Source organism: Thermodesulfovibrionia bacterium, from assembly GCA_030646035.1.
Classification (GTDB): domain Bacteria; phylum Nitrospirota; class Thermodesulfovibrionia; order UBA6902; family UBA6902; genus JACQZG01.
This window is the reverse complement of the sequence record JAUSMY010000019.1, coordinates 1-97,719: the sequence shown is the minus strand read 5'-3', so window position 1 is coordinate 97,719 and position 97,719 is coordinate 1. Positions and strand designations below refer to the sequence as shown.

General features: G+C 45.5%; 93 protein-coding genes, 2 tRNA genes and 2 pseudogenes. 36 read left to right on the top strand and 61 right to left on the bottom strand.

Features of this window, described 5'->3' with window-relative positions:
* Positions 1-110: 110 nt before the first annotated feature.
* Positions 111-410, bottom strand: a complete 300-nt coding sequence (locus Q7U10_02805) for a DUF3568 family protein (protein MDO8281547.1) — start codon at positions 408-410, stop codon at positions 111-113.
* A 126-nt stretch (positions 411-536) separates the two neighbouring features.
* Here Q7U10_02805 and Q7U10_02800 point away from each other — a divergent pair, with 126 nt between their 5' ends.
* Positions 537-1,139 (top strand): L-threonylcarbamoyladenylate synthase, encoded by a 603-nt coding sequence (locus Q7U10_02800; protein MDO8281546.1) that lies wholly within the window; start codon positions 537-539, stop codon positions 1,137-1,139.
* On the opposite strand, the gene Q7U10_02795 is transcribed toward Q7U10_02800, so the two are convergent.
* From Q7U10_02795 to Q7U10_02725, 15 genes are all read right to left on the bottom strand, one after another.
* The gene (locus Q7U10_02795) at positions 1,134-2,126 is read right to left on the bottom strand and encodes an inorganic phosphate transporter (GenBank protein ID MDO8281545.1); all 993 of its coding nucleotides are present in this window, start codon (positions 2,124-2,126) and stop codon (positions 1,134-1,136) included. The genes Q7U10_02800 and Q7U10_02795 overlap by 6 nt on opposite strands.
* A complete protein-coding gene (locus Q7U10_02790) occupies positions 2,119-2,745 on the bottom strand; it encodes a DUF47 family protein (GenBank protein MDO8281544.1) in 627 nt (208 codons plus the stop codon). The genes Q7U10_02795 and Q7U10_02790 overlap by 8 nt, the downstream gene beginning before the upstream one ends.
* 108 nt (positions 2,746-2,853) lie before the next feature.
* Positions 2,854-3,075 (bottom strand): DUF2769 domain-containing protein, encoded by a 222-nt coding sequence (locus tag Q7U10_02785; protein MDO8281543.1) that lies wholly within the window; start codon positions 3,073-3,075, stop codon positions 2,854-2,856.
* A gap of 30 nt (positions 3,076-3,105) precedes the next feature.
* Positions 3,106-3,837, bottom strand: a complete 732-nt coding sequence (gene pgl / locus Q7U10_02780) for a 6-phosphogluconolactonase (GenBank protein ID MDO8281542.1) — start codon at positions 3,835-3,837, stop codon at positions 3,106-3,108.
* Between the two features lie 11 nt (positions 3,838-3,848).
* Positions 3,849-5,876, bottom strand: a complete 2,028-nt coding sequence (gene tkt, locus Q7U10_02775) for a transketolase (GenBank protein ID MDO8281541.1) — start codon at positions 5,874-5,876, stop codon at positions 3,849-3,851.
* 10 nt (positions 5,877-5,886) lie between these two features.
* A complete protein-coding gene (gene tal / locus Q7U10_02770; GenBank protein MDO8281540.1) occupies positions 5,887-6,978 on the bottom strand; it encodes a transaldolase in 1,092 nt (363 codons plus the stop codon).
* 27 nt (positions 6,979-7,005) lie between these two features.
* A complete protein-coding gene (gene gnd, locus Q7U10_02765) occupies positions 7,006-7,908 on the bottom strand; it encodes a decarboxylating 6-phosphogluconate dehydrogenase (GenBank protein ID MDO8281539.1) in 903 nt (300 codons plus the stop codon).
* A 157-nt stretch (positions 7,909-8,065) separates the two neighbouring features.
* Positions 8,066-8,353, bottom strand: coding sequence for a chaperone NapD (locus tag Q7U10_02760; protein ID MDO8281538.1), 288 nt, complete (start codon positions 8,351-8,353; stop codon positions 8,066-8,068).
* 17 nt (positions 8,354-8,370) lie between these two features.
* Positions 8,371-8,916 carry a nitrate reductase cytochrome c-type subunit gene (locus tag Q7U10_02755; GenBank protein MDO8281537.1) on the bottom strand — a complete coding sequence of 182 codons (546 nt, stop codon included), beginning with the start codon at positions 8,914-8,916 and terminating at the stop codon, positions 8,371-8,373.
* Positions 8,917-8,930: 14 nt separating this feature from the next.
* Entirely contained in the window at positions 8,931-9,737 is an 807-nt protein-coding gene (gene napH / locus Q7U10_02750) for a quinol dehydrogenase ferredoxin subunit NapH (protein ID MDO8281536.1), read from the bottom strand.
* Positions 9,738-9,767: 30 nt separating this feature from the next.
* Positions 9,768-10,556: a ferredoxin-type protein NapG gene (gene napG, locus Q7U10_02745; GenBank protein MDO8281535.1), complete on the bottom strand. Its 789-nt coding sequence runs from the start codon at positions 10,554-10,556 to the stop codon at positions 9,768-9,770.
* Between the two features lie 2 nt (positions 10,557-10,558).
* Entirely contained in the window at positions 10,559-13,330 is a 2,772-nt protein-coding gene (gene napA, locus Q7U10_02740) for a nitrate reductase catalytic subunit NapA (GenBank protein ID MDO8281534.1), read from the bottom strand.
* Positions 13,331-13,631: 301 nt separating this feature from the next.
* The gene (locus Q7U10_02735) at positions 13,632-14,894 is read right to left on the bottom strand and encodes a hemolysin family protein (GenBank protein MDO8281533.1); all 1,263 of its coding nucleotides are present in this window, start codon (positions 14,892-14,894) and stop codon (positions 13,632-13,634) included.
* A 6-nt stretch (positions 14,895-14,900) separates the two neighbouring features.
* A complete protein-coding gene (locus Q7U10_02730; protein MDO8281532.1) occupies positions 14,901-15,980 on the bottom strand; it encodes an isocitrate/isopropylmalate dehydrogenase family protein in 1,080 nt (359 codons plus the stop codon).
* 72 nt (positions 15,981-16,052) lie between these two features.
* Positions 16,053-16,646 carry a flavin prenyltransferase UbiX gene (locus Q7U10_02725; protein ID MDO8281531.1) on the bottom strand — a complete coding sequence of 198 codons (594 nt, stop codon included), beginning with the start codon at positions 16,644-16,646 and terminating at the stop codon, positions 16,053-16,055.
* A 159-nt stretch (positions 16,647-16,805) separates the two neighbouring features.
* On the opposite strand from Q7U10_02725, the gene Q7U10_02720 reads away from it, so the two are divergent.
* The 4 genes from Q7U10_02720 (at position 16,806) to Q7U10_02705 (ending at position 19,854) form a co-directional block, all read left to right on the top strand.
* Complete coding sequence (locus Q7U10_02720; protein ID MDO8281530.1) at positions 16,806-17,264, top strand: hypothetical protein; 459 nt, start codon at positions 16,806-16,808, stop codon at positions 17,262-17,264.
* 102 nt (positions 17,265-17,366) lie between these two features.
* Positions 17,367-17,576 (top strand): addiction module protein, encoded by a 210-nt coding sequence (locus tag Q7U10_02715; GenBank protein ID MDO8281529.1) that lies wholly within the window; start codon positions 17,367-17,369, stop codon positions 17,574-17,576.
* Positions 17,573-17,866, top strand: coding sequence for a type II toxin-antitoxin system RelE/ParE family toxin (locus tag Q7U10_02710; GenBank protein ID MDO8281528.1), 294 nt, complete (start codon positions 17,573-17,575; stop codon positions 17,864-17,866). Before Q7U10_02715 ends, Q7U10_02710 begins: the two co-directional genes overlap by 4 nt.
* A 92-nt stretch (positions 17,867-17,958) precedes the next feature.
* On the top strand, positions 17,959-19,854 hold the full coding sequence (locus Q7U10_02705) for a YgiQ family radical SAM protein (protein ID MDO8281527.1): 1,896 nt from the start codon (positions 17,959-17,961) through the stop codon (positions 19,852-19,854).
* On the opposite strand, the gene cysK is transcribed toward Q7U10_02705, so the two are convergent.
* Positions 19,851-20,777 (bottom strand): cysteine synthase A, encoded by a 927-nt coding sequence (cysK, locus tag Q7U10_02700; protein MDO8281526.1) that lies wholly within the window; start codon positions 20,775-20,777, stop codon positions 19,851-19,853. The genes Q7U10_02705 and cysK overlap by 4 nt on opposite strands.
* Before the next feature lie 63 nt (positions 20,778-20,840).
* Positions 20,841-21,338 (bottom strand): YajQ family cyclic di-GMP-binding protein, encoded by a 498-nt coding sequence (locus Q7U10_02695; protein ID MDO8281525.1) that lies wholly within the window; start codon positions 21,336-21,338, stop codon positions 20,841-20,843.
* 111 nt (positions 21,339-21,449) lie between these two features.
* Between Q7U10_02695 and Q7U10_02690 the strand changes: the two genes are divergently transcribed.
* From Q7U10_02690 to Q7U10_02670, 5 genes are all read left to right on the top strand, one after another.
* Positions 21,450-21,851 (top strand): hypothetical protein, encoded by a 402-nt coding sequence (locus Q7U10_02690; GenBank protein ID MDO8281524.1) that lies wholly within the window; start codon positions 21,450-21,452, stop codon positions 21,849-21,851.
* 2 nt (positions 21,852-21,853) lie between these two features.
* Entirely contained in the window at positions 21,854-22,099 is a 246-nt protein-coding gene (locus Q7U10_02685) for a glutaredoxin family protein (protein ID MDO8281523.1), read from the top strand.
* Positions 22,100-22,139: 40 nt separating this feature from the next.
* A complete protein-coding gene (locus tag Q7U10_02680; protein MDO8281522.1) occupies positions 22,140-22,625 on the top strand; it encodes a hypothetical protein in 486 nt (161 codons plus the stop codon).
* A 98-nt stretch (positions 22,626-22,723) separates the two neighbouring features.
* On the top strand, positions 22,724-23,608 hold the full coding sequence (locus tag Q7U10_02675; GenBank protein MDO8281521.1) for a hypothetical protein: 885 nt from the start codon (positions 22,724-22,726) through the stop codon (positions 23,606-23,608).
* A 170-nt stretch (positions 23,609-23,778) separates the two neighbouring features.
* On the top strand, positions 23,779-24,495 hold the full coding sequence (locus tag Q7U10_02670; GenBank protein MDO8281520.1) for a protein kinase: 717 nt from the start codon (positions 23,779-23,781) through the stop codon (positions 24,493-24,495).
* A 23-nt stretch (positions 24,496-24,518) separates the two neighbouring features.
* On the opposite strand, the gene Q7U10_02665 is transcribed toward Q7U10_02670, so the two are convergent.
* The 6 genes from Q7U10_02665 to hyfB form a co-directional block, all read right to left on the bottom strand.
* Entirely contained in the window at positions 24,519-25,031 is a 513-nt protein-coding gene (locus Q7U10_02665; GenBank protein ID MDO8281519.1) for an NADH-quinone oxidoreductase subunit B family protein, read from the bottom strand.
* Entirely contained in the window at positions 25,028-26,599 is a 1,572-nt protein-coding gene (locus tag Q7U10_02660) for an NADH-quinone oxidoreductase subunit C (GenBank protein ID MDO8281518.1), read from the bottom strand. The genes Q7U10_02665 and Q7U10_02660 overlap by 4 nt, the downstream gene beginning before the upstream one ends.
* Positions 26,596-28,044: a hydrogenase 4 subunit F gene (locus tag Q7U10_02655; protein ID MDO8281517.1), complete on the bottom strand. Its 1,449-nt coding sequence runs from the start codon at positions 28,042-28,044 to the stop codon at positions 26,596-26,598. Before Q7U10_02655 ends, Q7U10_02660 begins: the two co-directional genes overlap by 4 nt.
* 15 nt (positions 28,045-28,059) lie before the next feature.
* The gene (locus Q7U10_02650) at positions 28,060-28,725 is read right to left on the bottom strand and encodes a formate hydrogenlyase (protein MDO8281516.1); all 666 of its coding nucleotides are present in this window, start codon (positions 28,723-28,725) and stop codon (positions 28,060-28,062) included.
* Between the two features lie 99 nt (positions 28,726-28,824).
* Entirely contained in the window at positions 28,825-29,766 is a 942-nt protein-coding gene (locus tag Q7U10_02645) for an NADH-quinone oxidoreductase subunit H (protein MDO8281515.1), read from the bottom strand.
* Positions 29,763-31,808, bottom strand: a complete 2,046-nt coding sequence (gene hyfB, locus Q7U10_02640) for a hydrogenase 4 subunit B (GenBank protein MDO8281514.1) — start codon at positions 31,806-31,808, stop codon at positions 29,763-29,765. The genes Q7U10_02645 and hyfB overlap by 4 nt, the downstream gene beginning before the upstream one ends.
* A 253-nt stretch (positions 31,809-32,061) precedes the next feature.
* On the opposite strand from hyfB, the gene Q7U10_02635 reads away from it, so the two are divergent.
* The 10 genes from Q7U10_02635 to purB are packed head-to-tail and all read left to right on the top strand — an operon-like array spanning position 32,062 to position 40,913.
* Positions 32,062-33,042 (top strand): ROK family protein, encoded by a 981-nt coding sequence (locus Q7U10_02635; GenBank protein MDO8281513.1) that lies wholly within the window; start codon positions 32,062-32,064, stop codon positions 33,040-33,042.
* A 5-nt stretch (positions 33,043-33,047) separates the two neighbouring features.
* Positions 33,048-34,838, top strand: coding sequence for a translation elongation factor 4 (gene lepA / locus Q7U10_02630; GenBank protein ID MDO8281512.1), 1,791 nt, complete (start codon positions 33,048-33,050; stop codon positions 34,836-34,838).
* A gap of 35 nt (positions 34,839-34,873) precedes the next feature.
* Entirely contained in the window at positions 34,874-35,602 is a 729-nt protein-coding gene (gene lepB, locus Q7U10_02625) for a signal peptidase I (GenBank protein ID MDO8281511.1), read from the top strand.
* A 43-nt stretch (positions 35,603-35,645) separates the two neighbouring features.
* The gene (locus Q7U10_02620; protein MDO8281510.1) at positions 35,646-35,981 is read left to right on the top strand and encodes a hypothetical protein; all 336 of its coding nucleotides are present in this window, start codon (positions 35,646-35,648) and stop codon (positions 35,979-35,981) included.
* Positions 35,981-36,616: a riboflavin synthase gene (locus Q7U10_02615; protein ID MDO8281509.1), complete on the top strand. Its 636-nt coding sequence runs from the start codon at positions 35,981-35,983 to the stop codon at positions 36,614-36,616. The genes Q7U10_02620 and Q7U10_02615 overlap by 1 nt, the downstream gene beginning before the upstream one ends.
* A 25-nt stretch (positions 36,617-36,641) precedes the next feature.
* Positions 36,642-37,859: a bifunctional 3,4-dihydroxy-2-butanone-4-phosphate synthase/GTP cyclohydrolase II gene (locus Q7U10_02610; protein MDO8281508.1), complete on the top strand. Its 1,218-nt coding sequence runs from the start codon at positions 36,642-36,644 to the stop codon at positions 37,857-37,859.
* A 29-nt stretch (positions 37,860-37,888) separates the two neighbouring features.
* Positions 37,889-38,350: a 6,7-dimethyl-8-ribityllumazine synthase gene (ribE, locus tag Q7U10_02605; GenBank protein MDO8281507.1), complete on the top strand. Its 462-nt coding sequence runs from the start codon at positions 37,889-37,891 to the stop codon at positions 38,348-38,350.
* Between the two features lie 51 nt (positions 38,351-38,401).
* Positions 38,402-38,812: a transcription antitermination factor NusB gene (nusB, locus tag Q7U10_02600; GenBank protein ID MDO8281506.1), complete on the top strand. Its 411-nt coding sequence runs from the start codon at positions 38,402-38,404 to the stop codon at positions 38,810-38,812.
* A 59-nt stretch (positions 38,813-38,871) separates the two neighbouring features.
* The gene (locus Q7U10_02595) at positions 38,872-39,597 is read left to right on the top strand and encodes a metallophosphoesterase family protein (GenBank protein ID MDO8281505.1); all 726 of its coding nucleotides are present in this window, start codon (positions 38,872-38,874) and stop codon (positions 39,595-39,597) included.
* A gap of 23 nt (positions 39,598-39,620) precedes the next feature.
* The gene (gene purB, locus Q7U10_02590) at positions 39,621-40,913 is read left to right on the top strand and encodes an adenylosuccinate lyase (protein MDO8281504.1); all 1,293 of its coding nucleotides are present in this window, start codon (positions 39,621-39,623) and stop codon (positions 40,911-40,913) included.
* Between the two features lie 22 nt (positions 40,914-40,935).
* Here the strand turns inward: purB and Q7U10_02585 are convergent, their stop codons facing one another.
* The 9 genes and pseudogenes from Q7U10_02585 to serC all read right to left on the bottom strand — a co-directional run bounded on the left by Q7U10_02585 (position 40,936) and on the right by serC (position 46,624).
* On the bottom strand, positions 40,936-41,244 hold the full coding sequence (locus tag Q7U10_02585) for a hypothetical protein (protein ID MDO8281503.1): 309 nt from the start codon (positions 41,242-41,244) through the stop codon (positions 40,936-40,938).
* A pseudogene (locus tag Q7U10_02580) lies at positions 41,225-41,508 on the bottom strand (BrnT family toxin). The gene Q7U10_02585 and the pseudogene Q7U10_02580 overlap by 20 nt, the downstream one beginning before the upstream one ends.
* Positions 41,509-41,602: 94 nt before the next feature.
* Positions 41,603-41,908: a MotA/TolQ/ExbB proton channel family protein gene (locus Q7U10_02575; protein ID MDO8281502.1), complete on the bottom strand. Its 306-nt coding sequence runs from the start codon at positions 41,906-41,908 to the stop codon at positions 41,603-41,605.
* Positions 41,909-42,011: 103 nt separating this feature from the next.
* Positions 42,012-42,233 (bottom strand): annotated as a pseudogene (locus tag Q7U10_02570) (glycogen/starch/alpha-glucan phosphorylase).
* A 57-nt stretch (positions 42,234-42,290) separates the two neighbouring features.
* Positions 42,291-42,368, bottom strand: a tRNA-Glu gene (locus tag Q7U10_02565).
* Between the two features lie 15 nt (positions 42,369-42,383).
* Positions 42,384-42,459, bottom strand: a tRNA-Lys gene (locus Q7U10_02560).
* Positions 42,460-42,540: 81 nt separating this feature from the next.
* Complete coding sequence (locus Q7U10_02555) at positions 42,541-43,860, bottom strand: adenylosuccinate synthase (protein MDO8281501.1); 1,320 nt, start codon at positions 43,858-43,860, stop codon at positions 42,541-42,543.
* Positions 43,861-43,945: 85 nt separating this feature from the next.
* On the bottom strand, positions 43,946-45,529 hold the full coding sequence (serA, locus tag Q7U10_02550) for a phosphoglycerate dehydrogenase (GenBank protein ID MDO8281500.1): 1,584 nt from the start codon (positions 45,527-45,529) through the stop codon (positions 43,946-43,948).
* Between the two features lie 12 nt (positions 45,530-45,541).
* Positions 45,542-46,624 carry a 3-phosphoserine/phosphohydroxythreonine transaminase gene (gene serC, locus Q7U10_02545; GenBank protein ID MDO8281499.1) on the bottom strand — a complete coding sequence of 361 codons (1,083 nt, stop codon included), beginning with the start codon at positions 46,622-46,624 and terminating at the stop codon, positions 45,542-45,544.
* A gap of 414 nt (positions 46,625-47,038) precedes the next feature.
* On the opposite strand from serC, the gene Q7U10_02540 reads away from it, so the two are divergent.
* Positions 47,039-48,148, top strand: coding sequence for an aminopeptidase (locus Q7U10_02540; GenBank protein ID MDO8281498.1), 1,110 nt, complete (start codon positions 47,039-47,041; stop codon positions 48,146-48,148).
* A 34-nt stretch (positions 48,149-48,182) separates the two neighbouring features.
* Here Q7U10_02540 and Q7U10_02535 read toward each other — a convergent pair whose 3' ends face one another.
* The 6 genes from Q7U10_02535 to Q7U10_02510 all read right to left on the bottom strand — a co-directional run bounded on the left by Q7U10_02535 (position 48,183) and on the right by Q7U10_02510 (position 53,241).
* A complete protein-coding gene (locus Q7U10_02535) occupies positions 48,183-48,518 on the bottom strand; it encodes a PilZ domain-containing protein (protein ID MDO8281497.1) in 336 nt (111 codons plus the stop codon).
* Positions 48,519-48,630: 112 nt separating this feature from the next.
* Positions 48,631-48,975 carry a PilZ domain-containing protein gene (locus Q7U10_02530; protein ID MDO8281496.1) on the bottom strand — a complete coding sequence of 115 codons (345 nt, stop codon included), beginning with the start codon at positions 48,973-48,975 and terminating at the stop codon, positions 48,631-48,633.
* A 161-nt stretch (positions 48,976-49,136) separates the two neighbouring features.
* A complete protein-coding gene (locus Q7U10_02525; protein ID MDO8281495.1) occupies positions 49,137-49,772 on the bottom strand; it encodes a response regulator transcription factor in 636 nt (211 codons plus the stop codon).
* Entirely contained in the window at positions 49,769-50,851 is a 1,083-nt protein-coding gene (locus Q7U10_02520) for a histidine kinase (protein MDO8281494.1), read from the bottom strand. Before Q7U10_02520 ends, Q7U10_02525 begins: the two co-directional genes overlap by 4 nt.
* A 10-nt stretch (positions 50,852-50,861) precedes the next feature.
* The gene (locus tag Q7U10_02515) at positions 50,862-51,806 is read right to left on the bottom strand and encodes a GGDEF domain-containing protein (GenBank protein ID MDO8281493.1); all 945 of its coding nucleotides are present in this window, start codon (positions 51,804-51,806) and stop codon (positions 50,862-50,864) included.
* A gap of 160 nt (positions 51,807-51,966) precedes the next feature.
* A complete protein-coding gene (locus tag Q7U10_02510; GenBank protein MDO8281492.1) occupies positions 51,967-53,241 on the bottom strand; it encodes a TonB-dependent receptor in 1,275 nt (424 codons plus the stop codon).
* Positions 53,242-53,324: 83 nt separating this feature from the next.
* Between Q7U10_02510 and Q7U10_02505 the strand changes: the two genes are divergently transcribed.
* Together Q7U10_02505 and Q7U10_02500 are read left to right on the top strand one after the other, a co-directional pair.
* Positions 53,325-54,665 carry a radical SAM protein gene (locus Q7U10_02505; GenBank protein ID MDO8281491.1) on the top strand — a complete coding sequence of 447 codons (1,341 nt, stop codon included), beginning with the start codon at positions 53,325-53,327 and terminating at the stop codon, positions 54,663-54,665.
* A 55-nt stretch (positions 54,666-54,720) separates the two neighbouring features.
* The gene (locus Q7U10_02500) at positions 54,721-55,527 is read left to right on the top strand and encodes a class I SAM-dependent methyltransferase (protein MDO8281490.1); all 807 of its coding nucleotides are present in this window, start codon (positions 54,721-54,723) and stop codon (positions 55,525-55,527) included.
* A gap of 6 nt (positions 55,528-55,533) precedes the next feature.
* Here the strand turns inward: Q7U10_02500 and Q7U10_02495 are convergent, their stop codons facing one another.
* From Q7U10_02495 to Q7U10_02485, 3 genes are all read right to left on the bottom strand, one after another.
* Positions 55,534-57,471: an HD domain-containing phosphohydrolase gene (locus Q7U10_02495; protein ID MDO8281489.1), complete on the bottom strand. Its 1,938-nt coding sequence runs from the start codon at positions 57,469-57,471 to the stop codon at positions 55,534-55,536.
* A gap of 73 nt (positions 57,472-57,544) precedes the next feature.
* Positions 57,545-59,029 carry a GAF domain-containing protein gene (locus Q7U10_02490; protein MDO8281488.1) on the bottom strand — a complete coding sequence of 495 codons (1,485 nt, stop codon included), beginning with the start codon at positions 59,027-59,029 and terminating at the stop codon, positions 57,545-57,547.
* Between the two features lie 42 nt (positions 59,030-59,071).
* Positions 59,072-61,177 carry a PilZ domain-containing protein gene (locus Q7U10_02485; GenBank protein MDO8281487.1) on the bottom strand — a complete coding sequence of 702 codons (2,106 nt, stop codon included), beginning with the start codon at positions 61,175-61,177 and terminating at the stop codon, positions 59,072-59,074.
* A gap of 301 nt (positions 61,178-61,478) precedes the next feature.
* On the opposite strand from Q7U10_02485, the gene Q7U10_02480 reads away from it, so the two are divergent.
* The 4 genes from Q7U10_02480 to Q7U10_02465 all read left to right on the top strand — a co-directional run bounded on the left by Q7U10_02480 (position 61,479) and on the right by Q7U10_02465 (position 64,149).
* Positions 61,479-62,114, top strand: coding sequence for a 3'-5' exonuclease (locus Q7U10_02480; protein MDO8281486.1), 636 nt, complete (start codon positions 61,479-61,481; stop codon positions 62,112-62,114).
* A 43-nt stretch (positions 62,115-62,157) separates the two neighbouring features.
* Positions 62,158-62,697: a 16S rRNA (guanine(966)-N(2))-methyltransferase RsmD gene (rsmD, locus tag Q7U10_02475; protein MDO8281485.1), complete on the top strand. Its 540-nt coding sequence runs from the start codon at positions 62,158-62,160 to the stop codon at positions 62,695-62,697.
* A 24-nt stretch (positions 62,698-62,721) separates the two neighbouring features.
* On the top strand, positions 62,722-63,213 hold the full coding sequence (coaD, locus tag Q7U10_02470; protein ID MDO8281484.1) for a pantetheine-phosphate adenylyltransferase: 492 nt from the start codon (positions 62,722-62,724) through the stop codon (positions 63,211-63,213).
* 63 nt (positions 63,214-63,276) lie between these two features.
* Positions 63,277-64,149, top strand: coding sequence for an EamA family transporter (locus Q7U10_02465; GenBank protein ID MDO8281483.1), 873 nt, complete (start codon positions 63,277-63,279; stop codon positions 64,147-64,149).
* Here the strand turns inward: Q7U10_02465 and miaA are convergent.
* From miaA to Q7U10_02445, 4 genes are read right to left on the bottom strand one after another with little or no spacing between them, the layout of a single operon-like run.
* The gene (gene miaA, locus Q7U10_02460) at positions 64,136-65,089 is read right to left on the bottom strand and encodes a tRNA (adenosine(37)-N6)-dimethylallyltransferase MiaA (protein ID MDO8281482.1); all 954 of its coding nucleotides are present in this window, start codon (positions 65,087-65,089) and stop codon (positions 64,136-64,138) included. The genes Q7U10_02465 and miaA overlap by 14 nt on opposite strands.
* Positions 65,090-65,101: 12 nt before the next feature.
* The gene (gene mutL, locus Q7U10_02455; protein ID MDO8281481.1) at positions 65,102-66,826 is read right to left on the bottom strand and encodes a DNA mismatch repair endonuclease MutL; all 1,725 of its coding nucleotides are present in this window, start codon (positions 66,824-66,826) and stop codon (positions 65,102-65,104) included.
* Between the two features lie 24 nt (positions 66,827-66,850).
* Positions 66,851-68,317, bottom strand: coding sequence for a radical SAM protein (locus Q7U10_02450; GenBank protein ID MDO8281480.1), 1,467 nt, complete (start codon positions 68,315-68,317; stop codon positions 66,851-66,853).
* A gap of 4 nt (positions 68,318-68,321) precedes the next feature.
* Positions 68,322-69,305 (bottom strand): glycosyltransferase family 2 protein, encoded by a 984-nt coding sequence (locus tag Q7U10_02445; protein MDO8281479.1) that lies wholly within the window; start codon positions 69,303-69,305, stop codon positions 68,322-68,324.
* Positions 69,306-69,447: 142 nt separating this feature from the next.
* On the opposite strand from Q7U10_02445, the gene Q7U10_02440 reads away from it, so the two are divergent.
* Entirely contained in the window at positions 69,448-69,861 is a 414-nt protein-coding gene (locus Q7U10_02440; GenBank protein MDO8281478.1) for a DUF2914 domain-containing protein, read from the top strand.
* A 197-nt stretch (positions 69,862-70,058) separates the two neighbouring features.
* Positions 70,059-70,424: an SWIB/MDM2 domain-containing protein gene (locus tag Q7U10_02435; protein ID MDO8281477.1), complete on the top strand. Its 366-nt coding sequence runs from the start codon at positions 70,059-70,061 to the stop codon at positions 70,422-70,424.
* A 74-nt stretch (positions 70,425-70,498) separates the two neighbouring features.
* Here Q7U10_02435 and Q7U10_02430 read toward each other — a convergent pair whose 3' ends face one another.
* Together Q7U10_02430 and ftsH are read right to left on the bottom strand one after the other, a co-directional pair.
* Positions 70,499-71,875, bottom strand: a complete 1,377-nt coding sequence (locus tag Q7U10_02430; GenBank protein MDO8281476.1) for a TrpB-like pyridoxal phosphate-dependent enzyme — start codon at positions 71,873-71,875, stop codon at positions 70,499-70,501.
* Positions 71,876-71,979: 104 nt separating this feature from the next.
* Positions 71,980-73,887 (bottom strand): ATP-dependent zinc metalloprotease FtsH, encoded by a 1,908-nt coding sequence (ftsH, locus tag Q7U10_02425; protein MDO8281475.1) that lies wholly within the window; start codon positions 73,885-73,887, stop codon positions 71,980-71,982.
* A gap of 204 nt (positions 73,888-74,091) precedes the next feature.
* Between ftsH and ileS the strand changes: the two genes are divergently transcribed.
* The gene (gene ileS / locus Q7U10_02420) at positions 74,092-76,890 is read left to right on the top strand and encodes an isoleucine--tRNA ligase (GenBank protein MDO8281474.1); all 2,799 of its coding nucleotides are present in this window, start codon (positions 74,092-74,094) and stop codon (positions 76,888-76,890) included.
* Positions 76,890-77,372, top strand: coding sequence for a signal peptidase II (gene lspA, locus Q7U10_02415; protein MDO8281473.1), 483 nt, complete (start codon positions 76,890-76,892; stop codon positions 77,370-77,372). Before ileS ends, lspA begins: the two co-directional genes overlap by 1 nt.
* Before the next feature lie 202 nt (positions 77,373-77,574).
* On the opposite strand, the gene tsaD is transcribed toward lspA, so the two are convergent.
* Positions 77,575-78,561 (bottom strand): tRNA (adenosine(37)-N6)-threonylcarbamoyltransferase complex transferase subunit TsaD, encoded by a 987-nt coding sequence (gene tsaD / locus Q7U10_02410; protein MDO8281472.1) that lies wholly within the window; start codon positions 78,559-78,561, stop codon positions 77,575-77,577.
* A gap of 812 nt (positions 78,562-79,373) precedes the next feature.
* Here tsaD and tpiA point away from each other — a divergent pair.
* Positions 79,374-80,117 carry a triose-phosphate isomerase gene (tpiA, locus tag Q7U10_02405; protein ID MDO8281471.1) on the top strand — a complete coding sequence of 248 codons (744 nt, stop codon included), beginning with the start codon at positions 79,374-79,376 and terminating at the stop codon, positions 80,115-80,117.
* Position 80,118: 1 nt separating this feature from the next.
* The gene (gene secG, locus Q7U10_02400) at positions 80,119-80,472 is read left to right on the top strand and encodes a preprotein translocase subunit SecG (GenBank protein ID MDO8281470.1); all 354 of its coding nucleotides are present in this window, start codon (positions 80,119-80,121) and stop codon (positions 80,470-80,472) included.
* Positions 80,473-80,485: 13 nt separating this feature from the next.
* Here the strand turns inward: secG and folP are convergent, their stop codons facing one another.
* The 8 genes from folP to Q7U10_02360 all read right to left on the bottom strand — a co-directional run bounded on the left by folP (position 80,486) and on the right by Q7U10_02360 (position 92,589).
* The gene (folP, locus tag Q7U10_02395) at positions 80,486-81,340 is read right to left on the bottom strand and encodes a dihydropteroate synthase (GenBank protein ID MDO8281469.1); all 855 of its coding nucleotides are present in this window, start codon (positions 81,338-81,340) and stop codon (positions 80,486-80,488) included.
* A gap of 26 nt (positions 81,341-81,366) precedes the next feature.
* Complete coding sequence (locus tag Q7U10_02390; protein MDO8281468.1) at positions 81,367-81,921, bottom strand: hydrolase; 555 nt, start codon at positions 81,919-81,921, stop codon at positions 81,367-81,369.
* Between the two features lie 6 nt (positions 81,922-81,927).
* On the bottom strand, positions 81,928-83,901 hold the full coding sequence (gene acs, locus Q7U10_02385; GenBank protein ID MDO8281467.1) for an acetate--CoA ligase: 1,974 nt from the start codon (positions 83,899-83,901) through the stop codon (positions 81,928-81,930).
* A gap of 97 nt (positions 83,902-83,998) precedes the next feature.
* Positions 83,999-85,444 (bottom strand): bifunctional serine/threonine-protein kinase/universal stress protein, encoded by a 1,446-nt coding sequence (locus Q7U10_02380; protein ID MDO8281466.1) that lies wholly within the window; start codon positions 85,442-85,444, stop codon positions 83,999-84,001.
* 6 nt (positions 85,445-85,450) lie between these two features.
* Positions 85,451-86,194: a metallophosphoesterase family protein gene (locus Q7U10_02375; protein MDO8281465.1), complete on the bottom strand. Its 744-nt coding sequence runs from the start codon at positions 86,192-86,194 to the stop codon at positions 85,451-85,453.
* Between the two features lie 89 nt (positions 86,195-86,283).
* Positions 86,284-87,906, bottom strand: a complete 1,623-nt coding sequence (locus Q7U10_02370) for an MFS transporter (GenBank protein MDO8281464.1) — start codon at positions 87,904-87,906, stop codon at positions 86,284-86,286.
* A 303-nt stretch (positions 87,907-88,209) separates the two neighbouring features.
* A complete protein-coding gene (locus Q7U10_02365) occupies positions 88,210-89,556 on the bottom strand; it encodes a sigma-54 dependent transcriptional regulator (GenBank protein MDO8281463.1) in 1,347 nt (448 codons plus the stop codon).
* A 57-nt stretch (positions 89,557-89,613) separates the two neighbouring features.
* Positions 89,614-92,589 (bottom strand): ATP-binding protein, encoded by a 2,976-nt coding sequence (locus Q7U10_02360; GenBank protein ID MDO8281462.1) that lies wholly within the window; start codon positions 92,587-92,589, stop codon positions 89,614-89,616.
* A 46-nt stretch (positions 92,590-92,635) separates the two neighbouring features.
* Here Q7U10_02360 and Q7U10_02355 point away from each other — a divergent pair, with 46 nt between their 5' ends.
* Positions 92,636-92,800 (top strand): hypothetical protein, encoded by a 165-nt coding sequence (locus Q7U10_02355; protein MDO8281461.1) that lies wholly within the window; start codon positions 92,636-92,638, stop codon positions 92,798-92,800.
* A 37-nt stretch (positions 92,801-92,837) separates the two neighbouring features.
* On the opposite strand, the gene Q7U10_02350 is transcribed toward Q7U10_02355, so the two are convergent.
* Positions 92,838-93,944, bottom strand: a complete 1,107-nt coding sequence (locus Q7U10_02350) for a DUF362 domain-containing protein (GenBank protein ID MDO8281460.1) — start codon at positions 93,942-93,944, stop codon at positions 92,838-92,840.
* Between the two features lie 68 nt (positions 93,945-94,012).
* On the opposite strand from Q7U10_02350, the gene Q7U10_02345 reads away from it, so the two are divergent.
* Entirely contained in the window at positions 94,013-94,816 is an 804-nt protein-coding gene (locus tag Q7U10_02345; protein MDO8281459.1) for a nitrilase-related carbon-nitrogen hydrolase, read from the top strand.
* A gap of 19 nt (positions 94,817-94,835) precedes the next feature.
* The gene (locus tag Q7U10_02340; protein MDO8281458.1) at positions 94,836-95,303 is read left to right on the top strand and encodes a YHS domain-containing (seleno)protein; all 468 of its coding nucleotides are present in this window, start codon (positions 94,836-94,838) and stop codon (positions 95,301-95,303) included.
* A 28-nt stretch (positions 95,304-95,331) separates the two neighbouring features.
* Here the strand turns inward: Q7U10_02340 and Q7U10_02335 are convergent, their stop codons facing one another.
* The 3 genes from Q7U10_02335 to Q7U10_02325 form a co-directional block, all read right to left on the bottom strand.
* Positions 95,332-96,027, bottom strand: a complete 696-nt coding sequence (locus tag Q7U10_02335) for a cytochrome b/b6 domain-containing protein (GenBank protein ID MDO8281457.1) — start codon at positions 96,025-96,027, stop codon at positions 95,332-95,334.
* Between the two features lie 37 nt (positions 96,028-96,064).
* Positions 96,065-97,327 (bottom strand): hypothetical protein, encoded by a 1,263-nt coding sequence (locus Q7U10_02330; GenBank protein ID MDO8281456.1) that lies wholly within the window; start codon positions 97,325-97,327, stop codon positions 96,065-96,067.
* Positions 97,328-97,343: 16 nt separating this feature from the next.
* A partial coding sequence (locus tag Q7U10_02325; protein MDO8281455.1) for a hypothetical protein occupies positions 97,344-97,719 on the bottom strand: 376 nt, incomplete at its 5' end.

Here is a 97,719-nt window from a genome sequence, read left to right as displayed (position 1 = left end):
ACAAGACCCCTTATGAGGCATACTGGAATCTGCCTATTGGCGGATATAGGAAATCAGAACAGCTTTTGGAGGCGGCATGATGGCCGGTGCATTCCACCTTAAATCAGCCCCTAACCTGTCCAATGGATGGGGTCCACCTCTTTCTGGCCGTCCTGCTTAATGCCCTCTATCGTACCCTTAGTGCCCTCATTTAAACTTGCAGTAAGGCTTATGTGGAGATTCTCAAGCGCAGTATTTGCCTGATCCCATGATTTTGAATATTCAACAGGATATGCCCGGCTGAGACTTCCATCGATATATTTATAAGCCCCGACGCCGACGCCAGCGCCGACAACTAAAAGTGCTGCTGCACATCCGTATGAAACCATTAATGCGAAAAGTAAGACGATCAATCTTACAGGCTTTTTCATTTAGCTCCTCCTGAGGTTTACAAAATATGAGTATATGAAATTAACAAAATCCCTGATAAATTACAAGTGGAGAATTATAAAAAGTGCGGGCGCTATTCACAGCGGTTGTCTGTGTTACAATGGGAAATGCGCATTTTATCTATCAATGAGAGCGGCCTTGAGGTTGCCGTCAACGAGGCTGTTGCCGCCCTTAGGAAAGGGGGTATCGTAGCATATCCAACAGAGAGCTATTATGCCTTGGGAGTCATGGCTTCAGATGAAGCCGCCCTGAAGAAGCTTTATGAGATAAAGATGAGGCCTATCCAAAAAGCGCTCCCGGTTATAGTGGGAAGTGAAGATACTCTTAAGACAATTGTAATATCTATACCTGAAGCAGCGCGGATGCTGATGGAGAAGTTCTGGCCCGGCCCGCTGACATTGATATTTGAAGCTAAGGCAGGACTGCCGGAGCTGCTGACCGCAGGACTTGGCAAGGTTGCAGTAAGACTGCCGGGAGAGGGATTTGCTTTATCTATGGCAAAGGCAGCTGGCTTTCCCATCACAGCGACCAGCGCCAATCTTTCGTCAATGCCTCCTGCAAGATATCCTGATGAAGTAATAAAATACTTTGGACACAGTATAGAACTGATGATAGATGCAGGGGAGACGCCGGGCGGTAAGCCTTCAACCATAGTGAATGTTACTGTAGAACCGTATAAACTCTTAAGGGAAGGCCGGGTAGCTTTATAACACCATTGCAAGCAGTTTGTAGATCCCCCAGGCGAATATAGCGCACATCGGCAGGGTCAAAACCCATGCGACCACTATATTTAATGCAATTCCCCATCTTACCGCTGACAATCTTTTGGTAGCTCCAACGCCCATTATCGTTGAAGAGATTATATGGGTAGTTGAAAGAGGCAGACCGAATCTGGAAGCTATCTCTATGATCGTTCCGGCAGACGCCTCTGCTGCAAATCCATGGATAGGCTGCAGGTGTACAAGGCGAATGCCGAGTGTCTTTATGATCCTCCAGCCGCCAAGGGCAGTGCCGAGAGCCATTGCGGTTGCGCAGAGCAGCATGACCCAGAAAGGAACGTCAAAGCCGGGAAGTTTGTAATAACTCACCAGCGCCATTGTAATAATGCCCATAGTTTTTTGAGCGTCGTTGTTGCCGTGGCTGAACGCCATATAGCCCGCTGATACTATCTGCATCTTGTTGAAAAATTTATTCACGAACGAGATCGGCGAGTGCCCGAAGAGCTTCATCAAAAGCAGCATAAGAAGATAACCGAAGAGCAGACCGACGATCGGCGACAGTATCAGAGCTATCAAAACCTTAAAAACACCATGTTGAATGATAACTCCTGTGCCGGCTGTGGCGACTGACGCACCGAGTATGCTTGCAAGCAGGGCATGGCTTGAAGATGTAGGCAGCCCGAAATACCATGTGATCAGATCCCACACTATAGCTGATAAGAGGGCTGCGATCACCGTTACCTGAGTGATAGCCCCGATATCTACAAGCCCTACTCCTACTGTTTTCGCAACAGCTGTGCCTGTTAAAGCCCCCAAAAGATTCAAACTTGCAGCCATTATGACCGCCTTTTTAGGAGACAATACGCGCGTTGATACAGATGTTGCTATGGCATTGGCCGTATCATGAAAGCCGTTTATGAAATCAAAAACAGTGGCTAGTACAATTACGGCTACAAGGAGAAGATAAGTATCATGCATGTTTGAGAACTATGCCCTCAAGGATGTTTGCGACATCTTCACATGCGTCTGTTGCATCTTCGAGATGCTCGTATATATCCTTCCACTTAAGTATCTGAATAGAGTCTTTCTCATCTTCAAAGAGTTTTGCAAGCGCCTCCCTGAAGGTTTTATCCGCCCTGTTCTCAAGACGGTTTATCTCTATGCAGAACTCCTGTATATAGGAATACTTTTTATTCTTCAGGGAATTTATGGCCTTCTCTATCACCTCTGTCGTTGTGCTGAGCGTCTTTGACAGCTCCACGGCGGCGGGATTTATTCCATTAAGTTTAAAAAGAACCGCCCTGTCAGCGCAGGTCCATATAAGGTCAAGCACATCGTCAATACGGCAGACAAGCGCGTGTATGTCTTCCCTGTCCAGAGGCGTAAGAAAGGTCTTGTTCAGCTTTCGCATGATCTCATGCGTAAGCATATCCCCCTGCTGTTCTATCTCGTAGATCTGTTTTGCAAGATACTCTGCTTTGGGGAGGTTCTCCATAAGTTCAACAAGAAGGGTTCCGCCGGATTTCAGATTTTCCCCTGCCTGGGCAAACATAGAAAAGAAGTCGGTCTCTTTTGGAAACATCTTACTTAATACCATATTGTTTGACCTCCTGGTTTACGGCTAAAAGAATACAAAATGAGATTACATAGTTAATAATAAATAACTGGTCAATATTTTATCAGAAAAGCCTTAAATATTCCTTACTCATTCACATCTGCCGTTTATGCAGTAGTAAGTGCCCCTGCATCCTGACTTGCCCTGTATATTGCACATACTGCAGTTGCATCCATGTTTCTGCCTCGGTACGCTGCTTTTACCTCTGGCGCAAAATAATGCCTCCCCATCAACTTCGGAAAATGTCGGGCACGGCCCGCAAAATTCAAGGCATACTGAAGCGTTTTCCGGTGTATCTTCAACTTTTGCCATTTCAACCTCCTTAAGTCAGTTTTAAAATTTCTACAAAAGAGAGCCTGCGCCCTCATCCATTAAAAAGAATAGCTTGCCCCTTATCGGTTTGACCATGGCAGTCGGCAACCGGCAGTCTTTGTTTTCAATTATCTCCCTAATAGTACTTGCCTTATCTGCTCCTGCTGCCATGAAGAATATGTTATCGGAATTATTGATCACAGGCAAGGTGATAGTGACCCGCATATTTTTTGATATGTCAGGCAACGTAACAGCCGCTGCAAGATGTTCCTTTTCATTTAACGCCTGAGTTTCCGGAAATAGCGAAGCAGTATGCCCGTCATGGCCGATACCGAGAAGGATCAGGTCGAACCGTGGAAGAGCCCCGCCTGTAAGATTGAAGGATGAGATCAAATCCTTTTCGTATCGTGCGGCTGATGATCCAGCATCTTTTTCTATAAAAACAGGATGGATGTTGCTGTCCGAAATATTGATATGCCTGAGAAGGCTCTCGCTGATCATGCCAAAATTGCTCTTCGGGTCGCTGTGAGGTACAAATCGCTCATCTACAAGATAGATATGTGTTTTATCCCATTGAAATGAATCTTTAAGTTTTACTATTTTTCTAAAGAGCGCGGCAGGGGTCTTTCCTCCTGATAGCGCAACATTAAAACGCGCATTATCCTTTATAGCCTGCCCGGAAATATCAAGCCATTTCTCTATGACAAAATCCGATATCTCTTCAATGTCTTTAAAGATCAAAACATCTTTCTCTTTATTCATCTTCTGTTTTTTTAAACAGCCTTTGCAGCAGAGATAACATTGGAAGCGGTAAATCCAAACCATTTTCTGAGATCCTTGTCAGGCGCGGACGCACCGAAAGAGTGCATGGCGATAATATGCCCATCGTTACCAACATACCGTTCCCATCCAAAGCCTGATGCCTGCTCAACAGCAACACGCGCCAAGACTGAAGGCGGCAGTACGCTGTCACGATATCCTTTCTCCTGCCTTTCAAAAAGCTCCCATGAAGGCATGCTCACCACACGCGCATTGATCCCCTCTGCCTTAAGTTCTTCATATACTTCAATACAGAGCGATACTTCGCTGCCTGTTCCGATAAGGATGACATCCGGGCTTGCGTTATCCGCGTCAGCCAGAATATAAGCCCCTTTTGCCAGTCCTGAAGCGGGTGCGTATTTCGTCCTGTCGAGCGTCGGCAAAGACTGTCTTGAAAGGGCAAGAGCAGCAGGCGCATGCAGCTGCATAATTACCCTCCATGCCTCAACAACTTCATTTGCATCAGCCGGGCGTATCGTTATAAGCCCGGGCATGGCGCGCAATGAGGCGAGGTGTTCAATTGGCTGATGAGTCGGGCCGTCTTCGCCCAGGCTTATTGAATCGTGTGTAAAAATGTATATGACAGGAAGTTCCATGATAGCGCTGAGCCTTATAGCAGGTCGCGCGTAGTCGCTGAATATGAGAAAGGTCGCGCCGTATGGGCGTATATTGGAGAGCGCCATGCCATTAAGTATCGCAGCCATTGAATGTTCGCGGATGCCGAAGTGCATGTTCCTGCCGCCTGGATTCTTGGGAGTAAGATCACCCGCATCTTCAAACTCCAGCAATGTCTTTGTGGATGGCGCAAGATCAGCTGAACCGCCCATTAGCCAAGGAACATTTTTGGCTATCGCATTTAAAACCTTGCCGGAAGATACCCTTGTAGCCATTCCTTTGGGATCGGGCGCGAAGACAGGCAGTCCGGCATCCCAGCCTTCGGGCAATTTGCGATGCTGCATCATATCTATCTGCCCGGCAAGTTCGGGATATTGCCTGCTGTAATCTTCAAACTTCTCAGCCCATGCATTATACAGTTCTTTTCCGCGCTTACCGATGCCGGACTGAAAATGCTCATACACACCATCCGGAACAAGGAAGTTAGCGTCTTCAGGCCAGCCGTAATTCTTTTTGGTCAGCCTTATCTCTTCTTCGCCAAGAGGCTCGCCGTGAGCAGCGCTGGTATCGTGTTTATTAGGTGATCCGTACGCAATATGGCTGTTAACAATGATCATGGTGGGCCGGTCATTCGTATTTCTGAATATCATTAACGCGCCTTCAAACGCGCCGAGGTCATTTGCATCCTCTATGCGTATAACATTCCAGCCGTAGCTCACAAAACGGGCAGCGGCATCTTCACTGAACGCAAGATAGGTTATTCCCTCTATCGTTATCTTGTTGTCGTCATATATCCAGCAGAGATTTGAAAGCTTAAGATGCCCGGCGATCGAGGCTGCCTCAGATGATATGCCTTCCATCATGTCGCCGTCGCTGCAGAGGGCGTAGACGTTATGGTCGAAGAGTTCAAAGCCTGCGCGGTTGAACTGGTTCGCCATCCATCTTCCTGCTACAGCCATGCCGACGCTTGCAGCTGCGCCCTGGCCGAGCGGGCCTGTTGTGGTCTCAATGCCCGGAGCCATGCCGTATTCAGGATGTCCGGCGCACCTGCTTCCAAACTGCCGAAAGTTTTTAATGTCATCAAGCTCTATGGAGAGCCTGCCTATTGCCTTATTCTCTTTATCAACATCTTTTACACTGCACAGATGCAGGATAGAGTACAGCAGCATTGAAGCATGTCCCATTGAAAGCACAAAACGGTCGCGGTTCAGCCATAGGGGATTTTCAGGATCGAAGTTCATAAAACGCTGCCATAGGCAGTATGCAACCGGAGCCATCGCCATCGGCGTTCCGGGATGCCCGGAGTTCGCCTTCTGCACCGCATCCATGGATAAGGTGCGGATCGTATTTATGCAGAGATCGTCCATCGGTTAATTCCTAACCTTTCTTCTTCATCTCGATCGCATCCAACAGTGATTTAAAGGCTTGTTGAAAGGCAACCAGGCCGTCATCAAGAAGTTTAAGGCAGATATCATTTATATCAATGCCATGCCCTTTGAGCGCATTGATCGTGTTTTGTGCGTCATCAACATCCTTGCTCAGGGATTCCTCTATTATGCCATGGTCAAGAAACGCGTTGAATGTATTATCAGGCAGAGTGTTGACAGTCGGGTTTCCGATGAGTTCTGTCACATATTTTATATCGCTGTATGAAGCGTCCTTTGAGCCTGTTGAACCCCATAAGACCCGCTGCACATTTGCGCCTTTTAGCTTGAGCGCGCTGAAGCCGGCTCCGGAGAATATCTCTCCGTATTTATTAAATATCAACTTTGAATTTGAGACCGCTGCCCTGCCTCTTAATGCCTTGAGCTTTTCATCAGCACTTTCATCTATCATCTTGTCTATTGCAGTATCTATCCTGCTTACAAATACGCTTGCAACAGAATGGACATTCTTCATATTGCCGCCTTTTTTTGATAAACGTTTCAGGCCTTCTATGTACGCATCCGCTGTCTTTATATACTGGCCCATTGAGAATATGAGAGTGACATTGACATTCATTCCGTCGCCCAATAGTTCTGAAACAGCTTCATAACCTGCGTCAGTCGCCGGTACTTTTAGCATCAGGTTCGGCCTGTTAACTTTTTGAAAGAGCCTTCTGCCCTCTTCAATGGTCTCATGCGTATTCATCGCAAGGTCAGGATTTATTTCAAGACTCACATAACCGTCAAGCCCGTTCGTCTTTTCATAGACAGGTTTAAACAGGTCTGCCGCATCCTGAACATCCCTTACGGTAAGTGCGTCATATATTTCAAAAGTTGAAAGCCCTTTTGTATTCAGTTCCCTCATCGTTGCGTCATAATCATTGCTTGTGCTGATTGACTTGTCAAAGATGCTGGGGTTGGAGGTCATTCCCCTGAGGCCCTTATTTATCTCCTGCTGAAGCCTGCCGCTTTCGATCATCGAACGGCTGATATTATCAAGCCATATACTCTGTCCAATTTGTGCCAGTTCATCAAGTTTATTCACAGATCTTATTTTCCCCTTTTCTTTATTTTAGTCATTCTTCTTAACAGCATGCCCGCCGAACTCATTACGCAGCGCGGCGATGACCTTTGCGCTGAAAGAGTCATCCTGTCTTGAGCGGAAGCGTTCCAGCAATGACAAAGTTATAAGCGGAGCAGGCACGCCCTGTTCGATCGCCTCTGCCACAGTCCACCGTCCCTCTCCTGAATCTTCAACATAGCCTTTTATCAAATCGAGTTTCGGGTCTTTATCAAAAGCATGTCCGGCAAGTTCCAGAAGCCATGACTCGATAACGCTCCCGTGATTCCATAATTCAGATATCTGTTTAAGGTCGAGATCAAAGTCCTTGCGCGCCTTCAATATCTCAAACCCCTCGGCATAACTCTGAAGCATCGCATACTCAATGCCGTTATGGATCATCTTTACAAAATGTCCGGCGCCGCTCGGCCCGACATGCGCGTAACCATCTGTAGGCGCAAGCGTCTTAAGGATCGGCTCGACCCTCTCAAATATCTCCTTCTTTCCGCCGATCATCATGCAGTAGCCGCGCTTGAGCCCCCATATGCCGCCGCTTGTGCCTATATCCAGAAAGTAGATGCCCTGCTCTTTGAGCATCTCAGCCCGCTTGATGGAGTCCTTGTAAAAAGAGTTGCCGCCGTCAATGAGGATATCGCCTTCTTTAAGGAATGAAGAAACCTCTTTTATGATATCGTCTGTAGCATTGCCCGCAGGGACCATGAGCCAGACGATACGCGGGGAATTGAGTTTGCTGACAAGGCCTTCAATTGAATCGGATGCAAGAGCGCCCATATCTTCTGCCTGCTTCACTTTTTCAGGAGTGCGGTTATAAACAACAGCCTCGTGCCCGCCCTCAAGCAGGCGCTGAACCATATTGATCCCCATCCTGCCGAGGCCTATAAAACCTATCTGCATCTCTTCTCCTTAACAGAATATATGATAGATTTATCCAGGAAAATATTCACCCTATTATAAACAGAAAGGTAATTAAAAGGCGCTTTCTCAAGGTGAGCATGAATCCCCCCCTCCTTTTATGGGAGGGGGTTGGGGGGGAGGAAATTGGTTTGTTGTATCAGTCCTGTGAGAGAGCAGGCTTATGCCCCTCTATCTCTCCAAGGGCCTTTGCCACTTCATCCTCGCAATAGGAATAGGACAGTCCCGCGCTGTAGACAAACGGGATGTTCTGTATCTGCTTTAATCTTTCCGTCTGGTCATGTATGTTGTCGCCTTCTATGGTCGCGATTATCTTTCCGTCAGGATCGTGGAAATGAACCTCGCAGAAGCCGACAGTATTGATCTTCTTTATTACCTCGGGCAAATGCTCCTTGTCGGTCTTGACAACAATGCTTGATACGTTCACTTTGCGCCTCCTGTTATCTATTCGGTTTCAACGCCTTCGTTTAAGTTATCTATCAGATTTGACCTGTAATGCCCTTTATCATCCCTGAAACCGCCTTTAAAAATATTCTTTACTGCCGGCGTGAGCTCTGTCTGTATGACATGACAGCTCATGCAGTTGTAACGGCTTCCGGCCAGTTTGCCTTCCAGGTCTTTACCTGTGTCAAGGTCCGTAAGATGGGATTTGGGGATCGGCGTTGCGCCGGCGCCCACAGCCTCTTTCGGCATATGGCAGCCCATACAGATGTTTTCAGTCTGCGCGATCGGGAGCATTCCTGTGATGTCATGGGGTATTAATGGAGGGCTGTTCTCAAAAGACCTCTCGAATCTGGTGCTCGTTCCCGGTTCTTTGGTGATAGGCGCTCCATACACAGGGGCCGCGTCGTCCTCATCATACAGTGTTTCATGCCTCAGGCCAAGATCCTCTTCAGTATATATTTTTGTCTGAGCGCAGGAAAGCAATAAAAGTGAAACAATTGAGACGGCCAATACCGGCATGATCCATATTTTTTTCTCTCGCAGCATAACATCCTCCTTTTTTATTTATAATTTTTTTTTGAATATATATTGCTGAAATTTACAGCGTCGTCATCGCATACTTCAACACACCTGCCGCAATTGATGCATTCCCCTGAGAGCACGGCCCCGCTCTGTCTGCCGACCATGTACAGGACCTGTTTTTCAGGGCAGATCTCAACGCACTTCATGCATGATGTGCATTTGTCCTTGTCATATCCGATCCGCAGAAATCCGAAGCGTCCGGCAAGTGAATAAAAACCGCCGAGGGGGCATAAATGTCCGCAGAATCCGTTCTTTACTGCAAAAAGGTCAAAGAGAAATACCGTCAGCACAAAAGCCCAGCCAAAACCGATCCCGTAAATGATGCCCCTGTGCAGCATCCCTATCGGGCTTATCCATTCAAAGGCCGCGACCCCGAGGATTATTGATAAACCTATTGATAATCCTGTTGCCCAATACCGTATGTTTCTTCCGATGTCCCATGATTTACATGCTGCATCGAGCCTTAAATAGCTTCTGAGTTTATTAGCTGCATCGGTTATCATGTTCACAGGGCATACCCAGCCGCAAAAAAGCCTGCCGCCGAGAAGCGCGTAAAATACAAGAACGACCAGCGCCCCGGTCAATGCATCCTTTGCAACAGAAACGCCTGCTGAAAAGCTTTGCAGCATCGCAAAGGGATCTGACAACGGAAGGATGTCAAATACCTTTGCTGAGCTGAGATTGCCCCTCAGGATGTTCCATCCGAAGGCGTTACCGGCAAAGAATAGGAACATGACCGCCGCCTGTATGATCCGTCTGGGTATGAGATATTTATATTTTTTCATCTCGTTAAACTCCCCAGTGCCTATGGTTTATCAAAACTCCTCTTCATTTAAATAATCCACGGGGGATTTCCCGCTTCTCGGTGTTTCTGTTGTAACTTTATCTGAAATATCTTTCAGCCGATCCTCATCACGTTCGTCCCAGCCTTTTACATATCTCTCGCTCGATTCTCCCATGGCTATTTCTATCGGCAGTACGAATATGGACGCCTTTTTGGTTACGCACACCTTTTCGCACATGCCGCATCCGGTGCAGGCTTTGCTGTGAACAACAGGGGCAAGCATGGCATGTTTCCCTGTTCGTACATTTCTCGTATACTCGACAGTTATCGCCTTGTCTATCAATGGGCAGGCGCGGTAGCAGGCGTCACACTGGATGCCTGAATATGCGATACAGGTTTCCCTGTCTATGACCGCAAGCCCCATCTTTGCGAGATCAATATTGAACTTCATCTCTCCGTTTTCATCTTTATCACTGACCAATGCCTGATCAAGAGATCCTGTTGGACACGCGGGCACGCATGGTATGTCTTTACACATGCGGCAGGGAGTGCTTCTCGGAATAAAATACGGGGTTCCGACCGGCTTATTGTCACCTGGTTCTGCAAGCGCCAGCGCGTCATAAGGGCATGCCTCAACGCACATGCCGCATTTGATGCATGAGGCAAGAAATGCCTTTTCAGGCGCGGCGCCCGGCGGCCTTAAGATCAAAGGCGCGGCCTTGCCTTCCTCGATAAATCCGCTCCACACAAGCCCGCCTGCTGTCGCGAGTCCAAGGCTTTTAATTGTTTTTAAAAGAAAATCTCTTCGTTCCGGCATCATATTTACGCCTTATAGATCTTCACCGCGCATTTTTTGAAATCCGTCTCCTTGGAGATCGGGCATGTGGCATCGAGCGTCACCTTGTTTATCAAGACCTTTTCATCAAACCACGGGACAAAGATCAATCCCCTCGGCGGGTTATTCCGCCCGCTTGTCTCAACATGCACCTTTACCTTTCCCCTTCTTGATTCCACCCAGATAAGGTCCCCGTCTTTTATCTTGTATGACTTTGCGTCCTTCGGGTTCATGGAGCAAATGGCCTCAGGGACCGCGCGGTAAAGTTCAGGCACGCGCATCGTCATTGTGCCGCTGTGCCAATGCTCAAGCACCCTTCCGGTGCTGAGCCATAACGGATATTCATTGTCCGGTATCTCGGCAGGGTCAATATAGTGCCTCAGGAATATCTTTGCCTTATTCGGGAGTTTGACCTTCTCTTCCCCTTTCGGCCCGAGCAGGTCGCCCGACGGCAGCTCTTTAAACGCCTTTCCATAAAAAGCGAATTGCCCGTTGTTTGCCGCTTTTGCATATGGGTCGTAATCGGAATTAAATCTCCACAATGTTTCTTTGCCGTCAACTACCGGCCATCTCAATCCTCTCACTTTGTGATATGTGTCGAAGTCAGCAAGGTCATGCCCGTTGCCCAGAGTGAACTTCCTGTATTCTTCCCAGAGGTATTTCTGAAGGAAGAAACCGTAACCTTTAAATCCTTCAACATCCCTCTTATCTCCGCCGGCCTCAGAGTTCATAAAACCTTGGCCTACAGGGTCAGGCCACTTATATGCCTTTGCTTCATTGTTTGCAAAGAGCACGTCATACAGAGTGTCGGTCTCTTTATATCCCATCGCCTTTGCCTTCTCTAATACATCCGGGAGGGTAACCTCAGGTGAGATCTTATGCTCCTTCCATACTTCAGCCAATGTTAACCGTTTTGAGAATTCAACTATCTGCCATGTGTCAGACATCGCATGCCCGACCGGCGTGACCTGCTGACGCCAATGCTGCGTCCTTCTTTCGGCGTTACCGTACGCGCCCCATTTTTCAAATATCATGGCGCTCGGCAGGATAAGGTCAGCGACCTTTGCGGAAATCCCGGGATACACTTCTGACACCACGATGAAGTTGTCCATCTCCCTTGCCGCGGTTATCCAGTGGTTCATATTGGCGGTGTTCTGCCAGGGATTATTTACCTGCACCCATACCCATTTGATCTTCCCGTCTTCAAGGTCTCTCATGATCTTCACATAATGCGAACCTGGCACAGGGTTTAATGTCCCTTCAGGCAATTTCCATATTTTTTCTGAGATCTCCCTGTGTTTTGGATTGGCGACGACCATATCAGAGGGAAGCCTGTGCGAGAAGGTGCCGACCTCTCTTGCAGTGCCGCACGCGCTGGGCTGGCCTGTGAGGCTGAATGCGCTGTTGCCGGGCTGCGACTGTTTACCTAAAAGCAGATGCACAGTGTAAGCCTGCTCATTTACCCAGGTGCCCCGGATGTGCTGGTTAAATCCCATGGTCCAGAAGCTCGTGACCTTTCTCTCTTTCGCGGCGTAGAGGTCAACAAGCGTAACGAGCTTTTTCTTGAAGTCTTCAAGAGATTCGTCCGGGTCTCCCTTAGCAAGCGCTGCCACAAAATCAAGGGTATACGGCTCAAGCCCTTTTTTGAAATCATCAAAGCTGATGAGCCAGTGATTGTCAGGTGTCTTGGCGTTCTTCATCTCCATCTTCTGCCCCTCTTTTATGCCAAGGGCACTCATCGCCTGCGCCTCTTCCTTGGTTATTATCTTGAACGCCTCTTTCCCGGCTGTGTCAAGCTCTCCGGGTTTATACTTTTTATGATCGACCTGCGGCCTGAGCCCGTAACCGATATCCACCGGCCCTGTTGCAAAGACGCAGTTCTTGTTCACAAAATCCCAGTCAATAGCTTCAGGACGGTTATACACGATCTCACGCGTTATATAATTCAGGATCGCAAGGTCGGTGCTGGGTTTGATGATGATCTCATGGTCAGAGATGCTCGAACACCTGTTTGAAAATGTTGAGATGTTGACGATCTTGACCCAATCGGGTTTGCTCAGTTTTCTGTCTGTCACCTTTGACCAGAGCACAGGATGCATCTCAGCCATATTGGCGCCCCAGAGGATTATCGAATCAGCGTAATGCATGTCGTCGTAATTTCCGGCAGGCTCGTCAATGCCAAAGGTCTGCATAAAGGCGGCAACCGCGCTCGCCATGCAGTGACGGGCATTTGGGTCAAGGTTGTTGCTCCTGAACCCGGCCTTTATCAATTTGACCGCTGCTATGCCTTCCATGATCGTATACTGACCGGAACCGAATACGGCAACGCCCGTTGGCCCCAGTTCGGCATAATGTTTTTTAAACTGTTTCGCCATCTCGTCAAATGCCTTCTCCCACGTGACCGGTTTGAACTTCCCTTTTTTGTCGAACTCTCCATTGTCATTAACCCTTAAAAGCGGTTCAGTGAGCCTGTCAGCCCCATACATGATCTTTGCATTGAAGTAACCCTTGATGCAGTTCAGCCCCATATTCACAGGCGCGGCAGGGTCTCCTTTGACCGCGACTATCATGTCATCCTTTGTCGCGATCATGATGCCGCAGCCTGTGCCGCAGAACCTGCATACAGACTTGTCCCATCGCCATCCTGCCTCTGTCTCCTTGGCGATTGCCTTTAATTCAGCCGGCACCGCAATGCCGATAGCTGTTGCAGCGCTTACTGCTGCCGTGGTCTTCAGAAAGTCCCTTCTTGTCACCTTCATACCAAACCTCCTTTTTTATGACTATTGGTTTTAGATTCTAAAATAAAAAACTCTTTATCCTGTTTAAGTTTTAACCACAAAATATATAAGATATTTATCACACTCAATGGTCATTTTCAATACCAGGGCCGGCAGATCATAATTACCCTGTTTATTAATAAATAGCACTTTCTCATGTAAAGGTGATGTTAATGTTTGTAAAGAAAAAGTGAATTATTGCAGGCGGTTAAAATAATACAAGGCTCTGGATCTTCAGAATTAAGACCTGGGGAAAACGGAAAAACGGGGGAACTGTTGAAAATTATATCTTGGTGATCTTTATCTTCTCTATCTTCTTGCTCTCCATCTCAAGTATGAGGAGCCTGACATTTCTGAACTTGACCTGTTCCCCGACCTTTGGAAGGTGGCCGAAGAGCCCGAAGAGGAAGCCGCCTATGGTGTTGAACTCCTCGCTGTCGAGCTGAAGCCCGACAAGGCTGTTGATCTCATCAATGCTCGTTGAGCCTGAAACCACAAAGGTGCTCTCATCAACTATCTCAACCTCTTTTTCCGCCTCTATCGCCTCAAACTCATCCTGAAGCCCGCCGACTATCTCCTCTATCATGTCCTCAAGAGTGATGATGCCCGCAGTCCCGCCGTACTCATCAATGACCACAGCTATCTGGAACTTGTTCTTCTGCATATCATCAAGAAGCGAGGTGACCATCTTGCTCTCAGGGATGTAATAAGCATCCCTCACAAGCCCTGTGATCTTCGTCTGCGGTGTGACCTCTTCCTTTGCCATCTTTCTCAAGATATCTTTTACATAGAGCATGCCTATGATATTGTCCACATTCTCCCTGATGACCGGATATCTTGAATAACCCTTCTCATTTACAAGGTCAAGCACATCGGCTACTACCGCGTCTTCAGGGATAGCCACAACCTCGGTTCTCGGCACCATTGCCTCGGAAACGCTCTTGTCCCCGAACTCAAAGACGTTATGAAGCATCTTCTTCTCTTCCTTCTCGATCGCTCCCTCTTCCTCGCCTATACTTATCATGGACTTCATCTCCTCTTCAGTAAGGAACTGAGGAGTGGAGCCGACCTTGCCGCCGGTAAGCCTGATCAGCATGTTGGACAGATGGTTAAATATAAAGACAAGGGGAGATATTATCTTGATGTAGAGCTTGATAGGCCTTGCCATCATGAGCGCGATCCTCTCGGCGTGGTTAACGGCAAAGGTCTTTGGGGCAAGCTCGCCAAAGACAACGGTAAGCAGCGTCATCATCCCAGTCGAAACAACAATTCCTGCATCCGCATGATCCGGGCCGAATATTTCAAGCGCAAGCACAGTGCCAACTGAGGTCGCGAGTACGGTGAAGAGGTTTCCTGAGAGTATAACTGCGCTGAAGAGGCGGTCATGCTCCTCACGAATCTTAAGCACAGTCCCGGCCTTTTTATTGCCCTGCTCTGCCAGATGCTTGAGCTTTATCCTGTTTGCTGCGATGAATGCAACTTCAGAGCTGGAGAGTATTGCGATAGCTACAAGACAGATAACAATAATTAAGATATCAAGGCCCATAGGTTATTAATTCATCTTTGCGATAACAGCATCGGCAACACCGGATGTTGTCGCTGCGGTCGGGTCATCAGGGCTTGGCTTCATGTCATATGTGACATGCCTTCCTTCCTTAATGATAGAGGCGATGGCGTTATCAAGCCGCTCCGCCGCCTCTCTCTCGCCAAGATGCCTGAGCATCATGACGCCGCTTAACATCACAGCCATCGGGTTCGCCTTATTAAGCCCTTTGTATTTCGGAGCGCTGCCGTGTGTCGCCTCAAATACGGCGTATCCGTCCCCGATATTCGCGCCCGGTGCAAGCCCCAGCCCTCCTATCAGGCCTGCGCCAAGGTCGGAAACAATATCCCCGTAAAGGTTCGGAAGGACAAGGACATCGTAAAGTTCAGGCTTCTGCACAAGCTGCATGCACATGTTGTCTATTATCTTGTCTTCGAATTCTATGTCAGGGTACTTTGCCGCGACCTCTCTTGCGACTTCAAGAAATAGCCCGTCGGAAAACTTCATTATATTTGCCTTATGAACTGCGGTCACCTTGCGGCGTTTATTCTTTCTGGCGTATTCAAAGGCATAACGGACGATCCTCTCGGTGCCGAAGACAGAGATGGGTTTTATGCTTATGCCTGAATCTTCTCTTATCTTTTTGCCGGAGAGTTTATTTGCAAGTTCGATGGTTGCCTTTGCGCCTTCAGAACCTTTTTCATATTCTATGCCTGCGTAAAGGTCTTCAGTATTCTCCCTGACTATTACAAAATCAATGTCATCGTATCTCGTCCTTGCGCCGACATAGCTCTTGCACGGCCTGACACAACTATAGAGATCAAGCGTCTGCCTGAGGCTGACATTGACGCTCCTGAAGCCCGTTCCAACGGGTGTTGTTATAGGCCCCTTGAGCGCGATCTTGTTCTTCTTTATTGACTCAATGACCCTGTCTGGAAGCGGGTTGCCCTCTTTTTCATATACCTCGCCGCCTGCGTTCTGGACTTCCCATTCAAAAGAGATGCCTGTTGCCTCAAGTACCCTGACGGTCGCCTCTGCTATTTCAGGGCCTACGCCGTCTCCGGGGATCAATGTAATTTTATATGTCATCTGATTTCCTTTTTAATGTGATATAGAGTAAATGTTATACCATATTTTCATTATAACTCACAATCTTACAGCTCACTGCCATCTGTTAAAGAGGCTGTTTTCCGCGCCTGCCCGGTCAAGTATCTTGCCTACGATAAAATCTATAATTTCATTTAAGTCTTTAGGGTTATGGTAAAAAGCAGGAATGGGTGGGACTATTCCAACGCCAATCCTGGCAAGCTTCAGCATATTCTCAAGATGGATTGCGCTGAATGGTGTCTCGCGCGGCGAGATGATGAGCCTCCTGCCTTCCTTTAAGACAACATCAGCCGCCCTCTCTATTAATGTATTAGCATAGCCATTGGCGATTCCCGACAATGTCTTCATGGAGCAGGGCACAACAAACATCCCGTCTGTGATAAAAGAGCCGCTTGAAACAGGCGCGGCAAGATTGGATTCAGAAAAAAAGGTAATGTTCTTTGAAGCAAAATGCTTCTGCACCTTTTTGTTTATCTCTGCCTCATTCTTTCCGGCAAGGTTGATTCCTGTCTCAGTTTTGATAATGAAGAACGCGGTATTGGAGATCAGAAGATAGACCCTGTTTTTGGATTTAAGAAGTTCCTCAGCAAGCCTGAGCCCGAATATCGACCCGCTCGCACCTGAGATTGCAACGATATAGGATTTCATAGAGGTATTTTAACACATTGCAGTTGTGGCGGAAAAAAACAGGTATCCAGTTCATTTATTTAGCCCCTCTTGACAAGCTACTTTCACTTCAGTATACTACAAGTGAGAGTAGTGCTACTCGAACTAATAGCAAAGATATGGTAAATGAGGAGGCAAGAGATGAAAACATATGAAATCACAGTCGATGAGGAGATTTGGAATTTCCTGAAAAGTCATGCAATACCGCTTGAAGATACGCCTAACTCAGTGCTAAGGAAATTCTTGTTGAGCAAAGGCGGTGGAGCAATCCACCAAAAGACAACTCAACACAGTGATTTTCCAAGTTTTCCTGTTGGTGTTCCAAAGGCCTTGTCTCAGATACTTGAAGTGATATATCTAATTAAAAAAAGAGGTCTTACTCGCACAGAAGCTACAAATAAAGTAGCAGACCAGAGATTAACGGCACCTCAAACTATACTCGATAAGTATTGCCGACAGCTCAATAAAAAAGCATTTGAAATTGACCGCCTTTTGGAGGACAAGAACTTAGATGAATTCAGGTCACTACTTGAAACCAAATTTATAAACCACCGCGATGTTATTAAGGACTGCTTTGCTTCCTTAAACATAAAGCATTAGGGCCAGGTCTTGATTCTTTCAAAACTTACAGGCTGAAAATCCACATCCGCAGATTGTTTTTTGATGGAAATCGGCTGTGATATAATAGCGTTAGAGGTGAATATGAATATATCAATAAACAAGATGACCACGGAAGAAAAGATCCGCACGATGGAAGACCTATGGGATGACCTATGCCGGCATGCCGCAGAAATACCATCCCCATCATGGCATAATGACGTCCTTTTACAGCGTGAAGGATTGGTATCAGAAGGGAAAGAAACCTTTACGGATTGGGAAAAAGCAAAAAAGAGTATCCGCGAAAAGTTGTGAAGATCAGAATTCTCGATTCGGCATCACAAGACCTGATAGAAGGTTCTCATTTCTATGGGAAACAGGAAGCCGGTCTTGGCAATTATTTCATAGACTCCTTGTTCTCGGATATTGACTCGCTGCAGATATACGCAGGTATACACCCCACGTATTTTAACTATCACCGTATGCTTTCCAAACGATTCCCATTTGCCATTTATTACAAACTAATAAACAATGAAGTTGCAGTATATGCGGTGCTTGATTGCCGCAGGAATCCTGCATGGTTAAGAGAACGTTTGAATCGTTAATCCGCAGACCCGAACAATCCTGTGCTCAAATCTCCAGAATAGTTATACTAAATAGTTCATGACATAACATGAAATAGGGGGTTAATAATTAAGTGGCATTTTTACCAGTAAGCCGGGACGATATGCGAAAGAGGGAGTGGGATGCCCTGGATTTTCTCTTTATCAGCGGAGATGCCTATGTGGATCACCCCAGTTTCGGACACGCGATCATCACCCGGGTTCTGGAAAGTGAAGGATATAGAGTCGGAATTATTGCTCAGCCTGACTGGAAGGTGATTGCGAATTTCAAAAAGTTGGGGAGGCCTGAACTCGGCGTACTTATATCTTCCGGCGTGATCGACTCCATGGTAAATCATTATACAACTACCAAGAAAGTAAGGAAAAATGATCAATACTCACCGGGCGGCCAAGCCGGCTTAAGGCCCGATAGAGCAGTTATTGTCTATGCTCACAAAATCAGGGAGGCATTTGGACAGATCCCCATAATTATCGGAGGTGTGGAAGCTTCTCTGAGACGATTTGCCCACTATGATTACTGGGATGATCTTGTGAGGCCTTCAGTGCTGATCCACTCAGGGGCGGATATGCTAGTTTACGGAATGGGGGAATCACCTATTGTGGAAATTGCCCGGCTTCTTAAAAAAGGCGTGCCAATTAATAATATGCTGAATCTGCGGGGCACCTGCGTTGCGCCCCGGAGAAATGATTGTAAGGGAGAGCTGGCGGCATTTTTGGAGCATAAGGAACATGCGGACAAATATGTGCTGGTAGAGTCTTTTGAAGAGGTGCGCCAAGACCCACGGAAATATGCCCAGGCCTTTATGACGGAGAGCAGCGAGCAGGATTATGTTAGGGGAAAAACTATAGTGCAGCCGCATGCTGACAGGCTGCTGGTTCAGAATCCTCCCCCAAAGCCTCTGAGCGAAAAAGCCATGGATAAGATATATGCCCTTCCTTATGAAAGAGCCCCGCATCCCATGTATGGAAACATAGGCGGTGTAGCTGCTATTGAGGAAGTTAAATTCGGGATCGTCAGCCATAGGGGCTGCTTTGGCGGCTGTTCTTTCTGCGCTTTGAATTTTCATCAGGGCAGAGTGATCCAGCGGCGAAGCGATGCTTCCATTATCGGGGAAGCTGAGAATTTTACCCGCGATAAGGATTTTAAAGGATATATCCATGATGTAGGCGGGCCCACAGCTAATTTCCGAAATAAGGCCTGTGATAAACAGGAAAAGCATGGGGTCTGCCGAAACAAACAATGTTTAACGCCGGAGCCTTGCCGAAATTTAAAGGTTAGCCACAGTGATTATTTAATGTTGCTGAGCAAACTGCGGAAAATTCCCGGGATAAAAAAAGTATTTATCCGCTCAGGTATCCGATATGATTATCTCATGCTCGATAAGGATGAGCGTTTCTTTGAAGACCTTTGCCGTCATCACATAAGCGGCCAGCTTAAGGTCGCCCCGGAACATATCTGCCCTGACGTATTGGAAAAAATGGGGAAACCCTCCAGCAAAGTGTATGATGCTTTTGTCCAAAAATTTTACCAGGTCAATAAACGCCTTGGAAAAGAACAGTATCTCGTTCCGTATCTATTGTCAAGCCACCCGGGAAGCACCCTGAAGTCCTCGATAAAACTGGCTGAATATTTAAAAGCTGCTGGGATAAACCCGGAGCAGGTCCAGGATTTTTATCCCACTCCCGGTACGCTTTCAACATGTATGTTTTACACGGGCCTGGATCCGCGTACTATGAAGAAAGTATATATTCCCAAGTCATATGAAGAGAGGAAAATGCAGCGGGCCCTGCTCCAATTTAGAAGACCGGAGCATTATGTCATTGTTCACCAAGCTCTGCAATTAGCCAATCGCATGGACCTGGTGGGATTTGGGCCGCTCTGTTTAATCAGGCCGAGGACCGGAAAACCTGCATGGAAAACGCAAACGGGTTTGTTGGGCAGGAAGAGCAAACAGACAAAAACCCGCTAAACCTGGGGCCCGAACAAACCTGTGCTCAAATACCTGTCGCCTCTGTCCGGGAAGACCGTGACAACCCTTTTCCCTTTTCCAAGCTTCTTTGCCACCTTAAGAGCGGCGCACAATGCTGCGCCTGAAGATATGCCGCAGAATATCCCCTCTTCTTTTGCAAGGCGCTGTGACATGGCCTTGGCATCATCGTCAGTTACGGTTATGACTTCATCATATATCTTCGTATTGAGCACGCCGGGATAAAAACCTGCGCCTATCCCTGCCAGTTTATGCGGGCCGGGATTTCCGCCTGATAGCACCGGAGAACCTGCAGGCTCAACAGCAGCTATCCATACATCAGGCTTCTTCTCTCTTAAAACTTCGCCTACACCTGTTATGGTTCCGCCTGTTCCCACTCCTGCGACAAACCCGTCAATATCAATACCAAGGGCATCGATTATTTCGACTGCCGTTGTTTTTCTGTGAACTTCAGGATTTGCGGGATTTTCAAACTGCATCGGCATATAGTAATCAGGGTTATTTTTAAAGATAGTCTCAGCCTCAATAACTGCGCCTAACATCCCTTTCGGTGCAGGGGATAATACGACCTCTGCGCCAAACGCCTGAAATGTCTGCCGCCTCTCAAGGGACATCGCCTCTGACATGGTAAGTATAAGCTTGTAGCCCTTTACTGAAGCAACCATCGCAAGCCCGATGCCTGTATTGCCGCTTGTAGGTTCAATGATAGTTCCGCCCGGCTTCAGCCTTCCTTCTGCTTCAGCAGTCTCTATCATGGAGAGGGCTATCCTGTCCTTTACCGAGCCTCCGGGGTTAAAGCCTTCAAGCTTCGCCCATACCTCTGCATCATCAGGGCCTGGAATGTGGTTAAGCCTTACAATAGGCGTATTGCCTATCAAGGTCAATATGTTTTCAGTCGCTTTCATGAATGGAATTATAGCATAAGTATGAACCTGAAAATGGCAATTCAGGTTAGTTTATATCAATGTTTATCTGAAATTCACAAACTCGAGATGGATCCCGAGGTCTTTCGCTTTTATCAGCGCCATGACTTCCTGAAGGTCGTCTATCTTCTTTCCCTTTACCCGTACCTGGTCGCTCTGTATCTCTGCCTGAACCTTCATCTTTGCGTTCTTTATCATCTTGACTATCTCTTTCGACTTCTCGATAGGGACTCCCTGCTGAAGCTTGACGACCTGCCTTACGGTATTTAACGCAGCCGGCTCTATCTTCCCGTATTCAAGCGCCTTTAACGAGACCTTTCTCTTAACGAGCTTGCTCTCCAGAACATCAATAACGCTCTTCAGCTTATATTCATCATCAGAAGTGAGGGTTAATTCATTCTTGTCCTGGTCAAGCTCTATATCGCTCTTGCTGTTCTTAAAGTCGAACCTCTGAAGTATCTCCTTCATCGACTGGTCAACCGCGTTCAAGACCTCCTGAAGGTTTACTTTGCTCACTATATCAAAGGTATGTTCTGAAGCCATATTATATCCTCCCTGATTTTGGTTGATAACTTGTAAAGAGTAGTTTAAATTAGTGACATAGTATTATCAATACTGATGCTATTAAATTTATAGGAAGGGTGCAGGCCAAATATGATCAAAGACATAACAACAGGAAACTCGCATGAGGATGCAAAAGAGTTCCGCCACTGGTTCATCGGTGACATAAGAAAGTGGTGTAAGGACAAAGGCGTTCCATTTGTACCTGAGAAGTACAAGCTCAGGGATACCAAAGGGATCGAATTCCGCCTCGGCGATCATAAAGAAGGCGAGACACGGGTTGGCGGCTGGGCAGGATGTTCAGACAGCAGGGCTGTAAGCTTCCTGATAAGAGGAGATATCATCTTTAAGTTCCGCAATCCTCAAGACCATTATGAATCTTTTACGCATGAACTTAAAGAAGAGGGCGAATATATCATGTGGAAAGAGGATGTGGAGCACTGGTGGGAGACAAAAGAGGATTCAATAATATTGACTGTGCGGTGGAGGGAGTAACGATGGTCAAACTGACCTTCTACTATAAAGAAGGATGCTGGCTCTGTGATGCTGCCGAGGAGATGCTGAACGGCCTTAAGGAGAGGCACGGCATCATCATCAATAAGGTCAACATCGAATCAAGTGATGAGCTTTACGAGCTCTACAGGTTTGACATCCCGGTATTTGAGTTTGAAGACGGTTCGACACTTAACGGCAGGGTGAAGAAGAAGGATCTGCTTGCCAAATTTAATGACAACATAAAATAGGCCTCTGGCTTATGTGCCTCTTTTGATATATACTTTGATTATGAATTTCGAGCAAAAAGACAGAATAAATGGATGCATCGCTGTGGAGCATGCCGTAGCGTCAATATACGGTTCTTTCATGAGGATGTTCCCTGAAGAGAGGCATTTCTGGGAAGAGCTTCATAACGATGAGGTTGAACATTCTGTATTTCTGATAGAAACATTGAATCTTTTTGACGGCGCCATGCTCCCGCCGGATATGCACCCGCCTTCACTGCCTTTTGTGGTGAAGACACTGGAGTTTGCCAATAACATTAACTTCAGGATCAGGCAGCGCCAAGTCTCGCTTGAGGAAGCGCTAAGAATAGCGTTAGAGCTTGAAGAGACGATGGTTGAGATATTTATCAACAACCTTATAAGCGGAATGATGTCTGAGAACAAGATATCGTCAAGCGCGGATTTCGGCAAGGTGCTTGCAGCTGAACAAGAGCATGTAAGCAGGATAAGAGATATGATGTTGAAGAAGGGTGTTATAAGGCCGTCTTGATTTTTTTCAGTTTATTACATCGTCTTTTTTCTCCGGCCTGATTTTTCCATATGAAAGAATATATTTCCCTGATAATTGCCTGGATGATTTTTTTATGCATGCCCGGTATCTCCATTGGTTTTGATAAAGATGGATGCCTCACATGCCACCAGTACCCCGGCCTCGTAAGGCAGGAGACCCCGGTCAAGTTCAAGATGCTGCATATTGATGAAGATAAATACGCGGCATCTTCGCACGCTAAGGTCGGATGCAAGGAATGCCATGCGGATATAACAGAGATCCCGCATAACCCCAGGATAAAGATCAACTGCGTAAAAGAGTGCCATCAGAAAGATAAAGCAAAGATACTCGCCATGAAAGCTGATCCGGCTAAATTCCATGAAGGCCAGCATTTCCTCATCTCAAACCTGCAGAATGATTCATCCTGCGCTGCCTGCCACACTTTGTATCCCCATTCCGGCAACAAGAAGGTAAGCGCGTTCCTTAATATGCACACAGGTTATGTAGTATGCGAGGTATGCCATCTGGACAAGAGCAAAATAAAACAAGCGGCATATGAATGGAAAAGCCCTGAAGATGTAAAGTTCAAAGGCAGGCCGTATGCCTCTTTCTATAACCAGAAGACAGGCAAGGTTGAGAGGCATGATGCCATGATATCCAGAATAACGGTCTATTCCGTTGTGGGCGGTGAGAAGAGGCCTGCGCTGAATGTAATGGACAATAACGAAGCAATCGGATTTCTTGAGAAGTGGGACAGCATGGGCAAGGAAGAGAAAGAGAGAAAGTTAAAATTATTTCACAAGGATATAGCAAAGAAAGAGGTGAGCATCGTCTGCAATGAGTGCCACTCTGAAAAGGGCATCCTTGATTTCAAGAAACTCGGCTTCAGCACAAAAAGAAGCACTGACCTGAAATACCTCAACATAAAAAGCCTTGTGACAAAGTACGATACATTCATCCTGCCGAATCTCTTCGGGAACTAAAAGTTCTCTCTTGCCTTAATTTGTCCCCCGCTTTCACGGCATTGATAATGTCTGCAGTATGAGTGCCTGACGGCAGATCCGCCGGAGGATCAAAGGTTATACCTGGACACAAATCAGAACAAGATATTGCCCATCCCAGATAAAACCGTATATAATCCATTTACAAACAAATGAAGACAATTGATTCTTTTAACCTGCAGCCGGGGTACATAATCGCCGGAAAATACAAGGTCGTCTCAAAGCTCGGTGAGGGATGGGAGGGCGAGGTATATAAGATCGCTGAGCTCCGCACAGGCATAGAGAGGACGGCGAAGCTCTTTTACCCGAAGCGGGATATCGGCAGCAAGACTTCCATGCGTTACGCGAAGAAGCTCCACAAGCTGCGCCACTGCCCCATGCTTATCAAATACCACGCAGGAGAGACATTCACATTCGAAAAAGCCACGATCACCGCTCTGATATCTGAATACGTCAAAGGAGAGGGGCTCTCAAGTTTTTTAAAGAATCTCCCGGGCAAACGGCTCCATCCCTTTGAGGCGGTACATCTTCTGCACATCCTGGCAAAAGGGATCGAGCAGGTGCATCAATACAATGAATATCACGGCGACCTGCATCTGGACAATATAATCGTCAGCCGTTCAGGGCTCTCATTTGAGGTTAAGCTGCTAGACTTTTACCACTGGGAGGCGACGAAGAGCGAAAATCAGCAGAGTGATATAGTCGACCTTATCAGGGTCTTTTATGACTCGCTCGGAGGTGCAAGATACTATTCCAGGCATCCTGCTTTCATAAAACAGATTTGCTGCGGCCTGAAGCATTCAATGATACTCAAGAAGTTCCGCACCGTATCCATCCTGCGAAAATACCTTGAGACGATGGAGTGGTGATTATGGAAGTCCGACTTCCATAATTATCTGTTCCCTACCGCTCTGAGTATCCCATTGAGGATCGCAGCCGGGGTTGGCGGGCATCCGGGGATGACAACATCTACTGGTATGACCTTGTCAATTCCGCCGAGGGATGCGTAGCTCTCGCCGAATATTCCGCCGTTGCATCCGCAGTCGCCGACAGCGACAACAAGTTTCGGATGTGGCGTTGCGTTATAAGTTCTGCGCAGGGCTATCTCCATATTCCTCGTCACAGGGCCTGTGACCAGAAGCATATCCGCGAACCTCGGCGATGCGGTGAAGTGGATGCCGAATCTCTCGCAGTTATAGATCGGATTATTTATCGCATGTATCTCAAGCTCGCACCCGTTGCATGAGCCTGCGTCCACCTGCCTGATCGTAAGGCTCCTGCTGAAACGTTTCCCAATAGCCTTTTTCAGTTCTGCGCCGACTTCCTGAATCTCAGCGTCAACCTCCGGCAGAAGCGGCTCTGTCACAATTCCTGTCCTGAATATCTGTTTAAGTATCCTTATCATAGGTCATTCCCTGAATAAGACTGGTTAAAACTTTTATTGCAGAGCGGAAAGTCAGGCACGATGTTGCCAAGCACAGCCTGCTCAAGCCCGAGCCAGTTGACGCTGGAAGGGTCTCTCACCATGCATCTGTTGACCTCGCCTTTCGGCCCTGACTGAAGCCAGTAAACTATCTCTCCGCGCCATCCCTCAACAGCGGAAAATCCGTATGTATCAGGAGATGGAAGGCCGACGTCTGATGATATCGCTCCTGATGGAAGCGTATTCAGTATCTCGCGTATGATGCGTATTGATTCTCTTACCTCTTCAACCCTGACCCATGCGCGCGCATGGACATCGCCTGAGATAAGAACAGGCACATTCACTTTGATGCGGTCATATGGCGGAAAAGGGTTCTGTGTGCGGCAGTCGAGGTTCAGGCCGCTTGCCCTTGCCACTATCCCAACCTGGCAGAGCCTTCTCGCCTTGTCAGGAATAAGTATGCCGGTATCCCTCACCCTGTCTTCAAGTGATGAATTCTGATCATAGATCTTCACGAGCCTGTTGAACTCCTTTGCAATCTGTTTCAGCTCGGAGAGTATCAATTCCTTTCCATCTGCTTCAATATCAACTGCAATGCCTCCGGGGATGATCCTGTCCATCATGAACCTGTGGCCGAAGAGCTCGTGATTGGTGCGCAGCATGATCTCCCTAAGCCTCGACATCTGATAGAGCATGAAGGCGAATGCGGCGTCATTGCATATGGCGCCGAGGTCTCCAAGGTGGTTGGCTATTCGCTCCCTCTCAAGAAAGAGCGCGCGCAGCCACTGCGCCCGTTCAGGCACTTTGCATCCGGTCATGGACTCCAGCGCCATGCAATAGCCGAGGCTGTGCGCAGCGGTTGTATCTCCTGAGACCCGGCCCGCAAGCCTTGATCCATCTTTCCACGAAAGCGACTCAAACTTTTTCTCAATCCCCTTATGAACATATCCGAGTCTCTCCTCAAGATTAAGGATATCCTCTCCAACAGCCTGAAAGCGGAAATGTCCCGGTTCAATTATCCCTGCGTGCACAGGCCCAACAGGTATCTCATAAACACCCTCACCCTCTGCGCTTAAAAATTTATATTCACCTGCAACACGAGGCATCGGCTTTGACGCGTCAAAAGATTTTCTTAGCGGCCATGCGTCCTCAGGCCAGTCTTCAAACTTTATCCAGGGCCTTGAGTCAGGATGCCCTGCGGCAGTAACGCCCATAAGGCTCTTGATCTGCCGTTCAAAGCGGTATGCCGGAAGGAACTGTTTTGTGAGAGTCGGGAATGCCGGGTCTTCAAACGGCGCCTCTGTCTTAACGATCAAATACTCCGCACCCCATCTGTAACAGGCGTATATTCCGAAGCCCCTGTTGAACGGAGTTTCATCTGCTGCCCATTCGGCAACGAGCAGGGCATGTACCTTTCTCATCGCTTTAGCAGCATCGACAAATCTCTCCCTCGGCACGCTGCAGAACAACATTGATGCCGTATACCGGCATTCGTCACATCCGGCATCTGATCCGAGAGAGGATTTTATCGCATCTAACAGTACGCTCATTTGATCAGCTCCGCAGCGGTATGAAACCATTTACTGAGAAAATCCGGCAGATAAATGCCGAGAATAAAGACCAGTATCAGATGCAGCAGCACAGGCACATGCGCGACCTTGAGAAACTTCTGATAAGAAGGAATCTCGCCTGAGACCATGGGCTGAACTTTTCTGAAGAGCGCGGCAAATGCCACCGCAAGCCCCAGCAGAAGAAACGGCGTTAACATAGGCGCGTCCTTTATCGTCGCTGTCAATATAAGGAACTCGCTTGTGAATATCCCAAACGGCGGCATGCCTGCGATAGCCATCACCCCGAACATCATGCCCCATCCTACAAGAGGGTTGCCTTTGAAAAGTCCTTTGATCTTGTCCATCTCCTGTGTCCTGTGCATCTGCGAGGCGTGGCCTACGGTAAAAAATATGGATGACTTTGCCAGGCTGTGCACAAGCATGTGCAGAAGCCCGCCGAAAGTGGCGATAGGGCCTCCAAGGCCGAAGGCGAATGTCGCGATGCCCATATGCTCTATTGATGAATATGAGAACATGCGCTTTATATCCTTCTGCCTGAGGAGCGAAAAAGCAGCTACGAGTATCGAGAGAAGGCCGAAGCCCATCATTATATTGCCCGCATGGTGTGTATGAGTAGAGCCGTCCACAAGCACCTTGCACCGCACCAGAGCGTATAGCGCTACATTCAACAGCAGTCCTGAAAGCACGGCTGATATGGGAGTGGGGCCTTCACTATGCGCATCCGGCAGCCAGTTATGCATAGGCACCAAGCCTACCTTTGTGCCGTAACCGACCATGAGAAAGACGAACGCTAACGAAAGAACAGTGGGTTCAAGGCTTCCGCTCACCTGGTTCAGGTTTGTCCAGAGCAGCGCCTCACCGCCTTCGCCGAGCACCTTTTCAGCTGCAAAGTAGAGGAGCACCGTTCCAAAGAGCGCCTGTGAGATACCAACGCCGCAGAGTATAAAGTATTTCCATGCCGCCTCGATAGCGGTCGGCGTTCTGTATAAGGATACGAGCAATACCGTGGACAATGTGGCAAGCTCCATCGCGATCCAGAGCACGCCGATATTATTTGTCAAAAGGCAGAGTAGCATCGCAAAGATGAAGAGCTGAAACATCGCGTGATAAAAACGCATGCCCAGATGGCCGACACGCCCATGCTCCCTCTCCCTCCTCATGTACCGCCTGCTGAAGATGGCTGTTGTCATGGAGACAAAAGAGGTGAGGACCGCCAGGTAGACATTAAAGGCGTCAACAAAGAAGAACTTCCCGCCTGCCAGCATGGGCCCATTCTCATACACCTGCAAAGCCAGTCCCACACCTGCCGCAAACGTGGCAGCAGAACCCAGGATATTTATCTCAGGCGCCAGCCTTCTGTCGCCTACGAATGCAAGTATGACAGCGGCAACAAGCGGCACGAGCAATAATGTAAGAAGTATCACGCCTGCTCCATTTTATCAGTCATCCTCTTTCAGCCTTTCCATCTGTTCAACATCAAGGCTGTCAAATGTAGTGTGTATATGAAAAAAGAATATCCCGAATATAAACGCAGCTATAAGGACATCAAGTGCGACCCCGAGTTCAACTACAAGCGGCATACCGTATGTCGCGCTGGTGGCTGCGAAGAAGAGGCCGTTCTCCATAGCGAGAAATCCTATTATCTGGGTGACGGCATGTTTTCTCGTTATCATCATAAGCATTCCTATCATGACGGTGGCAAGCGCGACAGCCAGCGTCGAACGCGTTACAAGAGTTGAAAGCTCTCTGACAGGCGCGGTCAGGTGATAAGAGAATATGACAAGGGCTATGCCTATCAGCATGGTCATCGGGATATTTACAACTACCTCTATCTCTTTCTGAAGTTTAAGCCGCCGTATGAGCACATGCAGGATATACGGCAGCAGGATAACCTTCAGCATCAGCGTGAGCGCGGAAGAGATATAAAGGTGATGCTTCCCGGCGACAAAACCGACTATGGCGGTATTTATAGAGAGAAAGAACCCCTGCCACGCGAACAGGTTTACAAGGCCGTACATCCGTCTCTGCACCAGCATGCCGAATGCGGTGAGCAGCACGAATGCCGCGAGAAAACTTGTTAATTTAATAGCAATTTCTATATTCATTTTTTCTGATTCTATTAACTCTCCCTGCCCTCTCTTTGTCAAAGAGAGGGGAAATCATCCCTCTTAAATTAAGGGGGGCAGAGGGGGTTATTATTTATTTTACTCCAGCATAAAATAAGAGAGCATGCCGAGCGTTGCCAGCAGGAACGCGGCACCGAGGAAATCTGTCAGCCGGAATATCCTCATCTTCGCAAGCCCTGTCTCTATCAGCACAAGCCCTATTCCTATGAATACAAGTTTCAAAACCATGAAAAGGAATGCGACAGCGAGTATGCTAATATCCCCTGATTCCGCGATCCCCCACGGAGCAAATGTTGCGATCCCTATCATTACAAAAAGAAAAAGCTTCATCATGCCGGCCCATTCAATAAGTGCGAGGTGCCTGCCTGAATATTCAAGTATCATGGCCTCATGGATCATGGTGAGCTCAAGGTGCGTTGCAGGATTATCCACCGGTATCCTGCCGGTCTCAGCCAGCGCGATCAATATAAAAGCAAGCATGGCGAATCCTATGGAAGGCCTTATAACGGTCTGCCCGCTGTATATCACCTCCACCATATGCGACAGGGAGGTTGACCCTGTGGCCAGAGAGACCGTGAAGATAGCCATGAGCATTGCGGGTTCGGCAAGGGATGCTATCGTCATTTCGCGGCTTGACCCCATGCCGCCGAAGGCCGTTCCCATATCCATGCCTGCGAGCGCTGTGAAAAAACGCGCTATGGCAAAGAGCGCGACAAGCACAATTACGTCCGCAGTAGATGCTATCGGGAGGATAGAGAGCATGGGGATGATAGCGCCCGCGAGCACAGCGGTCCCGAATACGAGATAAGGAGTAAAACGGAATATCCATGTCGCATTGTCAGCCAGTATCATATCTTTTGAAAATAATTTCGCAAGATCTCTGTAAGGCTGGAACAGGCCTGCTGTTGTGCGGCCCTGCGACCAGCACTTCAGCATCCTCACCCATCCCGTAAATGCGGGCGCGCATGCGAGAAGCATAGCTATCTGAACTATTTCTATTATGAATCTGTAAAATTTCATCTTGAGAAGATCAACAGCACAATGATAGTTATAAAAGAATATATGAGATACACCTGAATTCGCCCCTGCTGAAGCCTGCCTGCCTGCCGCGCTACCCAGAAACTCGATTGAATGATCGGCATATATAGCCAGCCCCAGAAGCGGTCTCTGATACGGAGAGAATAATTTATCCTCCTGGGAAAAGCGTTATGTCCAGCCTGCTGCGGAATAAGCTTTACTCCTTCTTTGATATTAAAAAGGAATCCGAATATCCTGCGCAGAGGCATTGCAAAGGATGTGGAGTTATACTGCATTCTCTGGTTAAGCTTTTGAAAACCGCAGTCCCAGATGGGCACCCTTGTTACAGAGCTGCGCCTTATGTGCAGGACAATATATGTTGCGGCTACGACAAAGAGTAAGCCGAAAAAGACTGAGATGCCTGAATATGAAGCCCTCTCAGGCGCAACCGGCGTCAGCCATATCCAGCCGTAAGCTCCGGTTGAAGCATTGATCTTTGTTCCTATCAGCTGTGCCGGGATATTATCCAGCCAGCTAATAAAAAAAGTAGGAAGTATCCCGAGGGCGAGACACGAAAGCGCTGCTAATATCATACCTGAACGCATAAACCAGCTCCCCTCATTGATGCGCGGGTTCCTGCGGCCTCTCCAGTGTCCAAGAAAAGTGACTCCAAATGCCTTTACAAAACAGGCGGCGGCGAGCGCGCCTGTCAAGGCCAGAAGCGCAGCGCCAAGCGGTATCAGCAGCCGGAGCATTGGGATCGGCAGGGCAGGTGAAAGCAGAAAGGCCTGCAAGGTCAGCCACTCTGACACAAACCCGTTAAAAGGAGGCAGCGCGGAGATGGAGACGCAGCCGACAAGAAAGAGCGCAGCGGTCCACGGCATGCGGTGTATCAGCCCGCCCATCTCTTCCATGTTGCGCTCTTTTGTAGCGTGGAGCACAACGCCTGCCCCCATAAACAGCAGGCCTTTGAACATAGCGTGATTCATTGTATGATAAAGCCCGGCTATGAGCGCGAGCGCCGCCATCAGGGGCATGTTAAATGAAGTAAATATCATGGACAATCCGATGCCGATCAAAATGATACCGACATTCTCTACGCTCGAGTATGCCAGAAGCCTCTTCAGATCATTCTGCATCAGTGCATAGAGCACACCCATGACAGCGGATATAAGGCCGAATATCAGCACTATCGCTCCCCACCACCACGGGAATACCCTGATGAGATCAAATGACACACGAATTATTCCGTAGATAGCGGTCTTGAGCATCACACCGCTCATGAGCGCGGAAATATTGGACGGCGCAACAGGATGCGCCTCAGGCAGCCATACATGCAGAGGAATTACGCCTGCCTTTGCGGCAAACCCGAAGAACGCCAGGAAAAATGCCACTGCAGCCCATGTCAGGGGAAACTCCGCCTGCCGCATGGCGTCAAAAGTATAGCCGTTGAAACTTTCAAAACCAGTCGCAAGCCCTGCCATGACGCCAAATGATAAAAGGATCGCCATAGCTCCTACATGCGCAATTGTCAGATATAGAAATGCGGCCCTCCTGTTCTCTATGCGGTCATCTTCAAACATTACAAGGAAGTATGAAGCCGCTGCCATGACCTCCCAAGAGATCATAAAGAAGAGGGCGTCATCAGCCAGCACAACCATCATCATGCCGGCAAGAAAGAGGCAATAAAAGACAACAAGGCTTGTTACAGGCCTGCGCCCGAGATATCCCTTGATATAGCCCATGGAATAGATTGATATAAAAAATGATAGCAGGCATATGACGGTGATAAAGAACCCGGCAAGGGGATCAAGCCTGAGGTGGAACGGGAGGTCAGGAAGCCCTAACGGAAGGACTATCTGACTGGTAATGCCGCTGCCGACAGCCCAGATGCCTCCTGCGATGCCGAGTATTGACGCAACTGAAGAGAGGAGGAAACATGAATTGATTAAAATACGCTGGTTCCACTTCAAAAGCGGTACAAATAAAATATACAGCAATGGCAGCAGGACAGACAAAGCGATTAATTCAAGAGGATCGATCATCACCTTACTGCCCTATAACCATCTCTGTCTCTTTTTGTTAAAGAACAATATTTTCTCATCTGTGTAATTTGATTTTTTACGAATCATTGATTTTAAATCTTCCATATATATATGTCAAAAAAGGCTGTCCTATCTTGACATGAACCGGAATTCCGCTTTAGCGCTTAACTTTACACAATAATTTTCTATGTGATAATATAGGTGTCCTTAATTTAAACAGCTTCTTTATAGAATGATAATACAGGAGAAAGCCTTGAAAGTTGCGATCGGAGTTGACATAGGCGGGACAAATATAAAGATTGTCATAGTTTCTAAAGAAGGCGCTGTACTTGCCAGCCGTAAATATCCAACGCCTTCTGTACCGAAAAATTTATCTGTCACTGCCGCAGATCTCTTTACCGGGGTATTAAAGGGGTTTTTAAAAGAAGAATCTGTCATTGCTTTGCTCTCTCCTGCATCATCAGCAACAGAGATCGTCGGCATAGGCATAGGGATCGCAGGGCTTATTGACAGCAAAAGAGGGATTGTTATCGAATCCCCGAATATACCTTCCATAAATGGCTTCAATATAAAAGAGGCTTTTGAAAAGGAATTTTCTCTGCCTGTTAATGTTGACAATGATGCCAATACTTGCGCATACGGCGAAAAATGGGTTGGAGTTGGAAAGAACTTTAACAGCTTCATCATGCTTACCCTCGGCACAGGCCTGGGAAGCGGTTTTATATATAATGGTGAACTCTTTACCGGGGCGTTTGAAACCGGGCATATGGTTATTGAACCGAACGGCAGGTTATGTACATGCGGCAACCTCGGTTGTCTTGAGTCTTACGCATCAGGAAGGGCGATCATGGAAAAGGTCATATCATCCCTTGAGAAGGGCGAGGCGAGCATACTGACCGAATCCTGCGGCGGCAGCTTCTACAAAATAACTCCGGAGCTTATTTATAAGACCGCGCTTGACGGCGACAGCCTCTGCCGCAAGGCCTTCAGGGAATTCGGGCAATATCTCGGCATAGGGATCGCAAACCTGATAAATCTCCTGAGCCCTGATGCTGTAATAATCGGAGGAGGGCTTGTAGGCGCCTGGGAACTCTTTATGCAGGACCTGCAGCAGGAGGCCTCAAAACGCTCCTTTGACCCCCTGTATGCCAATGTTAAAATAATCAAAAGCACTCTTACTGAAGAGTGCGGATCTATAGGCGCTGCCGGACTTATCTTCAAGGCAACGGCTTAACCTACATGCCTGTAAACAACATCAGAAATTTCTGCATCATAGCTCATATAGACCACGGCAAATCCACACTCGCTGACCGTATCCTTGAATTCACCGGCACCCTCTCTCAGAGAGAGATGAAAAAGCAGGTGCTTGACAGCATGGACCTTGAGCAGGAACGCGGGATCACAATAAAGGCCACACCCGTAAGGCTGAACTATACAGCTTTAGACGGCAGGCAGTATATATTAAACCTGATAGACACGCCGGGGCATGTTGACTTTGCCTATGAGGTCTCCCGCAGCCTTGCATCATGTGAAGGCGCCCTGCTGATCGTTGACTCAACACAGGGTGTCGAGGCGCAGACGGTCGCAAATGCCTACCTTGCGTCAGAGCATAATCTTGAGATCATCCCTGTGATAAATAAGATCGACCTGCCGAATGCCGATCCTGAGAGGGTCAGGGAACAGATCGAGGAATCGCTCGGCATCGACTGCAGCGACGTGATATTAGCCTCAGCCAAAGAGGGCATCGGAACCCGTGACATACTTGAAGCAGTGGTCAGGAGAGTCCCTCCGCCTGCCGATAAAATAGAGCAGCCGTTAAAGGCCCTGGTCTTTGATTCGTGGTTTGACGCCTATCAGGGTGTTATTGTGCTTGTCCGGCTCTTTGAAGGAAGCGTAAGAAAAGGATCGAACATAAAGTTCATGGCTACCGGCAAGATCTTTGATGTGCTTGAGGTCGGAGTCTTCATCCCCGCCAGAAAGAGCGTTGACAAGCTTGAGGCAGGAGAGGTCGGGTATATAATCGCCGGCATCAGGGATGTTGTTGACACAAGGGTGGGCGATACGATCACAGATACAAAAAAACCAGCTTCCGAAGCGTGCCCCGGCTATAAAGAGATCAAGCCCATGGTCTTCTGCGGCATCTATCCGGTAGAGACGAACCAGTATGAGATACTAAAAGACGCACTGGACAAACTCAAACTCAATGACTCCTCATTTGCGTTTGAGCCGGAATCTTCCGCAGCCCTTGGTTTTGGTTTCCGCTGCGGCTTCCTCGGCCTCCTGCACATGGACATAGTGAAGGAACGACTTGAGAGGGAATTCAATCTTCTTCTGATAAATACAGCCCCTACAGTTGTCTACAGGGTCACGAATACCGATGGAACGGTTTTGAACCTGGACAGCCCGGCAAAGCTGCCTGAGAATTACGCAATGATGGAAGAACCGTTTGTAAAGACGATAATCTTTGTGCCTGCAAAATTCATAGGCCCTGTATTTGAACTATGCCAGGAGAAGCGCGGTGTTCAGAAAGATTTCAGCTATATCGGGAAAGACAGGGTCGTGGTCACTTATGAGTTTCCGCTGAGTGAAATCTTATGGGATTTTTATGATAAACTAAAATCCTGTTCAAGCGGCTACGCCTCCATGGACTATGAGCTTGTCGGATACAGAGAATCAAAACTTATCAAGCTTGACGTACTCCTGAACGGCGAGCCTGTTGACGCCCTCTCAATGATCATCCGCAAGGACAGGGCATTTCAAAAGGGCAAACAGGTGACCGAGGAGCTCAGGAAGGTCATCCCCAGGCAGATGTTCGAGATTGCCATCCAGGCTGCAATAGGCAACAAGGTCATAGCAAGAGAGACCATAAAGGCGTTAAAGAAGAACGTCATAGCAAAATGTTACGGCGGCGACATCACAAGAAAAAGAAAGCTCATTGAAAAACAGAAGGAAGGCAAACGCCGCATGAAGCAGGTGGGAAGGGTTGAGGTTCCGCAAGAGGCTTTTTTATCTGTGCTTAAAGTAAAATAGATAAGATTTTAAATCAAAATTTCGGAAAGGTTAAATTGGCATCAAAAGAGCCGGTCAATAAATCAAAGTCAAGAGAATACGCAGAGGCGATAATAATAGCTGTAATACTTGCAATTATTATCAGGGGATTTGTTGTGCAGGCGTTCAAGATACCCTCAGGTTCAATGATACCGACTCTTTTGATAGGCGACCATCTCCTCGTTAACAAGTTCATTTACGGGGTCAAGCCCCCGCTCTCAGATACGCGTTTCCTTACCTTCAGCTCCCCTAAAAAGGGGGATATCATTGTATTTGAATTTCCCGGCGACAAAGAGAAGGACGAGTGCAAAGGCCTCGGCATAAGCATACCGGCCCGGTTTAACAAGGTGCTGGACACGAAAAATCCTTTTGCCTTCTTCAGCGGCGAGTGCAGGGACTTTATAAAAAGGATCATAGCTGTCGGTGGTGATACTGTAGAGATAAAGGATAAGGCTGTATATGTGAACGGGCTCGCGCTTTCAGAACCATTTAAGATACACAGCGACAGTTCTGTATTCAGCGCTGACGTGACAACCAGGGACAACTTCGGCCCGATAACGATCCCCGCCAACAAGTTCTTTGTTATGGGAGATAACCGCGACAACAGCCACGACGGCCGCTTCTGGGGGACGGTGAATATAGGTGATATTAAAGGCAAGGCATTTATAATATACTGGTCATGGGACAACACAGGGAACCTGCTCAGCAAGATAAGATGGGGCAGGTTAGGCATGTCCCTGCATTAAACAATAACCTGAATTTATCCTTATACGAATAAAGGGGGTTGAAATGGTTAAAAATATTTTTGTCGTACTTTTTAGTCTCGTAATAGCATACTCTTTTTATCTCACATTTATGCCTAACTACAATTACCATATGTTCAAGAACGAGATGAAGGCGAGCATGGAGATAGTAACCCAGAACGATAAGCCCAAGGATGTGATGAAGAGGATCATGAGGCTTGTAGATGAATACGACATTCCTGTTAGCGATGAAGATGTGGAACTTGAGCTGGCAACTGAGAAATATACCGCAAGGATCAGCTGGGAAGATACTGTGCAATACTTCCCTTTTTACCCTTTATATCAGAAGACCTATACATTCCATATAGATACAAGCAAATAATGTTTACCGGACTTGTTGAAGCATTGGGCAATATTACTTCCATTGAGAAGACCTCGAACGGCATGAGGCTCTCCATGAAGCCGTCAACTGACATGGAGGTCAGGATAGGCGACAGCATAGCGGTCAACGGCGTCTGCCTTACCGCGACGACCGATAAAAAAGATATCATATTTGATGTCTCTCCCGAGACGATGCAAAGCACCAATCTCGGCGGGCTGAAGGTGAATCAGAAAGTAAATCTCGAACGCGCCCTCAGGCTCTCAGACCGTCTGGGAGGGCATATGGTCACAGGCCATGTTGATGCGGCCGGGAAGATCAGGGAAAAGAAGCGCGAGGGAGAGTATACATTCTATACTTTTGAAGCGCCTTCTGAAATATTAAGGTATATCGTAAAGAAAGGTTCTGTCGCGATAGACGGCATAAGCCTTACCGTGACAGGTTTGGACAGCAGGTCTTTCAGTGTGGCGATCATCCCCCACACGCTTACCGCCACGAACATAGGCGGCAAAGACAAAGGGGATACGGTCAATATAGAGATAGACATTATCGGCAAGTATGTTGAAAAGTTCCTCTTAAATGCTGACAATAAGAAGGACTTTGGCGAACTGCTCAGGGAAAAAGGGTTCACAGGCTGAAATAATAAGGAGCTAAAAGATAATAATGCGGAGCAAATATAAGTTCGATAAAATTGAAGATGCCATAAAAGAGATAAAGAAGGGTAACATGATCGTGCTCGTCGATGACGAGGACAGGGAGAATGAGGGAGACCTCACAATGGCGGCTGACAAGGTCACACCGCAGGCGGTAAACTTCATGGCGACACACGGACGGGGGCTTATATGCCTGTCGCTTACGCCTGAAAGGGTTGAAGAGCTCAGGCTGCCCATGATGTCAGAGTTTAACACCTCTCATTTCGGCACCGCCTTCACCGTTTCAATAGAGGCGAAAAAAGGCGTCACAACCGGAATATCAGCAGCTGACCGCGCAAAGACGATCAAGACAGCTATCAATCCAAAATGCGGTGCTGAAGATGTTGCAAGGCCGGGACACACCTTCCCGCTTAGGGCACAGCCGGGCGGAGTGCTTCAGCGCGCAGGACAGACCGAGGGCTCTGTTGACCTTGCAAGGCTTGCCGGCCTCTATCCCGCAGGAGTCATCTGCGAGATAATGAATGACGACGGCACAATGGCAAGGGTGCCGCAGCTTGCGAAGTTCGCCAAGAAACATAAACTCAAGATGGTCACGATAAAAGACCTTATTCAGTACAGGATGCAGAATGAGAGCCTTGTTACAAGGATTGCCACGGCAAAGATACCTACAAAACACGGCGGAGATATGACAGCCATCGTATTTGGGAATATGGTGGACAAATCAGAACATATTGCGCTTGTCAAAGGTGATATCTCTCCCGAAGACAATGTTCTCGTCAGGGTTCACTCCGAATGCCTTACAGGCGATGTCTTTGGTTCAAAGAGATGCGACTGCGGCGGACAGCTCCAAAAGTCCCTGGATATGATAAAGAAGGAAGGCAAGGGAGTGCTCCTCTACATGAGGCAGGAAGGAAGGGGCATCGGGCTTGCAAACAAGCTCAAGGCATACGAGCTTCAGGACGGCGGCCTTGATACGGTCGAGGCAAATATTAAGCTCGGGTTCAAGCCTGACCTGAGGGATTACGGCATCGGAGCCCAGATACTCGTCAACCTCGGCATCAGAAAGATGCGCCTGATAACCAATAACCCGAAGAAGATAATAGGGCTTGAAGGCTACGGCCTGAAGATGGTGGACAGGGTGCAGATCGAAACTACTCCGCATAAAAGAAATATAGGTTACCTCAAAGTCAAAAAGAAGAAACTCGGACATCTTTTAGAAAAAATATAATACAGATAACAAGCTTTAAGGAGGATTTAATGAAAACTTACGAAGGTCAGCTTCAGGCAAAAGGGCTCAAGTTCGGCATAGTGGTCAGCCGTTTTAATGACTTTATTAATAATAAGCTCCTTGAAGGCGCGCTGGATGCGCTGCTTAGGCACGGGGCTGCCGAAGGGGATATCGATATCGTAAAGGTTCCGGGCGCTTTTGAGATACCGCTTGCAGCCAAGATACTTGCTGCAAAAAAAACCTATGATGCCGTGATCTGCCTGGGAACTATCATCCGCGGAGCCACACCTCATTTTGAATATGTCGCATCCGGAGCAGCAAAAGGCGTTGCCTCAGCATCACTTGAAACCGGGGTGCCTATATCATTCGGCGTTTTGACCACAGACAATATTGAGCAGGCTGTTGAGCGGGCAGGCTCAAAGAGCGGCAACAAAGGCTGGGACGCTGCATTAGTCGCCATCGAGATGGCGCAGCTATTAAAAAAGTTATGAGTTATCAATTAAAGTTTACGCCCTTGTCCCTAAACCCTGTTCCCTGTCTTCATGAGTAGGCGCAAGGCAAGGGAATGCGCCCTTCAGATACTCTTCCAGCTTGATTTCACCAACAGTGACCTTACCGGCGAGACCCTGAGCGAATTCTGGTCAGGCACTAAAGAGGATGAAGAGACGATGGAGTTCGCCCATGCCATTATCAAAGGCACGCGTGAGCATATGCCCCGGCTTGACGAGATCATAGCGCGCGCTGCGGATAACTGGACGGTTGACAGGATGTCGGTTGTTGACAGGAACATACTCCGAGCGTCGGCTTATGAGCTGGTTTATCGGAAAGATATCCCTCCTGCCGTAGCGATAAACGAGGCTGTTGAGATATCCAAAAAATATTCCACAGAAGACTCGGCGCCGTTTATAAACGGCATCCTTGACAGGATATATAAGCTCAAGCTTAAAGAATAATAACCGCTGCCGTTCTTCTTTTTTTCTGCTCTCTTTTTAGATTCGGGTATAATCAAAATATGCGCTATGCGTTGATATCTGATGTACACAGCAACCTTGAAGCACTGAACGCCGTGATCGAGAAGGTCAAGGCGGACAAGGTTGATAAGGTCATCATCCTCGGAGATATTGTTGGTTACGGGCCTGACCCGAATGAATGTATTGATACCTTAAGAAAGTTTGCGGATATCCTTATCGCAGGCAATCATGACCATGGAGCTGTCGGCATGACAGATATAAGCTGTTTTAACAATCATGCCAAAGCGGCAATTCAATGGACAACCGGTGTGCTGAGCGAAGAGAACAAGGCATTTTTAAGCAGCCTTCCTCTCACATCCACTATCAAAAGCAGGAGCATCTATCTTGTTCACTCCTCGCCTAAAGAACCTGAAGAGTGGGAATATCTTCAGAAAGCCAAAGATGCTGATGCCAACTTTAAGTTTTTCAGTGAGACAAACTGCTTTATAGGGCACACCCATAAACCTGCCATTATAGAGATGGCTCCAGGCGGAAAGATAACTATCTATCCAGGCCATTCAGAGATAAAGCCCGGCTGCCGCTATATCATCAATGCAGGCAGCGTCGGCCAGCCGAGGGACGGAAACCCTGATGCCTCTTATGCCATCTTTGATACTGATTCCGTAACAATAAAGAGGGCGGCTTATGATATATTATTAACACAAAAGAAGATGAAGGACGCGGGGCTTCCTTCGTACCTTATAGACAGGCTTTCAGAAGGAAGATAAGCAGTCATAACAGGGAGGATATTTTGATACAGCGTTATACAAGAGAGAAGATGGGAAGCATCTGGGAGCCGCATAACCGCTACCAGAAGTGGCTTGATGTTGAGATAGCAGCCTGCGAGGCATGGGCGAAACAGGGCGAGATACCTAAGAAAAGCCTTGCGGTGATTAAGAAACGCGCGAAGTTCAGTGTAGCGCGCATAGATAAGATAGAGAAGACCGTTAAGCATGATGTCATCGCATTTCTCACATCTGTAAATGAGAATGTCGGGCCTGAGTCGCGGTATATACATAAAGGGCTGACATCTTCTGATGTGCTCGACACAGCGCTTGCGCTTCTCATGAGAGAGGCGGCAGACATTATCATCAATGACATAAATGACCTTCTCGTTGTTCTCAAGAAGAACGCGCTGAAATATAAGGAGACCCTTCAGATGGGCAGGAGCCACGGCATACACGCAGAGCCTGTGACATTCGGCCTCACGTTCGCCGTATGGTACGAAGAGATGAAGCGCAACCTTGTTCGCATGAAGGCAGCCAGAGAAGTTATCAGCTATGGAAAGCTCTCAGGCCCGGTCGGCACATTCTCAAATATTCCTCCTGTGATCGAGACACAGGTCTGCAAGATGCTGAAGCTGAAACCCGCGCCTGTATCAACGCAGATAATCCAGAGGGACAGGCACGCCGAGTATATGAACACACTTGCGATCATCGCAGGCTCGATAGAGAAGATGGCAGTTGAGATAAGGCATCTTCAGAGAACAGAAGTGCTTGAGGCGGAAGAGCCGTTTGCAAAGGGGCAGAAAGGTTCATCAGCCATGCCGCATAAACGCAACCCCATAGGCTCTGAGAACCTGAGCGGCCTTTCGAGGATCGTCCGTGCAAACGCGGTCGCAGCTATGGAGAACATCCCTCTATGGCATGAGCGAGACATCAGCCACTCATCAGTTGAGAGGGTGATAATCCCTGACAGCACGATACTTGTTGATTATATGCTTGCGAGACTGACCGGCATACTCAAAGGCCTGCAGGTCTATCCTGAAAAGATGATGGAGAATATAGGCAAGAGCTACGGCCTCTTCTTCTCTCAAAAGGTCATGCTGCGTCTCACTGAAAAAGGTCTCAGCCGTGAAAAGGCTTACGCGATCGTTCAGGAGAACGCCATGAAGAGCTGGAAGGAACGGAAGGACTTTAAAGACTTTCTCAATAAAGATGCTGTTGTAAGAGAGTATCTTTCAGATAAAGAGATCGATAAGATATTCAATCTGAAAGATTACACAAAGAATGTGGGGCAGATATTTAAGAGGGTGTTTAAGTAGAATTGAAGGTTCTGTATTGGCATTACCCTTTTGAGTGAGCAGCAGCTCGCTTCTTTGAGGGGATAATCGCAATTAATGACCTAAGCGCCTTATTGACTGATTCAGAGCTTGAAAAATATTTCCTGACGTCCGGTTCGAGCATAACGGCGCCTTCCTTAAGCTTAAAATATTCTACCGAAGTAGTCCCGTCTGCTTTAATGATCTCCACTTTATGGCCGGCGCGATAGGCCTTAAAGTATTTCCCTCGCACTGCACCCTTCATCTTTGAAAAATCATATTCAGGCCTCATATCTTCTTTTTCTGATATCTCTTTAGAAACTGCCTTCTTCATAAAATCTCCTTTCATGGGCTGTTGCTGTCCTGCAACTTATTATACGTATTTTACCTTGCCGTTCAGTATGAGTCAAAACCAATACTCGGCCATTCACAGAAAGGCCTATATTAATGTAACGTTCTTCGTCTATGGAATGCTCTTCATCCTTAAATGTGAGTAGAAGGGGTCATTGAAAATCGATTTGCCTTCCTCAAAGTTCACCTTATGTTTTTTGAAATTGGCTTTTGCTTTAACTTCATCCCATTCGAATGTGATTTTCATATAACCTTTTAAAGATTTACTATGACAAATTTATCTTACTTTTTTCAGCTAAATATCAATAGTTAAGTCTGACCCTAATCTGTCTCTAATCTGTCTATTTCGAATTAGCTACGTCGCCTTGTTTTTTCTGTGACTGGGCTTCTCGTGATCGAGAAGATAGCCAAATAATAAATGAGGCGATGAAGATATAAAGACCTAATAGGCCAACAAAAGTGCCAATGGCTGTTGAGATTAAAGCTCCCGCGAGCCCTTTCGATAGAGTGGAGCTGCCCATGTTATCAGCCGCACTAATCATTCCTAATACAAAACCTGCGCCGCCAATAATCGGCCCGCATATAGTCATTATGCCGCCAGCAATCATGGTTTGTTTCAGTGTTGGTTTCATTTTTTTGCCGAGCAATTAATATAGCCAGCCGTATTTACTGGGAAAGGAAATACAAGCACAAAATATATTCGTGTGAAAACTTGATTCCGGACAAGCCGGAATGACGGCAGAATAGAGATCAAAAACTTATATGCACCGGTTTCACATTCCAGATGTGTTTGCAATATTCATGTATAGACCTGTCTGAGGAGAAGAACCCCATTCGCGCGGTGGTGAGGATGGATCTTTTTGTCCACTCATTTTGATCCTGAAAGAGTTTGCCCGCCCGCTCCTGACATTCGATGTATGACTGATAATCAGCAAATAGCATGTATTCATCGCGATAGAGCAATGAAATGACAGCAAAAAGAATACAAAAAAAATAGGGAGACCGTAATGGCCTCCCTAAAAGAAGTGCTGGCGTCCCCAAGGGGATTTGAACCCCTGTCGCCGCCGTGAAAGGGCGGTGTCCTAGGCCAGACTAGACGATGGGGACAGTCTTTTTTAAAAATGGTGAGCCGCGTTGGAATCGAACCAACGACCATCGCCTTAAAAGGGCGGTGCTCTACCAGCTGAGCTAGCGGCCCACTTATAAAAAACGGTATTTAGTTTAACAAAATCTTATAACAAAAATCTGTATATGGCAAAGAACCGGATTTCCGAAACTTTTAACGCTTAACTTTTCCCTTAAGCGGATTCCTTATAATTATAACCTCATCCCTCTTCTGCCCGGTGGAGATTATGTCCGCCTTTACGCCCAAGAGTTCCTCTATATTCTTTATATATGACTTTGCCGCCTTTGGAAGATCCTTGTATTGCGTCAGTCCCTTTGTGCTCTGCTTCCAGCCGGGGAAGGTCTTGTAGACAGGCTCGCACTTCTTGAGCATCTCATTGCTCTGAGGCATGACCTTTGTACTGAGATATTTTGAGCTCTTTCCGTCACGGTATTTATAAGATGTGCAGACCTTTATCTCATCAAGGCTGTCCAGTATATCAAGCTTTGTGATCGCAAGCCCGGTAAAACCGTTTATCCTTATTGAATGTTCAAGGGCAACGGCATCAAGCCATCCGCACCTTCTCGGCCTGCCTGTAGTTGCGCCGAACTCATTGCCTGTTATGTGAAGCATCTTCCCTATCTCGCAGTGAAGCTCAGTTGGAAAGGGACCCTCGCCGACACGGGTTGTGTAAGCCTTAACGATACCCAGCGCGCCGTCTATCTTCATCGGGCTAACCCCGAGTCCGGTACATGCGCCGCCTACTGATGCGCTTGAAGATGTGACATAAGGATATGTCCCGTGGTCTATGTCCAGAAGCGTGCCCTGCGCGCCCTCAAAAAGTATGTTCTTGCCCTGATCTATTAATTTATTAATGAGCAATGATGTATTTACTATCATGGGCGCGAGGTATTTCGCATATGTCATGTACTCGTCATATATCTTTTTTGCCCCAAGGCCTTTGCTGTTATATTTAGTCCTGAGGATATGATTTACCATCTGCAGGTTTGCATCAAGCTTCTCTTTGAAGATATCTTTATCTAAGAGATCCATCATCCTGATGCCTGATCTTGACATCTTGTCGACATATGCCGGGCCGATACCTCTTCTGGTGGTGCCTATCATCTTCTTGCCCTTTGAATCTTCGGATGCGCCCTCAAGCGCAGTGTGATAAGGCATGATAACGTGAGCGCTCTCGCTTATAAAGAGGTTATTAACAGACAGTTTCTCCTTCTTAAGCTCCTTTATCTCTTTTATAAGCGCTTTTGGGTCTATAACAACGCCGTTTCCGATTATGCAGGTCTTGCCTTTGTGCAGGATACCTGACGGGATGAGGTGCAGGACAAACTTTTTATCTTTTATAATTACGGTATGCCCGGCGTTATGACCTCCCTGGTACCTCGCAACTGCATCAGCGCTCTCAGTGAGAAGGTCGACTATCTTTCCTTTGCCTTCATCTCCCCACTGTGCGCCCGCAATAACTATGTTAGACATTCTCTTCTCCTTTGATCACTGACATTTATACGCGGCAAGTCTTTACTGATTAGTCATTATCAGTTCATCCGTTATGGATTAAGTTTTATTTCGGTATGTAGATCTGTTTTACTGAAAGGACGTTTGGAAGCTTCTTTATCTCTGAAAGTATCTCCTGTGAAACCGGAGAGTCTATGCTCACAACTGAAATGGCTATGCCGCCTTCGCCTTCGCGGCCGAACTGCATCCTTGCGATATTTATCTTGTTCTTGCCGAGCATGGTTCCGACATCTCCGATCACACCGGGCTTGTCATTGTTTGTAAGGAAGAGCATATGCCCCATCGGCCTGACCTCGATGACATGGCCGTCTATTGTGATTATTCTCGGGTCTTTCTTGCCGTGAAGCACTCCGGATATGACGCTCTCTTTTGCGCCTGCCTTTACCCTGATGACCAGCATGCTGTGATAGTCTCCGGCATCATCCGTGGTTATCTCCTTGACCTCGATACATCTCTGCTTGGCTATGAAAGGAGCGTTTACGTAATTCACAGTCTCCTCAAGCACCGGCTCAAGCAGCCCCTTGAGCACAGCGATCTTTATAGGCTCAAGCACAAGCCCGGCTACCTCACCTCTGTATTCAACTGTAACTTCATTGATGCCGCCTTCAATGGTCTGGGAGAGAAAGCTGCCGAGCTTTTCAGCAAGGCCGAGATACGGCTGAAGCTTAGGCAGAACATCTGCCGGTACTGAAGGGATGTTAACCGCGTTCCTTATCGTCCCGTGCACAAGATAGTCAGCTATCTGTTCGGAAACAGCCACTGCGACATTGTCCTGCGCCTCATCCGTTGATGCGCCCAGATGCGGGGTCGCTATCAGATTATCCAGCTCAAGCAGCGGATTGCCTGCAGGCGGTTCGACCTCAAAGACGTCACATGCCGCAGCTGCCACCTTGCCGGACTTGAGCGCGTCATAAAGGTCTTTCTCATTTATAATGCCACCTCTTGCTGCATTGATTATCCTTACTCCGTCCTTCATTCTGGAGATGGTCTTTGCATTGATGCAGCCCTTTGTCTCTTTGGTCAACGGAGTATGTACTGTGATAAAATCCGACCTTTCGATCAGTTCATCAAATGTGACCCCGGTTATGCCGAGCGTCTTCGCCTTCTCTTCGCTGAGGAACGGGTCATAGGCGATAACATTCATACCGATGCCATTTGCGATCTTGGAAACATGAGCGCCGATATTTCCAAGCCCCATGACGCCGAGCGTCTTGTTGTACAGCTCAACACCGTTGAACTTCTTCTTTTCCCACTTTCCTGCCTTTATTGAGGCTGTTGCCTGAGGGATCTGCCTCGCCATGGAGAACATGAGCGCGACCGTGTGCTCGGCTGTTGTTATGGTATTGCCGCCCGGGGTGTTCATGACAACTATGCCCCGCATGGTCGCCGCGTTCCTGTCAACATTATCCAGCCCTGATCCGGCCCTTCCTATTACCTTGAGCTTTTCCGCCGCCGCAATGATCTCGGCTGTTACCTTTGTGGCGCTGCGTATCACAAGGGCATCATACTCTCCTATGATCTCCTTCAGCTCCTCCGGTTTCAGGCCGGTCTTAACATCTACCTCAAGGCCTGCTTTCTTTAGAATATCTACACCTTTTGCTGATATGTTGTCGCTTACAAGAACTTTCATTATTTATTTCCTCTAACTGTTTTTCTTCTCAAATTCCGCCATGAAGGTTGTCAGCGCGTCAACACCTTCTTCAGGCATGGCGTTATATATGCTCGCTCTCATTCCGCCTACTGAGCGGTGTCCTTTGAGCGCTACCAGTCCAGCCTCTCCGGCCTCCTGAATAAACTTTTTATCCAGATCCGGTTTTCCAAGTATGAAGGGTATATTCATCCATGACCTGTAGTTTTTATCTACCGGATTACTATAAAAAGACGAGTTGTCTATCGCGGCATAAAGTTTATCAGCCTTGCGTTTATTTATCTTTGCCATAGCCTCAAGCCCGCCTTTCCCCTGTATCCATTCAAAGACAAGGCCTGCGATATACCAGCTGTATGTCGGCGGTGTATTGTACATTGAGTCTGCCTTGGAGTGTGTTTCATAATTGAACATCGTAGGTGTTCCCGGCAAGACATTGCCTATAAGGTCATCTCTTATTATTACAATTGTAAGGCCGGCCGGCCCTATGTTCTTCTGGGCGCCCGCATAGATAACCCCGTATTTTGAAACATCTATCGGCCTTGAAATGATCGTTGATGACATATCAGCAACAAGCGGGACATTGCCGGCATCAGGTATTGAATGAAATTCAACTCCGCCAATCGTTTCATTAGGCGTATAATGCAGGTACGCTGCGTCCGGATCAAGTTTCCATTCATTATATGAAGGTATGGTTGAAAAATTACTCGCCTCGCTCGTTGCGGCTACATTCACTTTACCGTAAATCTTTGCCTCGGATATCGCCTTTTTTGACCAGGCGCCTGTATTGATATAATCTGCTGACTGCTTCCCTTTTAAAAGGTTCATAGGTATCATGGCAAACTGGCTTGAGGCGCCGCCCTGAAGAAATAAGACCTTATAGTTCTCTGGAATAGCCATTAATTCCCTAAGATCTGTCTCCGCCTTTGCAGCAATCGACATAAAATCCTTACCCCTGTGGCTCATCTCCATTACTGACATCCCGCTTCCATGCCAGTCTGACATTTCAGAGGCTGCGCGCTTGATAACCTCAGCCGGCAGTATCGCCGGCCCTGCACTAAAATTATATATACGTGGCATAATATCCCTCTTATTAACTGTGGAGTAATGGTGTGTAATAATTTTCTATATGTTATTAACTTATTAATTAAATAAACTGCATTATTTTATTTAATGTCAGTTTTCTTTGAACATATATCTCCTTAGACAAAAAGATTACCAAAGGAATTTAAGCTCTTAGTCCTTTCTATTTCAGCCAGACAAGTAATACTATCAATATAGTGAAGTGTTATAATGAAGCTGCCAGCTTCAAATCGTATCATCTTATATACCAAGATGTCAAGAAAAGAGACTGCTTTTATACCTGTTAATGAACGTCTTATTTGTTTTTAAATTCAATGCGTTTAAATATTATCAACACTTTAAACAATGTTATTACTATTGTTATTAAATATATAAAGATAATAATAATAAGCACCTTAATATCCTGCTGATATGAAAACAGAAGAAGATAAAATAATAGAAAACATATTTAAAATAAATCTCAGGATACAAAAAAAAGAAAAATTACTTGTCTTTACTGACAATAAAAGTAAGAAACTGATAAGTATCGCAAGAAAAGTTTCATATATAAGTAATACATTCTGCAATAAAATGAGTTACTTACAATTTAAAAGCACAGAAAGTCATGGAGCAGAACCGCCTGAAGAACTCTGGAGAGAGGCTTTTGGCAACAACATAGTCAATGAGCTCATTAATAAAAAAATACTGATATCTCTTATTAACAAGAGGATATTACCAGTAAAACTAAAAGAAGCAGAGAGGATAGTAAAAAAATATAAAGAAGATGCTGTTAACGCTGTTGTTGCGCTTTCATATCATTCCACAAGTCACACCAGGTTTCGGGATCTTCTTACAAGAATATGCGAAACCCGTTATGCAAGTATGCCGACTTTTGAGGGATCCATGTTCAAGACAGCGATGAGTGTTGATTGGAAAAAGATGGAGATAAGGACAAATCGCATGGCACAAAGAGTTCAAATGGCAGAAATAATAGAAGTATGTACGCCAAACGGCACATCTATAGCCTTTTCTAAAAAAGGCAGAATAGCAAAGGCAGACACAGGAATAATTACAACACCGGGGAAATTCAGCAACTTGCCTGCAGGAGAAGTATTTCTGGCACCGCTTGAGGGTACGGCAAATGGGAGGCTTGTGCTTGAATGGGCGCCTACGCGCAAATTAAAGAGCCCTGTAACACTATATATTAAAAAGGGAAATGTAGAAAAAATAGAGGGGAAAGAAAATTATATTAACGATTTGAAGAAAAAGATGTCTGAAAGAAAAGAAAATAGAAATTTGGCAGAACTTGGAATCGGCACAAATGACAAGGCTGTAAGTCTCAATAACATCTTGGAATCAGAGAAGATCTTCGGCACTATTCATATGGCGTTAGGTGATAATAGTTCATTCGGCGGCAGAGTCTCAACACCTTTTCATCAGGATTTTATATTCTTTAAACCTACTGTGACCTTGATACATAAAGACGGGATAAGAGATGTCCTTCTGAAAAATGGAGAGTTAAAGAGGAAGAGAAGTAGGTAAAGTTTTTTTCTGCAGCATAAGCAGCTTGACCTTGTTAAAGCGTTGAGATAAATTTTTTATACTGCGGAGACTGATCAATTATCTCCATGCCGAAGTTATAGACACGTCCTACCAGGGCGTCCATATCTTCCTGCAGTCTCTTAATCTCACAGAATAAATTAAATGTTTCTCCAGTGGGAAACTCGAATTTTACATTCACAAGCATATTGGTTTTAAGATCCTCTAACGCTTCATCGCGTATGATGACACCGAAAAGCCCCTCACCGGAGAGGTTCTCTATAAACCCTCTGTAACTTTTACTGCCCAGTGTGATCTCAGCCTTTAGCCTGAAGGTCTTTCTTTTAGAACGTCTTTTAGAATTGTCTTCCATAGGAGTTATTTATAGCTAAGTATAACAAAATAAAGTAAAAAGTCAAAATTAGCGGGAAGGAGAGATTATAAGGAGTTTTAAAAAACTGGTTTAGCAATAACTGAAAGATGTTTCAGGAAAAATCGTTCAGGAGATGCTGATAGCCAGGGAATGAATCGATGATCTCCATGCCAATGCTCTGTGTCAGTCCGTGAGGCGGGGTTTTATATGACCACGTTACCTGACATTGCAGGCAAATTGGTTCTTGAGAGGGCGGATCCAGTTTTACCTGCAACGTTGTTCCGGGAACTAATTTTATGGGACTGTTTGTAGGAAAGGCGATCATATAAAGGCTGTTTTCGGACAGATTCACTATGACTCCGGGATAACGCGTATTATCATGAGCAAATTCAGCTTTGTAATTGACAGCCCTCTTAACTGGCACCGCTTCTTTTATTATCGGATTCTTAAGTAACATGACTGCTGCCTTTCTTCCTTATTACAACCTAACACCTTTTAATGGGATTAAGAATAAGCCTCCTCCTGATTTTTTCATAGGAATATTCCTTGAAGTATTGTAGGTATTTGTCCTATGAAGGAAAAACTGGCGAAGGGAATGATAATGCTTATAACACAGGCTTAGTCCGTTACAAGCCGGTTACTTATTGCATAATGGGTCAACTGCGCATTGTTTTTCATTTCCATCTTTTCCATGATGCGTGATCTGTATGTGCTGATAGTTTTCGCGCTTAGACAAAGATTCTCCGCGATCTCCTTGACTGCCTTGCCGGATGCGATCATACACATTACCTCATATTCCCGGTCTGAGAGTGAGTCATGGAGAGAATCCTCTGATTTAGCCTCCAGATGTGTGGCCAATCTTTCTGCAAGCGAAGAACTTACATATTTTTTGCCGGCTGAGACTTTTCTGATAGCCTCTATCAGTTCGTTGGGAGTGCTCTCTTTTGTCAGGTAACCTGAAGCTCCTGCCTTTAAGGCTCTTACAGCATATTGTTCTTCCGGAGATACGCTTAATATAAGGACATGAAGCGCCTTATTATCGTGCTTTATCTGTTTGAGTATCTCAAGCCCGTTTCTGCCCGGCATGGAGATATCAAGAAGGACAACATCATATTTGTTATGCCAGACTTTCTCCAAGGCCTCCTGTCCATTATTCGCTTCGTCAGTTACAACAATGTCGGAAGTCTCAGAGAGTATCTGTTTCAGCCCTTCACGGACAATTGCGTGATCATCAACGATCAGTATTTTAATCATATGGTTTGTTCCCCTTCATCATTATTCAGGGGAATACTGACGGTTACGGTAGTGCCCTTATCAGGTTTTCCTGATATTTTAGCCTTCCCTTTCCAATGATATACACGTTCACGTATACCTATCAGTCCGAAAGCATCAGGGTTTATTATTTCAGCTTCTGTTATTCCTCTTCCATTATCTTTTACATTAAGTATAAGATTATGGTCTTTTTCTTCAAGAGATATTGAAACTCTTGTCGCTTTTGCATGGCGTACAACATTTGTCAGTGTCTCCTGGAATATGCGGAATACCGTAGTGGCGCGTTCCGGATCAATGCTATTATTGGCGACGAAGGCCATCTTACACTTGATGCCTGTACGTTTCTGAAATTCATCTGCCTGCCATTCCATAGCTTCTTGAAGTCCGAGATCGTCAAGAAGCCCGGGCCTGAGCTCAGAAGATATTTTTGATACTGTTTGCAGTATCCTGTCGATTAGTTTTAACATTGAAGCGGTCTTTTCATAAATTGGTTTTTGCTCTTTCGGCAATTTCCCATGCAGCCAGAAAATGTCCATGTTCAACGCTGTGAGTAATTGGGCCAGTTCATCATGTATCTCGCGGGCAATATGCTTTCTCTCTTCTTCACGCACAGACTGCAGGTGTGCAGTAAGCTTGCGAAGTTCTTCGCTTGTCTTTCTGATCTCTTCTTCGTCGCGGATACGTTTTGAGATATCTCTGACAATATGTATCACTCCTATGAGGTTGTTGTCATTGTCAAATCGAGGGATTGCCCGTATCTCAATATGCCTGTTTAAATGGGGCTCAAAGAGCTCAAAAGAGGAAGGGATTCCGGTTTTGACACATTCACAACTCGGGCATCCGGTTGGAGGACAGGGTGTTCCGTGGTAATATTTAAAGCATTTTGCTTCTTTTTCGCCTAAAAGCGGCAGGTACAGATTTTTCTTTGCTGCATCGTTTGCATGTATTATATTGAAGTCTTTATCGTGGATGGTGATCATGTCGGTTATTGTATTGAAAATGCCGGTCCAGTCTTGTTTATTTAGCGGGGATGGTTCATTGTTTTTTTTTGGTCTGTTCATTTTATTGAGGCTATTTCTTTAGCTTTTTCTGTTTATACATTAACTTATCCGCCCTGGACAGAAGTTCGTCAATTGAGCAGGGTTTGTTCGGGTCATAGTAGGCTATTCCGATGCTTATTGATAATTTGTAGCCGAAATTTTTCTTTGAGTAGTATAACTCCAGATATTTTTTTAAACGTTCAGCAATTTTGTCAGGCCGCTCTCCGGTGCTTACTACAGGGATAATTGCAAATTCATCCCCTCCCATCCGCGCCATTATATCTGATTTTCTAAAGTGTTTTTTGAGGATCTTTGCGGTCTCAACCAGTGCCCGGCTGCCTTCATTATGACCGAATTTATCATTTATTTTTTTTAAATTGTCAAAGTCGGCATACAGCAGGAAAAGACCTTGCTTCTGACGGTCTGCAACTTTCAGCTGATGCTCGGCGAGGGCAAAGAACCCGCGCCTGTTGTAAAGATCGGTCAGGTCATCGGTTAATGAGAGCATGCGGAGGTTTTCCTCTAAATCTTTTAGTCTGGTTATATCTTTTGATACTACAGTTACCGATATGATTTTCTTGCTCTTTCCTCTTACAGGACTGAGTGTCAGCAAAAAATACTTATCATCCATGCTGCTTTTATGTTCATACTGAATGGAATGGCCGGTCTTAAATACTTTGTCTACTTTTTCAGTGAAATCTCTCGTATCTTCTTCTGAATGAAATTCGTCAAATGTTCTTCCATGAAAGTTGTTTTTTATAAGGCCTAATCTTGAAAGGTGTTTTTTGTTCACAAAGAGATATCTGTAATCGCGGTCAACCAGGTATATTGAGTCTTCGGTTGACTCCACCAGTGAACGGTACCGCTCCTCAGATAAAGATTTTTCTTCTATCTGTGCTTCCAGCATTGCAACCTTTCGGCGAAGCTTTAACAGATCTTTAACAGGTTCTTTGGTATTTCTTTTTTTGTCCTTCATGAGAAAACGCCTCTTTATTTATTAATATTACAGTATTTTGATGAAATGATGAAGATATCGGGAAAGATGAAACTAAGAGGAATAGATAATGACGCAGACAGTAAAAAAAGGCTGAGCCAATTATGACCCAGCCTTTTTTTGTAGCAAGCAGAATAATTGATTAGAAAGTGTGAGATACGCTGGCACCCAGCATATGAATTTTTGTTTCGTATCTCCCATTAGCGCTTAAGGCGCTGTTTAGGGCATTAGCAGGATTATCATCTATAGTATTGTTTTTGTTTCTGTCATGTATATTCTGAAAACCGTATGCAAGATCAAACTTGCAGTGTTTGTACTTAATGCCTGTCCCGATTGTGAATATATCTGTATCTGCATCCGGTATTGAAGGTTCAAATGTTTCATCAGGTACCGGATTGCCAGCCCTAAGATATCCTGCCCGCAGCACTACCATCTCGTTGAGCTGATACTCTCCTCCAAAGAGCACAGATATCGTATCATCCCAGTTTTTTGGTACAACAGATATTTGATTGGGAACAGGGAATCCAACAGCCTGGTCAAAATTAAACTTTAACTCGTCGTAGGAGGACCATCCTTCCCATCTGATACCTGCCTCCAGGGTGAGCTTGTCAATACCTTTATATGCGACTCCGGCATGAATTTGCTCAGGAAGCGTAATGGTGGTTTTACCGTCAGTATTGGGGAAGTAAGCACTCAAAGATACTGGGATATTACTAAACGATGCGGCTCCATCGACATCTATCTCAACTTCGCTTCTGTAAGATGCGCCTATAGCGATATCATTATTAACGTCGTAAAGGATACCAAGATTGAAACCGTATCCGCTACCGTCTCCATCAAACTTTTGATTACCGTCAGTGCTACCAAAATTCATCTTTTTCTCTAATGATGCATCGAGGGTAATATAATCAAAACCTGCTGCAATGGCGAGGTTTGGTAATACCTGATATGAAACAACAGGATTTATATTAATAGTAGTTAATTCTGATTTAGTAGCAATGTAGCGTCCTTCCCAGGACTCATTCCACTCACTTCCAAGACCGAATGGATTGAATACTCCAAGCCCAAAGCTAAGCTTCTCATTATATTTGTGTGTAACAAAGAGGGTGCTTGGGAAAAAAACCTTGTTTTCAGCCTTAAAGGTTGCGCCTGTATCGCTCTTAAACTCGCGTGATGGCGAGATGAAAGTCGTTCCCAGTTCTAACTTAGTGCCATCCAGTTTGTTAATAAGAGCGGGGTTAATGAAGATGGCTGACGGGTCTTTAAGATGCGCGGTAACAGAATTGCCCTGCCCCAGAGAATCAGCTCCCTGCGTATATATGGCAAAACCTGAAGCGTGGATATTCTGTGCAGGACAGAAAATCAACAACGCAAGCATAAATAATGATACAGCTTTTAACAGTGTTGTTTTTTTCATTAGAAATCTCCTTATTGTTTTTTGACTTATACTAAGTTTGACGTTATTATAAACAGTTTTAATTTATTTATAAAGAAATAGATATGAAAAAGAAATTAATCCTTATAAATCCTGTAGGACAGAAAAGCGGCCTGCTTCTTAGTAAATTTTCTGCTTATCCCCCTTTAAGCCTTGCCTATGTAGCAGCTTTGACCCCTGACTACTGGGATGTAGAGATCATAGATGAGAATATGGAAGAGTTCAGTTATAAGGAAGCAGACCTTGTAGGAATTACATCATTTACTGCCAATATAAACAGGGCCTATGAGATTGCAGGTATTTATCGCAGTAAGGGGATAAAAGTTATTTTGGGTGGCATTCATGCCTCTATGCTTCCTGATGAGGCAGTAAATTATGTTGACTCAGTTGTTGTTGGTGAAGCTGAACTTATCTGGCAGAAGGTTATAGAAGATTTTGAAAATAACGTTTTAAAACAAAAATATCATGGACCGGTTGTGTCATTAAGAGATTACCATATTTTGCCCAGGAGAGATCTGCTCAGTAATAAATATTTATGGGGGACGATACAGACATCTCGTGGTTGCCCTTTTGGCTGTGACTTTTGCTCGGTTTCCAGATATCTGGGGAAAGATTACAGACAAAAGAAAACAGAGGATATTTTAGATGAATTAGAGAAGATAGAGAATAAATATATTATCTTTCTTGATGATAATCTTGTGGGGTATGGCAAGAGCTCGGAAGAAAATGCCATAAAATTATTTAAGGGAATGCTGAAGCGAAACATAAAGAAAAAATGGTGTATGCAGACCTCAATTAACACGGGGGAGAATGAGGAAGTTCTTAAGTATGCTGCTAAGAGTGGTTGTATCTATGCTCTTGTCGGGATTGAAACAATCAGCAAAGAGAGTCTTAAAGATATGAAGAAGGGGATTAATTTAAAAATAGGGATAGATAACTTTAAAAATATAATTGGCAAGTTTCATAAATATGGCATAGGAGTACTCGGAGCTTTTATACTAGGGAATGATTATGAGAATGCGAAGTACTTTAAGGAGCTGAGTGACTTTATTGTCAGGGCTGGAGTTGATGTTGCACAGATAACGATTCTAACGCCGCTTCCGGGGACCAGCCTATTTGATCGTTTGCAATCAGAGGGCAGATTGAAGCACACGAACTTTCCTGATGATTGGGTAAAGTACAGGTTTTCCCATCTTGTTCATGAACCAAAAGGAATTAATGAGAAAGAGCTCTATAAAGGTAATAATTATATAAAAAGCAGAATATATTCACCTTATGGTTTCTTCTTCAGGATGGTTAGAACTTTATTTTCACTAAAGAGATTTGATTCATTTATGGCTATCTATCATTTAAATAAGGCGTTTAAGAAGGGCTGGCAAAATTCGCATTATTACAATATGCCATGATACACAATAAGCGATTTGATAGTTTATATAAAATTAATTACAAGGAGTTTAATCAGTGCCAAACAGTAAATATTTAATGGAAAGTGCAGAAGAGACCACTCGACTTGATCTAAAAACGGATTCAAAAATTGTAGAGAAACAGGCTATATGGGCTGGTATTAAGCCGGGCATGAGGGTTGCAGACTTGGGATGCGGTTCAGGCAAGACTACATCGGTGTTGCATAAACTTGTTCAGCCAGATGGAGAAGTAGTTGGAATAGACTTTGCCAAGGATAGAATAGAATATGCAAAGAAGCATTATAAAGTTGATGGGATAGAGTTTAAATGTATAGATATTAAAGAGCCGATGGATGAACTTGGGCTATTTGATTTTATATGGGTTAGGTTTGTCCTTGAATATTATCGTGCCGACAGTATGGATATTGTTAAGAATGCAAATAGGATCTTGAAACCAGGAGGGATTATATGTCTAGTCGATCTTGATCATAATGCCCTCAATCATTACGGATACTCTAAAAGACTTGAGAGGACAATCTTTGCAATTACAAAAATATTAGAGGAGAAAGCTAACTTTGATCCTTATATTGGCAGAAAGCTATATTCATATCTTTATGATCTTGGGTATAAAGATATAGATGTTGATGTGAATGCTCATCATATAATATTTGGGGAGCTTAAAAATATCGATGCCTATAACTGGATAAAGAAACTTGAAGTTATTCCCAAGAAAATTAATTATGAATTCAAAGAGTATGAGGGTGGCTACGAAGAATTTCTTGCAGAAAGCAAAAGCTTTTTCTCTGATCCCAGAAGATTTACATATACCCCGATAATTTCATGCAGGGGGGAGAAACCGGTTTAAGGGTATTTATAAATTAAGTTGTACAGGCTGTTTATCTTTGTATTCCCTGTTATAGTATCTCATAAGAGCTTCTACGATTTCTCTATTGAAGAAGATATCGATCTTGCTCTGTAAAAGCTCAAATGCTGTATTGAGGTACATGGGGTCTCTGTAGTGACGCTTTGATGTAATAGCTTCAAAAAAGTCTGCAACTGCTATAATTTGAGCGCCCAATGGTATTTCATCCCCTTTCAATCCTTTTGGATAACCGCTGCCGTTAAGCTTTTCATGATGGGAGCCTGCAATTTCCGGAACTTGCTTATAAATTCCCTGAAAGTTTATCTGGCACAGAATCTTGCTTGTTTTTGTAGCATGGGTCTTTATTTTTTCATATTCATCATGGTCAAGAGGGCCTTGCTTCTTCAGGATAGCATCTTCAACGCCTATCTTCCCATAATCATGCAGTAAGGAAGCCACCCTGACCATCTCACAGTAATCGCTGGATAATTTCATTTCCCGACATATGCCAACCGCATATTCGGTGACTTTCTCAGAATGGCCGGCTGTAAGAGGATCACGGGCATCGATGCTCGCTGCAAGCACATGAAGAATTGATTTAAACTGCTCTGCCTCCGCATCCCGGAGCGAGGCATTGTACATGCTTATTCCTATCTGAGGAGCGATCCCCATCAGTAGATTGATATCGCTTTGAACCAAAGGTTTTTTGCTTTTAATATTATCAACTGCAAGTATGCCTAATGTTTCTTTTTCATATACAATCGGGCAGCAGATAAATGATTTCACACCCATCTCTTTGGCGAATTCCAGACTATGGGCAGTAATTAGATCCTCTATCTCGTCAATGTCATTTATTAAAAAAGGCTCCTGCTTCTTAAACGAAACAACAAATACTCCTTTTGAATCAGGATTATCAAGATGAAAAACAGCTTTTTTTAGAAACCTTACCTGGTTCTTTAGATATCCATATCCTGTTCGGAAGATCAATTGCGTCTTATCTTGATTCGCAAGCAGGATCATGCCCCTGTCATAGTCAAGACGTTTTTCAAGGATCTGGATTACTTTTGCTAATATGCCGTCAATGTTTGCCTGTTTGCTCAAAGCTTCCCCTATCTCATTTATCATTAGGGAATTGTTGTAGTTTATATCGATCTGATCAATAAGTTTTTCTGATGACCCCTCAAGGCTGTTTACAGCGGCCTTCAATTCTTGGATTTCCGAGTTGCCAGCGTACCAGCTCATAACTAAAAGGATAATTGCTGAAGCTGGGAGGAAAGCGATTAATGTAAGATGCGGAACAATAAAAAAAGATATTAGACAGAAAGCTGAAAAGAGCAAGGTTGTGTATGCCCTTATTTTCTTCCAGATAGTAGCAGTAGATTCATTCCAGGATATAATATATCGACAAGATTTTCCTCCCTGGAAAACGCATTCAGGATGTTCAATTTTCTTTGATTTATAATTAAATATTTTTGCAAGTGCTTCAATATACCCGAATCTATTTTCACACTGGAATGGCTCTTCTTTTACGCCGGCATTAAGCGAGACAGAGAGTTCGATTTGATTGGGACCAATTTTTTTTGATGAATAAGAAGAGGATCTGGTAAATTTACTAGCGGCTTTTCCAGCCATTTCGTAGACTTTAGGTAAGCTGACAAGACCTAAAATATATTGTTTTAATAATCCTGTAGCTTCAGGTGATGCTAAATACCTACCGGTTTCCCTTGCGATCTCAATGTTTCCAGTCAGCTTTTTCAGCTTTTCATGGAAGCGGTTTATCTGTTCCTGTGTAAACCAGTGGCCGACATCTTCGACCTGGTAGGACTCCATCTTTGCGTAATGCAACAGGTCATTCACGTCGACATAGCTATAATTACGTTTGATAAATTTTATATAAGTATTTATTATTCTGCTGTTATATAAAGGGATGTCTTTTTCTTTTTTCATTATATCTCTGTAGAAACGATAGGTTGGATAATTAACTGTTTAATTATTATAACTAAACCTTAACGTTATTTTCTTAGTTCCAGCTTATTTTATTCGCTTCTTTCAAATGGTGATGCCCTTCTTTTGATAGAAGGGCATCACTCATCTCGTGGGCTTCAATATTTGCTGTCAGAATTTGCAATATGGACTTGTGCTGCTGAGTTGTTGCATCTCTAAGCATCGCATTACGCATGCTTATTCCTATTTGAGGAGCAATTCCCATCAGCATATTGATATCGCGTTGAACAAGCGGCCTCTTTGTTTTTATATTGTCAACGGCAAGAATACCCAATGATTCTTTCCCGTAAATTATTGGACAACAGATAAATGACTTCGCTCCCATCTTCTTTGCTAAATCAAGGCCCCTGGGAGAGAGATCGCTTTCTATTTCGTCAATATCATTTACCAGAAAGGTTTTTTGTTTCTTAAAAGAGACTACAAAGATCCCTTTTGAATCAGGGTTATTAAGATGAAAAACGGTTTCACTTAAAAGCTTTAGCTCTTCCCCGGAATATCCGAATCCGGCATGAATGACAAGCTTAGTCTTATATTTGTTTGCCAGAAGGATTATGCCCCTGTCAAAATCAAGGCGTTTCTCCAATATCTCAATAACGCGATTTACAATACTGTCAATGTCTGAAAACTTGCTAAGGGTCGCCCCAATTTCATTGATCATAAGGGCATAATTGTAATTGACTTTGTTTTGTTCCGTCAGTTTCTCGGAGGTATCCTTTAAAGTATTGACCGCTGAATTTAAAGTTTTTATTTCTGTGGTTACAGCATACCAACTTAGCATGATCAAGCTTATTAAAAAAAGGGGAGTCAGGGTTGTTAGGGCAAATAAAGGCGAGATCAAACTGAAACCGAATAAAATGACAGCAAATGCCAATGCCGCATAGTTTCTTATCTTCTTCCAGAAAGCGATCGGTGATTCTTGCCAAGAGACAATATATCTGCATCTCTTTCCTCCTTGGAAGATACATTCCGGATGTTCTATGTTTGGCAATTTATAGTTAAATACCTTAGATATGGCTTCTATATAACCAAGTCTGTTTTCGCATTGAAATGGTTCTTCTTGGACGCCCTGATTAAGAGTGACAACAAATTCAATCTTATTTGGACCTAAATTCTTCGTGTTAAATGTAGATGCTTTTGTGAAGCTTGAAGCAGCCTTGCCTAAACGTGTATAGGCCTTACTTGGCCCGATAAGGCCGAGAACATACTGTTTCATTATGCCTATAACATCAGGAGATGCAGAGTACCTGCCGGCTGCTCTTGCAACTTCCCTGTTTCCAGTAAGTTTCTTCAGTTTTTCATGGAACCTGTTTATCTGTTCCTGAGAAAACCAATGCCCCGGATCCTCGACCTGGTAGGATTCCATTTTTGCATGCCGCAGGAGTTCTTTAATATTTATATAATCATAGTGGCGCCGTATAAATTTTAAATAAGTATCTATGATTTTGCTGTTATATAGCAGTAAGTTTTCTTTTCGTTTCATTTTAGAATCTCGAATTATCAAAATTGTATTGGAAAGTAAAATCAGCTAAGGAATAAAAAAATTTTACTTTATAATACGCAGTAACTTCTCAAGCTGTTTGAAGTAATGATCGAAATGATTAATGCCTAATACAAGCAGGTTATAAGTCTTATCATAAGGAATTGATTTTTCTTCAGCAAAGGAGTGGGGGAAAAGCAGCACCGGCATTTCTTCATGCTCATAGTATGTTGAGAGCCTTGTGAGAGCTATGTTAAGGATATCACAACTGAAGTCTTCCGTATCAAGCGCCAGTACATGAATGCAGTTGGTGAGGTCAGACATATTCAGGCCGATGTCTGAGATATTTACCATGAATATCGCTTTTAGGATATTGTTATTCTTTAATGAGAAGAGGCGTCTTTCCCGCTTAAAGCCCAGCCTCTTGTACTCATTGTCAATGTTTACGGAATCGACCATTGACGGGTCAAGGTCAAGGGCATGGATCATAAGCCCGCCGGAAGTATGTTCATAGAAATTATCTAACTCGTTAAGGTCTTCCGCTGCGGTTTGCCCCAGAACCCAGCCCTCAGGAAGGTCGCCTGCGTCATGGTTTTTTTTGCCATGGAAATAAGCCATCTTGTCTATTGAGCATCTCTTTGGATCATTTAATTCCTTGGCAACTCCGCCGTAAACACGGCTCGGGAATCTGTTCTCAGGCCTGTAATAACAGGCAAGGAAGTGCATATGCGAAGAATACATGCGGTGAAACTCATTAATATAGTGCCCAAGCTGCTCGGCGACAATGAGGCCTGCTTTTTTATGATGCTGGGACATCTTTGCCGCATGGTGGTGGAGTATCCAGGTTTTATCATAATAACGGAACATGGAGACATGTCCGTAAATCTTTCCTTTATCCTGGTAAATAATGTGTTTTGCAATATCGGGATTTTGAGTATAGAGTTTTTCATATGTCTCTTTGAATTTCTTTTTCTGGCTCTGGATAAATGCATATTTTTTGGGATAGACAAAACCGGTCTCAAAGAAGAAATTCCATAATTCATCCAGGTCAACATTTATAGTGCATACATATGAATTACTGTCTTTTATCTGATGCAGGAGAGCTGAAAGCCTAACCTGGTCCTGAGGAGCCATATCCAGTATCGCGAGGCCGCATAATACCGTCCCTTTATCTGTCTTCTTTCGGTAGATGACCTGCGCTTTGCAATTAATAACAAAGCTGTTCATGAATTCAATGCCAAGCTCAGGGAAGATCATTCCCGGCATTAGAACGGAATTATCCTGAGCCTCTTCTACGGAAATGCCGGAGCCGGAGAGGTCAAAGACTTTGAGTATAGTTCTCTTATTTGTAAAAGGATGGGTGAATATAATGTTTGGAGTCGGTGAAAGTTTCTGTCTCAGGCTCCTGAACTCTTTGGCTTTAACCCTTGTGATCTGGCTGCTTTGAGGCTTCAGTATAAATGTCTTGGTCTTTTGACCGGAAGACTGCCTTATTATTTCGCAAGTGCCTGAATAAAGTGTTTCGCCCATGTTTTTCAGGATAATATAAACCTGCAGATCCAGATTGATCCAATGGAAAGACTGGGACTTGTCGGAGGAAAGCTCAACACAAAAGGATATAGCGCTGAAATCAACTAGTGAGCCGCTAAAGATCACACCATTCTGCATGAACTGAACCTGAATGCCTTCGCATGAATTTCTCCTGATCTTCCTGGAGCTTACCTCGTAAGATTTTTCCGGCAGAGTTAACCTTATTCCGGTTTCATCTATAGTTATCAATTGTGCCCTGGTTAGGATAAGCTCCTGTCCGTCAGAGAGCAGAAAGTTAGTGAATTCGTATGAGTTCAGATTCTGACTTTCCAAAGATGAATCTTTCCATAAACAATTCAATGTATTATCTATGCAAGGCTGAGGTGTTGCAGAGAGAGAGAGGGTATTATCGTACTTTTTGTGTCTTAAGTTTATGAGGATGCTGCTGTCCTGGAAATTTATAAAGTTAAGAGCGTTGATAAGGTGTTTTTGACTTACAACCTTCCACCATGTCTCCGGATCACCCTCAAGTTGCTTCTCTAGGTTGGATAGGTGAAACAGCTGAGAGATCTTATGAAGATTATCAGCTTCAGCCCTTAGCTTTAACTGCTTCACATTGTATAATTCTGCCTCTTGTGCCATAACCCTTTGCCTAAGCTGCTTTTAAAAGTTTAGTTCATCAGTTCCGGATATTAAGAACCTGAATTAAATCTATAAGTAAAGTTTATGTTTATATAATTCCTTGTTTGGCAATACCAATATAATATAACGTAAAAAAAAAGTAAAGCACTATTTATAGATATGTTATAAATATCCATAAGTTATGCTTCAGAATATATCGTACCAATTTTGTTTGTAACATATATTAAGCTTACTATTATTGACGATATGACTTGTAAATGGTTAAACTTGTTTAGAATCTTTTCATGTTCTATTAATTCCTATGGACAGACCTTTTGATGAGCATACATTTGTTGTTGTTGATGTTGAGACGACAGGGACTTCGACGTTTGACCGGATATGTGAAATTGGACTTACAAAGATCATTAATGGTGAAATTGTTGATAAGTTAGAGACACTTATCAACCCTTGCGTCAATATAACAAATACCATTTATCACGGCATACAGGACTGGATGGTTAAAGATGCGCCTCTCTTTACCGATGTTGCCGGGAAGATAGCAGGATTCATTAACAATACGGTTTTGATTGCACATAATGCCCCGTTTGATATGAGGTTTCTTCGATATGAACTTCAACATTTAAATACTGACCTCTCTCACAATGCTATCTGCACATTAAAGCTATCAAGACAGCTTCATCCGGATTTTCCTTATCATCGCCTTGATTATCTGCTTGAGAGGTACCGGATCATTAATGAATGCCCTCATCGTGCCGGAACAGATGCTGATTCCGAGGCAAAACTCTTTATTGCAATGAAGAATAAGCTTGAAAATAAGGGACTTGGGACATTGAAGTCCTTAAAGGTCTGGGGACTTCCGTATAATCATGTATGGTGTGAGAATATATATCTAAAAAACCCGGACAATGGCAGTCTATTGACACGAGACGATCTGTAAATTTTATCTTTAATCTATCTCCTATAATTAGTGACATCTCTTTATGAAAGAACGCAACACTGATAAAGGCAAGTCTTTAAGGCCCACCTCCAACAGGGTAAGGGAGGCCCTATTTGATATCATTAGAAGCAGGGTGGAAAATGCATGGTTCCTTGACCTTTATGCAGGCACAGGCGCTGTAGGGCTTGCCGCTATTAAAGAAGGTGCATCAGAGGTTTTTTTTGTTGAGGTGGCCAAGAAGAATATTGTTGAGATCAACAAGGCTATTGAGAAAAAAGAGCTTAGCGGGCAAACAAAGGTTATATCAAGGAAGGTGTCGTCATTTATTGAATGGGCGGAAGAAGAGGGGTTGAGCTTTGACATTATCTTCCTTGACCCCCCTTATCATACAGATGAGATAATCAAGGCTATGTCCTCCATCGGCAAGTCAGGCATTTTAAAAGAGGACGGGATTGTTATTGCTGAACATTTTGTTAAAATGGAGCTGCCTCAGATGTTTGAACGGCTTGAGAAAACAAAAGATTATCATTACGGAGATACAGTCCTGAGTTTTTACAAGATATCTGAAGATGTTAAAGTATAATGGAATCGGCAGAGGAGGCATGTTTTGAAGAAGACCGCCATATATCCTGGAACGTTTGACCCCATTACAAACGGCCACATAGACCTGATCAAAAGGACGTTAAAAATATTTGACAGCGTCATTGTCGCTGTTGCTCCGAGCCGGAAGAAGAAGCCGCTCTTTACGGCTGAAGAGAGGATAGAATTGATCAAGTCATCCATGAAAGGGCTTAAAGGCGCAAGGGTCGAGTCTTTTGACAACCTTCTCGTTGATTACGCGGAGAGCAGAAAAAGCATTGCGCTTGTAAGAGGCTTGAGGGCGGTATCTGATTTTGAGTTTGAGCTGCAGATGGCCCTTATGAACAGACGGCTTAATGCAAATATAGAGACGGTCTTTATGACCCCCAGCGGTGAATATATCTTCCTCTCATCCACCCTTGTAAAGGAGATAGCTTTTTTTGGAGGCTCGCTGAAAGGGCTTGTGCCAAGGGCTGTCGAAAAGGCTTTAAAAGATAAGTTCAGGGGACAGAAGGCGTAAGGCACAAAGAAAAGATCACTGAACTTATATGCCTTTTTCATTCCTTTTATTAAACTAAACAACATGGGCTACTTTAAAATCATAGCGGCTATTCTTATCTGGAGTTCGCTCGGGGTATTTGTAAGAAAAGCCGGGCTGCCTACGCTCAGTACGGTCTTTTATCCGGCAGTGATCGCCCTTGTTATACAGTTCCTGATCCTTTCAGCAAAAGGGCAGATAAAAGGCTCTTTAAAGAATGCCGGCTCAATAAACAATTTATTGATCTTATCCCTTATCCCATTCCTTTTTCTTGCTAATACGCTCCTCTTCTTCTTTGCTTTCAAGCACACGACAATAGCAAACTCAGTGCTCACGCATTATACCGCCCCGATATTTGTCGCGATGCTTGCGCCGCTCTTTCTTAAAGAGAAGATATTCAAGACAACATGGATAGCTATCATGCTTTCGTCTCTGGGTTTATGGGTTATGTTAGGAAGGCCGGATTTTACCGAAATGCTTTCTGTTAACAATGGGAATACCAGAGGGATTATTGCCGGCGCCTTTTCAGGCGTTGCTTACGCATTTATAATTTTGACTGTGAAAGGGATATCTTCGAGGTTTTCATCACTCTTTATCGTTTTTGTGCAGAATTTAGTGGCTGTGTTTGTGCTGATGCCTTTTATAGCGGGTACAGAGATAACTTATCAAGCGCTTCCTTACCTCATAACAATGGGGCTTCTCCATTCAACTATCGCACCGATACTATATGTGGATGGTATCAGGACAGTTAAAGCAAATGAAGCTGCAATATTGGGTTACTTCGAACCGGTCGGTGCGATAATCCTGGCATTTATCTTTCTGCAGGAGGCCCCGGAAGCCATGGCGCTGCTTGGCGGAGGCCTGATAATCTTATCCGGGATTATGATATTGAGGCGGAAAAAAATTAGTGAGATTTAATAACAATCTTTTTAATTGCCTCTATATCACTCAATATTTTTTCAAACATCGTATTTGAATCATATAATCCCGTCAGGTCCACCCAATTTATATCAGGCTCTTTTCGGAACCATGTCATCTGCCTCTTCGCATAATTCCTCGTCCGCTTCTTGATGAGTTCAACCGCTTCTTCAAGCGGCACCTCTCCGGCAATATAGAGGCTCATCTCTTTATAGCCGAGTGCCTGCATAGCTGTCCTGTCCGGCCTCAGAGCAATGAGATTCAGAACCTCTTCCAGCAGGCCGTCCTGCATCATCTTGTTAACCCGCTTATCTATCAGGCTGTAAAGCTCTTTTCTCTCTCTTGTAAGCCCTATCTTAATAAAATCATACGGTTCGGGCTTTGTATGGCTCTTCTGTTTTTCCGATATCTTCTTATCATTAAGCGATACCTCAAGCGCCCTTATGATCCTTCTCACATCATTCGGCTCTATCTTTTTTGCTGCCTCAGGGTCAATCTTTTCAAGGTAAGAGTGAAGATATCCATCTCCTTTGGCATGTTCAGTTTCCAGTAATTCATCCCTCAGTTTCCAGTCTGCGGAAGGCCCCTCAAATAATCCCGCTGTCAGTGTTCTGATATATAACCCTGTCCCGCCGACGATCAGAGGGATCTTATTTTTTTGATGAAGTTCATCGATAAGCTTAACAGCGCTGTCTCTGAAAAGCCCGGCACTGAATGATTTCCCGGGAGAAAGAATATCTATAAGGTGATGTTTCACCTCTCTCAGCTCATCCGGGGAAGGCTTTGCCGTGCCGATATCCATATGCCGATAGATCTGCATCGAATCAGCGCTGATGATCTCTGTCTTCAGCGCCTTTGCGAGAAGGATTGATACGCCTGTCTTGCCGACGGAAGTCGGGCCGAGGAGAATGATGACGGGTTTATTATCTGGAGAGGTCATTAGTAAGTATATTTACTTCCGCTTGAACATCTTCTGGAGATCATCCAAGGATAAATATATCTTTGTAGGCCTTCCGTGCGGGCATTTGCCGGGCTCTTTGCATTTCTGGAGGTCATCCATCATTCTTGCTATCTCTTCATTGCCTATCGGCTCACTTCCCCTCACTGATGTATGGCATGCCAGCCTGGCTGCTATCTTATCAAGCATGGATGCTTTATCTATATCCCCTTTTATGCCGGATGTCTCTTCTTCAAGTATGTTGGATGCGATATCAAGGAGCAGGGACTTTATGTCAGCCTTTTTCAGCTCTTTAGGCATTGATTTTACTATCACGTTATTACCGCCGAAATCCTCTACTTCAAGTCCGAGTTCCTTAAGAAAGCCTTTATGTTTTGTAATTATGCTGAACTCTTTGACCGGGAGTTCCACCCTGAGAGGCAGGAAGAGCGATTCAGCTTCAACTGCGGCCTTATTCAGGAACTTCTCATACAGTATCCTCTCATGCGCAGCATGCTGGTCAATAATAAGCAGGCCGTCGTTTGTGCCATGTGCTATAAAAGACTCGCCTATATGAAAGTATGCCGGAACATCGGAGGTGATGCCGGACGCGAAGAAGTCGGTCTGGGACTCTCTGACAAGGCCGGCAAGGGATTCGCGGAACCCGGCGCTGTCCCGGCCGTAACTGAAATTCTGATCCTTCTTTTCTCCGGTGGCTTCAGGAGATGAGGCATAGACAGAGCCTGAAGAGCTTTCAGGATTCAGAGCCTCATAAATTGCAGCACTGACAATCTTATGTATCTCATCAGGCTTTTCAAACCTCACCTCGCGTTTTGCAGGGTGGACATTAACATCAACCTTTTTCGTATCGACATCAAGAAATATAAAGTATGCCGGGTGCCTGCCACTTGGAATGCTGTGGCTGTACGCATTATAGAGAGCATGATTTACAGTAAGGTTCTTCACCGGTCTGTTGTTCACAAATATCGCCTGGTGGCTCCTTGTTGCCCTTGTGAAGTTCTCTCCTGATGTAAATCCATAGACTTTCATGCCTGAACCTTCTTTTTTTATTTCGATAAACTCTTCTGCCAGCTCTTCACCGTAAAGCTGGCCAAACCTCTCCCTGAGGTCAGCTGCCACATGAACGTTCAATATCTCACCGTTGTTATGAGAGAGTGAAAAGGATATCCCAGGATAGGCGAACGCCTTCTGTACCACGGCCTCGATTATATGTGAAAGTTCAGTAGGCGTGCTCTTGAGGAACTTCCTTCTTGCAGGGGTGTTGTAGAATATATCCCGAATCTCAATGGTTGTGCCTTTTAAAGGCGGTGCATCTGCTAGCTCCATCTCGCGCCTTGTCCCGATCTCAACCTTTGTACCGATTACTGCATCTTGAGATGAAGTTGTCAGAGTGACCTTTGAGACAGAGGCTATCGACGAAAGCGCCTCTCCTCTGAACCCGAGAGTGGAGATATTGAAGAGATCGTCTTCAGATGATATCTTGCTTGTAGCATGCCTTTGAAAACATAATGACACATCTTCTCTGTCCATGCCGCAGCCGTTATCAGATACCTTCATCAGCTTCTTCCCGCCGTGCAGCACTTCGACATCTATCTTTGTAGCTCCGGCATCAATTGAATTATCCAGCAATTCTCTTACAACAGATGCCGGACGCTCTATAACTTCGCCCGCGGCTATCTTGTTAATGAGGCTGTCAGGAAGAAGGGCGATTTTAGGCATAACGTTAATTCATCAAAGGCGATCCTAACCTTTGATCATCTTCTCAAGAATAATAAAGAACCTGCCGAGGCGTTTGTAAGTCAGATACATATAGATCTCAACAAAGAATTTGTAATTGCGATGCTTCCATCTCCAGAGTGAGAGCTTGTGTAATGGGCCAAAGACCAACCTGCTCCAGAAATTTCTAAGGAACCTGTCATATCGGAATGCGAGGAAAGAGTTTATATAAATGGCATGCAGCAACCTTGGATTTTTTATCCATGGGTTTCTGACCTCATCATTTGTAAAGTTCTTCCATCCCTCAAGATGCGTCGGGGCTTTAAATCCTAACTGCAGCGCCTCTTCATACATCAAAGTCCCTGGAAGTGGCACATACGGTTGTATAGGCACCTCTGCTCCCGGATGCCTCCTGCGTATCTCATCTGCAAAGTCGAGGGTTCTGTTCATCTGCTCCTCTGTCTCGCCCGGCAGGCCTATCATAAGTGAGTAGAGAGTCGGGATATCGCCTTGTGAGATGACCTTGATGCCTTCATCTATCATGCGCCTGTTCTGCCCCTTTCTGATGAACTTAAGCACATCATCATCAGGCGATTCAACGCCGAAGAAGAGGTAGACACAGCCGCCTTTCTTAAACTTCTCCAGAAGTTCGGGCGTGAAGGTATTTATCCTCACATTGGCTATCCACTTGAAATCGAGTTCTCCGAGCAGATCGACGATATTGGCCATTACGTCTTTCCTTCCGGCAAGGAAGGTATCGTCATAAAAGGTCATCTTGCGGACGCCGAGCTCTTTCAGCTTGAGAAGCTCCAGCCTGATCTTCTCCACGCTCTTTACCCGGCATACATTTTTATGGAAATAGACGTTATAGCAGAAGCCGCACTTATGCGGGCATCCTCTTGAGGATTCATAGCCTATATTCTCAAGTGTGTCTCCAGACCTTCTTAAATACTCAAGCAGTATCTCCTTGCCTTTGCCTTCATAAGGAAACGGCAGGCCCTCTATGTCAAGGAAGTCGCGGTCTTTGTTTAACGTTATCTTCTTACCCGCCTTCCACCCGAGACCGTCTATGCCGCTAAAGTCTGTCTTGCCTTTCTGAAGCGCTGTTACAAGCTCAAGAAGCGTCTGTTCACCCTCACCCTTTACAACAAAGTCAACCATATCAGACTCAAGCGTCTGCTCAGCCATCATCGACGGGTGCGTTCCGCCCCAGACAAGCAGGGTGTCAGGGCTGATCTTTCTGGCAAGCTTCGCAAGCCTGATGGTATTCTTTATCTGGAAGCAGGTCATGGTGGAAAGTCCTATCATAAGCGGCTTCCTGCTCACCAATTCCTTGAACCGCTCCATCTTATGTATCCTCTCGTCAAAATACTCGACATCAATGCCGTGCTCTTCAAGATATGCGCCGAGAGAGAGGATCGCAAGCGGGGTCCATGCGTGATAAGGGAACGGGCTTGCGTTTGCGTATGAGAGTACGACCAAATTCTTTTCCATAGTTTTACTTGGCTGCTGCCAGTCCTTTTTTTGAGAATGGATAACTCACTACCCCATAGGCAGCGGCTATCATGATATCAATTCCAAGAATGTAGTTCAGGCAGAGCGCCCTGGCCGCGAAAAAGAGCCCGGCCTCTTTGCGCATGAAGTTCCACCATTTTAGATTAGCAAAAAAGAAGATAATTAAAAGGAAGATAACGGCATTCTTCAAAACAGGCGCAGCAGGCATAAGCAATAAAAGCATGAAGCTGATAAATGCGCATATAGCAGCAATGCCATTGCTTGGCGCGGTAGGGCCGGCGTTATCCAGCTTCTTCTCTTTAAAGAAGAGGTGAACCCACATGACGGTCCGCTTAAAGTAGTTCCGCATCGCCTGTTTGAAGTTCGCGAACTGGTGCCTTACAAGCATCTTCTCGTTAAGCATTATCGGGTCAGTCCTGTTCACCCTTCGTGCAAGCTCAAAATCTTCGACATCAGCCCCTTTGTATGACTCATTATAGCCGCCTATCTCAAGGAAGAAGTCTTTCTTCATAGCCCCACACCTCGGAGCAAAAACGCTTACCTCTCCACCTTTCGTTCCTATGAGATGTATATACTCGAACATTGCCATGTAATGCGGCACAAAACCATCATTCAATGACTTCGTATCGCATATGCCTATCACGCACTTTGCAGAAGGGTTCTTTTGGAAATACTCTTGAACCGCCATGACAGTGCCGTCCAGAACCACTACGTCAGAATCAAGGAAGAATATGATATCTCCCTTAGCATCCCTTACGCCTTTATTCCTTGCTTTGGCAGGGCCGCCGTTCCTCTCCATCTCTATCAGCCTGACCGGATACTGCTTCACAAGCTCAACAGTATTGTCAGTAGAGCAGTCGTCTATTATTATCACTTCCATATCATCGACAGCTTGTTTGAATATGGAGCCCAGAAGATTTGGGATGAACCTTGAAGCGTTATATGTTGGAATAACTATGGAGATCATTTTTCCAAGTATAAAAATAATGGGGTTATAAAATCAAATATACCATGCAATTGCATATGTCATATACTATGCAGTATCATTTACCATTACATAGTATATTTTTATTATTTAACCCTGTGAAACAGCAAAGGAAAAGAAGAGGGTGAAGAAACACAATAACATAAATTGGATAATAGCAGTTACAGCTGTTTTGCTTTTAATTACGGCCCCTATCGCTTACTCAGAGCACACTCACAATCTGGAGGTCTCCCGCCTCTTCATCTCGGAGAGCATGCTTGGCAGAGAGCCTGTCGGAGCTACAAAGGTCTTCTCATACGACCTGGAAAAGGTCTACTGTTTTCTTGAGGCGAGAGATATTACCAGAGATACAGTTATCACCTTTGCCTGGTATTACGGTGAAAAAGAGGTCTTAAATATTTCGCTCCCTGTGAGGAAAGGGGCAAGATGGCGGACATACTCCAGCAAGAAACTGGCAGGTCTCAAAGGGGACTGGATGGTTGTGATCAGGGACAGCAATAAGACTGTTCTTGGGAAGGTAAAGTTCATAGTAGAATGATCCCGCGTATTTTCCAGAGTCACATTCGAGACCATTTTAAAATCAGCAGTTCTTTTCTTAGAGAAATTTACTTTTTTCATATTGCGATAATTGCGTATTTTTCATTGACAAGAGTTTAAAACTTTTGTATGATTTTTGTAACTATATTCAGAGTTCAACGGCATTAGTAAATGCCGCAAAATTTAAGGAGGGTTCGCATGGCAAAAAAGAAGACTGCTAAGAAGAAGGTTGCCAAGAAGAAAACCGCTGCAAAGAAGGTCGCCAAAAAGAAAACTGCCAAGAAGAAAGTTGTTAAGAAAAAAACTGCCAAGAGGAAACCAAATGCTGCATTCATGAAGCCAATGAATATCAGCGATGATCTCGCCGCAGTAGTAGGCAGCAAGCCTATCCCCAGGACAGAAGTCACAAAGAAGCTCTGGGAATACATCAAGAAGAACAAGCTTCAGGACAGCAAGAACAAGAGGAACATCAATGCTGATGCCGCTCTCAAGAAGGTATTCAAGGGCAAAGCACAGGTCTCTATGTTCGAGATGACCAAACTGGTCAGCAATCACCTGAGCTAAATATTAAATTGTTCACACGCAAAGAGGCGGGCAGCCAATGCCCGCCTCTTTTGTTTCCTTAATTAAAAATATATTTACCTGCTCTTTAGATGTTGGGGTTTCGGATAGTCCTTAAATATCTTTTCAGCTTCTTTCATCTCCTGATCAGAAAGTTCAAAGTCAGTCAGATTATTTGAAAAGTATCTCTCATAAGCATTGAGGTCGAGCATGCCGTGGCCGCTGAAGTTCGCAAGTATGACCTTCTCTTTACCTTCTTCTTTCGCCTTCTTCGCTTCAGCCACAACCTGGGCTAACGCATGGTTCGTCTCAGGAGCAGGGACGATGCCTTCGGTCCTTGCCCATAGAATGCCTGCTTGAAATGCTTCAGATTGTTTAACCGATTTAGCCTCGATCAAGCCCTCATCAACAAGCTGGCATACAGTAGGAGCCATGCCGTGATATCTCAGGCCTCCTGCATGGATTGGAGGCGGAATAAAGGCGTGGCCAAGGCTGTGCATGGCAAGAAGCGGTGTGTAGCCGGCAACATCGCCGTGGTCATAAACAAACGGCCCCTTGGTCAGGGTAGGACAGGCTGCTGGTTCAACAGGGTATATTTCTACATTTTTTCCATTTATCTTGTCCTGTACAAACGGGAATGCAAGCCCTGCAAAGTTGCTGCCTCCTCCGGCGCACCCGATAACTATGTCAGGATAATCTCCGACCTTCTCCAACTGCTTCTTTGCCTCTAAACCTATTATAGTCTGGTGCAGGATGACATGATTCAAAACACTTCCGAGAGCGTAGCGTGTCTCGCCGGTCGGGTCGCTTACAGCAGCCTCAACCGCTTCACTTATCGCAATGCCAAGGCTTCCAGGGGTATCAGGGTATTTCTCAAGCACCTGGCGTCCTGCGTTTGTAAGATTGCTTGGGCTTGGTATGCATTCAGCACCCCATGCCTGCATCAAGGTCTTGCGGTGCGGTTTCTGGTCAAAGCTTATCCTCACCATAAAGACCTTGCACTCCAGCCCGAACTGGCTTGTAGCGAATGCGAGCGCGCTTCCCCACTGGCCCGCACCGGTCTCTGTAACGAGTTTCTTTATGCCGAACGCTTTATTGTAATATGCCTGAGCTACCGCAGTATTGGGCTTATGGCTGCCTGCAGGGCTCACGCTCTCATTCTTTAAATAGATCTTCGCAGGCGTACCCAGCGCCTTCTCAAGGTTGTAAGCCCTTATTAAAGGGGTCGCGCGCCACATTGAATAGATGTCTAAAACCTCTGTAGGAATATCTATCCACCTTTGTGTGCTTACCTCCTGCTCTATCAGGTTCATGGGAAATACCGGGGCAAGAGAATCAGGCCCTACAGGCTTTCCGTCCGGGCCTATCGGCGGGTTCAGTTTGATATCTGCCAGGATGTTGTACCACTGCTTCGGCATCTCTTCATAAGTGAGGGTGATGTTTCTCCGTTTCATTTTTTCTCCTTTATTAGAAGTTTATTGGCAAAAGTGGGATAAAAAATCTTATAGGCACACAGATAAATTGTCAATAGAACTTAGTTCAAGAGACAAAGAAGGGATTATGCCGTAGCTTCAGGGGCGGCGCTTATATCGCCTTGAGGTATGATATTTGGAGTATTATCTTGACTCTTGTTAGTATCCAGGTCTTCCGGTTTCTTCGGTTTGATTACTATCTCTTGCGGTTTCATCTCTCTGCCGGCTACTATATCATCAACATCAGATGCGTCAAGGGTCTCTCTCTCCAGCAGGGCATTTGCCAGGCGGATGAGGGTCGTCTTGTTCTCTGTGAGAAGTGCTTTTGAATGTCTGTATCTTTCTAAGATTATGCTCTTTACCTCTGCATCAATATCTTCAGCAGTCTTTTCTGAGTAGTCTTTATGCTGGGCTATCTCTCTGCCGAGGAATATCTGTTCTTCCTTCTTTCCGAATGTCAGCGGCCCGAGATTTTCGCTCATGCCCCACTCGCATACCATCTTTCTTGCAAGCTCTGTAGCCCTCTCAAGGTCATTGCCTGCGCCTGTGGTCAAATGTCCCAGAGCAATTTCCTCAGCTGCTCTGCCGCCCATAAGTACGGCGAGGATATTTAAAATATGCTCTCTTGAGTAGGTATATCTGTCGTCAATCGGGAGCTGCTGGGTGATGCCCAGCGCCATTCCCCTTGGTATTATGCTAACCTTATGGATCGGGTCTGCTTCAGGAGTAAGTTTTGCGATAAGCGCATGGCCTGCTTCATGATGGGCTGTATTCAGCTTCTCTTTGTCGGATATGATCATGCTCTTTCTCTCTTTGCCCATCATGATCTTATCTTTCGCATTCTCGAAATCTATCATCTCTACCTTGGACTTGTTCTGTCTTGCGGCAAGCAGTGCAGCCTCGTTCATGAGATTGGCAAGGTCAGCTCCGGAGAACCCCGGTGTGCCTCTTGCAATCACCTCAAGATCTACATTCTCGTCAATAGGGATGTTTTTTGAATGGACAGTGATTATCGCATGCCTTCCTTTTACATCAGGATGCGGAACAATGACCTGCCTGTCAAACCTTCCCGGCCTTAATAGTGCAGGGTCAAGCACATCAGGCCTGTTCGTGGCTGCAATAACGATAATGCCTTCGTTAGGGTTAAAGCCGTCAAGCTCCACAAGGAGCTGGTTAAGCGTCTGCTCGCGTTCATCATGTCCGCCTCCAAGGCCTGCGCCTCTATGACGGCCTACGGCATCTATCTCATCAATAAATATGATGCATGGAGCATTCTTTTTAGCCTGATCAAAGAGGTCTCTTACCCTTGAGGCTCCGACTCCGACGAACATCTCGACAAAATCAGAACCGCTGATAGAGAAGAACGGCACGCCTGCTTCGCCGGCAATCGCCTTTGCAAGGAGCGTCTTTCCTGTGCCGGGAGCGCCGACAAGCATGATGCCCTTTGGGATCTTGCCGCCGAGCTTCTGGAATTTCTGAGGATCTTTTAGGAAATCAATTATCTCCTGAACCTCTTCTTTAGCCTCTTCAACTCCTGCTACATCTTTGAAGGTGATCTTCATGCCCTTTTCAGAGACAAGCTTTGCCCTGCTCTTGCCAAATGACAAAGCCTTGTTGCCGCCGGTCTGCATCTGTTTCATAAAAAAGACCCAGAGAACAACGAGCAGAATGATAGGGCCGAAATTAAAGAGGACATTAATATACCAAGGAGTTGATTCTGGTTTAGCCGTTATGCTGACCTTCTTATCGCGAAGTTCTTTTACAAGGTCAGGGTAATCAGCAGCATATGTCTTAAAGGTCGCACCGCCTTTTAATGTGCCGGTGATAAGGTTTTCGGGCTTAGCGATAACCACCTTCTCCACCTTATCCTGCTCAAGTTGAAGCAGAAATTCAGAAAAGGGCATCGCTTCTTCGGTCTTGGATGTATCCAGTATATTAAACATCAGAATCATCATAAGGCCGAACATAACCCATATCAATATTTTCTTATTCATCATATATAAATAATCTCCAGCATATAATTTAACATATTTATATCATGCGGTGCTATTTATACAGAAACAGCTGCAGTCTTAACATGCAATTACTACATTGCAAAAATAGCTGATACAGTGAGCCGGTTTTCTTGACACACGATACTCAAAGATGTAAACTTTTTATCTTATTATTTCATAGGCACAGGAGATACAGAAAAAATTATGGCATCTGATTATAAAGATACGTTAAACCTTCCTAAAACAGACTTTCCCATGAAGGCCAACCTGACAAAAAAGGAGCAGGAGCTTCTCGATTTTTGGAAGGAGAATGATATATACGGCAGTATCCAGAAAAAAAACAGGGACAATGAAAAAAGATATATCCTGCATGACGGCCCGCCGTATGCTAACGGGCATATACATCTTGGCCACACCCTGAATAAGGTACTTAAAGACATCATCATTAAATATAAGACCATGAAAGGCCATTACGCACCGTTCATTCCGGGATGGGACTGCCACGGACTGCCGATAGAGCATCAGGTCGATAAAAAACTCGGTTCAAAAAAAGAGACCACCCCTATACTTGAGAAGAGGCAGCTCTGCAGGGAATATGCGCAAGGTTTTGTTGACATACAGAGAGAAGAGTTCAAGAGGCTTGGCATCTTTGGCGACTGGGATAATCCATACATCACAATGTCGTATCACTATGAGGCATCCATTGTCAGGGAGCTTGGCAGGTTCATTGAGAAAGGTAATGTTTATAAAGGGAAAAAGCCTGTTCACTGGTGCCCGAACTGCGTCACCGCACTTGCTGAAGCTGAGGTAGAATATGCGGATAAAACATCGCCTTCCATCTACGTAAAATTCAAAGTCAAAGACCCGCAGGGGAAGCTCACACTTGACGCTGCCAAAGGGACTTTCTTTGTTATATGGACAACAACACCATGGACGATTCCTGCAAACATGGCTCTTTCATTACACCCGGAATTCATATACCGCAATGTTAATACGCCTGCCGGAGAACTTATTATTGCACAGGATCTGGTTAAAGCCTGCATGGAAAAGATAGGTTATGCAGAGGGTGAATATACAGTTTCTGACGGCGCATGGACAGGTTCTGAGCTCGAAGACATAGTATGCAGTCACCCATGGATAGATCGCGAAGTTAAGACGATTCTTGGTGAGCATGTAACATTGGAACAGGGAACAGGTGTAGTACACACTGCTCCGGGGCATGGCGAAGAGGATTATGAAGTTGGACTTAAGTACGGACTTGATGTTTACGCCCCTGTCAATCAGAAGGGAATCTTTACAGAAGAAGAGAAAGATTTTCAGGGCCAGTTTGTATTTAAGGCAAATGAAGGGATAATCAGCAGACTTAGAGAAGAAGGTGCACTTCTCGGTGAGCCTGAAGACATAACACATTCTTATCCGCACTGCTGGAGATGCAAGAAACCAGTTATATTCAGGGCAACAGAGCAGTGGTTCATATCTATGGAGAAGAACGATCTCAGAAAAGCTGCCATTGATGAGATTAAAAAGACCGAGTGGATTCCGAAATGGGGCATGGACAGGATACATGGGATGGTTGAGAACAGGCCGGACTGGTGCATATCAAGGCAGCGGTCCTGGGGCGTGCCGATCACAATATTCCAGTGTAAAAAATGCAAGGCGTTTATAACAGATAAATCTGTAATAGATAATATCGTCAATGAAGTGGAAAAAGCAGGCGCTGATGTGTGGTTTGAAAAGCCTGAAAAGGATTTAATTCCAAAGGGTTACAAGTGTGAAAAATGCGAGTCTGACGATTTTGAGAAGGAGAAGGATATCCTTGATGTCTGGTTTGATTCAGGGGTTAGCCATGCCGCTGTGATGGAGTGGGATCCGAGGCTTTCGAGTCCGGCAGATCTTTATCTTGAAGGCAGCGACCAGCACAGGGGATGGTTCCAGGCCTCTCTCCTCGCTTCAGTCGGCACGAGAGGCAGGGCGCCGTATAAGGCTGTGCTGACCCATGGCTTTGTTGTTGACGGGAAAGGGAAGAAGATGTCAAAGTCTCTCGGGAATGTCATATCACCTCAAGACCTGACAAACAAACATGGGGCAGAAATACTCAGGCTATGGAGCTCTTCTGCTGAATACAGAGATGACATCAGGATATCTAATGAGATTGTTGACAGACTTGTAGAGGCATACAGAAAGATCAGGAACACGAATAGGTTCCTCCTCGGGAATCTTTATGATTTTGACACATCAATTGTCTTTACCAAAGAGGAACTTCCTGAGATGGACAGGCTCGCAATGAGCATGCTTCAGAACCTGATCGAAAAAGTCAGTAATTCTTACGAGACTTATTCGTTCCACGAGATCTATCATTCTATATACAGCTTCTGCGTGATTGACATGAGCAATTTCTACTTTGATGTGTTGAAAGACAGGCTTTACACATTTCATGCAGACTCCAAAGAGAGGAGAGCTTCGCAATTTGTTTTATATAACATCTTGATTTCATTGACAAAATTACTTGCGCCTATACTTTCATTCACAGCAGAAGAGATCTGGAATTGTATCCCCGGGGAAAAAGAAAAGAGTGTATTTCTGAGCGATTTCCCGGAGGTTAATAAAGATTATATTGACATGGATCTCGAAAAGAGGTGGGAAGTCATACTTAATATCAGAGATGAAGTTAACAAGGCCCTTGAGATAAAACGCCAGGAAAAGTTCATCGGCAATGCCTTGGAGGCCAAGGTCATTCTTTATGTAAATGAAAAAACCAGTCAACTCCTTGAAAAACATAATAAATACCTACATGAACTCTTTATCGTCTCTTCTGTGGAAGTCTTTGTTGGCAAAGAAGCTCCGGATGAAGCCCATAAGAGTGCAACAATCGATGGACTGGCAGTTATTATTGGAAAAGCTGACGGAGATAAATGCGAAAGATGCTGGAACTGGAGCATCTCTGTAGGTAAAAATTCTGAACATCCTGCGATATGTGATAAATGCCGTAACGCATTGAAATAATGAAGAAAACACCATTTATTATTACAATAGCTGCTATTGTTGCCATACTTGATTTCATTACAAAAAAGATGATAGTTGCAACTATCAATCCAAGTAATGCAATTGATATCCTTCCCTTTCTCCGAATTGTTTTGGTGAAAAACACTGGTGCTGCATTTGGCCTTTTTGCATCTCTGGGTAATGCCTTCTTTTTAATAATCACTATAATTGCTATTATCTTTATTATTGTTTACTTAATCAAAATTCCCAAGGGCCTTGAACTCGTTGCAATTTCATTGATTCTTGGTGGTGCTATAGGCAACTTCATTGACAGGGCTACAATAGGTGAAGTAGTTGATTTCATTGACTTTTATGTCGGAACTTGGCACTGGCCGGCATTTAATGTGGCTGATTCTGCCCTGACTATCGGCATAACGCTCTTTATATGGGCAAATATCATTGGTGGTAATAAAAATATTGATGCATCAAGTAACAAGATATGAATAAAAGTTATAATAGCTATCATGCACGAGTCACAACTTAACGAAAAACCGTCCGGATTGAAATCTTTAATTCATAAGCTTAAGCATGGTCCATTGACATGCCTCTTCTGCAAAGAAACATTCAATAGTTTTAAAGAGCTATGGGCACACTTCCTGAGACACTGCAACACCTGATAGGATTGAACAGCCAGTCGTGAGCTGGCTAAAGTGGCAGATAAGCCTTTGGATTTAAAGAGAAATCAGCTAATTTTCCATTTTTGTAATGGTGAAATCCAGCTGCTGCAATCATGGCAGCGTTATCAGTACTTAATTCCATCGAAGAGAGATAAACATCAATACCCTCACTCCCCCCCCTCTCTTTAATTTTATTTCTGAGAAAACTGTTAGCCGACACTCCGCCGGAAAGCGCTACGCTCTTTATACCTTCATTTTTTGCGGCTTTTAATGTCTTATTGATAAGCATCTCTATGGCAGCCGACTGAAACCCTGCAGCAATATCCTCTTTTTTTGATTCTGGATTTTCTTTAATATGGTTAAGTACAGCTGTCTTCAGGCCGCTATAGCTGAAGTCCAGACTGTCAGGAAGAATATGCCTCGGAAATGAAATCGATCCCGAATCACCCTTAGATGCCAGTTTCTCAATTAATGGCCCTCCGGGATAGCCTAATCCAAGCAGTTTTGCCACCTTATCAAATGCCTCACCAGCCGCATCATCCCTTGTCCGGCTTACTTCCCTGTATTTTCCAAAACCATCAACCCTGTAAATGCTTGTATGGCCTCCCGACACTACAAGGGCAATAAATGGAAAATCAGGCTTTGGATTATCTAAAAACACGGAAGATATGTGGCCCTCCAGATGATTCACGGCAATTAATGGCAGGTCATTAACATATGAGAGTGACTTAGCAAAGCATACACCTACAAGAAGTGATCCTATAAGCCCCGGGCCATTACAGACTGCAATAGCAGAGATGTCATGGAAGTTAACACTGGCATTATTCATTGCCTCATCAACAACCGGCCATATCATCTCAATGTGCCTTCTTGAAGCAAGCTCAGGCACTATCCCTCCATATTTCTGGTGGATATCGTTTTGATTTGATACAACATTGGAAACTATTATAGAGCCGTCTTCTACAACAGAAGCCGATGTGTCATCACATGATGTATCTATTCCTAAAATAAGCATTTGATAGATCTTTCAAGAGGTTATCAACAATTAATAATTATTTTTAGTAGACACAATTATATTTAACACAATTCAACGGTTTTAATACATGTACTTATAACATATATTCCTCTAACCTGTCAATTTATAAAAACAAATTTCATTATGTTCCACATGGAACAAACAAAAAGTAATTTTGGGGAAATGTGGATATGTTGATTGTATGGTTTTAGCCCATGATTGTTATCAAGATAATATTCACAACTATAACAAATTTATTTATATTGTCTATGGTCGCATTATGTTCCATGTGGAACGCATTGGTGTTCTGTTTAGGAAACATAATATAATTATGAGGTCGGCAAGACCCCACTAACTATTATCCCAGATTCTTATCCTTTTGAATTAAAACACCAGAGTTGCAGGAAGAGTGATGCGATTTTTAGTTTAAGATATTAATAAAGCAGTTGTGTTGCTAACACACTTTGTAGAAGTATTTTAATATAATAAGGTGTTGTAAATTCATATTATTTCTTTTCTCAAGTCCAGCTTTTTTATTACCATCAGTGGCAAACACCCCATTTTTATTAATGCATTACCATATTATCATTTAAATTCAATATGTTACACTATTTAATCCTCATTGCTTTCAGTAGCTTTAATTAAATAATGCTTTTGTAAACATAATCAATTATGCCTTACAGCTCTAGGCTAAACAATTGTTGATATTATCGTAAATTTTTTTAATACTTCAACTGCGTTGAGGAACAGAGAGTTTTTATGCTCTTGATAAACTTGACTTTTATGGCTTTTTACATATAAATTATCTACCTATGCGTAAGCCCTATATAGCAGCTAACTGGAAGATGATGAAGAACATTGCGGAGACCGAGGAGTTTATAAACTCTTTTATCCCGCTTGTTAACGGCATATCTGATGTTGATATCCTTATAGCGCCACCCTTTACATCGCTTGGTCTGGCATCGCATCTTTTGCTCCCTACAAATATAAAACTTGGCGCACAGAATATGTTCTATGAAGAAAGTGGTGCATACACAGGCGAGATATCAGCTGATATGCTGCTCTTTGCCGGCTGCTCAACTGTCATTATCGGACATTCTGAGAGAAGGCAGTTTTTTGGCGAAACTGACGAGACTGTAAATAAGAAGATAAAGATGGCCAGGAGCAAGGGGCTTGAGGTTATACTTTGCATTGGGGAGTCTCTTCAGGACCGCGAGGCAGGCAGGACATATGATCTCCTCGGAAAGCAGCTAACAGGTTCTTTGAAAGATTTATCACTTGATGGGATTACGATAGCATATGAGCCGATATGGGCTATAGGCACGGGCAAGACGGCAACTCCGCAGATTGCAAATGAAACACATACTTACATCAGAGAATGGCTTAATCAGAACAAGGAAAAGGCTGATAATGTTAGAATACAGTATGGTGGAAGCGTAAAGCCTGAGAATATTGGAGAACTAATGGCCGAACCTGAAATAGACGGTGCTCTTGTCGGCGGAGCAAGCCTTAACCCCGAGAGTTTTGCTAATATAATAAAAGGAGCAAGAAAATAATATGTATACATTTCTGGTGGTCTTACATCTGTTAGTCTGTTTTTTCCTTATATTTATCGTCCTGATACAGAGCAGCAAAGGTGCTGAGATGGGCTCGACATTTGGCGGTGGCTCAAGCCAGACACTTTTCGGGGGCAGGGGCGCAACTACATTTCTTGCAAAATTAACAACCTCTGTGGCTATCCTGTTCATGATTACTTCCCTAACTCTTGCATTCTACTCGATCAAGAGAACATCCATAGTTTCTGATGTCCCGGCTCAGCAAGAGACAAAAGCTCCGCTTACAGATACAGCGGGGCCTGTAACAGCTACGCCTGATGTTGCCCCTGCAACTGAAACACCGGCAGCAAAGTAATATACGCTATTAGTTAGACATTGCCTGGAATTGATCTGCCTTTAATAGCGTCTGCAATTCCGGCAACCCTGCTCATCTCTTTAACATCATGCACCCTTATGATGTTTGCTCCGTTGAATATGCCTATTGCGACAGCAGAGGCTGTTCCTTCAACTCTCTCGTTTGCCGGAAGGCCGCCGAGTATTTTACCTATGAACGCTTTCCTTGATGGGCCAAGCAGTATAGGTTTTTCAAAACCTTCAAACTCTTTTAAACGTCTGATGATCTCCAGATTATGATCAGCGGTCTTGCCAAAACCAATTCCAGGGTCAATGATGATCTTGTCATTAGAAACCCCGGCTTCCAGCGCAATTTCGATTGATTTTGCAAAATAGTCAATAATCTCCGGGATTAACGCCTTATAAGATGGATTATTTTGCATGTTTTGCGGCGTGCCTTTTATGTGCATGATGACAACCGGAAGTTTGTATCTTGCAACAAGCCCCGGCATCTTTTTATCAAACCTCAGCCCGCTGATGTCATTCACAATTGAAGCGCCTGCATTGATGGCCGCTTTTGCGACTTCTGACTTGTATGTATCTATAGAGATAGGAACCTTAACCTTCTTGGCTATAACTTCTATGATCGGCACTACACGTTTTATCTCTTCTTTAGCAGATATTTTCATAGCGCCAGGCCTTGTTGACTCCCCGCCGATATCTATAATGTCAGCGCCTTCAGACTGCATTCTGACAGCGTGTTCAACCGCAAGCTCTTGACTGAGAAAAAGGCCGCCGTCAGAAAAAGAGTCAGGCGTGACATTAAGGATGCCCATAATGCAGGTTCTTTCAGAAAGATCAAAGCTGTGGTTATTCCAGATCAGTTTCAAGTTCGCTCTATCTATAAGGAGTTGGGTTATTTTATCCTGTTGACAATCGCCTTGAACTCAGGGGTTCCGGCTTTCTCAAGGAGCTGAAATAATACCGTCTCTGTGCCGGTTATCACAGCTCCGGCGTCACGCATCAACTCTTTTCCTGTAACGTAATCATCCTTCTTTCTTGAGCATACAGCATCGCTTACAAGGTGAACAGCGTATTTCTCTTTCAATAAGCTCAGGCATGTCTGCAATACACAGACGTGCGTCTCCATGCCGGTGAGGATGATCTGTTTTCTCTTTAGAGAGGTTAGCTTCTTGAGAAAACCGTCACCCTTGCAGCAGTCAAACGTGACCTTCTCAAGAGGTTCATATAAAGGCAAAGCTTCTTTTATTTCATTAACCGTATGCCCAAGCCCTTTTGGATATTGCTCTGTAACAATGATGGGGATATTTAAAAGTTTTGCTGCCTCGATCAGATGAAGGCAATTGTTGACCACCTTTTCCCTCTGCTTCATGACAACGGCAAGCTTCTCTTGTATGTCAACGATGACGAGGACAGAGTTCTTATTGTTAAGGATGAACTTATCCGGCATAATCTTTTACAACCTTTCTTTTACAAGATTATCTACTACCGATGGATCTGCAAGGGTTGATGTATCGCCGAGGTCTTCAACATCCCCCTTGGCAATCTTCCTGAGTATCCTTCTCATTATCTTCCCGCTTCTGGTCTTCGGCAGGCCAGGCGCAAACTGCAATTTGTCCGGGGTTGCTATCGGCCCAATGACCGTTCTCACATGTCCGATCAGTATCTTCTTCAGTTCAGCTGAAGGATTATACCCGTCCTTCAGTGTGACATAAACATAAATGCCGTCGCCTTTTATCTCATGGGGGAAACCGACAACCGCTGCCTCTGCAACTGCTTCATGGCTCACCAGCGCGGATTCGACTTCAGCTGTTCCAAGCCTGTGCCCGGAGATATTTATAACATCATCGATCCTGCCCATCAGCCAGTAATCTCCGTCTGCGTCAATGCGCGCCCCGTCTCCTGAAAGGTACTTGCCCGGAAACTGCGCAAAGTACACTTCTTTTACACGCTTTTGTTCCGGGTCTCCGTATGTGCCACGTATCATGCCCGGCCACGGCTTATCGATCACGAGATAGCCGCCTTCGTTAACGCCTGCTGGTGAACCATCCTGTTTTATTATCTTTGGAACAATGCCCGGAAACGGCCTGTTCGCAGAGCCGGGCTTAAGAGTCATTGCGCCAGGAAGCGGCGTTATTAAAATTCCCCCGGTCTCTGTCTGCCACCATGTATCAACGATGGGGAGTTTCCCTTTGCCGATATTGTTGTGATACCACATCCAAGCCTCAGGATTTATCGGCTCTCCGACCGAACCGAGAACTCTGAGCGATGAAAGGTCATGCTTGTTCACATGGCTTTCACCCTCTTTCATCAATGCCCTGATAGCTGTCGGTGCGGTGTAGAAAATATTTACCTTGTGCTTGTCACAGATATCCCAGAACCTCCCTGCATCAGGATATGTCGGGATGCCTTCAAACATGAGGCTTGTCGCTCCGTTTGAAAGAGGGCCGTACACTATATAACTGTGGCCTGTGACCCAGCCGATGTCTGCCGTGCAGAAATGTGTATCTTCTTCGTGGTAGTCAAATATCCAGCGGAATGTGAGGTTGGTGTAAAGCATATATCCGCCTGTTGTGTGAAGCACGCCTTTTGGCTTGCCTGTTGAGCCTGATGTGTAGAGGATGAAGAGCGGGTCTTCCGCATCCATCTGCTCAGGCTCGCAGTAGTTTGTGATGCCAGCATCTTTCATGTCTTCATGCCACCATGAATCACGGTTTGCTTCCATCTCTATGCTGTCAGCCCGTCTTACCACGATCACCTTTTCAATCGTAGGGCATTCCTGCAGCGCCAAATCTGCATTTGACTTGAGTGCCACGAATTTTCCGCCTCTCACTCCTCTATCAGCGGTGATAAGAAGCTTTGACTGGCAGTCCTGTATCCTGTCGCGCAGCGCCTGAGCGCTGAAGCCGCCGAAGACTATGCTGTGTATCGCGCCGATACGGGCGCATGCCAGCATCGCGATAGTCAGCTCGGGTATCATAGGCAGATAGATCGTTACCCTGTCGCCTTTCTTCACGCCTTTTTTCTTCAGGACATTGGCAAACCTGTTTACCTCGAGATGAAGCTGCTGATAAGTATATGTTTTATAGGAGCCGTCATCGGCCTCCCAGATTATCGCGGCTTTATTCTTCCTTGCTGATGTCAGATGGCGGTCAAGACAGTTATATGAGGCATTCAGCTTCCCGCCCTGAAACCATTTAATATCGGGTTTTTCAAAGTTGTATTCAAGCACCTGGTCCCATTTTTTATACCAGGTCAGATTCTGCTCTGCCATCTCAGCCCAGAATCCTTCGGGGTCTTCTACAGAGCGTTTATATATCTTTTCATACTCTTCCATGCTCTTTATGTGAGCCTTGCTGCTGAATTCCTTTGATGGCGGGAAGGTCCTTTCTTCCGTCATGAGGACTTCAATTTTTTTGTCGTCTGCCATTATGAACCTCCTGTAGAATTAATTATGTTTTTTAATAAAAAGTATATCAGTTAACAAGTTATAAGCCGTATTATAAGTCATTAAAAAGAACATTGCATCAATTTTTCTCCTCTTGATTTTCGAGTTCATCGCCTTGAAAAGCATCTTCATTCTTATGATGGCGGACAACGGTCACGCTGCAGGGCGCTTCTGCAACAACCCGTGAAGATACGCTGCCGAGAAAACGCCGCATGGCCGAGCTGCCGCGCGCGCCGATAATAATATGGTCTACATGGTTCGACGCTGCGTAATTGACGAGAGCCGCTGCCGGGTCGGGGAACTCAAGGACGTGAAACGATATCCTGTCAGCAGGTATTTCCAGTCCGCGCGCCCAGTGTTTTAGCTCTATCAGAGACTTCACGTGGAGATTTCTTCCGGCTTCATCAACGCCGAGGTCTATGCCCACAAGCGGTGTTTTGCGCACGGTAACGCAAGTGAGCCGGGCGTTTCTCCCGGCATAAAAAATACGCTGTACCGCCTGACGAAGAGTAACTGAAAGCGCCTCTGCTCTGGCAGAAGTATCCACTGCGGCCATGATGATCGGCACAGCATCAAGATGCCGTGTGACAGACCGGGTAAAAGAGAGCCCGTATTTTTTGTAATTAAACCAGCGCTTAAATATCGTCCAATGGCTGTCCCGCCTACCGCGTTCAGCCCGTGACGTAAGCTCGACCTGTTCAGGATGCTGAAGGGCAAATGCAAGCTGGGCCGCGCTGCCATACCGCGCTGCCGGATCTACTTCAAGACATTTTAAAATTATTTCCTGCAGCCAGCGCGGGCATTCTTTATTTAAAGCCCGAGGAGGGACAGGATCCACATATAACCGCCTCCTGAGTCCCGCCCCGCTTTTCGGATCGCCGAACGGCTGCTCGCCTGTAATTAATTGATACAGTATCACGCCGAGTGAGAAGATGTCGCTGCGGGGATCGCTGCGTATATTCAGCACCTGCTCAGGCGAGATATAAGGGGCTGTGCCTATCGGCAGGCGGAACTCCTCTGCCATAAGGTCTGGAAGGTTCTCATGCCGTGATAATCCGAAGTCGATCAGAACCGCCTCGCCGCTTTCACATAATAGGATATTGTCCGGCGTAACATCGAGATGAATGACATGCTGGCGGTGAAGGTCATGCAGGGCTGCAGCCACTTTAGCGCCAATCCCTGCGACTTCATCCGCGTGAAACGGCGCCTTATCCATACGTGTGTCAAGCGAGCTTCCGGGAATATGTTCCATTACAAGGAACGGTCGGTTTGTAAAGTCACCCGCAGCTATAAAGCGCGGCACATGCTTCCCGGTGAGTTTCGGCATGATCATCTGCTCGACCTCGAAGCTTACAACAAATGATGGATCGTCTCCATCCTTAAGCCACGGGACTTTCATTACCATCGGCAAGGCCATATCTTCCCGCGTCACTTTCCAGATAGTCGCCATACCGCCCGCGTGAATTTTCTCTTGGATGGTGAATCCGCCCAGCAATGTGCCTGTCTTAATAGGTTCCTCTGCCAATTTTATTTAAACCCCTAATTCCAGACGTGCGCCCAACCACTCGGGCAGGCCTGCTTCGCGTATCTTCTTTGCCGCGGCTGCAGTGTCGTATGGTACACGAAAATATGTCAGCATGCCCCGGCTTGAATCGTATATCGAATAACATGCCGCAGGATTTCCGTCGCGCGGCTGGCCGACAGACCCTGGGATGATAAGCCAGCTCCGCTGTGTGCTGAGAGGAATCCCTATGCCGGGCTGAGGAACAAAGGCATTAACACTTTTCTTGCGTATCTGGTGATAAAGGCATGGTTCATGCACATGCCCGCAGAATGTTAAACGGCAGAGGGTAGCAGCAAGACTGCGTCCTGCATCAAACGTATCAGTTATATAGTCCCATTGACCCGGGGCCCAGGCATTTGCATGCACATACAAGCGGTCAAGCTCCTCTATCCGCAGAGGAAGTTCTGACAGGAATTTTATTTGAGAGTTATTAAGGCGGGGTTGCGTCCATTCAACTGCGTATCGTGCATCGTCATGCATATCCCTGTCCGGTTTTTTATATACTGCTTCATCGTGATTCCCCAGTACAACTATAGCGCCGTTTTCATGATGATGCATGATAGTGTCGAGTACCCATTCCGGATCAGCGCCATAGCCAATCAAGTCCCCTAAAAAAACATTTCTCTCAACACCTTGCAAGATCGAGTGATGGAGGCATGCTTCTAAAGCTTCACGATTGGAGTGAATATCTGCAAAGAATGCTATTCGCATATCAAATTAGTAAAAAAGCATCCGGCAGGATGGCATTTGCCGCCCTGCCGGACACCGTAATTAAAGAATACTAAATTGTTTACTCACAATCAATGTTCGTGGGTTGTAATATCCCTGTCCTTTGTTTCCTTTAAAAATAACGCGCCAATGACTACTGTTATGAGCGCAACTATGATCGGGTACCACAGGCCATAGTAGATATTGCCTGTTGCAGCTACCATCGCAGTTGCTGTGAGCGGCAGCATGCCTCCGAACCAGCCGTTGCCAATATGATATGGCAAAGACATGGATGTATAGCGTATCCGGGTCGGGAAGAGCTCAACCAGGAAGGCGGCGATAGGGCCGTACACCATAGTAACGTAGATTACGAAGATAAACAGGATCAGCAGTACCATCGGATAATTTATTTTGCTCTTGTCAGCTTCAGCAGGATAACCTTGAGCTTTCAGAGCATCCTTGACCGCGGCATCGTTGAAGCCTTCGATCTTGACATCGTTGATCTGCGTGATGACCTTCGTGCCCGCCGGTGCGTCAATGGCCGTGAAGTTCAGCCCGAGCTTAGTCAGGGAGTCCTTTGTCTTGTCGCACTCTGTGAACTTACTCCAGGGCCCGACGAAGAGGTGGAACTGGCAGTCTGCAGGGTCGGCAGTGACCGTAATATTCGTCTTAGCGTGGAATGCCTCGAGATCCGGGTTGACGTTGTGGGTGAGCGCTGCAAACAACGGGAAGTAGGTCACGGCGGCGATCAGGCAGCCGGCGAGTATGATCTTGAGGCGGCCGATCTTATCAGAGAGCCAGCCGAAGAAGATGAAGAACGGAGTGCCGAGCAGCAGAGACGCTCCGATCAATGTGTAGGTTGTGAGGAAGTCAAGCTTGAGTGTAATCTGCATAAAGAAGAGCGCGTAGAACTGGCCTGTATACCAGACAACGCCCTGGCCTGCGGTTGCTCCAATGAGCGCAAGCAGAACATACTTGTTGTTCGGGTAGCGCAGGAAGCTGTCGGTAAGCGGAGCCTTGGAGCCCTTGCCCTCTTCCTTCATTTTCTTGAATACAGGTGACTCATGCAGCTTGAGCCTGATCCAGATTGATACTCCGAGAAGAATGATCGAGAGCCAGAACGGAATTCTCCAGCCCCAATCCGCGAACACTTCCTTGGGCATATAAACGCGGGAAAGGCCGATGACCAGCAGCGCCAGGAAGAAGCCGACCGTGGCTGTTGTCTGGATCCAGCTGGTGTTGTAGCCCCGGCGATGGTGCGCAGAATGCTCGGCAACGTAAGTTGCCGCTCCGCCGTACTCTCCTCCGAGGGCAAGGCCCTGCAGCAGGCGCAGCAACACGAGGATGATCGGAGCTGTCCAGCCAATCGCCGCATAGGTCGGCAAAAGACCGACGCTAAAGGTCGCAAGACCCATAACGACAATCGTTATCAAAAATGTGTACTTGCGGCCGATAAGGTCGCCGATACGGCCGAATACGAGCGCGCCGAAGGGCCGCACAAGGAAGCCTGCCGCATAGGTTGCGAATGCCGACATCAGTGCAGCTGTCTCATTCCCCTTCGGAAAAAAGAGCGTTGCGAAGAACGGTGCCAGCGTTGCGTACAGGTAAAAATCATACCACTCGAACACTGTTCCAACCGATGAAGCTACGATAACCAATCTTTCCTCTTTGGATATCGGCGCTTTCTCTGATAATTCTTCTGTGGCTATAGCCATTGTTTAGTCCCCCTTTTGTTTATTGTTGTCTTCATTCAGCGCTTGTGCACATAATATTTTTATAGCTTGGAAACGTCCTGTTTTCTTTATTGATAACCTCCTTTATTATATTTTTAAGTAAAAGAACAACATATAAAATGCAAATAGAATGCCAGTGGATTGAATTACAAAAACCTGTTAATAATTCAATGGGTTAGACAGTCTGGCAGGGAAGATATTTTGAAAGCCTTTGTAACTATTAGTAGCAGAATTTATTGATCAGGTTACGAAAAGTAACGAAGTTAGTCGGCAGTATCATGAATGTTAATCCTTAATAATCCCCCATCGCTTTCTTTTTTCCCAGAGCGACTTTCTTGTTATGCCGAGCATGTCAGCGATCTGCTGTTCATTGTACAGGGCCTGGAACCTCATGATAAACCGTTTGGTATAATCTTCAATGCTCAAGCCCGTCTCTATTGACGCGTGCTGAAAAGATCTCATGTCACGCATCATCTCAGGGAGGTTCTCGATCCTTATCGTGCTGTCTGCGGCAAGGAGTATCGCCCTTTCAATGACATTCTGCAGCTCTCTCACATTGCCCGGCCAGCTGTAATTTTTAATGGCGGCAAGCGCGTCAGGCGATATCTCGCTGATCTTTTTCCCGAACTGGCGGGAGTACTTTTCCACAAAATCCTTAACAAGCAGGGGGATGTCCTCTTTTCTCTCTCTTAACGGGGGCATCTTAAGGGTGATTGTATTTATCCTGTAATAAAGGTCCTCGCGAAAAGCGCCGTCTGTCACGGCTTTTTCAAGGTCTGTATTGGTAGCAGTAATAAGCCTGACATCGACCTTTGCCGACTTCGTGCCTCCGAGCGGCCTAATCAGCTGGTCATCAACAACTCTGAGGAGCTTTACCTGAAAAGATGTGCTGATGTCGCCTATCTCATCAAGAAATATCGTTCCCCCGTCAGCCTCCTCAAAGAGCCCCTTTTTTGACATGACCGCCCCGGTGAAGGCGCCTTTCAGATGCCCGAAGAGTTCGTTTTCAAGAAGGCTCTCGGGTATCGCTGAACAGTTTATCGGGACAAAAGGCTTATCTCTTCGCGAACTATTGTTGTGTACGGCACGGGCAAAGAGCTCTTTGCCCGTGCCTGTTTCACCGAGGAGAAGGATGCTGCTTTTTGTATCGGCAACTTTTTTTACCTCTTCCATGATGCCTTTGAGCGCCGTAGTCTCGCCTATTATGTTGGTGAAGTCATATGTCTTTCCGATCTCGCGTTTCAGCAGTATGTTTTCGCTGAGGAGGCTCTTCTGAATGAGGGCGTTCTTCACCACCTGCTTTATCTCCTCATGCATGACAGGCTTCATAATATAGTCGTAGGCTCCTGACCTGAGCGCAGTAACAGCGGTTTCGAGGGAGGCGTAGGCTGTCATCATAATGAAGATCTGATCGGGGGAAACCTTTCTCACCTGCTTGAGCAGTTCGATCCCATCCATCCCGGGGAGGATTATGTCCGATATTATTACGTCATATAAACTTGTTTCGAGGAATTCAAGCCCCTTTTTTGCGGAATCAGCGGTGTCAACGGCAAAACCGTCTTTCGTGAATATCCGGCCGAGGGAATCTCTCAGTGTTTCTTCGTCTTCTATTATCAGGATGCTTTTCGACATATCATTACCGGTTTATAAGTATATATTGCATCAATAAATACCGCAAAGCGCACGGCATCAGGCGCTGCCTTTTTCATTAGCTTCGTTTTTCAGCGGGAGCCTTATGATAAAACCGGCTCCATGACCGCGGGCTCCATCTATTTCAATTGTGCCGCCATGATCTTTTATAATGCTGTAGCAGATGCTGAGCCCGAGCCCGGTTCCTTTAAGCGGCCCTTTTGTTGTGAAGAAAGGATCAAATAACTTGTCCATATTTTCGTGGCTTATCCCGGTGCCGGTATCTGAAAAGACGGTTTCAACATACCCGTTTCTGTGCCTTACGGATATCTCAAGTATCCCGCCTTCAGGCATTGCGTCTCTCGCATTAAGCATGAAGTTGAGGAATACCTGCTGCATCTGATCCGGGTCTGCCTTGACCGCAGGTGTCTCCCTTATATCTTTACGGATCTCTATCTTATTAAAGTTCTTGTCGTACTTGATGAGGTTCAGGGTGCTCTCAAGGATTGCGCTTATATCAGTGGGTATCTTCTGCCTTGGCGACAGCCTGGCAAAGTCGCCGAGCTCCCTGACGATCCTTGCGATCCTGTTTATGTGGGTATTGACCGTCTTGAGTGAGTCTGACACAAAGGGGGAGAGGTCTTCAGTAAGGAGTTCCTGCACAAGGGAAGAGATTGAAGCCAGCGGATTCCCTATCTCATGTGCAACTCCGGCGGCTAGTCTCCCTATGCTCGCATGCTTTGTCGTCCTGAAGAGATCCTCCTCTATCTTCTTCTTTTCAGTAATATCTTCTATTACCAGAACATATCCTTTCTGGGTGCCTGTAAGCTTGCTCAGATAGACCTTCAGAAGCATCCTCGCCTCATTATTAAAGTCCCTGTGGCAGATGACCTCTCCTTCGGTGATTTCAGGGGTGAATAAGGCTGGATGAAGGCATTTGAGCAGGTGCTCAGCCTTCATGTTGAGGGCATCATCAGAGACGATGCCGGTTATTCCGCTCATCGCATGGTTCCAGTACTTTACCTTAAGAGATTCGTCGAGTGTGGCTACCCCGAGGGGAATGCTCTCGATTATGTTCTCGCTGAACTCCTTGAGAAGGGCGAGCTGCCGGTTCTTTTCAGCCAGTTCCTGCCTTGAGAGGCGCAGGCTGCTTGATATCCTCTTTACTGAATCTGATATCTGCGCCTTTTCATCAGGGGTGAGGTATGTCCTGTCACGGAAGACAAGGCTGCTGATAGATGGGCTGAAGACGCCGGAAAGTACCGCCTCTGCCTCACCTCTCAGGCGGAAGAGCCATTCTTCTGAGATGGTATCTCTGTTTAAACCATTTCTATTGAGAAAATTTCTGACAGCGCCAGCGGCCTCTGAACGTCCGATATATCCGGAGAGTGTGCTCTCTATCTCCTCAACGCTCATTAACTTTCTTGAGAGATCAAGCTCAACCGGCGAGTATGCGTCCACAAATATCAGGGACTGCCTTGTTTCGGCTTCTGATTCTTTTGTGAATAAAGATACAGTGACATAGAAAAATAGGTTTAGAAAGAGCCCCCAGAAGAGAGAGTGGCTCCACTTGTCGAGGCCGTGCAGTCCGAATAAGGCAAACGGGTTAAGGAGCGTAGAGCTGAATACTCCGCCGAATACTCCGCCCTCAACAATTATGCCGGCTTTCATAAGCGCAGGGATGATGAGTGTATAGACCCATATGATGAAACCGGCTAGTATGCCTGCGATGGCGCCCTTTTTGTTGCCGCCCTTCCAGTATAGGCCGAAGAGAAAGGCCGGGGCGAATATAGTGACCGCCTCAAAGGATTTAAGCCCTATGTCTACAAGGCTGTAGAAATTTCCTATGTACACTGCGAAGAAATACCCGAGAAATACGAGTCCCACGATCACAATTCTTCTGGTGTTAAGTATCATCGTGTAAAAGCCCTTCATCGCGTTCATGCTCCAGACCGCCGGCATGATGAAGCTGTTCATGACCATGGTGCTGAGCGCAAGAGATTCAACGATTATCATGGCCGAAGCCGCAGAGAACCCGCCGATGAATGCAAGGAGCGCGAGCATCGGCACCCCCTGACTGAGAGGGATGCTGAGGACAAAATAGTCAGCAGACTGCTTTGCCCCGCCAAGGAGCAGCCCGCCGTACGCTATAGGCAGGACAAATATATTCATCATAAAGAGGTAGAGCGGGAAGAGCCACATCGCTTTTTTTATGTGCTCTTCAGAGGAGTTTTCAACAACCGATACATGGAACTGCCTCGGGAGAAACATTATCGCCATCATCGAAAGGAAGGTCAGCGAGGCCCATTCTGAAAAGCTTATATTGGAATCCCCGCCGAGCTTCATAAGATTTGAAAACTGCGAATCCCTTATACGGCTAAAGATATCTCCGAAGCCGTTAAAAAGGCTGTAAGTAACGAACAGGCCGACCGTTACGAATGCGACAAGTTTAATGGCTGACTCAAACGCTATGGCAAAGACTATACCGCCGTGCCTCTCTGAGACATCTATTTTGCGGGCGCCGAAAAATACCGCGAATAGTCCGAGTACAAGCGTTATGAACCATCCTGCGAAATGGCTTCCCTCAGGTTTTCCTGCGAGGATGGAAAATGTTGTCATTATAGCCTTGAGCTGGAGGCCGAGATATGGAGTTATGCCTATGACAGCGACAAATGTGACAAGGGCTGATAAGAAGAGCGAGTTGCCGTAACGGGAGGCTATAAAGTCTGATATCGTGGTTATCCTGTTCTTTTTTGATATATAGACTATCTTTCTGAGAACCACCCACCATAAGGCGGCCATGAGCGTGGGCCCTATGTATATGGTGAGAAAGCTCAGCCCGGAATTTGCCGCCTTGCCTACGCTTCCGTAAAATGTCCACGAGGTGCAGTAAACCGCCAAAGAGAGCGAATAGACATAAGGGTTGGAGACGATATTGCTTCCTGTCTTCTCTTTCTGCTCAGCGTAATTGGCGATTATAAAGAGCAGGCCGAGATAACCGAAAATAATAGTGAAGAGAAAAATTATGGAGAACAATCAGCCCTCCTTGTCCCTGCGCCCAGAATACACGGAAACAAAATATATGGCTGCGATGAAGAGGGCCCAGACGATAAAGAGATATTTCGACAATTCCGTGTCAAAGACGCTGATGACCGGCCAGTTAAAGAGTATGATGCCGAGTGAAAAGAGGAAGATGCAGATATCTCTTGCCATCGATAATTATATAATAAAATCAGAAAATCAATAAAAAGTTTTATAGGAATCGGCTGGCGGATGTCAGGATCTTACATCTTCAGGCATTTTCTTATCATCTTCCCCGGCATAGTCTCTTCTGTCCTCAGAGCGCCGTGGGGACAGACTTCTACACAGCAGTAACACCTGATGCACTTGTCATAGTTAAAATCAATCTTCTTTTTAGAGTGATTTATCGCTTTTGCAGGGCAGTACTTCCAGCACTCTCCGCAGAGTTTGCACATTTTGTCATTGCATACAGGCCGCTGCGTTAAGTGGCTTCTCATAAAGCTGTGAAACCGTTTCGGGCCGAACATTCCGGAGCCTGTCTGAGGAAACTTAAAGTCTCTGATCTCAGGCATCGCCCCGTCGATCTCAATATCTTCATCCACTATCCCGTACTCAAGCGCTATCTTGTTTGTTAAGACCTTCTCAGGCGCTATACCTAACATCCTGCACAATGCGATATCAAGAGCTGCTGTATCCAGGCTGCCAGCAATTATGCCGATCTCCCTCGGTTCGCCGCTCCTGCCCGGGCCCTGTCCCTCCATCGCCAGTATTCCGTCAATAATTGTTACAGATGGTTTTACCGCCTGATAGATCCTGACGAGCAGCCTTGCAAATATCTCAGTGTCTGTGCCTGCCCTCAAATGCCATTCGGGCTTCTTCATTCCGACAATACAGCCGAAGAGATTTTTCACCCCGAGCGTAAGGAGCATCTGCGAGTGGGTCTTTAATTTCGGAAGGTTTATAAACAGATCAGCATTCAGAGCCTCTTCAGCGATTTCGATCTTGCCGAATGGTTTGCCTGCTTCGATAGAGACGCTTTTTTTAAACTCGCTGAACTCTACATCAAGGCCTTCAAGAGCGCTTTTGACCCCGCTCTCTATCAGTATTTTCTCAAAAGAGCCTGTAGCAGGGCTGTCGGATATAACAGGGTGAGCGCCATGATAAAGCACATACTCGGCAGCAGCTTTAATGATCAAAGGGTGGGTAACTATTGCTTTGTCAGGAGGAGCAGGCGCAAGGAAGTTCGGCTTTATCAGCACGCGGCTTCCCTTCTGAACCAAGCCGCCTGCAACTGCGTCAAAGAGTTCAAAGAATGCGGGCTTTAATGTTTTATAGTCGTACGACGCATTCCTGATTATTACCTTTGCCATAGTCATCTATCTTAACAAAATCAAAAAACAGATAGACAATTCCCTGCGATTGATGATACTTTATTAACATGAAAACAGGCATCTTTCAATTTGATACGGCATTTGGGAAAAAAGAGGAGAACCTTAAGAAGGTTGCGGCTGCATTAAAAGATATTGACCTTCAGCTCCTTGTCCTGCCTGAGCTTTTTGCAACAGGCTATCAGTTCAGGTCACAGGATGAGGTGGCTGAGCTTTCTGAAACTATCGAAGGTGGACAGACGACCGAGTTTCTCTGTGACATGTCCAGAGAAAAAGGCATCTATATCGTTGCCGGGCTTCCTGAAAGGGACGGAGATAAATTTTATAACTCAGCCGTGCTCACAGGGCCTGAAGGATTGATAGGCACATACCGCAAGACACATCTCTATTTTGAGGAGACATTATACTTCACGCCCGGAGATACAGGCTTCAGGGTATGGGATACAAAGATAGGAAAGATCGGTGTCATGATCTGCTATGACTGGTTCTTCCCCGAATCATTGCGATGCCTTGCCATTGAGGGTGCGGAGATAGTGGCGCATCCTTCAAACCTTGTGCTTCCTTACTGCCCTGATTCAATGCATGTCAGGGCGCTTGAGAACAGGGTCTTCACTGTCACTGCAAACCGTATCGGGACTGAAGACAGAACAGCAGGCAAACCGCTGAAGTTCATAGGCCAGAGCCTGATAGCCTCGCCAAGAGGTGAAGTATTGGTAAAGGCATCATACAGCAAAGAGGAGATCATAATCGCAGATATTGACCCTTCGGCTGCGAGAGATAAATCATTAAATATTTATAATGATATCTTTAACGAAAGAAGGCCGGATATGTATGGGGCTTTGCTTAAAAAATAAATATATTCAGGAGACAGCCATGATTAATAAGAGATTTCGCAGACCATTTTATCTCATTATCGCTCTTGCTATCCTTTCAATCCATCTTAGTTGCACATCTTCTCTTCCACCTGTCAATGCCGATTCAAAGGGTATCGCAATAAAAGGATACGATGCTGTCGCATACCACTCCGTGAATAAGCCTCTCGTTGGGAAGAATGCTTTTGTGTTTGAATGGAACGGGGCAAAGTGGCTCTTTGCGAATGAGGAGCATATGAGGCTCTTCATGGACTTTCCCGATAGGTATGCGCCAAAGTACGGGGGATATTGCGCCTATGCGGTAAGCCAGGGCTCCACTGCTGATATGGATCCTGAGGCATGGATTATAGTTAAAAACCGCCTCTACCTTAACCTTAATAAAGAGACACAGGCACTATGGGAAAAGGATATGGTCGCCAATATCAACAAAGCCGACAGCAACTGGCCCGGGGTCTTGAAGCAGAAATGATGTTCTTTTAACTGTTATAAATTATCCATCACCTCTCACTATCGGGCGGACGATCATCCCCGTAATGCTCCCGATACCATTTGCCGTAATGATGCTTTGCCCAGTGCCTGTCAACAAAGCCTGTTACCATCCCTTCAAGTCCGATGCGGCTTGCGGGATTGATCAATGCCATATATATATGTCCTGCTATCAGCGGGACAACTATCATCGCCATAAGAAAATGCAGAACCCATGAGACAAAGGCGACATCGGTCAGCCATACCAGCAGGCCGGTCAGTATATAAAGCGGGTATGTCGCCATGAGGTTCATGAAGTTGATCTTTTCTGCGGCATTGAACTTGCCCTGCTCAGGGAGCACGAACTTTTTGCTTACAGCAGCAAGCCCCATGAGGGAGAGCCATCTCATATCTTCAATTGTCCAGACCCATGCCTGTTTTATGTTGTAAAAATATATCCTGTGATCCCCCCTGCTTTTCATCACCGCTGCAAATGGAAGGAATATGAGGAACATGCCGGATATCCTGTGCGTCCAGGAGAATAACGCGCGGTACGGACGCTGAGGGTCAGGGTTGTATACGATAACCATCACAAGCGCTGTTGTCATGCATACGAGAAACGGCACAGCCAGCGCCCAGTGCAGCGACCTCTCTGATTTTCTGAAGCGCAATATCTTTTCTGAAACCGGGATATCATCTATAATCTTATTTTCATCACTGTGGCTCATCGGCAGTCTCCATATGCTGTAAGTATATTCATAATTCTCAGAATTTATAGCCGACCTTTGTGAATATTGAGGTGTTGTAGTAATCATCTTCCTGATAACGCTCGGCAGAGACAAACAGGTCATAGCTCTTGTTTATCCTCCAGGCAAGAGAGGAGCCGTAAGTCAAGGTAGCATTTGTGAAGCCGCCGCCACCGCTTCCAAGCTCCTCAAGTTCTTTGCTTATATAAACTGAGGCATCCACATCTTCAAGTATCCTGCGCGAGACCTCTGCCCTGAATTCATCCTCAATCGAATCAAAATTGTCCACATGGGTATAATGGCCTGATATATCAAAACCATTAAGATCGCTTTTTTTCATTCCTGCCGTGTATCTCATTGCCTTTGCGTTGTCTTCACCCCTTTTCTGATATGCCACAGAGCCGAATATCTTAAGGCCTTTTATGATATTGTAATCAACCTTGAGGCCTGTCCTTGCGAGAGAGTTAAAGTCATAGAAATAGTCATCATAATAATCTATCTTAAAATAATCCTTTGCAGACGCATATAATTTTACAGCCCTGTAATAGCTGTGAAAGAGCGTGAACCGCAGGTCTTTGGAATATGCGTACAAAGCATTAATGTTAAGGTTCTCAAGGTCTATTGTATCAGTCAATTCATTTCTGCTCGCGACCGCGACCGCATTCAGTTGCAGTTTTTCGATCGGGTTGGAATCAAGCTGCATGGATGCGTACTCCCTGTCGGTCTCGCCTTTATATCTCATATTTTCATAGCCCATCTTAAGATTGTACTTCTCCTTGTCTATTTCGCCGTAGACCCCGATGCTCGTGAATTTGGAGTTAAAAGAGCTGTCGTATCTGTCAGGCGCAAGGCCGCCGAATATGCCTATGCCTATATCCTTGGTGATGAGATATTTCACATTGAGGCCGTCAATATATGAGTTATACATCTCCTCTATATACTGCCTGCCCAAAACAGCTTTTATCTTTCCATTCGGGAATTTATATCCTGCCCAGAGCTCCATTAATTTAAATTCAGGAGAGTCTTCATGCAGGTCTCCGTCAAATATCTTCCCCCTTATTCTCCCGTTAAAATTAAAATACCAACCCGGCTCTTTGTCTTCCTCCTTAAATATTCTTATCTTGGATGAGAGAACATGAAGGTCGCTGCTCTCGCTGTCAAAAGAATAGTAATCACTTAATGAGAGCCGGCCTTTTATATCCTCTGCGTATGCAGATAAAGGCAGGAGTAAAAGCATCGTCATCAACATCAGCATCTTTAAGACCGTTTTAAAATCTTTCATTTTCACCTCTCCTTTTTTAATCATCGTCAGCTCCTTCCCATGAATTATTATTATGACAACGCAGACAGTCAGTAGGATTGCTCGGATGCTCTCTTGCATGATCGCTTGAGTGGCACCTGTAGCAGTTGTCTTCGCTTGTTCCTGCGTATGCCCCCGGATAGCCGCTGCTGTGGCATGACGCGCAATCTAAAGATACATGAGCGCCTTGCAATTGGAAGCTCTGATGGCTGGTCGCACCGCTCCATGAGTTGTTATTATGGCAGAGCAGACAGTCAGTAGGATTGCTCGGATGCTCTCTCGCATGGTCGCTTGAGTGGCACCTGTAGCAGTTGTCCTCGCTTGTTCCTGCGTATGCCCCGGGATAGCCGCTGCTGTGACATGACGCGCAATCT

Coding starts and splice junctions, on each gene's coding strand:
- Q7U10_02805 (MDO8281547.1), bottom strand. CDS start 410: ATGAAAAAGCCTGTAAGATTGATCGTCTTACTTTTCGCATTAATGGTT.
- Q7U10_02800 (MDO8281546.1), top strand. CDS start 537: ATGCGCATTTTATCTATCAATGAGAGCGGCCTTGAGGTTGCCGTCAAC.
- Q7U10_02795 (MDO8281545.1), bottom strand. CDS start 2,126: ATGCATGATACTTATCTTCTCCTTGTAGCCGTAATTGTACTAGCCACT.
- Q7U10_02790 (MDO8281544.1), bottom strand. CDS start 2,745: ATGGTATTAAGTAAGATGTTTCCAAAAGAGACCGACTTCTTTTCTATG.
- Q7U10_02785 (MDO8281543.1), bottom strand. CDS start 3,075: ATGGCAAAAGTTGAAGATACACCGGAAAACGCTTCAGTATGCCTTGAA.
- pgl (MDO8281542.1), bottom strand. CDS start 3,837: ATGAATAAAGAGAAAGATGTTTTGATCTTTAAAGACATTGAAGAGATA.
- tkt (MDO8281541.1), bottom strand. CDS start 5,876: ATGGACGATCTCTGCATAAATACGATCCGCACCTTATCCATGGATGCG.
- gnd (MDO8281539.1), bottom strand. CDS start 7,908: ATGCAGATAGGTTTTATAGGCCTCGGCAGGATGGGGATCAATATGGTT.
- Q7U10_02755 (MDO8281537.1), bottom strand. CDS start 8,916: ATGCTGCGAGAGAAAAAAATATGGATCATGCCGGTATTGGCCGTCTCA.
- napH (MDO8281536.1), bottom strand. CDS start 9,737: ATGAAAAAATATAAATATCTCATACCCAGACGGATCATACAGGCGGCG.
- napG (MDO8281535.1), bottom strand. CDS start 10,556: ATGATGCCGGAACGAAGAGATTTTCTTTTAAAAACAATTAAAAGCCTT.
- napA (MDO8281534.1), bottom strand. CDS start 13,330: ATGAAGGTGACAAGAAGGGACTTTCTGAAGACCACGGCAGCAGTAAGC.
- Q7U10_02735 (MDO8281533.1), bottom strand. CDS start 14,894: ATGGGCCTTGATATCTTAATTATTGTTATCTGTCTTGTAGCTATCGCA.
- Q7U10_02730 (MDO8281532.1), bottom strand. CDS start 15,980: ATGACATATAAAATTACATTGATCCCCGGAGACGGCGTAGGCCCTGAA.
- Q7U10_02725 (MDO8281531.1), bottom strand. CDS start 16,646: ATGAAATCCTATATCGTTGCAATCTCAGGTGCGAGCGGGTCGATATTC.
- Q7U10_02720 (MDO8281530.1), top strand. CDS start 16,806: ATGAAAACATATGAAATCACAGTCGATGAGGAGATTTGGAATTTCCTG.
- Q7U10_02715 (MDO8281529.1), top strand. CDS start 17,367: ATGAATATATCAATAAACAAGATGACCACGGAAGAAAAGATCCGCACG.
- cysK (MDO8281526.1), bottom strand. CDS start 20,777: ATGAAAGCGACTGAAAACATATTGACCTTGATAGGCAATACGCCTATT.
- Q7U10_02695 (MDO8281525.1), bottom strand. CDS start 21,338: ATGGCTTCAGAACATACCTTTGATATAGTGAGCAAAGTAAACCTTCAG.
- Q7U10_02690 (MDO8281524.1), top strand. CDS start 21,450: ATGATCAAAGACATAACAACAGGAAACTCGCATGAGGATGCAAAAGAG.
- Q7U10_02685 (MDO8281523.1), top strand. CDS start 21,854: ATGGTCAAACTGACCTTCTACTATAAAGAAGGATGCTGGCTCTGTGAT.
- Q7U10_02680 (MDO8281522.1), top strand. CDS start 22,140: ATGAATTTCGAGCAAAAAGACAGAATAAATGGATGCATCGCTGTGGAG.
- Q7U10_02675 (MDO8281521.1), top strand. CDS start 22,724: ATGCCCGGTATCTCCATTGGTTTTGATAAAGATGGATGCCTCACATGC.
- Q7U10_02670 (MDO8281520.1), top strand. CDS start 23,779: ATGAAGACAATTGATTCTTTTAACCTGCAGCCGGGGTACATAATCGCC.
- Q7U10_02665 (MDO8281519.1), bottom strand. CDS start 25,031: ATGATAAGGATACTTAAACAGATATTCAGGACAGGAATTGTGACAGAG.
- Q7U10_02660 (MDO8281518.1), bottom strand. CDS start 26,599: ATGAGCGTACTGTTAGATGCGATAAAATCCTCTCTCGGATCAGATGCC.
- Q7U10_02650 (MDO8281516.1), bottom strand. CDS start 28,725: ATGAATATAGAAATTGCTATTAAATTAACAAGTTTTCTCGCGGCATTC.
- Q7U10_02645 (MDO8281515.1), bottom strand. CDS start 29,766: ATGAAATTTTACAGATTCATAATAGAAATAGTTCAGATAGCTATGCTT.
- hyfB (MDO8281514.1), bottom strand. CDS start 31,808: ATGATCGATCCTCTTGAATTAATCGCTTTGTCTGTCCTGCTGCCATTG.
- lepA (MDO8281512.1), top strand. CDS start 33,048: ATGCCTGTAAACAACATCAGAAATTTCTGCATCATAGCTCATATAGAC.
- Q7U10_02620 (MDO8281510.1), top strand. CDS start 35,646: ATGGTTAAAAATATTTTTGTCGTACTTTTTAGTCTCGTAATAGCATAC.
- Q7U10_02615 (MDO8281509.1), top strand. CDS start 35,981: ATGTTTACCGGACTTGTTGAAGCATTGGGCAATATTACTTCCATTGAG.
- Q7U10_02610 (MDO8281508.1), top strand. CDS start 36,642: ATGCGGAGCAAATATAAGTTCGATAAAATTGAAGATGCCATAAAAGAG.
- ribE (MDO8281507.1), top strand. CDS start 37,889: ATGAAAACTTACGAAGGTCAGCTTCAGGCAAAAGGGCTCAAGTTCGGC.
- nusB (MDO8281506.1), top strand. CDS start 38,402: ATGAGTAGGCGCAAGGCAAGGGAATGCGCCCTTCAGATACTCTTCCAG.
- Q7U10_02595 (MDO8281505.1), top strand. CDS start 38,872: ATGCGCTATGCGTTGATATCTGATGTACACAGCAACCTTGAAGCACTG.
- Q7U10_02585 (MDO8281503.1), bottom strand. CDS start 41,244: ATGAAGAAGGCAGTTTCTAAAGAGATATCAGAAAAAGAAGATATGAGG.
- Q7U10_02555 (MDO8281501.1), bottom strand. CDS start 43,860: ATGTCTAACATAGTTATTGCGGGCGCACAGTGGGGAGATGAAGGCAAA.
- serA (MDO8281500.1), bottom strand. CDS start 45,529: ATGAAAGTTCTTGTAAGCGACAACATATCAGCAAAAGGTGTAGATATT.
- serC (MDO8281499.1), bottom strand. CDS start 46,624: ATGCCACGTATATATAATTTTAGTGCAGGGCCGGCGATACTGCCGGCT.
- Q7U10_02540 (MDO8281498.1), top strand. CDS start 47,039: ATGAAAACAGAAGAAGATAAAATAATAGAAAACATATTTAAAATAAAT.
- Q7U10_02535 (MDO8281497.1), bottom strand. CDS start 48,518: ATGGAAGACAATTCTAAAAGACGTTCTAAAAGAAAGACCTTCAGGCTA.
- Q7U10_02530 (MDO8281496.1), bottom strand. CDS start 48,975: ATGTTACTTAAGAATCCGATAATAAAAGAAGCGGTGCCAGTTAAGAGG.
- Q7U10_02525 (MDO8281495.1), bottom strand. CDS start 49,772: ATGATTAAAATACTGATCGTTGATGATCACGCAATTGTCCGTGAAGGG.
- Q7U10_02520 (MDO8281494.1), bottom strand. CDS start 50,851: ATGAACAGACCAAAAAAAAACAATGAACCATCCCCGCTAAATAAACAA.
- Q7U10_02515 (MDO8281493.1), bottom strand. CDS start 51,806: ATGAAGGACAAAAAAAGAAATACCAAAGAACCTGTTAAAGATCTGTTA.
- Q7U10_02510 (MDO8281492.1), bottom strand. CDS start 53,241: ATGAAAAAAACAACACTGTTAAAAGCTGTATCATTATTTATGCTTGCG.
- Q7U10_02505 (MDO8281491.1), top strand. CDS start 53,325: ATGAAAAAGAAATTAATCCTTATAAATCCTGTAGGACAGAAAAGCGGC.
- Q7U10_02495 (MDO8281489.1), bottom strand. CDS start 57,471: ATGAAAAAAGAAAAAGACATCCCTTTATATAACAGCAGAATAATAAAT.
- Q7U10_02485 (MDO8281487.1), bottom strand. CDS start 61,177: ATGGCACAAGAGGCAGAATTATACAATGTGAAGCAGTTAAAGCTAAGG.
- Q7U10_02480 (MDO8281486.1), top strand. CDS start 61,479: ATGGACAGACCTTTTGATGAGCATACATTTGTTGTTGTTGATGTTGAG.
- rsmD (MDO8281485.1), top strand. CDS start 62,158: ATGAAAGAACGCAACACTGATAAAGGCAAGTCTTTAAGGCCCACCTCC.
- Q7U10_02465 (MDO8281483.1), top strand. CDS start 63,277: ATGGGCTACTTTAAAATCATAGCGGCTATTCTTATCTGGAGTTCGCTC.
- miaA (MDO8281482.1), bottom strand. CDS start 65,089: ATGACCTCTCCAGATAATAAACCCGTCATCATTCTCCTCGGCCCGACT.
- mutL (MDO8281481.1), bottom strand. CDS start 66,826: ATGCCTAAAATCGCCCTTCTTCCTGACAGCCTCATTAACAAGATAGCC.
- Q7U10_02450 (MDO8281480.1), bottom strand. CDS start 68,317: ATGGAAAAGAATTTGGTCGTACTCTCATACGCAAACGCAAGCCCGTTC.
- Q7U10_02445 (MDO8281479.1), bottom strand. CDS start 69,305: ATGATCTCCATAGTTATTCCAACATATAACGCTTCAAGGTTCATCCCA.
- Q7U10_02435 (MDO8281477.1), top strand. CDS start 70,059: ATGGCAAAAAAGAAGACTGCTAAGAAGAAGGTTGCCAAGAAGAAAACC.
- Q7U10_02430 (MDO8281476.1), bottom strand. CDS start 71,875: ATGAAACGGAGAAACATCACCCTCACTTATGAAGAGATGCCGAAGCAG.
- ftsH (MDO8281475.1), bottom strand. CDS start 73,887: ATGAATAAGAAAATATTGATATGGGTTATGTTCGGCCTTATGATGATT.
- ileS (MDO8281474.1), top strand. CDS start 74,092: ATGGCATCTGATTATAAAGATACGTTAAACCTTCCTAAAACAGACTTT.
- lspA (MDO8281473.1), top strand. CDS start 76,890: ATGAAGAAAACACCATTTATTATTACAATAGCTGCTATTGTTGCCATA.
- tsaD (MDO8281472.1), bottom strand. CDS start 78,561: ATGCTTATTTTAGGAATAGATACATCATGTGATGACACATCGGCTTCT.
- tpiA (MDO8281471.1), top strand. CDS start 79,374: ATGCGTAAGCCCTATATAGCAGCTAACTGGAAGATGATGAAGAACATT.
- secG (MDO8281470.1), top strand. CDS start 80,119: ATGTATACATTTCTGGTGGTCTTACATCTGTTAGTCTGTTTTTTCCTT.
- Q7U10_02390 (MDO8281468.1), bottom strand. CDS start 81,921: ATGCCGGATAAGTTCATCCTTAACAATAAGAACTCTGTCCTCGTCATC.
- acs (MDO8281467.1), bottom strand. CDS start 83,901: ATGGCAGACGACAAAAAAATTGAAGTCCTCATGACGGAAGAAAGGACC.
- Q7U10_02375 (MDO8281465.1), bottom strand. CDS start 86,194: ATGCGAATAGCATTCTTTGCAGATATTCACTCCAATCGTGAAGCTTTA.
- Q7U10_02370 (MDO8281464.1), bottom strand. CDS start 87,906: ATGGCTATAGCCACAGAAGAATTATCAGAGAAAGCGCCGATATCCAAA.
- Q7U10_02365 (MDO8281463.1), bottom strand. CDS start 89,556: ATGTCGAAAAGCATCCTGATAATAGAAGACGAAGAAACACTGAGAGAT.
- Q7U10_02355 (MDO8281461.1), top strand. CDS start 92,636: ATGGCTGCGATGAAGAGGGCCCAGACGATAAAGAGATATTTCGACAAT.
- Q7U10_02350 (MDO8281460.1), bottom strand. CDS start 93,944: ATGGCAAAGGTAATAATCAGGAATGCGTCGTACGACTATAAAACATTA.
- Q7U10_02345 (MDO8281459.1), top strand. CDS start 94,013: ATGAAAACAGGCATCTTTCAATTTGATACGGCATTTGGGAAAAAAGAG.
- Q7U10_02340 (MDO8281458.1), top strand. CDS start 94,836: ATGATTAATAAGAGATTTCGCAGACCATTTTATCTCATTATCGCTCTT.
- Q7U10_02335 (MDO8281457.1), bottom strand. CDS start 96,027: ATGAGCCACAGTGATGAAAATAAGATTATAGATGATATCCCGGTTTCA.
- Q7U10_02330 (MDO8281456.1), bottom strand. CDS start 97,327: ATGAAAGATTTTAAAACGGTCTTAAAGATGCTGATGTTGATGACGATG.